This is a genomic window from Paraburkholderia sp. RL17-373-BIF-A (assembly GCF_046030175.1).
GTDB lineage: Bacteria > Pseudomonadota > Gammaproteobacteria > Burkholderiales > Burkholderiaceae > Paraburkholderia.
In genome coordinates this window covers 114,689-230,031 of sequence record NZ_JARESO010000009.1, presented here as the reverse complement: position 1 = coordinate 230,031, position 115,343 = coordinate 114,689, and the positions used below count along the sequence as shown (strand labels likewise).

The window sequence follows — 115,343 nt, the reverse complement described above, 5'->3', positions numbered from 1 at the left end:
GCCGAGGCCCGCCGCCAGCGTGAATGCGAGGCGCCCTGCTTGCGTCGTGCCGATGCCGACGAGCCGTGCGCCGAGCCGGTTCACCGACGTCGCGCGCAAGGCCTTGCCCGAGATCGAGCGGTCGAAGTACAGATACAGCGCGCCGATCAGCACAACCGCGGTGCCAACCACCCACAAGCTCTGCCCGGAAATCGTCAGCGTGCCGATGTTGAAGGTCGCATCGGAAAACGCAGTGGTGCGCGAACCTTCCGCACCGAACATCACGAGACCCAGGCCGACCATGGCGAAGTGCACCGCCACCGCCACGATCAACAGCAGCAACGTGGTCGCCTCCGCGATCGGCTCATACGCGAGCCGGTAGACGAACGGTCCCATCGGAATCACGATCAGCAGCGTCAACGCGATCTGCGCGATCATCGGCAGCTGATGCATGAAAACGCCTTGCGTGAGCGCGTAGACCGCGATTGGAAACAGCAGATATTTGCCGACCAGCATGACCAGCGTGCGAGCCGCATGCCGGCGCCGTTCGGGATGCCGCACCAGCCCCGCTATCTCGACGACGAAGCAGGCCGCGCCCATCGCCATCAGCAACCAGCAGGTGGCCGGAAATTTTTGTGTCTGTAGTGCGGCGAGCGTCAACGCGCCGTACGAAACAAACTCCCCCTGCGGGATGAAGATCACCCGCGTCACGGAGAACACCAGCACCAGCGCGAGCGCGAGCAGCGCGTAGATCGCGCCGGTGGTGATGCCGTCCTGCGCGAGGATCGCCGCAATTGATAGATCCATACTTCCTCGTCCTGAAGCGTCGAAATCGAAACTGGGAAACAGTCGTGGCGGCAGAACTCGCAGCCGTCCACCGACCCGCAATGCCTGAAAAGGCGACCGCCGCGCCGGAACACGGCGCGGCGGTCGATGCCATTGTCATCGAACAGAATGGCAATGCGGCGTCACATGCCGCACGTTGCGCGAGAGGCGCGTACCGCTCTTGTCGTTAGTCGTTCTGCAGCTTCCACTTGCCGTCGACGATCTGCACGATCACGCGTGCGCGCTTGTCGAGGCCGTTGTGATCGGTCGTCGTCGTGTTCATGATGCCGTGCGAGACCGGCAGTTCCTTGATGTTCTCAAGTGCGCCGCGCAGTGCCACGCGAAACGCTTCGGTGCCCGGCTGAGCACTCTTCAGCGCGACCGGAATCGCCGCTTGCAGCATCTGGCCGGCGTCCCATGCATGACCGCCGAAGGTCGCCACCGAGCCCGCGCCATACGCCTTCTCGTACGCCGACTTATAGGCCAGCGACGACTTCTTCACCGGGTTCGAGTCAGGCAACTGATCCGCCACGAGGATCGGACCAGCAGGCAGGAATTCGCCTTCGCAATCCTTGCCGCACACGCGCAGGAAGTCGTTGTTGGCGACGCCGTGCGTCTGGTAGACCTTGCCCTTGTAGCCGCGCTCCTTGAGCGTCTTGGCCGGCAGCGCCGACGGCGTACCCGCGCCCGCGATCAGCACCGCGTCGGGATTCGCGCCCATCGTCTTCAGCACCTGGCCCGTCACCGATGCGTCGGTGCGGTTGAAGCGCTCGTTGGAAACGATCTTCAGATTGTGTGCCGCGGCCGCTGCGGTGAAGACGTTGTTCCAGCCGTCGCCGTAGGCGTCCGCGAAGCCAATGAAGCCCACCGTCTTCACGCCGTGATGCTCCATATAGTCGGCGATCGCGTCGGCCATCAGGCTGTCGTTTTGCGGCGGTTTGAAGGCCCATGCGCGCTTCGCATCCATCGGCGAAATGATCGCCGCCGATGCCGCCAGCGAGATCACCGGCGTCTTGCCTTCAGCAGCCGCGGCGAGCATCGCGAGCGAATTCGGCGTGACGGTCGAACCGATGATCGCGTCGACGTGGTCTTCGTCGATCAGCTTGCGCGTGTTCTGCACGGCTTTGCCGGTATCGGATCCGTCGTCGAGAATGATGTATTGCACGGTCTTGCCGCCGATCTCTTTCGGCAGCAGCGCAATCGTGTTCTTTTCAGGAATCCCGAGCGATGCAGCCGGCCCCGTCGTGGAAAGCGTCACGCCGATTTTCACCTGGGCGAACGCCGCGCCCGCGCCGCACATCAACGCCATGGCGATGCCGGTGCGTACCCATTGCTTTGTCTTTGTCATTGCAAGTCTCCAAACGCTTTGAAGCGCGTATCTGTAATCCGACTCACGGGCCGGGTGTCTGAATCTAGTTATAGGGTTCAGGTGTGCCAAGCATGGTTTTCCCTGCTCAGCGCGAATACCTTTGCCGCTTTGGTGCCACTCCCTGCTGCGTACCACGACTGCAAACTGCTGCGAAATCCTGTGAACAAAACACTAACATGTTAGTAGTATTGCGTTCTGCATGAACGACGGTCAATAGACCGCAACCCAAATGCGGGTTTGTCCTGAAGCCGCGGAACCACACTTTTTCACGCGATGCGGACAATAAAAAAGACGCGTCAACTGCACGCGTCTTTTGTTTAATGGAGGTCCATATCGCTTAGCCTTCGCTCAGTCGCCGGACAACTTCCACTTGCCGCCGACAATCTCCACCATCACGCGCGCCCGCTGGTCGAGACCAGCGTGGTCGTTCGCGCTCATGTTGAAGATGCCGTGCGACGCGGGCATGTCTTTGGTGCTTTCCAGCGCTGCACGCAGTGCTTCGCGGAACGCAGGCGTGCCCGGCTGACCCTTCTTCAGCGCCAGCGGAATCGCGCGTTGCAGCAGCAGGCCCGCGTCCCACGCGTGGCCGCCGAAGGTCGACACCGAGCCCGCGCCGTAAGCGGTTTCGTACGCGCGCTTATAGGCGAGCGAACTCTTCTTCACCGGATTCGAATCGGGCAGTTGCTCAGCGACGAGCAACGGACCCGCCGGCAGATACGTGCCTTCGCAATCCTTGCCGCACACGCGCAGGAAGTCGTTATTGGCGACGCCGTGCGTCTGATAATACTTGCCCTTGTAGCCGCGCTCCTTGAGCGTTTTCTGCGGCAGCGCGGCCGGTGTGCCGGCGCCCGCGATCAAAACCGCATCCGGATTCTGCGACATGATCTTCAGCACTTGGCCAGTCACCGATGCGTCGTTGCGCGCGAAACGTTCGTTCGCGACGACCTTAATCTTCGCGAGATCCGCAGCCTTGCCGAACTCTTTGAACCAGCTCTCGCCATAAGCGTCGGAGAAGCCGATGAACGCGACCGTCTTCACGCCGTGATTCGACATGTGCTGCGCGATCGCGGTGGCCATGAGAATGTCGTTCTGCGGCGTCTTGAAGACCCACGCGCGCTTCGCATCCATCGGTTCGACGATGCTCGCCGCGGCGGCCATGGAGATCATGGGCGTGGAGGTTTCGGCGGCGACGTCGATCATGGCCAGCGAATTCGGCACGACGGTCGAGCCGATCAGCGCATCCACGTGATCTTCGCTCGTGAGCTTGCGCGTGTTCTTGACGGCCTGGGTGGAATCCGTGGCGTCGTCGAGCACGATGTAATCGATCTTCTGGCCTGCCACCTCTTTAGGCAGCAGCGCGATCGTGTTTTTTTCCGGAATGCCGAGCGACGCGGCCGGGCCCGTTGCCGACACGGTCACGCCGATTTTTACGTCCGCGAATGCATGGCCGCTCCATGCCGCGCTCACTCCGGTGGCGACCAATGCCGCACTGATCCAACGCAATGCCGACTTCATTCCGCTCCTCTATCTAACCCCGTCATTCATTCGAATTTAAATCCGTGGATTTAAATCCCGACCAGGCGGTCGGTGAATAGCGAGTTTAGCGGACGAAAGCCACGTGCCGCAAGCGTTTTGCGGGGTTGAGCCGTGTGAAATAGAGACATGTTCGGTGAATAAAAAAGGGTCACCGAATTAGCGGGGGATTTGAATGGCGAATAAGCAGAAACACAAATAAAAAGCGCTGTTGGATATCAATCCAACAGCGCTTTCGTCTGGGCACTGAGTGCCTCATTGTCTCCTCGTTCTCCACCTGCAAATTTCGTGGTGCATCAGAACTGCATGAAGATTAAACGAGCACCCTGCGTACTACAACTAGCAATTACCCTAGTGGTGCACTGCGGCACTGAATTGGGGCACGTTTGCGCGAACCTTGCCGGGTATGCATTTCGACTCGATTATCGATCCAAACTCGCCGCATCAAAACGGCCGGATTATATCGGATGCCGAAGCAATTGCGTGTTTCACCGTGCATCACGCTCGCAGCGGCCTTACCCGCGCGATGATTTCGCCGACGATGCCGCGACGGAACGCCAGCACGCACGCAATGAAAATCACGCCGGTCACAATGGTCACCGATTCGCCCAGCGAGCGGAACCACTCGACGCCCGTGGTCGTCGCCAACGCTCCGCCGATATCGCCGAGCCGGTCTTCGAGCGCCACAATCAGCGCCGCGCCAAGCAACGGCCCGAACAAGGTGCCCATGCCGCCGACGAGCGTCATCAGGATCACGAGACCGGACATGGTCCAGTACGCGTCGCTCAACGTCTCGAAGCCCTGCACCAATACTTTGAGCGAACCCGCGAGACCCGCGATCCCCGCCGACAGAATGAACGCGAGCAGCTTGAAGCGATCCGTATCGTAGCCGAGCGACACCGCACGCGGCTCGTTTTCCTTGATGGCCACCAGCACCTGCCCGAACGGCGAATGCACGATCCGCACGATCAGCAGGAACGCCAGCACCATCACGGCGAGCACGACAAAGTACAACGCCACGTCGGACGACAGATCCAGCAGGCCGAACAGCTTGCCGCGCGGCACGCCTTGCAGGCCATCCTCGCCATGCGTGAACGGCGCCTGCAGAAACACGAAGTAGACCATCTGCGCGAGCGCCAGCGTGACCATCGCGAAGTAGATGCCCTGGCGGCGAATCGCGAAGATGCCCACGATCAGGCCGAGCAAGGTCGCCGCCGCGGTGCCGACGAGCACACCGAGCTCCGGCGAGAAGCCGAGCGTCTGGATCGCATAACCCGTGACATAGCCGGCCGAAGCGAGAAACATCGCGTGGCCGAACGACAGCAAGCCGGTGTAGCCGATCAGCAGATTGAACGCCGCCGCAAACAGCGCAAAACACAGCACCTTCATCACGAAGAGCGGATAGATGCCGAGCACGGGCACCGCGAGAAGCACGATCAGCAGCAGACCGTAGAGCAATTTTCTCTGCATCATTTTTCCTTGCCGAAGAGACCCGCCGGGCGCACAAGCAACACCAGCGCCATGATCACGAAGACGACGGTCGCCGACGCTTCCGGGTAGTACACGCGCGTCAGCCCTTCGATCACGCCGAGCAGCAAGCCGGTAAGAATCGAGCCCATGATCGAACCCATGCCGCCGATCACGACCACCGCGAACACGGTGATGATCATCGGCTGCCCCATCAGCGGCGAGACCTGAATCACCGGTGCGGCGAGCACGCCGGCAAACGCCGCGAGCGCGACGCCGAAGCCGTAGGTGAGCGTGATCATCAGCGGCACGTTGATGCCGAACGCTTCGACCAGTTTCGGGTTTTCAGTGCCGGCCCGCAGATAGGCGCCAAGGCGCGTCTTCTCGATCACGAACCATGTCGCGAAGCACACCGCCAGCGAGGCCACCACGACCCACGCGCGATAGTTCGGCAGGAACATGAAGCCGAGATTGGTTGCGCCGGAAAGCGCCGACGGCACGTCGTACGGCTGCCCGGAGGAACCGTAGATGGAGCGGAACACGCCCTCCACCACCAGCGTGAGCCCGAAGGTCAGCAAGAGCCCATATAGATGGTCGAGCTTGTAGAGCCAGCGCAGCATCGAGCGCTCGATCGCGATGCCGAACAGTCCGACGATCAGCGGTGCCAGCACCAGCATGACCCAGTAAGGCAGGCCGAAATACGAAAAGCCCATCCACGCGAGCATCGCGCCCAGCATGAACAACGCGCCGTGCGCGAAATTGATCACGTTGAGCAAGCCGAAGATCACCGCCAGCCCGAGGCTCAGAATCGCGTAGAACGAGCCGTTCACGAGCCCCAGCAGCAGCTGGCTCAGCATCGCCGGTAGCGGAACGCCAAAGATTTCCATTGAAGCCTTAACCCATCGCCAAGGTGAGATCGGTCACGCACGATCCGGCCGGCGCGCAATCAGCGGCAAAGACGCCGATCGCGCGCGGCATGTGAAACGGTTCACCGTCAGCCTGTGTACCATCGTGACGTTACGCATCGCCCGACAGGAGCAGCAGGCAGACGGCCATCTGGTTACGAACCAGCGTTTATTTCCACAACGCGCAGCGCGTTTCCGCCTTGGTTGTGAAGGCCTGCTCGCCGGGGATCGTCGCTGTGATCTTGTAGTAGTCCCACGGCTCTTTGGATTCAGCCGGCGTCTTGACCTGCATCAGGTACATGTCGTGAATCATGCTGCCGTCCTGACGGATGTAGCCCTTCGCATAGAAATCGTCGATCTTGGTCTTCTTCAGTTGCGCCATCACCTTGTCGGAGTCGGTCGAACCCACCGCCTTCACTGCATTCAGATAGGTCATGGTCGCCGAGTAGTCAGCGGCCTGCAGGCTCGACGGCATCTTCTTCATCTTTTCGAAGTAGCGCTGCGCCCACTTGCGCGTGGTGGCGTCCTTGTTCCAGTACCAGCTGTCCGTCAGCACGAGGCCTTGCGTGGTTTCCAGACCCAGGCTGTGCACATCGTCGATGAACATCAGCAGCGCGGCGAGTTTCATCGTCTTGGTAATGCCGAATTCCTTGGCCGCCTTGATCGAGTTGATCGTGTCGCCGCCCGCGTTGGCGAGGCCGAGAATCTGCGCCTTCGACGCCTGCGCCTGCAACAGGAACGACGAGAAATCCGAAGCCGACAGCGGATGGCGCACCGCGCCCAGCACCTGGCCGCCGCTTGCTTTCACCACGTCCGACGTATTCTTTTCCAGCGCCTTGCCGAACGCGTAGTCGGCGGTCAGGAAGTACCAGGTCTTGCCGCCCTGCTTCGTCACCGCCGAGCCCGTGCCCTTGGCCAGCGCCGTGGTGTCGTACGCGTAGTGGATCGTGTACGGCGTGCATTGCTCATTGGTCAGCGTGTCCGCGCCCGCGCCGATGCTGATGTAGACCTTCTTCTTTTCTCCGGCTACGGTGTTCATCGACAGACCGGTCGCCGAGTTCGTGCCGCCGATCAGCAAATCGACGCCGTCGCGGTCGAACCATTCACGTGCGCGCGACGCTGCGATGTCCGCCTTGTTCTGGTGGTCCGCATACACCACCGTGATCGGCTTGCCGTTCACCTTGCCGCCGAAATCCGCCACCGCCATACGGATCGCTTCGAGTCCACCCTGCCCGTCGATATCCGCATACAGACCGGACATATCGGTAATGAAACCGATCTTGACCGCGTCGTCAGCCGCTTGCGCGCTGCCCATCGTCAAAGCGGCGCCGGCGGCGACCGCGAAACAAAGTGTGGCAAGCCGCGCGAGTGGGTTCTTTTTCATTCCTGTCTCCTGGTTTCTTCGCTTGTGGTTATCAGAGGCAATCGGGCGTTTTTATACGCCCAGTAGATCGTGCAGGACCGGCATCTTGCTTTCGAGTTCACTCGCCCCGAAGTGCTCGACAATCGCGCCGTGCTCCATCACGTAGAAGCGATCTGCAAGCGGCGCGGCAAAACGGAAGTTCTGTTCGACCATCACAACGGTATAGCCCCGCGCCTTGAGTGTCATGATCATGCGCGCCAGCGCCTGCACGATAACAGGCGCGAGCCCTTCCGAGATCTCGTCGAGCAGGAGCAAGCTCGCGCCGGTGCGCAGAATGCGCGCCACCGCCAGCATCTGCTGTTCGCCGCCCGACAGCCGCGTACCCTGGCTCATGCGGCGCTCCTGCAGATTCGGAAACATCGAATAGATTTCTTCGAGCGACATCATGCGTGCCTTGTCGCCGACCGGCGGCGGCAACAGCAGGTTTTCCTCGCACGAGAGGCTCGAAAAGATACCCCGTTCTTCCGGGCAATAACCCACGGCGCAATGCGCGATGCGATGCGTGGGCAGGTTGATGGTTTCGCGTCCGCCGATGCGGATCGAACCGGTGCGCCGTCCGGTCAGGCCCATGATGGCGCGCAGCGTGGTGGTCCGGCCCGCACCGTTGCGACCCAGCAGCGTGACGACTTCGCCGCGGTTCACCGTCAGATCGACGCCGTGCAGAATATGGGACTCCCCGTACCACGCCTGCAAACCCTTGATGTCCAGCGCGGGAGCAGCGTTCTCCGTCCCGCTTACGTCGAGGCTTTCACGCTCGGCAATCGTATTCATGCGTGGGCTCCGGCGAGCGCCGCGTCGGCGCTGCCCATATAGGCTTGCATCACGAGCGGATTCTTCGACACTTCGGCGTAGCTGCCTTCGGCGAGCACTTCGCCACGTTGCAGCACGGTAATCGTGTCGGAGATGCCGGCGATCACATTCATGTTGTGCTCGACCATGAGGATGGTGCGTCCGCTCGATACTTTTTTGATCAACGCCGTCACGCGGTCGACGTCTTCATGGCCCATGCCTTGCGTGGGTTCGTCGAGCAGCATGAGCTCGGGTTCCATGGAAAGCGTGGTGGCAATTTCCAGCGCGCGCTTGCGGCCGTAGGAAAGTTCGACCGTCAACACATCGGCGAAATCGGTCAGTCCGACCTGGGTGAGCAGATCCATTGCGCGGTCATCGAGTTGGCGCAGCGTACGCTCGCTCTTCCAGAAATGAAATGCCGTGCCGAGCTGGCGCTGCAAACCGATGCGCACATTCTGCAATGCTGTCAGATGCGGAAACACAGCAGAAATCTGGAACGAGCGGATAATGCCGCGCCGCGCGATTTGCGCCGGGCGTTCGCTCGTGATGTCAATGCCGTTAAAAACGATCTGACCCGCGGTGGGTTCCAGAAATTTGGTGAGCAGATTGAAGCAGGTGGTCTTGCCTGCCCCATTCGGGCCGATCAGCGCATGGATCGAGCCACGGCGCACGCGCAGGTTCACACCGTTCACGGCGATGAAGCCTTTGAACTCACGAGTGAGGCCGCGCGTTTCGAGAATCGTATCGCCGAGAATCATGTTCCCTTCCATACGGAGTAAGGCGAAGCATTACGATCTTACGCGCGAACCGCTGCGCGACTTTTTATGACGGCGGCACCCCGTGCCGCTCGTTGGCGTGCTGCACCAATCCGGACGGTGATCCATGGGGCGGCACGCAGCATGGCTGCCATTGTCGCGCCAATGATGCAGCGCATTCATTGGGATTTGCACTTAGTGGATGATGCCCGCCCGAGCGGGACCCTTACGTGCGAGATGCCCGCCGCGCATGACGGACGGGCATCTCATGCGGCTCGTGCGCTAGCTGTCACACGTCGGACATGGAAGGCGTCGAGCTCGTTTGTGCCGCGAAACTGCCGGCCACGCGCGCACGGCGATCTTCGCGGATTATCTCGCTGGCGCGTTCGGCGATCATCAGCGTGGGCGAATTGGTGTTGCCCGAGGTGATGTTCGGCATGACAGACGCATCAACCACGCGCAGTCCGTCAACACCGATAACCCGTAGCCGGTTGTCGACCACGGCGCCGGGGTCGTCGGTCGTGCCCATGCGGCAGGTGCCGACCGGATGGAAGATGGTCGTACCGACCGCGCCGGCGGCCTGCTGCAACTCTTCCTCGGTCTGGTACTGAACGCCCGGCAAAATTTCCTGCGGTCGATAGCGAGCCAGCGCGGGCGCTCCAGCAATGCGGCGCGTGAGACGCAGCGCATTGGCGGCAACGTGCCGGTCGTAATCGGTGGAGAGATAGTTCGGTGCGATCAACGGCGGCGCCGAAGGGTCGGCGGATTCGATGTGAATGCTGCCGCGCGAAGTGGGCCGCAACTGACACACCGACGCCGTGAACGCATTGAACCGATGCAGCGGTTCGCCAAAGCGGTCGAGAGAAAGCGGCTGGACGTGATATTCGAGGTCGGGCCGGGTAAGCGAGCGATCCTCCCGATCGGATTTGGCAAACGCGCCAAGTTGGGACGGCGACATCGACATGGGCCCGCTTTGAAAAAACGCGTACTGCATGCCGATCAGCAGCTTGCCCCACCAATGCGCGGACGCAGTGTTGAGCGTGCGTACGCCGTCGACTTTGTAGGCCATGCGCAATTGCAAATGGTCCTGCAGATTTTCACCCACACCACGCAGATCGTTGACGACCTCGATGCCGAGATTCTGCAGACGCGCGCCATTGCCGATGCCGGACAGTTCGAGCAATTGCGGTGAGTTGACCGCACCTGAACTGAGGATCACTTCGCAGCGGGCCTTGGCCAGATAGTCCGTGTCGTTGCCGCGATATTCGACGCCTGTGCAACGGCGTCCTTCGAAGACGACGCGCTGCGTGTGCGCACCGGTGATTACGGTGAGATTCGGCCGCTTGAGTGCGGGACGCAAAAACGCCTTCGATGCATTCCAGCGAATGCCGCGCTTCTGATTGACGTCGAAGTAGCCGACACCGGTGTTGTCACCGCGATTGAAGTCGTCGGTAGCGGGAATGCCGGTCTCTTGCGCGGCGCGTGAAAACTCTTCGAGAATTTTCCATTTCAACCGCTGTTTCTCGACGCGCCACGGTCCGCCCGCGCCATGCGATTCGGTCGCGCCGGCATAGTGGTCTTCGCTGCGTTTGAAGACAGGCAACACCGAGTTCCAGGACCAGGACGGGTCGTTGGTGACACGCGCCCATTCATCGTAGTCTTCGCGCTGACCACGCATGTAGATCATGCCGTTGATGGAGGAACTGCCGCCTAAAACGCGTCCGCGCGGATACGAGAGCGAGCGGCCATTGAGGCCCGCTTCCGCCTGCGTTTTATAAAGCCAGTCCGTGCGCGGATTGCCGATGCAATAGAGATAACCGACCGGCACGTGAATCCAGTGGTAATCGTCCTTACCGCCGGCTTCGAGCAGCAATACCTGCACGTCGGGATCCTGGGTCAGGCGATTGGCCAGGACACAACCCGCCGTCCCCGCGCCCACGATGATGTAGTCGAACTCGCCTTCGAGGCGCCGGGCCGCGGGCGTCGTATCGGTATGGCTCATTGTCCAGTCTCCTAAGCTTTTTTGTCGGCGAGTCGCATGATTGCCATGCGACTGCGGCGTCGGGCTCTATTTGTGTTTTACGCCTTTCTTCTGCCCGTTTAGCACTCGTTTCTGCCACGGCCTTCGGCAAGCCACCACAAGCCTTGCCGAAAGCAAATGCCTCACACTACTTCGCTACCGGCATCGTAAACTCAGCGCCCTTGGCAATACTGTCGGGCCAGCGCTGCATGATGCTCTTGTAGCGCGTGTAGAACCGCACGCCTTCTTCACCATACGCGTGATGATCGCCGAAGAGCGACTTCTTCCAGCCACCAAACGAGTGCCATGCCATCGGCACCGGAATCGGCACGTTGATCCCTACCATGCCGATTTGAATCTGGCGCGAAAAAGCGCGTGCGACGCCGCCATCGGACGTAAACAACGACACGCCGTTAGCAAACTCGTTGGCGTTGATCAGTTCCACCGCGGAAGCAAAATCCGGCACGCGCACCACACACAGTACGGGTCCGAAAATCTCTTCGCGATAAATCTTCATATCGGTCGAAACATTGTCGAACAGAGTGCCGCCGAGAAAGAAGCCCTTCTCATGACCGCTGACCTGATGGCCTCGTCCGTCGACAACCAGCTTCGCGCCCGACGCGACACCCGAGTCGATATAGCCGACCACTTTCTCGCGATGCACCGCCGTCACCAACGGACCCATCTCGGCATCCGATTCCATGCCGTTGAGAATCTTCAAACTCTTCACGCGCGGCGTGAGCCGCTCGATCAACTCATCGGCGATATGCCCTACGGCGACGGCCACCGAAATCGCCATGCAGCGCTCGCCCGCCGAACCGTACGCCGCGCCGATCAAGGCATCGACGGCCTGGTCGAGGTCCGCGTCCGGCATCACCACCAGATGATTCTTCGCTCCGCCCAAAGCCTGCACACGCTTGCCGTGCTTCGTGCCTTCCGTGTAGATGTATTCGGCAATCGGCGTCGAACCGACAAACGACAACGCGCTGACTTCCGGATGCACGAGTAGCGCATCGACAGCAACCTTGTCGCCGTGCACGACGTTGAACACGCCGTCCGGCAAGCCGGCTTCCTTCAACAATTCCGCGAGGCGGTTCGAACAGGACGGATCGCGCTCCGACGGCTTCAGCACGAACGTGTTGCCGCACGCAATCGCGACGGGGAACATCCAGCACGGCACCATCATCGGGAAATTGAACGGCGTAATGCCGGCAACCACGCCGAGCGGCTGACGCAGATTCCAGTTGTCGATCCCGCCGCCGATCTGATCGGTGAAGTCGCTCTTCAACAGATTCGGAATGCCGCACGCGAACTCGACGATCTCGATGCCACGCATCACCTCGCCCTTGGCATCCGAAAACACCTTGCCGTGTTCACGCGTGATCAGTTCCGCGAGTTCGTCGTGGTGACGGTCGAGCAGTTCCTTGAACTTGAACAGGACACGCGCCCGCTTGATCGGCGCGGTTTCACTCCACGCGGGAAAGGCGGCACGGGCGGCGGCGACGGCAGCATCGACTTCGGCGACGCTCGCGAGCGGCACGCGCGCGCTCACGCTGCCTTGCGCGGGATTGAAGACGTCGCCGAAACGGCCGCTCGTGCCATCGAGCGTCTTGCCGTTGATGAAATGGGTCAGCGCACGGGCGCTGGTCGCGGTGCGCTGGGTTTCGTCCTGATATGTCTCGCTCATGGTGTCCTCTTTCCTGTGAAGTCTTCCGCCCCGGTGCCCGCGGCGTGATAAAGGCATGTTGAAGATGAAGCGTACGGCGCTTCGGGTCGACAAATCCAATGAGTAATGCTCAACTGCGCTATAAGGCGAGCTAATATCAGGATATGGATCTGACTCTGCTTCGGGCGTTCGTCACGGTGGCACGCGAGGGCAATCTCACGCGTGCCGCGGTGCATCTTCACCTGACCCAACCCGCCGTCAGCCTGCAAATCAAGCATTTGCAAGAGACGCTCGGCGTGACGCTGTTCACGCGGACCTCGCACGGGCTCTCGCTCACGCGCGACGGCCAGGCGCTGCTGCCCCACGCGGAACGGGCGCTCGCCGCGGCGAACGACGTGCAGCGGGCGGCGCAATCGCTGCGTCACGAAGTGCGCGGACGGCTACGGATCGGCACGATCCTCGATCCGGCGTTCCTGCGCCTGGGCGGCTTTCTCAAGCAGCTCGTGGAGACCTGGCCGCACATCGAGACGGCCTTGCGCCACGGCATGTCAGGCTGGGTATTGGACCAGGTTCGCGCGGGTGAACTGGATGTCGGCTACTACATCGGCCTGCCGTCCGAAGACGAACCGCGCGACGGCCCGGCTTTTCATGCGGTCACGTTGACTCATTTCCAGTACCGTGTGCTCGCGCCGGCCGGCTGGAAAGACCGCGTGAAGGGCGCGCGCGACTGGCGTTGTCTCGCGGCGCTGCCGTGGATCTGGACGCCGCCGGCGTCGGCGCATAACCGGTTGTTGTCGCGCTGTTTCGACGAGGCTGGCGTGAAGCCGGTCAAGGTGGCGGAAGTGGACCAGGAGCCGTCGATGCTCGACCTGGTCAAATCGGGCGTCGGTCTCACGCTCGCGCGCGACGCCACCGCCATCGCCGAAGCGCATGCGCACGCGTTGACCATCGTCGAAGGTGTCACCGTGCCGACTCAGCTCACCTTTATCACGCTCGCGCGACGCAAGGAGGAACCGGCGATTGCCGCGGCGTTGAAGCTGATCGAGCAGCAATGGACGACTTGAGGCGCAGGTGAACCGAGTTTGCGTGTAGGACACAAGGACGCCAGGGGCGAGCGATATGAGCCCCTCTCATGACACGCTCATCAAATCGTGCGGCCCTCCTGACGATCTCCTTGCGCGTGCACCGTCGCCAGCGCCGATCGTGGAACACGATCGCCTGCCCGGCATCTGAAACCACACCGTCACGCAGTTTTTGTTAGATTGAGGGTTCGCGCTCACGCGCCGGCTCCGCATCCTTTTCCGTTCCACTTGACTTTGTCCTTCCCGGCAGCTTCGCCCCGGCAACACCGGAAGCCGCCGACCACTCCATCCTTCGACAGGAGCCTGACATGGCACGCAACATTGAAATCAAAGCCCGCGCCCAGCATTTCGAGCAACTCCGCGAACGCGCGGCGCAGCTCGCGCCGGACGCGCCGCTGATCTTCCGCCAGCAGGACTTTTTCTACGACGTGCCGCGCGGCCGCCTGAAGCTGCGCCAGTTCGACGACGGCACGCCGGCCGAGCTGATCTTCTATCAGCGCGACGACCGTGACGGTCCGAAGGCGTCGTATTACACGCGTAGCCCGGTGACCAACCCGGAAGCCATGCACGCGCTGCTCGCCACCGCGCTGACGACGCGCGGCATCGTTACCAAGGAACGGCATGTGTATCTGACCGGGCGGACGCGGATCCATCTGGACCGGGTCGACGGTCTGGGCGACTTCGTGGAACTCGAAGTGCTGCTCGCTCAGGACGACGACGAAGAAGGCGGCCACGCCGAAGCGCATGCGATGTTCGCCACGCTCGGCGTGCCGGAATCGGATCTGGTGGCGGTGGCTTATGTCGATCTGCTGAGCCCGGACAGCGAGCCGAAGCAAGCGGCATAAGACTGAGGCAATACGGGGCGCAGTGCGAAGTCAGCTCGCCAGGCGCCGCACCCATACTGCCGCCGCATCAAGCGGCGGCTGTCCCCGGCGACAGATGGCCCAGCGGCAACGGACCATTGCGTTTGAAGGTGGTGAGCACGATATTAGAGCGCACGCTATCGACGCCCGGCACGCGCATCAGCTTCTTCATCACGAACGTCGACAGATAGTTGAGATCAGGCGCGACGATGCGCAACAGATAGTCGGCGTCGCCCACCACGGCATGACACTCCAGCACTTCAGGCAGCACGTCGATTTGCTGCTGGAATTGCTCGATGATCGAATCGCCGTGGTGCTTCAACTTCAAACTGGTGAACGCGGTGACGCCGAGCCCGAGCTTCTCCGGCCGCAGCACGACGCGATAGCCGTCCACCACGCCCACCTGCTCCAGACGCTGCAAACGCCGTCCGATCTGCGACGGTGACAGCGGCACTTGCTCGGCCAGTTGCTGATGCGTCGCCCGGCCGAAGCGCTGAAGCACGTCCAGCAGCGCTAGATCGAAGTGATCCAAGTCGAACATGTCGAATACCCGCATTAAATGATCAGTTGATGCACGATTATTGCATATTTGCTCTGCAAACCGCCATCATTGCGCCCTTTCCGCACCCACACCGCTCTACACTTGCATAACCGATTTATACCAGCCGTCACCGTAGAGCGCAGCATCATGTCCACCGCCAATACCGCCAAACTGAAAGAGCAATTCGACGCCGGCCTCGAAACCCGCGCCGATTTCACCATCGATCAACCGACCGAACGCTACGGCGCGGTCGATCACGCGGTATGGCAACAGCTTTACGCGCGCCAGACGGCGCTGCTCAAAGGGCGTGTGTGCGACGAGTTTCTGGCGGGCGTCGAAACCATCGGCATGCCGGCCGACCGCGTGCCTTCGTTCGAGGAGATCAACGCGAAGCTCACGCCCGCCACCGGCTGGCAGATTGTCGCCGTGCCAGGCCTCGTGCCGGACCAGGTATTCTTCGAGCATCTAGCGAATCGCCGCTTTCCCGTGACGTGGTGGATGCGCCGCCCGGATCAGCTCGATTATCTGCAGGAACCGGACTGTTTTCACGATCTGTTCGGTCACGTGCCGCTGCTGATCAACCCGGTATTCGCGGACTACATGCATGCATATGGCCGCGCCGCGCTCGCCTCCCATGACGCCGGCGCCCTGCCGCTGCTCGCGCGCCTCTATTGGTACACAGTGGAGTTCGGACTGATCCGCGACGCGGCGAGTCCGAACGGCGTGAAGATCTATGGCGCGGGCATCGTGTCGAGCAAGGGCGAAACACTCTACAGCCGGCAAAGCGCGGCACCGAACCGCCTCGGCTTCGACCTCGAACGCGTGATGCGCACGCGCTACCGCATCGACACGTTCCAGAAGACCTACTTCGTGATCGACGACTTCGCGCAGCTCTTCAACGTCGCGCAAACCGATTTCGCGCCGCTGCTGGCCAGGCTCGCAGCCGAACCGGCGTTCGCGGCCGGCGACGTCCTCGAGCACGATCGCGTGATCACGCGCGGCTCGCAGGAAGGCTGGCTGGCCGACGGCGATATCTGAAAAGCAAGGCTGACGGGGCCGCCTGCGGGCGGACGGCATCCGTGAAAAAATAGCGGATGCGCACGTCCACCGGCGTGCCTGTTCAGATCAAATGAGGTGGCACCATGATTCACAAACTGACATCCGAAGAACGCGCCACGCAGATCGCCAGCTTGCATGGCTGGCAAGCCACAGCGGGCCGCGATGCGATTCAGCGCCAGTTTAAATTCGCCGACTTCAACGAAGCATTCGGCTTCATGACGCGCGTGGCGATCAAGGCGCAGGAAATGGATCACCACCCGGAATGGTTCAACGTGTACAACAAGGTAGAGATCACGCTGTCCACGCATGAAGCCGGCGGCTTGACAGAGCGCGACATCAAATTGGCTAAGTTTATCGATAGTATTACCGCGTAATACAAACGTACTAGTACGATCAGCGGGTTTAAACGCCGTAATTTGAGTATTTCTGCGGAAATGAAAGGGCTTTGCAGGTAATCCCTTGTCCAAACCTTCAGTTCTACAGGCTATTCTTAAGGTGCACGTAAGAATCCCACGCAAGCCTCGCAACCGTGTCCAAACGATCCGGTGATAGCGTGTGCTGACGCTGTACAATCATCAGCGCATACGGCTTGGAGAGCGCGCTTGCCTCCTTGCACAGAACGAGTTCGTCGCCGCTCGAAGGTGAGCGGGCGCGCCAGAAGTTGATTGCGGCTTCCAGTTCGTGAATGCTTATCTCGGACATGACTTCGTGATCGCTCTCAAGAAAACGCCGGGCCGTCCCAGGTTTTCTTGCCCCTGCGAGGGACTGGCGCGATGCGACAGGTCTGGGGGCGCCAGGTAGGCGCTTCAAGGCCGCTCGATGCCTGCTTCGTGGCCGCTTCGTGCCAGTTCGGTACGGCCACGCCGCACGCTGCCTGTGCAGCAGGCGCCCCGGCGAACCGCTTGCCCAAACGCCTAACCCATTGTACTTGAGCGAAATCCATGCGACTCCTTCTGATCGAAGATGACCGCCCCATCGCACGCGGCATCCAAAGCAGTCTCGAACAAGCCGGCTTCACCGTCGACATGGTCCACGACGGCATTTTCGCCGAACAGGCCCTCACGCAAAATCGCCATGAGCTGGTGATCCTCGATCTGGGTCTGCCCGGCATCGACGGCATGACGCTGCTCTCGCGCTTCCGTCAGAGCAATCGTCACACGCCGGTGATCATCCTCACCGCCCGCGACGAGCTCAACGACCGCGTGCAAGGCCTGAATTCCGGCGCCGACGACTACATGCTGAAGCCGTTCGAACCCACCGAACTCGAAGCGCGCATCCGCGCGGTCATGCGCCGCAGTGGTCCGCACGGCGATATGCCGCGTCCGGAAGTGTCGCTGGGCGGTGTGCGCCTGTCGGGCGTCGATCGCCGCATTTTCAACGACGACAAGCCGCTCGAACTCTCGCCGCGTGAATTCGCGGTGCTCGAAATGCTGCTGTTGCGTCATGGCCGCGTGGTCAGCAAGGCGCAGCTGCAAGACCATCTGACGCATTTCGGCGGCGATCTCGGCGACACCGCGATCGAGGTCTACGTGCACCGGGTGCGTAAAAAGCTCGAAAACTGCCGTGTCGAGATCGTCACGGTGCGCGGCTTCGGTTATCTGTTGCAGGAAATCCGTCAGGCCGCATAATCGTCGTGAAGGCCGCACGTTGCATTGCGGCCTGACGGCGCCGGGCCGGCGCCGCGCACTCGGTGCGCATTTCGCCGGCATCCGGCGAAATTTCACGGTGCTTGCGCCGTTGCTATTTTCCCGCGCGTTCGATCATGCCCCAGCCGGCCGCCAATAGTCTGCGCCGCACGCTGCTGCGGCGCCTCGCTGCTCCCCTTTCGCTGCTCGCGCTCATGAGCGGCCTGATCGCTTACTGGCTAGCTTGGCAGTACACGCAGCACGTGGTCGACCGTTCGCTCGCCGATCTCGCCACCGCGATCTCCAAACAGATCCAGATTGCCGGCCCGAATGCGCGCATCACGGTGCCGCCGCTCGCGCAAGCCATGTTCTCGGACCCGGTCGAGCACCTCGTCTACCGGATCAGCACCGGCGAAACGGAAATCGCCGGCGATCACAATCTCCCGCTGCAAGGCACGAGCGTGCGGCGCATGCATTACGCGTACGTATTCGAAACGCAGCATCAAGGCGTGACGGTGCGGGTCGCGCAGGTCCGGGTCGATCAGCCGACGGGCAATCCGATCGTCGTCGAAGTCGGTCAGCCGGTGCATCACCGGTTTCGCATCGCCGCCGAGTTTCTGGTCGCGATCATGATGCCGCTGTTGCTGCTGCTGCTGGCGGGCTGGGTGATCGTGTGGCGGGTGGTCAATCAGCAGCTCAATCCGCTCACCGATCTCGCGGACTCGCTAAACCGGCAAACGCACACGTCGCTGGAACCGGTCGACGAAACCTATGTGCCGGTCGAAATTCGCCCGCTGACCGGCGCGTTGAACGCGCTACTCGGTCGCCTGAAAACGGCACTCGACGGCCAGCGCAAATTCATCGCCGACGCCGCGCATCAATTGCGCACGCCGCTCACCGCCGTCAAGCTGCATGCCGAGCAGGCGGCCATCGCGCGCGACCCGCAGCAAACGCTAGCCGCTGTGCGTGAACTGCGCGCCGCAGCTGACCGCGCAGTGCGGCTGTCGAATCAACTGCTCTCGCTCGCGCGGGCCGAGCCGGGCGAACAGGCGGCTCGCTTCGTCAACGTGGACATGGCCGCGCTCGCGTTCGATACGGGCGCCGAATGGGTGCCGCGTGCGCTGACGTTCCATGTCGACCTCGGCTTCCAGCGTCTGGACGACCCCAGCAACGGCCATCCGTTGATGGCGCGCGGCAATCCCGTGCTGCTGCACGAAGTGATCGCCAATCTGCTGGATAACGCGCTCAAGTACGTGCCGCCGTCGCGTTTCGATGGCGGCCGCATCACGGTGACGGTGTCGCAAACGGTAATCGACGAACTGCGCATGGCGGAGATCATCGTCGAAGACAACGGGCCGGGCGTGCCGCGCAACCAGCAAGCCGATCTCTTCAAACGGTTCTTCCGCGGGGACGGTCAGAGCGACGCCGGCGTGGATGGCGGCGCCGGTCTCGGCCTCGCGATCGTCCACGACATCATGGTGCTGCATCACGGCAGCGTGCATTACGAGGACGCACCGGAAGGCGGCGCACGTTTCATCGTGCGCATTCCGCTCGTGCCGATCAGCGTGCAGAGCATCGTGGAACCCGAACCACGGCGGCCGGCAAAAAAATCGGCGCACTCGGCGCCGGTGGATAGCTAACGGTTCAGATGCTCGACGGGCTGCCTGGCGATCACACAGATGATCGACTCAGGCAGTCCGGATGTCATTTCTTCTTCGCTTTCTTCGCCGACGTTTTGGCCTTCTTGGCCGACTTCTCGGACTTGCCGTCGCCCTTCTCCTTCTCGGGCGGCGCCAGCATCGTGCCGCGGCACTTACGCGCGCCGCAACGGCATTCATATTCCTTCTTGAGCTTCTTGGTCTGACGCGCGTCGATCACGAGGCCGTAGTCGTAAAAGACTTCCTCGCCTTCAGCGATATCGCGCAACGCATGCACGTACACGTGACCGTCGATTTCTTCGGCTTCGCAGTTCGGCGCGCAGGAATGATTGATCCAGCGCGCGCTATTGCCGTTCACTTTACCGTCAATGACCTTGCCGCTATCGAGTGCGAAATAGAACGTGTGATTCGGTTCGGCCGGATTGTGCGGATGACGGCGCAACGCTTCTTTCCAAGAGATCCGCTCGCCCTTGTATTCGATTAGGCGCTCGCCGGCCGCAATCGGTTCGAGGGCAAACACGCCTTTGCCGTGCACACCCGAACGGCGCACGGCGATCCTGCGTGAACTCATTGAATGAATCCTTGTGAAGAACTGGGGGTGAAGTTCGGCAGCCGTCAGAAATGCCCGCGTCTGACGCGCTGCTTTTTTCTGACGCGGATAGCAAACGCGGCGCCTTGCGAGCGCCGCGTCGGACTTGCGACGCTCGCGCGCCACAACCGGCATCCTACACGCTGAAGACGGCTTCGTTCAACCGTCAAAAAGACGCGCACGTATGACGGGTCGCCAACTTCACCGTTGTCCGAACGAAATGTCGCCGAACAGTGCCTTTTGCTCGCGTGGTTGCGAACGCCAGTACTGCGGTGGCGCTTCGACCGTCGCGCCGAGTTGTGCCGCGGCGTGCCACGGCCAACGCGGGTTGTACAGTAACGCGCGCGCCAGGGCGATCAGATCGGCGTCGCCGTCTTCGATCAGTTGTTCGGCATGCAACGGGTCGGTGATCAAGCCTACGCCGATGGTCGTGAGGTCGGTGGCTTCCTTGACCGCCTTGGCAAAGGGAATCTGATAACCCGGTTCAAGCGGAATCCTCTGCAACGGCGAGACGCCGCCGGACGATACGTCGATCCAGTCGCAGCCGCGCTTTTTCAGTTCCTGCGCGAACGCGATCGTGTCCTCGAGCGTCCAGCCGCCTTCGACCCAGTCGGTTGCGGAGACGCGCACGCCGACCGGTTTGTCGGCGGGAAATGCAGCGCGCACGATATCGAAGATTTCAAGCGGAAAGCGCATGCGGTTTTCAAGCGAGCCGCCGTAGTCGTCGTCGCGCTGATTGGCGATCGGCGAGAGGAACTGGTGCAGCAGATAGCCGTGCGCCGCGTGGACTTCCAGTGCGTCGACGCCGAGCCGAGCCGCGCGGCGCGCCGAGGCGGCGAAGGCTTCGCGGATGCGGTTCAGCCCAGGCGTGTCGAGCGCCAGCGGCGGCTCTTCGCCGGCCTTGTGCGGCAACGCGGACGGCGCGTGCGGCAGCCATCCACCTTGCGATACCGGAATCAGCTGACCGCCTTCCCACGGCGCGTGGCTCGACGCCTTGCGCCCGGCGTGCGACAACTGCATCGTGACCTTGATGTGCGAATGCTTGCGGATCGCGGCCAGCACGGGCACGAGCGCGGCTTCGGTGACGTCGTCCCACAAACCGAGATCGCCGGGTGTGATGCGGCCGTCCGGCTCGACCGAGGTCGCCTCGATACAGAGCATGCCGGCACCGGATAACGCCATGCTGCCGAGATGGATCATGTGCCACGCCGTTGCCTCGCCACGGTCGGCGGAATACTGGCACATCGGGGACACGACGATACGATTGGGAAGCGTCACGCTACGCAGCGTGAGCGGAGAAAAAAGCGCGCTCATGGATTACGCCCAGTAGAAACCCGAGAGCGATCGAGCATAGCACCGCAAGTGATTTAGTGCTGGCCCGCGGACTTTCAGAATTTCAGGGTTTCGCCTCGACCTGGTCGAGCCACTCGCCAAACATGCGGCACGCGGCGGCTTCGAGCGCGGGACCGAACTTCGCGGTCTCGGCCCGCAACTGGCGCGCGTCGATGCCGTGACCAACCAGCTCACCGGCGTTACCGATCAGCCAGGGCTCGAAGCGGTCGGTACGAATCTCCGGATGACACTGCAGACCCAGCACATGATTGCCCCAGGCGAAAGCCTGGTTTTCGCAGGCCGGCGTCGACGCAAGACGCGTTGCATTGTCGGGAAGATCGAAGGTGTCGCCGTGCCAATGCAGCATGGAGGTCTGCGCGCCATCCAGATGACGCACCGGTGACGCGCGGCCGGCGTCGGTCAGCGTCAGCGGTGTCCAGCCGAGTTCGGTATGGCCTGCGGGATAGACGCGAGCGCCAAGGGCACGCGCGATCAATTGAGCGCCGAGGCAGATGCCGAGCGTCGGCAAACCGGCCGCGATGCGTTTCTCGATCATGGACAGCAGCGGCACGAGCGTCGGGTAAAGCGCGTCGTCGGTTGCGCTGATCGGGCCGCCGAGCACCACCATCAGCGATGCGGCGACCGGGTTCGGCGCCTCGATGCGGGCAAAGCCGACATCGAGATAACGGACCGGGCGCCCGCGCTCGCCGAGCACCAGCTCGAGACTGCCCAGATCCTCGAAGTGCACGTGGCGAATGGCCAGAACTTCGCGATTCATCGGCCTGCCCCACCTTCAGGTTGACTAAAGACTTGCCGCCACGCGGCACCAGTCGGCTGACAGGCGGCATAGGCCGCCTGCCGAAGCCGGCTTGGCAGTGTAGCGGATTGTCCCGGAAGAAGCCGCCTTATTGGGCGAAGATCTTCCAGGTCTTCTTCTGGGTGGCGACGTCGGCCGTCTCGTACACCGAGCAATCGAGGCGCAGATCCGTATCCGACATATTCAGATCGAGCAACGCGCAATGATGCGGCGTCTTCTTCGGGTTCTTGCTCGGCTCGAAGTGCGTGCAGCTCAGGCACATGCGGTGCGGCGGAATCGTGCCCTGCGCTTCCAGCTGATGCACGGTCTTGAGCAGCGTGCGATAGAACACCGCCTGCTCGTCGTCACGCAGCGTGCCGACCGCCTTGGCCAGGAAGTCCGGCCATTGCGCGGCGCGCTTCGCCGCCGTACGGCCACGCGCCGTCAGGCGGACCGCGAGGGCGCGGCCGTCGTCGAGGGCACGGCGCTTTTCGACCAGCCCTTTGGTTTCGAGCGTGCTGACTGCATCACTGGTCGTCGCGGCGGTGAGCGCCGTTTCACGGGCAATTTCGCCGAGACGCATCGGGCCTTTGCGCTGCATCAGCAAGACCAGAATTTCGCCTTGAGTTGGTGTCAGGCCAGCGCCCTCCGCCCATTCCCAAGCCTGGCTCCGCATTGCCGTGCTCAATCGCAATAGGCTGTGGGTCACCCGCCCGGTCGCCTGTTCTCCGTATACGCCTTCGCTCATAATCTTCGATTGGTTTATTTACAGCTTTCGTACGATGCCGGCGAACTGCTTGCCGACTGCGCCCGTAGCCTGTGTGGGGTAGCCTCGCCCAACTGCGACAAGACGGTTTTCTACTATCTCAAAAATTTACCGCCTTGCAAGGCAAAGCAGCGAAAACGACATTCTATGCGAGAGCGGCGAATCGTACAGCTAACTTATCCAACACAAGCTGTGGATAACCATGGGAAAACTTAGGGATAGCTTGTGCGCTGATTCTTGATAAGCACCCAGGCCCGCTCTACCCGTCCCAAAGTTGTCCTCGTATACCGGCGCCGTTGCGCCCTCGATCAGCTCAGTTATGGTTTACGCAGCGCATTGACTTTGCAGGGAATTATTCAGTTGTCCACAGGCAGATGCAATGCTTGTTAACTACTACTACGTTTGTATACGTTAACTCTATAAAAACCAAAGGCACGCCGAGCTGGAAAATTAATTTACTGAAAAAAACCCGCTCGAGGCGGGTTTCCTTACGATTTGACGTAAGCAATCCTGTCTTTGCCTACGCCCGCCACTGCAAACACTGTTGCCGGACAGCTTCATGCAGAGACTTTTCCCGTTCGACCACACCGCGTAACCAGGTTGCATCATTGACCTGACCGCGAGCGATCGCGCCGATTTCAGCAAGCGCATTACCCGAACCTAACGCTTCGGCGTGCGGAGCGATCAAATCCAGCGTTTCGAGGATGTCTTCGGAAATCGTCTTGCGCTCACCCGTCTGCGGATTGATGCAGGTGCCGGCAAGACCAAAGCGGCACGCTTCGAAACGATTGAACGTATAGACGAGGTAATCGTCTTCCTGCGGCGTGATCGGTTTGTCGAGCAGCAGATGCCGGGCAAGCGTCTGGATATAGCAGGCAATCGCCGCCGCGCGATCGACCGACAACGGCGTATCCATCACACGAACTTCGATCGTGCCGAAACCCGGCTTCGGCCGGATGTCCCAGTAGAAATCTTTCATGCTGTTGACGACGCCGGTGTGGACCATCTTCGAGAAATACTCCTCGAAGCTATCCCACGTCAGCACGAACGGCGCGCGGCCCGACAGCGGGAACGCGAACACGGAATTCAGTCGTGCCGAATGAAAACCGGTATCGACACCCTGCACGAACGGCGACGATGCGGACAACGCGATGAAATGCGGAATGAAGCGTGACAACGAATGCAGCAGATAGAGCGCGCTGTTCGGATCCGGGCAGCCGATGTGCACGTGCTGGCCGAACACGGTGAATTGCTTGGCAAGATAGCCGTACAACTCGGAGATGTACTGAAAACGTGGCGTATCGACGATCTGCCGCTCGCTCCATTGCTGGAACGCATGCGTGCCGCCGCCGCACAAGCCGACGTTCAGACGGTCGGCCGCGGACACCAGCGTGTCGCGAATCTTGCGCAAGTCGGTGACGGCCTGCTCATGCGTCGTGCAGATGCCCGTCGACAACTCGATCATGCTTTCGGTGATTTCCGGCGTGATGTTGCCGGGGATCTTTTCGTCCTTGATGAGGCGCATCAGATCCGAGCCAGCTTTGGTCAGATCATAGTCGTGCGTATTGACGATCTGCATCTCGAGTTCGACACCGAATGTAAACGGTTTCGAATCGATGAACGGTTCGAGTGACATGGCGTCCCCTGAGTCAGGTCGGCCAGGTGTGAGTCACATACCCGGCCGTTTTTGAATCGAATATAAGTTGGATAAAGCGTGTCAAACATCGCGCCTTGAGTAGCGCAGCGCGCTCATTGACTTGCGCTTACACTTCACGCCGTTCAGCCACCAGCGCCAGGCTGCGATAGACGAGCCACGGCCCGAGAATTTGCAGCACGAAAATGGAACACATCACGATAGCCCGCAGTTGCGGATCGAAGTTCGGATACAGGTTGTAGGTGTCGTCGACGAGCAGATACGCGAGCGCCGACATCGGCGATAACGACAGACCGAGCGCCATCCCCTGCTTCCAGTTCAAGCCGCTCGGCTTGGCGAACGCCAGCACGCCGACCAGCTTAGCCACCAGGCGCGCAACAATCAGACCCAGTGCCGCGACGCCGCCAAGCGCGATGTCTTTCCATTCAAACGAAGTCAGCGTCAGCACGAACAAAATCACCGTCAGCAACCAGCCGGCCGTGCCGAAATGCTCCGGCCACAACTGCGGACGCGCCTCATGATTCTTCACAATGATGCCGGCGGCCAGCAACGCAAGAATGGTCGACAGCTTGAACAGATGCGCGACCGCAATGGCCAGCAGCACAAGACCGAACAGCGCGACGAACGAGTGCTCGTCCTGCATGTTCAAACGTCGATAGAAGAACGTGCAGGTGCGCGCGAGCAGATACGCGAGCACGAGCGAGCCGACCAGCAGATAAAGCGGTTGCAGGATGGTCGCAAATACGTTGCCGTAAATTTCCTGATGCAGCCAGCTCGACACGAGCTTTTCGATCACCACAGCATACATGCTGTTCAGCGCGGTCAAGGTCAACAAACGCTGGGTGACCTGGCCTTCCGCACGCAATTCTGTTTTCAACTGAATCACCATGGCCGGCGATGTCGCCATGGCGATCGCGGCGAGCACCGTTGCCACCATCAGCGGCACGTTCAGGAACAGCAAAACCGGCAATACGAGCGCGAATGTCAGCGTGGCCTCGGCGACGCTCGACAGAATCAGCCAGGGATTGCGACGGATCCAGCGCAAGTCGAGCCGGCTCCCGAGTTCGAACAACAGCAAACCGAGCGCGACATCGAGCAGCGGCCGCGCGGCGCTCGCGGAATCCGCATCGATCACGCCCGAACCGGCCGCGCCAGCAATCAGACCAATGACCGCATACCCGGAAATGCGCGGTAAACGCCACGCGCGATAGCAAAGCTCACCGCACAGACCGGCGGCGAGCAATGCGAGACCAGCCCAAAAAATGGCGTCGGGTGAAAGCGGCCAGGCTGGAAAAAATGAAAACGCCGAATTCATCGTGATGGGTTCTCCTTTGCAGCAACGGCAGACGACACGAACCGGCGCAAACACCGGCGAGCGAGTGGGCACATGACGCGCTCACTGTCGCGATCGCTTCGCGTGGCCAGCGTTGCGAGTTTTCAACGATCGGATGATCTGAATGCGCGGCAACAGCAAGGAAGCTGGCGCATTCGGGGTGCGGCCGTAGCAACCGGCACGGTGAAAGAACGCCGTCGACTTTGAATCAGATTCTGATTGAGCGGCACCGTTCCGTTTGCTGCGTGTGCCGCTGTAGAGACAAGGCACGACGCGGAAAAGAACGGCGATTGTGCCATAGCTTTTTCAGCCTCGACCGAAAAGGCGCGAACATGCTGGCAAAACGGTAAAAACGTACGGTATCTCGCCGACATGAGGAAAAACCGACCGTTTTGGCTGCGAATCCGGCCGTGCTACCGGCTAGTTTGAACGCGGCAGATGTGCTTTTCGGGACATCGTCGTGGAAGTTTTGCACGAGTTTAGGAGCGCTCGAGATCCGCCGACGGGCTCTCGTCCAGCCACGGTCTTTCTGTTTACAGGTTTACCGTATGTATACGTAGTAATAGTTAACAAGGTGCCTCGGTTTCTGTGGATAACTCCTGTTTACCGAAATGAATCATCAGTTTGCCGACGGCATAACAGGATGCACAGCATGTGCGGGAGCGGCGCGTATACAAGGGTAACTTTTTGCGCTTTTCGGCGGCGGCAAAGTTACCCCGTTTACGTCCACAACGGTTCCACACCAGTTGCACCGGTAAACGGCGTGGTTATCCACAACTCTCAGTGGATAACTTATCCGGCGAGCATGCTGGTTGGAGTCCGGAGTTAACCCACCGTCCCCTGACGCAGTGCGCGCAACAGGAAGCGCGCCGGGTCGATGTCTTCAGCCAGATCCCGTTCGAGCGGCCACGGTTCGCCTTCCAGTTGCGAGGCGATCAGTTCCGCGCCGAGCGCCGCCCATACGAGCCCGCGCGAACCGTACGCGAAAGCGCCGTACAGGCCGTCCGTGCGCGGCAGGTCGAGCGGCCATGCGCCACGCAGGCGCTGGGCATCGTGCGTTGCCTGCGCTTCGTCGGCGAGTTGGCCGATCATCGGCATGCGATCGCTGGTGACGCAGCGGAACGCGACACGCCCCGTCAGCGCCGCCGACTGAGCCCAAGCGACGACGCCAGCAAATGCCGGCAGCATCTGCGCGACGCGCTCCAGGTTCTCCAGATGGCCGGCCGCGCGCAGCAATGTGTCGGGGTCGTCGAGCTCGTAGGTGGCGCCGGTTAACGTGACGCCGTCTGCGAGCGGCACTGCGTAGCCTTCGCCGATCACCGGCATCTGAAGCGCTGGCTGCACCGTGCCGGCCGGCAGCAAAGTAAGTTGGCCGCGAATGCTGCGAGTCGGCGCATGCCGCAAACCGGCGATGCGCGCGGCATCGTGCGCGCTGGCGACGATCACCACCGGAGCTTGAGCGATGGCCTCGCCCGAGTTGTCGAACACGGTCCATTGACCGTCGGACCGTTCGATCCGTGCGACGTCCACACCGAAACGGCGCTCGAGTAGATGACCCGCCGCGGCGCACTGCGCAGCGCACAGCGACGCCGGGTCGATCCAGCCGCCGTGCGGAAAGAACCATCCGCCGCGCGCGAGCGGCATGCCGACGAGCCGCTGAGCTTCGTCCGGCGAGACAGGCGTCACGTAGTCGGACGGATAGCCGAATGTGGAGATCGCTTCGCTGATCGAGCGGGCTTCATCGTCGTCCGCGGCGATCTGCAGCAAGCCTTGGCCGCCGCGCAACGGCGTGTGACCGAGCCGCTCGAGCGCGGCCCAACGCCTGAGCGTATACAGAAAGCCGGCACGCGTGACGCGCGACGCGACGCTGTCGTCGCGCGAAATCATGGGATGGAACACGCCCGCCGGATTGCCCGATGCGTCCTGCGCCACCGAAGCGTGCCGCTCCAGCGACGTGACGCGCCAGCCGCGCGCGGCGAGCCGTTCGATCACCGCGCAGCCCGCAAGCCCCGCTCCGATCACTACCGCATGTCGTTCATCGACCGCGAGCGGCGCGGGCGGTTCATGACGCCGCACGCGCCAGCGCGGCGCGAAGTGGCCGACCAGCATCGCCCGCTTCCAGCCGAAGCCGTCCACCTTGCGGTATTCGAAGCCGCATTGCGTCAGCGCGCGTTTGATGTCGCCGGCGCTGCTGTAGGTGGCGAACGTGGCACCCTCGCCTGCCAGCCGCGCGAGCGCCTTGAAGATCGCCGGCGTCCACAGTTCGGGATTCTTGGCCGGCGCGAAGCCGTCGAGGTAAAACGCATCGGCGCGCAGCCTCAAGGCCGGCAAGCTCTCCTGCGCGTCGCCGAACACCAGCGTGAGCACGACGCGACCTTCATCGAATTCAAGCCGATGCATGCCGGGAACGAGCATCGGCCAGGCGTTCGCGAGGGCTTCCGCGAGGCCGGCAATCTCCGGATCGGAAATCGTCGCCGCGACCACCTTGCGTAAATCGGCGACGGTAAAGGGATGCTTCTCAGTCGACACGAAATGCAGCCGCTCGCAACGCGACGAATCTGCGCGCCATGCGGCCCAGGTCATCAGAAAGTTGATGCCCATGCCGAAGCCTGTTTCCAGCACCGTGAACACGCGGCGGCCCTGCCACCGGTCGGGCAGCGAATTGCCGCGCAGGAAAACGTAATGAGCCTGTTCGAGACCGCCTACGGCGCTGTGATAGATGTCGTCGTAAAGCGGCGAAAAAGGCGTGCCGTTGTCGCGAAAAGCGAGGACGGCGGGGATCAGCGGATCGGTCATGCGCGACGGAAAATGACGCTCGGAAAATGCCCCCAGAACCCGTCGCTTCGCGCCGGAGCCCCCGAGGGGTGAGGAAACTTGGAGCAGCCCGGCGTCGTCTCACACGCGGGTCGAACGTTACCGCCCGCGCGCGCAGCTCGCCGGTGGGCGAAAAAGACGCGCCGAACGTTGGCAAAAACCAACGTCAGGCCCCGTCCATACTGGGTTTCAGCCCTCGGTTGGGGGTCGTGGAGCGCAAAATTTGCGGTTTCCTTGCGATATCGACCCCGGAACCGCGTAATTCTTCGAAACCCTTATCCTGATTGGGTTTGCGCTGCGCTATCATAGCAAGCGCCGCGAAGGGAGCGGCAGCACGGCCGCCGGACAGTCATCTGTGCGGCGCCATTGGTCCGGAGGGGATCCGGAGCCGGCGCTGCTCGACGGCGCGGCCCGCGCACGTATAATCGGCGCGTTCGCGCTGTTCGTGTCAACCTAAACTCAGAAAGGAACCTTAATGAACAAACAGGAACTGATCGACGCCGTCGCAGGACAGACGGGCGCCAGCAAGGCTCAAACCGGTGAAACGCTGGACACGTTGCTTGAAGTGATCAAGAAGTCTGTGTCGAAGGGTGATGCGGTCCAGTTGATCGGCTTCGGCAGCTTCGGTTCGGGCAAGCGCGCAGCGCGTACGGGTCGTAACCCCAAGACCGGCGAAACTATCAAGATTCCGGCCGCCAAGACCGTCAAGTTCACGGCTGGTAAGGCGTTCAAAGACGCAGTCAACAAGCGCTAAGCAGACTACTGCCAGGCAGTTGACACCCGCCAACGGCGGGTTTTTTTTCGCCTGGGCATTGTGCAGAGGATGGCCGCAACGGGCGTCGCGGCTCGATTTCGCCGAGCGGCGAAGGCCGCTCACTCGTGACGATGCACGATTTCACCGTGGCCATGACCATCGTGATCGTGGTCGTCTTCGTCGAAGTCCCAGGCCGGGAATGGATCGGCGAACTGCTCCCATGCTTGCGGTCCCTGCGCGTATTCCTCGTCGGTCAGCAGACACGCGTCGAACTTCGCTTTCCAGACAGTGGGATCGATGCCGACGCCGATCATCACCAGCTCCTGGCGACGGTCGCCGATGCTCAGATCGTCCGGATCGCCGTACCAGTCCGCGGCAATTTCGGCGGCCAGCTCGTCGTCACCGTCGGGCCACTCGCTGCGATCCTGAGCCGCCCACCACATGCCCGCCGGACCGTGCCGGCAAGCACCGCCCGCTTGCGAGAGCGAACCGGCGATATCGTTACGCGTGGCAAGCCAGAAGAAACCTTTGCTGCGCAGCACGCCCTTCCACTCCTGATGCAGAAGCGCCCACAGGCGTTCCGGGTGAAACGGCCGGCGCGCCCGGTAAATGAAGTTGCCGATGCCGAACTCATCCGCTTCGCCCTGATGAGCATGGTCGTGCTCGTGGTCATGCTCATGATTGAGCGATGCCAGCCAGCCTGGCGCGCTTGCCGCCTCGTCGAAATCGAAGCGGCCGGTGTTCAGCACTTGCGCGAGCGGCACCTCGCCGAAACGGGCGACCACCTGCAGCGCGCGCGGATTGATCCGGGCGAGAATGCGTTGCAGGCGCGTGAGTTCGTCCGCGCTCACCAGATCGGCCTTGTTCACCACCAGCACATCGCAGAATTCGATCTGCTCGATCAGCAGTTCGACGAGCGTGCGATCGTCTTCCTCGGTCGCGGCGATGCCACGCTCGGCAAGCGCGTCGGCCGAACCGTAGTCGCGCAGGAAGTTGAACGCATCGACCACGGTCACCATCGTGTCGAGCCGGGCGACGTCGGAGAGCGACGCGCCTTCATCGTCGACGAAGCTGAAGGTCTCGGCGATCGGCATCGGCTCGGCCACGCCGGTCGATTCGATCAGGATCGCGTCGAAACGCTGCTCTCCGGCCAGACGCTTGATCTCGACCCGCAGATCGTCGCGCAGCGTGCAGCAGATGCAACCGTTCGACAACTCGACGAGTTGTTCCTCGACGTGAGAAAGCGCGGCGGCATCGCGCACGAGGGTCGCGTCGATATTGACGGCGGCCAGATCGTTGACGATCACGGCCACGCGCAAACCGGCGCGATTCGCGAGGATGTGATTCAGGAGCGTGGTCTTGCCGGCGCCCAGAAAACCGGAGAGCACGGTGACGGGCAATAGCGGCTGGTTCATTGCAGTACGGGAAAACTAGAGGTTTGGAAGGCGTGCCGGGCTGAGGGCGTATAATGCACACCGCAACCGGGCCGAGCCTCGAAGGCTGCACGAAGCCGCATTGTGCATCAAAACGGACGGAGGCCGCGTGACAGGCGGGATCAGCGCGCAGCCGGCATCAGATTCCACTTGCGCAGGATCGCGGCGATCTGCTGCGAGTACTTGTCCCGCAACGCCGGCGTCTCGGAGTGATAGGCGCCGATTGCCTGCCAGGTGTTGCCGTACTTGTTCATCTGGCGGCGCAGATGCCATGCCGCTATGTAGACGTTCTTGCACGGTTCCATCAACGTGCCCTGCGAGATGCCGTACTGTGCGAGCGTGGGCAGATGGATCGAATTGATCTGCATCACCCCGTAGTCGGTCGAGCCGTTCGCATTTTTATGCGTTGCGTCGGGGCGATTATGCGACTCCTGCCACGCGATGGCGCGCAGAATCAAGGGGTTGACCTTCTGGTACTTCGCTGCTTCATCAAAGCAATCGGCGCGTGCGGACCCTGCTGCTACCAGCATGGCAAGTCCTACGGCGACGGTGACGAAGCTTCGTTTCATCAGTCAAGACCACTAAGCAAAGGGCAAGAGTAAGGTTCGGTAAGGCATCGCATCGGCCATACTTCAGCCACTGACAGCCGCCGAGCCGCGCTGGCCGGGCGTTGGTCTGACATCGGGGTAAACCCGCGTCGGCAACTCGCAACCAGGGACTCGAACGGCTCGTATGATACCGGCAGGCGGACCCCCGTCAAGTTGGCTAACCGACATAAGAGAGCAGAAAACGAAGCGTTTTCGAGCTCATTCGTACGACTTTCCATTAGCTTTCAATTGTTTGACAACAGGTGGCGGTCTCTAGAGAAATCGCACGAGGCGGTTCGTTTTGTGACAAATCCGACATGAAAAACTGTTACTGTTCATTTTTTTCGGACATCGGACGGCGGGCAACGAGGACGATGATCGTCCGCGAGGCCGGCCGGCAGATCGACAGGGCGGCGGCCTGCTCCCATGTCCGCACTGCATGACCGTCGGCGGCTACGGCTGTCGGCATCGATACCCTATTCCATGAGAAGAAATCGTATGGCTTTGCGTCGCGTTGCAACGGCGCTGCTGGTGGCTGGCTTGATCACCGCGCAGACAGCACAGGCACAGGTGACACTCAACTTCGTCAACGCGGACATCGATCAGGTGGCCAAGGCGATTGGCGCGGCAACCGGCAAAACAATCATCGTCGATCCGCGCGTGAAAGGTCAGTTGAATCTCGTGTCGGAAAACGCGGTGCCTGAAGATCAGGCGCTGAAAACCTTGCAGTCCGCGTTGCGGATGCAGGGCTTCGCGCTCGTGCAGGATCACGGCGTACTGAAAGTCGTGCCCGAGGCCGACGCGAAGCTGCAAGGCGTGCCGACCTATGTCGGCAATACGCCTACGGCGCGCGGCGATCAGGTGGTCACGCAAGTGTTCGTGCTGAAGAACGAATCGGCCAACAATCTGTTGCCCGTGCTGCGTCCGCTCATCTCGCCGAACAATACCGTGGCGGCCTACCCAGCCAACAACACGATTGTAGTCACCGATTACGCCGACAACGTGCGGCGTATTGCCCAGATCATCCAGGGCGTGGATTCGGCGGCGGGCCAATCGGTATCGGTGGTGCAGCTGAAGAACGCCAACGCGATCGACATCGCCACGCAACTGAACAAGATGCTCGACCCCGGCTCGATCGGCAGCACCGACGCGACGCTGAAGGTGTCGGTCACCGCCGACCCGCGCACCAACTCGCTGCTGATCCGCGCGTCGAACGGCGCGCGTCTCGCGGCGGCGAAGCAGCTGGCGAAGGAACTCGATACGCCGACCACCATGCCCGGCAACATTCACGTCGTGCCGCTGCGTAATGCGGACGCGACGAAGCTCGCCAAGACCTTGCGCGGCATGTTCGGCAAAGGCGGCGGCGACAACTCGTCGGGCAACGCGAACGACGCGAATTCGTTCAACCAGAATAGCGGCGGCGGCCTGGGCGGCAACAATTCGACGGGCTCGTCGGGTACGCCACCGCTGCCGTCGGGCGGACTCGGCAACAGCTCGCTGTCTTCGCCGATGGGCGGCGGCAGCGGAGGCGGGTACGGCGCGGGCGGCAGCAACAATGCCGGCGGCCTGCTCGGCAACGACAAGGACAAGAGCGACGACAATCAGCAAGGCGGGATGATTCAGGCGGACTCCGCGACGAACTCGCTGATCATCACGGCGGCCGAGCCGGTGTACCGCAATCTGCGCGCGGTGATCGACCAGCTCGACGCACGGCGCGCGCAGGTTTATCTCGAGGCGTTAATTGTCGAATTGAACTCGAACACGGCCGGCAATCTCGGCATTCAGTGGCAGGTTGCGAACAACTCGATATTCGCCGGCACCAATCTGGCGACCGGCAGCGGCAACAGCATCATCAATCTGACGGCGGGGGCCGCAGCGGCCGGGGCCACCGGCGGTCTTGCTACCGCGCTCGCCACCCAACAGTTGCAGCAAGGGCTGAACATCGGCTGGATTCACAACATCTTCGGTGTGCAGGGACTCGGCGCGCTGCTGCAAGCGCTGTCGCAGACTGCCGACGCGAACGTGCTGTCCACGCCTAATCTCATCACGCTCGACAACGAGGAAGCGAAGATCGTCGTCGGTACCAACGTGCCGATCCAGACGGGTTCGTATTCGAACCTCACGAGCGCCACCGCGACGTCGGCGTTCAATACTTTCGACCGCGTCGACGTCGGCCTGACGCTGCACGTCAAGCCGCAGATCACCGATGGCGGCATTCTAAAGCTGCAGCTCTACACCGAAGACTCGGCGATCGTGACGGGCACGACCAACGCGACGACCAACCCGGCCGGCCCGGAATTCACCAAGCGGTCGATCCAGTCGACGGTGCTCGCCGATAACGGCGAGATCATCGTGCTGGGCGGCCTGATGCAGGACAACTACCAGGTGAGCAACAGCAAGGTGCCGCTGCTCGGCGATATTCCATGGATCGGGCAGTTGTTCCGCTCGGAACAGAAGACTCGCAACAAGACCAACCTGATGGTGTTCCTGCGCCCCGTGATCATCAACGATCGCGGTACCGCTCAGGCCGTGACGTCGAACCGCTACGACTACATTCAGGGCGTGCAGGGCGCGTACAAGCAGGACAACAACCTGATGAAGGACAACGACGATCCGGTGGTTCCGCCGATGCCGATTGGTCCGAGCCAAGGCGGTTCGCCCGCGATGAATCTGTTCGATCTCGACAAGATGCGCCGTCAGCAGCTGGCGCCGCCGCCGGCCAACGCTGGGCCGGCCACCGTCGGCCCGGCGCCGGCCACGAATGGCACTGTGCAGACCAATCCGGTCACTGTGGCGCCTTCCACGCAGAGCAGTCCGGCCACTGTGGCGCCTTCCACCGCGTCGCCTGGAGTGCGGCCGTGAGCACGCCGTCCACGCCGCCGTCAGCGTCTGCGTCGCCCGCAGCGGTGCGAGCCGGTGCCGCGACACAAGCCGCGGCGATGTCGCCCGCGAGTGTAACGGAGCATGCCGTGCGCGAGGCGCCTTCGGCCATCGCCGCGCGGCTCGTGCCCTACGGTTTTGCCCGTGCCGGCCAGATTCTGGTCGCGCATCAGCACGCGGACAGCCTCGAAGTCTGGATCAGCGAACGTACGAGCGATGCCGCGCTTTCCGAAGTGGCGCGCAACTTCGGCGCAGTGTCGATCGTACGTCTGCCCGCCGACGAGCTCACGCAGGCGATCAACCAGGCGTATGCGCGCCAGGACGGCAGCGCTGCGCAGGTGGTCGGCGAAGTGGAAGGCGAAGTCGATCTCTCGCGCCTCATGCAGGACATTCCCGAGGTCGAGGATCTGCTGGAGTCGGAAGACGACGCGCCGATCATCCGCATGATCAACGCGTTGCTCACGCAAGCGGCGCGCGAGCAGGCATCGGATATTCACATCGAGCCGTTCGAGACTTCTTCTGTGGTGCGCTTTCGCGTCGATGGCACGTTGCGCGACGTGGTGCGGCCGAAGAAAGCGCTGCACGGCGCGCTGATCTCGCGGATCAAGATCATGGCGCAGCTCGACATCGCCGAGAAGCGTTTGCCGCAGGACGGCCGTATCACGCTGCGCGTGGGCGGCCGCCCGGTCGACGTGCGCGTCTCGACGCTGCCGACCGGTCACGGCGAACGCGCGGTGCTGCGTCTGCTGGAAAAAGATGCGTCGCGCCTGAACCTCGAAGCGCTCGGCATGGGACCGGATACGCTCGGCAAGTTCGACAAGCTGATCGGCCGGCCGCACGGGATCGTGCTGGTGACCGGGCCGACCGGCTCCGGTAAAACGACCACGCTGTATGCGGCGATGTCGCGGCTCGAAACCGCGACCACCAACATCATGACGGTCGAAGATCCGATCGAATACGACCTGTCCGGCATCGGCCAGACGCAGGTCAACGAACGGATCGGCATGACCTTCGCGCGGGCGCTGCGCTCGATTCTGCGGCAGGACCCGGACGTCATCATGATCGGTGAAATCCGTGACCTGGAGACCGCGCAGATCGCGGTGCAGGCATCGCTGACGGGCCACCTCGTGCTGGCTACGCTGCACACCAACGACGCGGCATCCGCCGTGACCCGTTTGACCGACATGGGCGTGGAGCCGTATCTACTGGCGTCGTCGCTGCTCGGCGTGCTGGCGCAGCGGCTCGTGCGGCGACTGTGCCCGGTGTGCCGCGAAGAGCGTGTCGAAGAAGACGGCAGCGTGCGCTGGCATCCGGTCGGTTGCGACCGGTGCGGCCACTCCGGTTATGCGGGACGGCGCGGCGTCTACGAACTGCTGCTGATCGACGACAACATCCGTACGCTGGTTCACCGCAACGCAGCCGATGCGGAAATTCTCGCGGCCGGTCGTGCGCAAGGCATGCGCACGCTGCGTGAGGATGCGGACCGCTGGCTCGCTTCCGGGCTGACATCGCTCGAAGAAGTGATCCGCGTGACGGGCGGAGCATAAGCGCATGCCGGCATTTCGTTTCGAAGCGATCGACGCAGCGGGTAAGGCGCAAAAAGGCGTACTCGACGCGGACAGCGCGCGCGGCGCGCGGACCAATCTGCGTTCGCAAGGACTGACGCCGCTCGTCGTCGAACCGGCGGCCACGCGCACGCGCGGCGAGCGCAATCAACGGCTGTCGCTGGGGCGGCGTTTGTCGCAACGCGAGCAGGCGATCCTGACGCGCCAGCTCGCCAGCCTGCTGATTGCCGGCCTGCCGCTCGACGAAGCGCTCGCCGTGCTGACCGAGCAATCCGAGCGCGACTACATTCGCGAACTGATGGCGTCGATTCGCGCGGAAGTGCTCGGCGGCCATTCGCTGGCCAATGCGCTGACGCAGCATCCGAAAGACTTCCCCGAGATTTACCGCGCGCTGGTCGCGGCCGGTGAACATACCGGCAAGCTCGGTCTGGTGCTGTCGCGGCTTGCCGACTATATCGAGCAACGCAACGCGCTGAAGCAGAAGATCGTGCTCGCGTTCACCTACCCCGCCATCGTCACGCTGATCGCTTTCGGTATCGTCACGTTTCTGCTGAGCTACGTGGTGCCGCAAGTGGTGAACGTGTTCGCCAGCACCAAGCAGCAACTGCCCTTCCTCACCATCATGATGATGGCGCTCTCGGGCTTCGTGCGGCACTGGTGGTGGGCAATGTTGATCGGCGTGGTCGTGCTGGTGTATCTGGTGCGCTCGATTCTCAAGCAGCCCGGCCCGCGCCTCGCCTTCGACCGTTGGCTGCTTACTGCCCCGCTGCTCGGCAAACTCGTGCGCGGCTATAACACCGTGCGCTTTGCCAGCACGCTCGGCATTCTCACCGCGGCGGGCGTGCCGATTCTGCGCGCGCTGCAAGCCGCCGCCGAAACGCTCAGCAACAACGCGATGCGCGAGAACATCGACGATGCAATCGTGCGTGTGCGCGAAGGCACATCGCTGTCACGCGCGCTCGGCAACACGAAAACGTTCCCGCCCGTGCTGGTTCACCTGATCCGTTCGGGCGAAGCGACCGGCGACGTGACCACGATGCTCGACCGCGCGGCCGACGGCGAAGCGCGCGAGCTGGAACGTCGCACGATGTTCCTGACGAGTCTGCTCGAGCCGTTGCTGATTCTGGCGATGGGGGGCGTGGTGCTGGTGATCGTGCTGGCGGTGATGCTGCCGATCATCGAGTTGAACAACCTGGTGCAGTAAGGCTGGGAAAGAGACGGAATTGCGCGATGACCGGTGCGGTCACCGCGCAATCAGTTGAAATGAAGCGGTTGTGCGCCTGGCTTTAGCGCACGTAGATCGTCGGACCTGCTGGGTTGGCCGGCAGGAACACTTCGGAATGCGCGCCGTTGCGGTCGATGATGATCGAGCGGGCGCGGACTTCGGAGAGTTTGGTGCCTTGCATCAGCGCGCTGCCGAGCGACACGGCATGCGGCGGTTCGCCGCCCACGCTGACGATGGCCGCGGCGCCTTCCCGCAACGCGAGGATGCCGAACAGTCGCACGTCCTGGTTGGCGTTGCGCGTGAGCTGGCCGCCGAACAGCGTGGCAGCCTGCTCGGTCGAGATCTGCGCGTGCGCGGCGGCTGCGGGCAACGGGGCACCGGACATCGTGCTGAGCGTGATGACCCAGTAGGTCAACGTCGCGCAGAACACGGCGAACAGCGCGAGCGACAGAAGGCGGATTTGGATGGCGTTCATGCGCATCATTGTACGGACTATTGTGAAAATTGCGTGGGGTTGAAAAGCGCCCCGAACCTGGCGCATCGCGCCGGGCCCCCCGAGGGGTGAGCAAACTTGAGGCGGCCCGGCGTTTTCTCAGGGCCGTTCAACTGCATGACATTAAAATGACCGGCCGGGCGTGTTCAATGGCACCCTGATTGCCAAAACGCGAATCCCGCCCAGTCAAAATTTCACCTGAAAAGAGGTAGCAAGCTATGCAACTGTCGACCACTCGCCGTCATGACATCGCGGGTCCGCGCAGCCGTCGTCAACGTGGTTTCACGCTGATCGAAATCATGGTCGTGATCGCGATTCTGGGCATTCTGGCCGCGTTGATCGTGCCGAAGATCATGAGCCGTCCCGACGAGGCGCGCCGTGTCGCCGCCAAGCAGGACATCGGCACGGTGATGCAGGCGCTGAAGCTCTACCGTCTCGACAATGGCCGTTATCCGACGCAGGAGCAAGGCCTGCGCTCGCTGATCGAAAAGCCGAGCACGGACCCCGTGCCGACCAACTGGAAGGACGGTGGCTACCTCGAGCGTCTGCCGAACGATCCGTGGGGTAACGGTTACCAGTATCTGAATCCGGGTGTGCACGGCGAGATCGACGTGTTCAGCTACGGCGCGGACGGCAAGGCGGGCGGCGAAGGCAATGATGCCGACGTCGGCTCGTGGCAGTAGGCGCAAGGAGTCGGTGATTTTCATGCGCGCGGCGGGATTGAACCTCGCGCGTTCCTGTCGATGCATCGTCGTTTGATTTTGAGTTGATCGTTCGTGGCCGGCACTATGCGATTGTCCCCTTGCAAGTCCCGTGTGGACACGCCCTGTACGGCTTCATTGCCGCGCGTGGCGTGTGCCGGCGCGCGCCGTCGTGGCGTGCGCCGCTCGGGTGACGCGGGCACGCGCGGCGGCAAACGCGCGGCGGGTTTTACGCTGCTGGAAATGCTGGTGGTGCTGGTGATTGCGGGCTTGCTGGTGTCCTTGACCGCGTTGACGATGACACGCAATCCGCGCACCGATCTGAACGAGGAAGCGCAGCGTCTTGCGCTGCTGTTCGAATCGGCCGGCGACGAAGCGCAGGTGCGCGCGCGGCCGATCGCATGGCAACCGCTCGATGGCGGCTTTCGTTTCGACCTGCGCACCGAAGACGGCTGGCGTCCGCTGCGTGACGATCTGCTTGGGCCGCGTCGCTGGGAAGGCGGCGTGACCGGCGTGGCCATTAGCTATCCCGGTTCGGATGCGCAGCCCAGCCGTATCGTATTCGGCACCGAGGCGATCGACGTGCCCGTGCAGATCACGCTGTTTTCGGCAGCCGGGAGCGCGACGATCGTCGGCACCGGCAATGGCCGCTACGAGGTGCACTGAGATGCGTCGTTGCAGGAGCATGACCGCTCGCCAGATGAGCCACGGCGCGCAGCGCGGTTTCACGATGATCGAAGTACTGGTGGCGCTGGCGATCATCGCGGTGGCGTTGGCCGCTTCGTTGCGTGCGGTGGGCAGTCTCGCGAGCGGCGAGGCCGATCTGCACCGCCGTTTGCTGGCGTCCTGGAGCGCGGACAATACGTTGGCGCAATTGCATCTGGCGCATGCCTGGCCGAACGTGGGTTCCACGAGTTTCGATTGTTCGCAAGGCAACTTGCAGTTGATCTGTACGGAGCATGTGACGGCCACGCCGAATCCGGTGTTTCGTCGAGTGGAAGTGATGGTGACGATGCCGGGCGGGTCCGCCAATCTGGCTCAGATGGTGACGGTGGTCGCGAATGAAAACAACCGTTCGCTCTGAGCGCCGCCGCCCATTGGGCGCGAGGGGCGCGCGTGGTTTCACGCTGATCGAATTGCTGGTGGCGATTGCGATTCTGGCGGTGATTGCCGTGCTGTCGTGGCGCGGGCTCGACCAGATCATTCGCGGCCGGCAGACCATCACGAACGCGATGGAGGACGAGCGCGTCTTTGCGCAGTTGTTCGATCAGATGAGGATCGATGCTCGGCAGGCGGCGTCGGATGATGAGGCTGGGCAGGCGGCTGTGTCAGTGTCGGGCAGCGTGTTGCAGATCGTGCGGCAGATGAATTTGCCGGGAGCGGCGCCGCGGTTGCAGGTGGTGCGGTATCGGGTGTCCGATGGGCGTGTGATTCGATATGCGTCGCCGCCGTTGGGGAATATGGGCGAGTTGCGACGGGCGCTGCGCGGCAGCGAAGGCGAGGGATGGAGTGGCGTGCCGTTGATGGGCGGTGTGGGTTCTATTTCTGCTCAGGTCTACGTGCCGAAGGTGGGGTGGACGACGCAGATGGGTGATGTGCAGAGCGCCATTACGGAGGCGGACAATAATCTTAAGGTGCCCCAGCTTGGGAGTGCGCCGCTGCCGCGGTCTGTGACGGGGCTTCAGGTGAGTGTCGGGGCTAAGTCTTTGGCGCGGCCTGTTACTCGCGTTTTTCTCGTCGGAGAGTGAAATGAAGTTCTCTTTTTTGTCTTTCCGACGAGTTGGGGTGTGTTCCTTTGGCGTTGGCCTTTGCTTGAATTCATGGTGGTCTATTGGCGTTGCCCCTGTGCGGGGCGGCACTTACTTTGTTTGCCGCCGCAAAGAAAGTAAGCAAAGAAAGCGGCTTCAAACCGCTAACGTACAAGCGGTCTCCTCGCACAGCCACGGTAGTGGCACGATCAACGAACGATCCCCCGCACAACACACGCCAGTGACCAGGCAGTCATCCGTTCCGGCGGCGCTGCGCGCGCCGAGCGGCAAGCAACAAAACCCCCCGTCCTTGCCGACGTCCGACTGCAGCTCACCATATCTTCGGTCCGCATCCGTTTCCGTTTCCGCATCGGCGCCTCGCCGAGGCGAAGCCGATGGCTCCCACCACGCCCAAACGAAGCCACCGGTCTTAAGCCATACCCTTCCGGCGAGCACGGAGTGCGAGGCGGGGGGTATGACGGCTTTGTCACTGGGGTTGAATGTGCGAGGTGACGGATTCCAGATGGTCCACTACCGTGGCTGTGCGGGGGACCCGCTTAGCATTAGCGGTGTGAAGCGGCTTTCTTTGCCTACTTTCCTTGCCGCGGCAAAGAAAGTAGGTGCCGCCCCGCACAGGGGCAACGCCAATAGACCACGACGAATTCAAGGAAAGGCCAACAAAAAGAGCCAAAACACCCAAAACGGCGTAGCAATCATCAGCGCCCTGCTGGTAGTAGCGCTATCAGCGATTCTGGTCTCGGGCATGCTCTGGCGCCAGCAAGTCCAAATCCGAAGGATAGAAAACCAGCGCCTGCTCTCCCAGGCCCAATGGGTATCACGCGGCGCCTTGGACTGGACGCGCCTGATTCTCCGCTCAGAAGGCGACACCTCCGCGGGCATCACCTACTTAGGTGGTTTATGGGGCGTCCCCATCGCCAAAACCCGCCTCTCGGATTTCCTAGGCCAGATCGGCGAAGTAAGAGCGCAACAAGGCGCAGAAACGTATCTATCGGGTTCAATCGAAGACGCCCAGGCAAAATTCAACCTGAGAAATCTGGTCGAGAGCCCGGCCCCAGGCGTCATGCAACTAGACATGGACCAAATCGGCGCCTACCAGCGCCTACTGGTATCGCTCGGCGCTAACAGCCAACTGGCAAAAACCACAGCACTCCAGGTCCGCGCGAGCCTCGCGCAATCGGCAACCCGTTTTCAGACGGTCACGTCCACGAACGGCACAACCGCGACCCCGCCGCCGATCCAGGGCGGCGCAACCGGCGGCAGCTTCACCGACAAACCCGGCATCGAAGACAGCGACGACAGCTCCGCGAACGCGCCGATCCAGATGACCAGCGTCGACTCGCTGCTCGATATCCCCGGCTACACGCCGGAGATGGTCGCGCGCTTGCGCCCCTTCGTCACCGTGCTGCCGACGGTATCGGCAGTCAACGTGAACACGGCTTCGGCCGAAGTGATCGCGGCGGTCATCCCGGGCATGAGCGTGTCGACGGCGCAAGCGTTCGTCGCGCGCCGGCAGACGGTATTTTTCCGTAACGTTGGCGACATCCAGCTAGCGTTGCAAGGCGCCGGCGTGCAGTCGACCTCGATCGATCCGAGCGAACTCGACGTCAACTCGAATTACTTCCTGATCCACGGCCGCGTGCAGCACGAACGCGCCGAGGTGGACCGCACGACCCTCGTCTATCGCGACGCATTGACTCACACTACGCGTATCGTGCGAGTAGAAGACCAACTATGAATAACGTCTTTCCCAGAGAGAGTGGCCTTTGAGCACGCTGATCGTTCTACTGCCGCCGCGTGATCCGGCGGTGCCATCGCAGGAATGGCAACTGCCGGAGCTGCCGTTTGTGCTGCTCGACAAATCGGGCCGCGCCCAGCGCGCCGGCCGGTCGGCGCTCGCGCTGCTGCCGCGCGCCTCCACCACGGTGCTGATGGTCGCCGCGCGCGACCTGCTGATGATGCCCGCCACACTGCCGCCGTTGCGCGGCCCGAGGCTGCGTCAGGCATTGCCCAATATCGTCGAGGATCAACTGATCCAGGACCCGCAGACCTGTCACATCGCCGTCGATCCGAAACCGCTCGCGGGCGGGCGGCAGCTGCTGGCGATCATCGACCGCGGCTGGTTCCGGTTTATCTGCGAATCGTTCTCCAATGCCGGCCACCGCAGCTTGCGCGCGGTGCCGGTCACGCGCTGCCTGCCACAGGCGGCCGCGCTCGATGCCGATGTGCTTGCCGAAGTCGCGGAAACGGTGAACGCCGGTGAGCCGGCCCTGGCGGGCGCCGCCGGTGTGGCGACGCCGCTGGTGGATGTCGCGCCGGCGGTGGCGCCCGGCGCTGCGGTCGCCGTGCCGATGGTGGCCGCCGTGCTCGGCGCGGTGGTGCAGACCGCGCCCGCCATGCTGCTCGAAGGCGTCGTGGACAGCGCGGGCGACAGAAGCGTGCCGCGCGTCGAACTGGCCATCGCACGCGGCGTGCAAGGTGAAGGCTTGGCAGTGCCGGCCAACGCCGTGAACACGACGCTCAGCGCGCTCGCCGGGGCGGCGAAGGTCTCGCTGCATATGCTCACCGAAGTGCCCGGCAACGAGCCGAGTCTCGCCCCGAATAGTCCGGCGCGGTTGGCTGCGCACATCCACGGCGCCAGTCCGCTGCCGTTCGAGCAACTCGCGCGGCGTGCGCTCGAGTGCCGCTTCGACCTGTGCCAGTTCGAGTTCGCTTCGCAGCCGTGGCGGCTCGACCGCGCGACGCTGCGGCGTCTGCGTCTGCCGGTTTTGCTCGCGGTCGGCGCGCTGCTGATTGCGATCATCGGCGCGAACGTGCAGTGGCTGATGCTCGCGCGCCAACGCGATGCGATCAACATGCAGATGACCGAACTGCTGCTCAATACGTTCCCCAAAACGACGGTCGTGCTCGATGCGCCCGATCAGATGGCGCGCCAGTTGCAGCAGTTGCGTGTCGCCGCGGGCGAACTGTCGCCGGACGATTTCCTGCCGCTCGCCGACGGCCTCGCGCGCTCGCTGGCGCCGGTGCCGGTCAACGGCATCGCCGCGCTCGACTATCACGACCGGCGGCTCGACGTGAACTTCAAGCCGGAGGTCAAGCTCGATCCCGATTTCGCGAAGCGCCTCGCCCGCAACGGCCTGAGCGGCGCGATCGATAGCAATACCGGCAAATGGACCATCAGGAACGGACAATGAAAGCTGAAATCGCTCAAACATGGGCCGGATTCTGGGAGCAGCGCACCGAGCGCGAAAAAGCCATCCTGACGTGGGGCGGCGGGATTCTCGCCGTGGTGATCGCGTGGTCGGTGCTGTGGGCGCCGGCGCAGGAAGGCCGCTCGCATCTGCGTGAAACGCTGCCCGCCATGCAGCGGCAGTTGGCGCAGATGACCGCGCAAGCGAACGAAGCGCGCCAATTGTCGGCGGCGGCTCAAGGCGTCGCGCCGACTGGCGCCGCGCTGAAGGACGCCCTCACCGCTTCACTCAGCGATCACGGCCTCGCGGCGACGCAGGTTCAGGTGATCGGCAACGCGGTCCAGATCCAGTTGAAGAACGCGTCGTTCCCGGCGTGGACGAACTGGGTCGACGACGTGCGCAAGCAGTTCAAGGTGCAAGTCTCGGAGGCGCACGCCACGGCGCTCAAGGAAGACGGCCAGGTGGACCTGACGGCGTCGTTGCAGCCGTCCACCGCGAAATGAAAATAACCGCGACCGTGCCGTCACAGGATCCCGCATGAATTACTGGATGCGGCGCTCGCGCGTCGCCCTGCCCTGGCTGGTGATCGCGGTGCTGTCCGCCGCGATCGTGATGCTGGCGATGCTGCCGGCCGCCTGGATCACGCCGCAGTTCGCCAAACAGACGAGTGGCCACGTCAATCTGGTCAATCCGGCCGGCTCGCTGTGGCACGGTTCGGCCACGCTGATGCTGGCCGCCGGCTCGGACATGAGCGCGGCAACGCTGCTGCCTGGCCGGATCGAATGGCACACGGCGTTCTGGCCGCTGTTTACCGGCCGCGTGCGCATGATCATGCGGCACAGCGAAGCGATGCCGGAGCCGATCACCGTCGATGCCACGCCGCGCACGGCGACCGTCACGCCGGGCGCGATTGCCGTGCCGGCTTCGCTGCTGAGCGGCCTTGGCGCGCCTTTTAACACGCTCGATCTGCAAGGCAACGTGCAACTGTCCTGGTCGGACTGGCGCAGCTTCAATCGCGAAGCGTTCGGGCAATTGACCGTCACGCTGACCGACGTCAGTTCGCGGGTGTCGATGGTCAAGCCGCTCGGCTCATATCGCGTGCTGTTTCAGGCGCAGGGCGAGTCGTCCACGCTCGATCTGACCACCACCAAGGGCCCGTTGATGCTGACCGGCAATGGTACGGTGTCGGCTGGGTCAACGTCGTTTCAGGGGACGGCCAGCGCCGCGCCTGAGGCGCGCGATAACCTCGCGGGATTGCTGAACCTGTTGGGGCGGCCGAGCGGGCCGGACACGGTGACGTTGACATTCGTGCACTGAGGCGCGCAATAACCTCGCGAGGCTGCTGAACCTGTTGGGTGGCCGAGCGTCGACGCCATAAAAAAAGAGGCATGGCCGTGGAATGCGGCATGCCTCTTTTGCTTTGCCTCGACGGCCAGCGCTTCTACTCGGTGTGCATCCGCGACGGCGATGTCGTTCCGTTTTGCGCGACAGGGGCCGCCGATGACGCCGGCAGCGGCGCCGCCACATCGCCTGTTTCGCGATTCATCTGCGACACGTCCCAGCCGCCGCCCAGCGCCTTCACCAGACCCACCGACGACACCATCCGCTGTCCGGCGATGATCTCCAGCTTCTGCTGGGCCGTGAAAGCGGTGGTCTGAGCCGTCAGCACGTTGACGTAGCCGACCGTGCCCGCCTTGTACTCGTTCGTGACGATGGCGAGCGCCTGAAGCGCCGAATCCACGGCTTGCTGCTGGACGACGATTTCCTGTGCAAGGATGCGCTGCGACGCGAGGTTGTCCTCGACGTCTTGGAACGCGGCCAGTACCGTTTGACGGTAGGTCGCGACATTGCCGTCGTAGGCAGCGCGCGCGGCGTCGGTCTGGGCCTGGCGCAGACCGGCGTCGAACAGCGTCGCGGCGAGTTGCGGGCCGAGCGTCCAGAAGCGCGACGGCGCGGTCAGCAATTGCGAGAACACCGAGTTTTCAAAGCCACCGGAAGCCGACAGCGTCAGCGACGGGAAGAATGCGGCGATGGCGACGCCGATCTGTTCGTTGGCCGCTGCTGCCTTGCGCTCCGCCGAAGCGATGTCCGGACGCCGTTCGAGCAATGCGGACGGCATCTGCGCCGGCACGGCGGGCGGCGTGGCGGTGAGCGGTATCGGCGGAATCGAGAAGGTCGAGGCCGGTTCGCCGACCAGAACGGCGATCGCGTGCTCGTCCTGAGCGCGCTGCACGCCGTTGTCGATCGCGGCAGCCTGCGCCGATTGCAATTGCGTTTGCGCCTGAATCACGTCGGAGCGTGCGGCAACGCCGGCTGCGTACTGGTTCTGCGTGAGTTGCAGCGAGCGCTGGTAGGCCGCGACGGTGTCGTCGAGCAGCTTCTGGGTCGAATCGAGCGAGCGCAGCGCGAAGTAGGTCTGGGCGAGTGTGGCCTGAGCCGACAGGCGTGCGTTGGCGAGGTCCGCCGCAGCGCTTTGCTGGCCGGCCTTCTGCGCGTTGACCGAGCGGCTGACCGAACCCCACAGATCCGGCTCCCAGCTTGCGTCGAGCTGCACGTTGAAACTGTTGCCGACGCCGGATCGGCTCGTCGCGGTGGTCGAGTTGCCGCCGGACGATGTCCCGTTGCCGGAGCGCGTTGCACCCGCCGACGCACCGATGGTCGGGAAATACGCCGCCCGCGCCTCGCCGACCAGCGCGCGCGCTTGCCGGTAGGCGGCGGCGAATTGAGCGACGGTCTGGTTCGCGGTGTTCAGCCGCTCTTCGAGCGCGTTGAGTTGCAGATCTTCGTAAATGGTCCACCAGTCGCCGCGATCCTGCTGATCGGCCGGTTGAGCGACTTTCCAGCCGGGCGCGGCTTCCTTGTACGACGCCGGAATTTCGGCGGCGGGCCGGTTGTAGTCGGGGCCGACTGCGCAGGCCGCCAGCAGACTGGCGAGGGCTGCGGCTACAGCAATAGTCAGGGCGCGAGGCGCAAGTGTCCGCGCGCGCGAGATTCGATCAGACTGCATGCAATGAATTCCTTCTGGACGCCGCGGCGCGGCCGATGGCGACACCGCCGGCCGGGCGAGATCTTGGTCTGCCGGAATGTTAGCGTATGAGCCCGCTGGGCGCGGGAAACTGAAAGGGTAATGCGAGGAAGGAGGCAGGTGTGTTACTGAGGGTGTCGCGAAGGTTACGCGCTGTTACCGGCCAGGCCGTTACACCCGTGATTCCGTCGACTTGGCCTGGCGGGCCAGCTTACCGGCGGCGGCCCGGCACGGCGCATCGCCACGCGCCTGGCAGGCGCCGGCGGGGCCTACGTGCTTTTCCGCGCCGGCAGGAACAACAGCCGCGTTCACCGTAGGCACCGACGCGGCGACCAATTCCACTTTCGCGGTCTTGACGCCCTTTTGTCCCCGCCGATGCTCGAACCATGCCAGCACCGCCACGCCGACCGATCCGCCAGGCAATACGAACAGCACGGCGAACAGCGCGAGTTTCCACCAGCGGTGCGGCCCTTGAAAGGTGCTGAGTGCAGAATCGGTCAGGGAGCGGCTCAGGCCGCCAAGCGTGTTTTTGAGGTACAGCATCGGGGAAATCCTTTTCGCACGGCGCGCTCGCGGCGTGCAGACAATCGGTCAGAACATGGTCTCGGGTGGCGCGGGTCGCGCGTAACTCGTTGCCTATAATAATATTGACTATGCAATTAAATTTCAAGATACTTCCTCCCGCGCGCTTCGGACGTGTTGTTTTTCTGCCGTTCGCACTACGCGAAATCATGTTTGACTTGTCAGCTTAGGCAGCTAAAATCCGTTCTGCCTGAGACGTTTCCGGATACACGATGACTGACGGCCCCTACAAGGCGGACGAGATTCACCTTGAATCGAGTCTTGGCTACTACCTGACGAAAGCTCGAAATGTGCTGGTCGAGCGGACGGACCGTGCGGTCAAACCATTGGGACTGACCACGCAGCAGATCGGCGTGATCCTGATGTTGTCGTCGCGGCGCGCGAGCACGCCGTTCGAGTTGTCGCGCGCCATGTCGTATGACAGCGGATCGATGACACGACTGCTCGATCGCCTTGAAAAGAAAGGCTTTATCGTGCGCTCGCGCAGCGAGACGGATCGCCGGATGGTGAAACTCGAGTTGACGCCGCAAGGTCACGACGCCGCGCGGCAACTACCTGGTCTGGGCGCGACGGTGCTGAACGAGCAGTTGCGCGGGTTTTCGGCCGCCGACCATGCCACGTTGATCGACCTGCTCGGCCGTTTCATCGCGAACGGCATCGACGCGGGAGCAAGCGCGGGATGCGGATTGGGGCCGCAACAGGAATCGCTGGATGAATCACCCGAAGCGTCGCCGCGGGAACACGGCGAGGACTAACCAAGACGCTCTTTTCAAGAGCGGCACTGTTTGAAGATATCTGTCTGGGCAGAGAGTGATCCGGCATGTAAACACGCCATTTGGACCGGGCGATAAAGCTGTCGCGACAAGCTTTCCAGGTTGAGGAGAAGAAATATGGACGCCACGGCTTCCGCCGCTGCCCTACCCGCCGCCGAACCCGCACCGCTCAAAGGCGGAGCCTTGGCCCTGCTCACGGTCGGGCTCGCACTCGGCACGTTCATGGAGGTGCTCGACACGTCGATTGCGAACGTCGCGGTGCCGACCATTTCCGGCAGCCTCGGTGTGGCGACCAGCCAGGGCACGTGGGTGATCTCGTCGTATTCAGTCGCCTCCGCGATCGCGGTGCCGCTGACAGGCTGGCTCGCGCGGCGGGTCGGCGAAGTGAAGCTGTTTACGCTGTCCGTGCTGCTCTTCACGATCGCCTCGGCGCTGTGCGGCTTCGCCCACAACTTCGAGTCGTTGATCGCGTTCCGGCTGGTGCAGGGGCTCGTTTCCGGGCCGATGGTCCCGCTCTCGCAGACTATTCTGATGCGCTCGTATCCGCCGGAAAAGCGCGGACTCGCGCTGGGCCTCTGGGCGATGACGGTGATTTGCGCGCCGATCTTCGGGCCCGTGATGGGCGGCTACATTACCGACAACTACACGTGGCCGTGGATCTTCTACATCAACGTGCCGATCGGACTGTTCTCGGCGGTGTGCGCGTTCCTGCTGCTGCGCGGCCGTGAGACGAAGACCACGAAACAGCGCATCGACGCGGTCGGCCTCACGCTGCTCGTGATCGGCGTGTCGTGCCTGCAGATGGTGCTCGACCTCGGCAAGGATCGCGACTGGTTCAATTCGACGTTTATCGTCACGCTGGCGGTGATCGCGGTGGTGTCGCTCGCCTTCATGCTGGTGTGGGAGATGACCGAGAAAGAGCCGGTGGTCGATCTCTCGCTGTTCAAGGATCGCAACTTCGCGCTTGGCGTGGTGATCGTCTCGTTCGGCTTCATGGCTTTCTTCGGCTCGGTGGTGATCTTCCCGCTGTGGCTGCAAACCGTGATGGGTTACACCGCAGGGCTGGCTGGTCTGGCGACCGCGCCGGTCGGTCTGCTAGCGCTGTTCTTGTCGCCGTTGATCGGCAAAAACATGCACCGGCTGAACCTGCGCGTGGTGGCGAGTTTTGCGTTCATCGTGTTCGCGTTCGTCTCGTTCTGGAACTCCACCTTCACGCTCGACGTGCCGTTCAATCACGTGATCTGGCCACGGCTCGTGCAAGGTATCGGCGTCGCCTGCTTCTTCGTGCCGATGACCACCATTACGCTCTCCAGCGTGCCGGATGAGCGGCTGGCGAGTGCATCCGGCCTGTCCAATTTTTTCCGGACCTTGTCAGGCGCGATCGGCACAGCGGTCAGTACGACGTACTGGGAGAACGACACGATCTACCATCACGCGATGCTGACCGACTCGGTCAACGTTTACGCCGCGAACACGAATGCTTATACCAATGCGCTGGCCGGTATCGGCCTCTCCGGCGACGGCATCACCGCGCAGTTGAATCAGGTAGTGACCACGCAGGCTTACATGATGGCCACCAACGATTTCTTCCGCATTTCCTGCGCGGCGTTTCTCGTGCTCGCGGTGCTGGTCTGGATCACCAAGCCACGCAAGGGCGTTGGCCCTTCAATGGGGCATTGAAGTTCGACGATGCCTTTCAGCGGACGCGCGCAGACACGGTATTTTCCTTCGACTCTTCGCGCGCGTCTTCAGCCGTTATTGCGTGACGGCTTCGCCATTCGTCGCCGGGATCGATTGACCCTGCATGGCATCTGGATGCGGGGTCGTGGGCGCGGCTTGCGGGGGTTTCGCGCCGCTTTGCGGCGTGCCGGGCGCAGTGCCTCGCACGTATTGTTTGAAGTCGGCGCCGGCTTCCCATGGGTTCGGCTTGCAGCCCATCGAGCCGTCGCAATGCGCGGCAAAACCGATCGTTGCCGTGCCGTCCGGATTCGCGGCGCGCGTGATCTGATACGCCAACGCGCGCTTGCCGCCATCCGGGCCGACTGTCTGGATCAACGTGTCGGTCGAGGCATCGATCTTATACGTCGAATGGCCCGCCACCCACGCTTGCGCCCGTTGCCACCAGACATCGCATTGCGACTTGTTCGAACACGTCAACGGCGTGGTCGCGATCTGCATGACGTCCGGATCGACCTGCCCTTGCGTCGAACATCCAGCCGCCGCTACGCACAGCATGGCCAACAGATTTTTTTTCATCACGTTGAATCCTCCCTCTGTGGTGCGCGTCATGTAAGTTTGGACCGTGGCGTCGGTACGGTGTTTCATCTGGATCAGAGAATCGTCAGAACGCGCGCAGAATTTGCCGATAGCGATCGCGAGTCGGTCGCACATTGCGTAGACGTTACCGGCGCGAAATAAAAAAAGCGGCCATGCTGGCCGCTCTTTCATCACCTTGCCCGCAAGCGTTATTCAGACGCTAAACCGGTTCAACGTGTACGCCCGATACGCCGCGACGAACGCGTCGAACGAACCGACTTCTTCCTGTTCGAGTTTGGCCTGCTCGGCGAGCGATTGCGTGGCGAGATCGGTGAATGCCTTGGTCTGCTCCGCATCCAGCGGACGCGTGCGGAAGTACGCGGCGTGCGCTTCGCTTTGCTCGAGGCCGAAGGCGAGGAAACTCTGCTGTTTTTCGCGCATGGTCTGCAGCACGCGCGCCGACGGCGTCAGCGATGCATCCGCCAGCTTCGTGCGTTGAACCGCGACGGCGCGTGCATGCGCGTCGCCGCCATGCAATGCGTCGAGCGTAGCCGCAGCCGCGTCGATCTTGACGAGCAGTTCGTTCGCCCATTCCGTCATCGCAACCGGACGGCCGTCGCGTGTCAGTTCGAGGCCCGGCTTGCGTCCTTCCATCGTGACGCGGCCGAAATTCTGGTTGGCTTCGGCGTAAGCGTCAGGCGGCAACGGCGCGCTGTCGTCGAGCGCGCAGACCAGCAGGTAGGCGTCGAGAAAGCGCGACGTCTCGAGCGAAATACCAGTCGGCTCGAACGGATCGATGTCCATGCAACGCACTTCCACGTATTGCACGCCGCGCGCGGCCAGCGCGTGCAGCGGACGCTCGCCCGGATACGTGACGCGCTTCGGACGGATCGTCGAATAGAACTCGTTTTCGATCTGCAGCACGTTCGTGTTGATCTGCACCCACTCGCCGTCGCGCTGCGTGCCGATTGCCTCGTACGCGGGATACGGCTGGCTCACGGCCTTCGCAAGCGCGTCGAGGTAGCCCGGCAGCGTGTCGTAGTCGGCGTGCAGCGCGGCTTGCGCGGTGGTGTTCGAATAGCCGAGGTCGCTCATGCGCAGACTGGTCGCGTACGGACGATAGAGCGTGTCGGCGTCGAACGTGTCGAGCGTGTGTTTGCGATCGCGGAGGAAACGACGATCCAGCGCCGGCGATGCGCCGAACAGATACATCAGCAGCCAGTTCGTGCGGCGGAAATTGCGGATCAGCGCGAGATAGCGATCGGACTGGAAGTCGACGGCATTCGCGGTGGATTGCTGGTCCGCATGAAGCAACCGCCACACTTCTTCGTTCAGCGAATAGTTGTAGTGGATGCCCGCGATGCACTGCATCGTACGGCCGTACCGAAGCGCGAGGCCGATGCGGTACACGTACTTCAGCTTGCCGATGTTCGAGCTGCCGTAGTTCGCGATCGGAATGCCGTCGTCCGTGTCGGGCAGCAGGCCCGGCATGGAGTTGTTCCACAGGATCTCGTCGCCGAGTTCCGCGTAGACAAAACGGTGGAGCGTGTCGAGCTTCTCGAGCGTGAGCGCGACGTCTTGCTCAGCTGGCGTGATCAGTTCGAGTAGTGCTTCGGAATAATCCGTGGTGAGCGATGGATGCGTAAGCGCCGAACCGAGTGCGCGCGGATGCGGCGTCAAGGCGAGCTTGCCCTCGTGCGTCACGCGCAGGCTTTCCTTTTCGATGCCGCGCAGGCCGCGTATCAGCGCGTCGCGCTGCGGGCCTGAGGTCAGCACGGACAGGCGGTGCGAGAACGCGTCGGTCGTGCGGGAAGGTGTCGTGTTTGGCATTGATGCGAGTCGGGCGTTGTCGGCCGCCATGTGCCGCAGCACTGCGGTTGACAACGTTCGGCGGAATTTTCAGTAGCGGGCACTTTAACATCTCGCCAGAACGGCTGCTTGAGGCCGCCTCGGCGGCTCATCGGAGCACTCCGGGCCGCCTCTTTCCTGGGCCAATCCGCCTGCCTTTTGCGCCAATTCGTCGGCCGCGCGCCACATCATTCTGCCCGTCACGCGGCTCGCGCGCGAAACGCTTTTCTTCCCAGGAGGCGCCTGCCTTCAGCCTCCACGCGCGGCGCCGACGCGGTCCGCTACTTCATTCCACAGGTGCATCGCGGCGTACGCGCGCCACGGCCGCCATGTGTCGGTGCGGGTGCGTTGCTGCGCGGGCCGCACGAGCGACGGATCGCGCGCGCAGATCGACTGCATCAGCACGAGATCCCATGCGGGCCACGCGTCGGCGTCGCGCCACGCGCGCATGGCGACATACTCGACGGTCCACGGACCGATGCCGGGCAGCGCGAGCAGCGCGGCGCGCAGGCTGTCGGCGTCGGCCGTGTTGCTGTCGAGCGGCACGTCGCCGCTAGCGACCGCGCGCGCGAAGCCCTGCAACGCCGCTACACGTTTACCCGGCATGCCGATTTGCGCGAGATCCACGGCGGCCAACGCGGCGGGCGTCGGAAAGCGCCAAGCGGTGTTCTCATGCGGATGCCCCTCGATGCGCTCCCCGGCGCGCTGCACGAGTCTGCCGATGATAGTGGTCGCCGCCTTCACGCTGACCTGCTGCCCGACGATCGCGCGGACCACCAACTCGAAGCCCGACCACGCGCCCGGCACACGCAAGCCGGGCACGGCTTCGACCAGCGGCGCGAGCCACGGGTCCGTGGCGAGTTCGGCGCCGATCTTCTTTGGATCGGCGTGCAGATCGAACATCTTGGCAATCGGCGCGGCGAGCGCGTCGGCGTGAATGCTCACGGGCCCTTCGATGCTGGCGACGAGGCAGCGCTTGCGCGGATGCAGACGCACGCTCAGCGTGCCGCTGTCGCCGGCCCAATCGATCGCGCGACGGTACGCGCCGTCTTCCACCGCTTCGACGCCGGGCGTCGCGCGTCCGCCGAAGAAACGCAGCAGGCGCGGCCAGTCGAAGGGTGGTTTGAACGGCAATTCAAGGGTAGCAACTTCGTCAAGCGTACTCACGCGGCGTGGTCCAGTTTGGTGGTGGTTTCGGTGTCGTTGCCGACGTCTGCATGGGCGCGCTGGTTGCGTTCGCCTTTGACGCGCGAAAAGTCGCCGGCGTGTTGCGCCTCGTTGTCCAGCAGCGCGGCTTTGCGCGGCAAACCCCAACGATAGCCTGCCAGCGCTCCGCCCTTGGCCACCACTCGATGACAGGGAATCGCCAGCGCGACCGGGTTGGTCGCGCACGCGCTGGCCACTGCGCGTACGGCGCGCGGTGAGCCGACTGTTTCGGCGATCTCCGAATAGCTGCGCGTCTCGCCGTACGGGATGCGCCGTAACGCTTCCCACACACGCTGCCGGAATGCCGTCGCGGCGATATCCAGCGGTAGATCGAAGTCCTGACGGGTGCCGCGCAGATAGGCGTCGATCTGCGCGATAAACGGCGCCAGGTGTTCGGTATCTTCCAACAGGTCGGCGTTGGCGAATTCGCCGCGCAGGTCGTCGGCGAGCATGGCTTTGTCGTCGCCGAAACCGATCTTGCAGATGCCCTTCTCCGTCGCCGCGACCAGCACGTAGCCGAGCGGCGTCGGCGCGCTGGCATAGCGCACGGTGAGTCCGGCGCCCTTGCGGCGATACGCGGACGGCGCCATGCCGAGTTCGGCCGAGGCGCTGTCGTACATGCGCGACGGCGAGCCGAAGCCGGCGTCGAGCGTAGCACGGGTGACGTCCGAGCCGCTCTGGAGCGCGTCGCGCAACGCGGCGCCCCGTTGCGCGGCCTGATATTGGCGCGGCGACACACCCACCACCCGCTTGAACAGCCGTTGCAGATGGAACGGGCTGACGTGCACGGCGTCACTCAATTGCGCGAGCGTGAGGCGCTCTTGCGGGTCGGCGTCCAGCGCGGCACACGCACGATTGACGATTTCCAGCTCGCGCGGCAGGCCGCCGGGCTGGCAGCGCTTGCAATCGCGAAAGCCCGCGGCGCGCGCGGCGGCGGCATCGGTGAAAAAAGCGACGTTCTCGCGGCGCGGCAGGCGCGAGGCGCACGACGGGCGGCAGAACACGCCGGTCGTCTTGACGCCGTAGAAGAACGCGCCGTCGGCTTGCGATTCGCGATGCGTGACGGCTTCCCAGCGCGCATCGTCGGAAGTCCAGTTGGTGGCGCCGGAGGCGGTATCGGTAGGTTTGCGGTTCATGATGGTCCCGAAGAGACGGTGTCGATGCTCACCAATGTAGGCCGCATGCCGACACACTACGCCCCGGTTCTTGCTCTGTCATTGCGCTTCTTCGTAGGCTCGAAGCCCCGCCAGGCATCCGTTTTGAGGAAAACTGCGACAATTTGGCACGATATCGGGTTTTCCCTTAAAAAGTTATTGCGTCGCACCAGGTGCATGTGTATATTAGTACTTGTCTCCTCCATGTCTCCTCCTGATATGGATTCAGCCCGCTCCACATAGAGCGGGCTTTTTTTCGTCCATACATGTCTGATCCGTCCCTCAAGACCGGTTTCACGACGCCGCACTCGCAGCGCCGCCCTTTCTTCTACACTGGCATTTCACCCGTTCTGCAAGCGAGCCAAGGGGCATTCCACATGAAAATCCATATTCGCGAGATCGATCACGTTGTCATTCGGGCGACCAACGTCGAGGCCATGGCGCGTTTCTACTGCGACGTGCTCGGCTGCAGCATCGAGAAAGAGCAGCGCGATCTGGGCCTGACACAGTTGCGCGCGGGGCGCTCGTTGATCGACCTGTTGCAGGTCGGCGGCCGGCTCGACCATGCCGAAAACGGCGCGCCGGGCACGGGGCGGAATATGGATCACGTGTGTTTGCGCATCGATCCGTTCGACGCTGAAGCGCTCAGGGCGCATCTGGCCGAACACGGCGCGCGGCTGGGTGAACTCGGTCTGCGCTACGGCGCGGACGGCTACGGACAGTCGCTGTATCTGTTCGACCCAGAAGGCAACATGGTCGAACTCAAGGGGCCACCGGAAGCGGCTCGCGTGACGTCGCTCTAAGCGTTTGAAGCGGCAGGCGTCAGGCGTTGGCGGGCGCCTTCAACACCGTCCATTCGATTTTCACCGCATCGGCTTCGGCGCTACCGAGCCATGCTTCGCCGTCCTGTACGGTGCATTGCAGCCGCATGGTCCGTTCGGCCAGCGAGCCGAGGGCGGTGGCGACGTCTTCGCCGAGCGTCCACACCGTCACGTTGCGCATGCGTTCCACCTTGTTGCGCACGCCCTGCCACCAGATATCCGACGTGCGGCCGCCGTAGGCGATCACGATCACCTCGTTCGAGCGACCGCTCGCCTTGGCGATGCGCCGTTCATCCGGCTGGCCGACTTCGATCCACGTTTCGATCGCGCCGGTCAGATCCTTTTGCCAGAGGTCCGGTTCGTCCACGTCCGACAAACCTTTGCAGAATTCAAGGCGTTCCTGCGCGAACAGCGCGAACGCGGCGACGCGGACCATCATCCGTTCGTCGGTTTCCGAGGGATGGCGGGCGATCGTCAGCGAATGGTCGGCGTAGTAGTGCCGGTCCATGTTGGCGATCTGCAGTTCCGCCTTGTAAATCGTCGATTTGAGAGCCATGCCGTTGCTAAACCAAGCGCTCGCTCCACCGGAGCGAACTGAAAAAGAATCGTCGACGGCGCGTTGCCGTTTTCCGTGTTTGTTGTACATCTTCTGTTCCTCCCGCGCCGCCAGCCGGCTGTCATGACCACGGGAGAAGCATTTATCGCGCCACTGGCGGTTCGGAAGCGGTGCCGTAGACCTCGCCAGCGGCTTCCCGCAAGGCTTCGAGCACGACCGAGGCCGCCGGCGAAAGCAGGTGCGACTGGCGCGTGATGATACCGAATGTATCCATCCTGCACGGCAAATCGATCGGTAATCGCTTCAGAACGCCATACTGTTGGTATTGACGCGCCACTTCGTCGGGTAAAACCGCCAACATGTCGCTTTGGAGCAGCAAGCTCGAAATCGCCAGAAAATTGTTGGTATTGACCACGTTTTGCGGCGGATTCAGCCCGATTTGCGAAAACATCAGATCGAAGCGATGGCGCAAAACGCTGCCCGGCGGATGCAAAACCCAGCTGGCGTTGACGATTGCACGCAATGTCAAACCCGTCTCATTTTCGAGATGATGGCCGGGACGCGCCACCACGCACAGCGGTTCGTCGGCGAGCGGTTCGTAGCGGACTTCGGTCTTGAACTGGTTTTGCCGCTCCAACACGCGGCCGATCATGATGTCCAACTCGCCTTCCGCCAGCCGCGGCAGCATCACGTCGGAGGTTTCGACCTCTGCCCAGATTTGCAGTTGCGGATAGCGTTCTTTCACGCTGGCGATCGCGCGCGGCACCATGGTCGCCGCGGCCGCCGCGATCACGCCGATCCGCACCTGCCCCGCCAGGCCGGCGCGCAACGCCGAAATCTCGTCGTGTGCATGACTCAGATTCGACAGCACCATGCGCGCATGACGGATCATGACCTCGCCATACAACGTGGCGTGCATGCCGTGCGGCGTGCGGTCGAACAGGCTCACTTCCAGCATTTCCTCGAGCTCTTTGAGCAGACGCGACGCGGCGGGCTGGGTCATGCCGAGCACGTCAGCGGCCCGCCGGACGTTGCCCTCCTCTTCCATCGCTGCGAGCAGCAGCAACTGCCGCGTCTTGAGCCGCGCCCGCACGAACCAGTTCGAGTAGCTACGCGTCATGGCTTGTCTCCCACCTGTTTTCTGTCGAACAGAGTGGGCGCTTTAGCGCCTTACTCTGGTCCCACGCAAAGATGCTTGCTGATAAGACGGCTCGAAGCCACGAACCGCGCACTCTGCCAAGGCAAGGCCTCATCATGCCATATCGAAATTGATATCGGGATAGCCTAAAAAGGGATTGGAAAGTTATTGGGGCGGCTCATACCATTCGTGGACTTTCTGAGCTTCCCCACGTGGCGCCTTTCCGTCGATGAACCGCGATCCGCTCGTCCCACTCGTTGCAAGTCCGTTCCGCCACTACATCAATGGCGGATGGGAGACGGGCGCGACCACGGGCGTCTCGCTCAATCCGTCGGACCTGGACGACCCGGTCGGCGAATATGTGCGAGCCGACGTGCGGCAGACGGACATGGCCATCGAAGCGGCGCACGCGGCCTTCCGCGAATGGTCGCTGGGTTCGGCGCAGCGTCGCGCGGATGCACTCGACGCCATCGGCAGCGAGATACTCGCGCGCCGTGACGAACTCGGCCGGCTGCTGGCGCGTGAAGTCGGCAACACGTTGCCCGAGGCCTTAACTGAAGCGACGCGTGCTGGGCAGATATTCAAGCTTTGCGCGGCCGAAGCCTTGCAGGCCTTCGCCGAACCCGTCGCGTCGGCGCGCGCCGGCGTCGAGATCGACGTGACGCGCGAACCGCTCGGCGTGGTCGGCATCATCGCGCCGTGGAGCGCGCCGCTGGCGATTGCCGCGGCGAAGATCGGCGCCGCGCTCGCTCACGGCAACTGCGTCGTGTTCAAGCCGGCCGAATCGGTGCCGGCTTGCGCGGCGGCGCTGGCCTCGATCATCAGCCGCGCCGGTTTGCCCGCGGGCGTGTTCAATCTCGTGATGGGCAGCGGCCGGCAAGTCGGCGCGCGGATCGTCGCGCATCCGCTGACGGCGGCGATCAGCTTCACCGGCTCGGCGGAAACCGGCACACGCGTGCTGCAAGCCGCTGCCGCCCGCCAGGCGCGAGTGCAGCTAGAGATGGGCGGCAAGAATCCGTTCGTGGTTTTGGCCGACGCCGATCTCGACGGCGCCGTCGAGGCCGCCTTGATCGGCGCCTATGGCTCGACGGGCCAACGCAGCACCGCGGCTGCGCGGCTGATCGTCGAACGCGCGGTGTTCGAACCGTTCGTGGACGCATTGCAGGCGAAGCTCGTCAAACTTTCTATCGATCACGCCTTGAAGCACGGCACGGACCTGGGTCCCGTGGCCAACGCCGCGCAGTTGGAGCGCAATCTCGACTACGTGCGCATCGGTCAACAGGAAGGCGCGCAATTGCTGCACGGCGGCCGGCAACTGGAGCGCGCGACGCACGGCTACTTTTTCGAACCGGCGCTCTTCATCGGCGAATCCGAACATCGTGTCGCGCGGGAGGAAATCTTCGGCCCGCTCGCCGTCGTGCTGCGCGCAGACGACTACGACCACGCGCTGCATCTCGCGAACGACACCGCATACGGTCTGTGCGCCGGCATCTGCACGCGCTCGCTCAATCGCGCGCGGCATTTTCGCCGTCATGTGCACAGCGGTCTCGTCACGATCAATCTGCCGACCACTGCCGTCGAGCATCACGCGCCCGGCGGCGGCCGTAAGGCGTCGGCCTACGGCGCCACGGATGCCGCCTTCTGGACCGCCGTGAAAACGGCGTACGTGGCGGGCTGATGGTGATGAGATCGCTTCACTTCACCGCGCACCTTAACGCTCATCCGCGTCCCGGCTGACGCCGCCGTGCATCACCCGCTGCAATTAAACGAAATCAATGCAGCCTTTCAACTTCAGGAGACAGATATGACCAGCAAGCTTCGCCGTTTGACGCTATCCGCGATGGCGGCCGCCGCCCTCGCCGCGCCCTTTGCCGCGCAACTCTCCGCGCACGCGGACGCGCCGCTCAAAGTCGGCTTCCTCGTGAAGATGCCGGAACAGGCATGGTTCATCAACGAACAGAAAGCCGCGAGCGCGCTCGGCCAGAAGGACGGCTTTGCGGTGGTGAACATCGGTACGCCGGACGGTGAAAAAGTGCTGGCCGCGATCGACAACCTCGGCGCACAAGGTGCCAAAGGCTTCGTGATCTGCGCGCCGGACGTGCGTCTCGGACCGGCGATCCAGGCGCGGGCGAAGCGCTACAACATGAAGTTCGTCACCGTTGACGATCAACTGGTCGACTCCACCGGCAAGCCGCTGCCGAACGTGCCGCATCTGGGCATGTCCGCGTTCAAGATTGGCAATCAGGTCGGCGCCGCGATCGCTGAAGAGATGAAACGCCGCGGCTGGAAGCCGGAAGAAGTCGGCGCGCTGCGCATTACGAACTACGAATTGCCGACCGCGAAACTGCGCACCGATGGCGCGACGCAATCGCTCATTGCCGGCGGCTTCAAGAAGGAAAACATCTTCGACGCCCCGCAAAAGACGACGGATGACGAAGGAGGCTTCAACGCGTCGTCGCCGGTACTCGCGCAGCATCCGAACGTCAAGAAATGGGTGATCTTCGCGCTCAACGAGGAAAGCGTGCTGGGCGGCGTGCGCGCGACCGAGCAATTGCATATTCCGGCCGCGGACGTGATCGGTGTCGGCATCAACGGCGCGGGCGAAGCGTTCGCCGAATTCCAGAAGAAAGAACCGACGGGCTTCTACGGCACGATCGCCGTGAGCTCGACGATGCACGGCAAGGAAAGCACGGAGAACCTCGTCGAGTGGATCAAGGACGGCAAGCAGCCGCCCGCCGATACGCAGACCACCGGCAAGCTGATGGTGCGCGGCAACTGGCAGGACGTGCGTAAAGAACTCGGTATTTAAGCGATTCGAGTTTGCACGTTGCGGGCCGTCTCTCGCTCACGCGGGAGCGGTCCGCACAGGTTGTTCACCAGCTTGAGGTTTTTCGATGACGTCTTCACACACCGAGCCCCACACCGCCGAAGCGGCGCCCTCGCCTGCGCTCGCGTCCACCGAGCCGTATCTGCGGCTCGACGGCATCACCGTGCGCTTTCCCGGCGTGCTCGCGCTCAATCAGGTCTCGCTCGAAGTGCGGCGCGGTGAAGTGCACGGCTTGATGGGCGAAAACGGCGCCGGCAAATCGACGCTGCTCAAGGTGTTGTCCGGCGTGAATCAACCCGCGGCGGGCACCTTGTCGCTCGATGGCGTCGAACAGCAGTTCACCACGACGAAGGCAGCGATCGCCGCCGGCGTGGCGATCATCTATCAGGAATTGCATCTGGTGCCGGAACTGACGGTCGCGGAAAACCTGATGCTCGGCGCCCTGCCGAATCGTTTCGGCATACTGGACGAAAAAGCGCTGGTAGCGCGCGCCGTGCGCGAGCTGGAACGGCTCGGCGAAAAGATCGATCCGTCGCAGCAAGTGAAGAATCTTTCGATCGGCCAGCGGCAAATGATCGAAATCGGCAAGGCGCTGATGCGCGATGCGCGCGTGATCGCGTTTGACGAACCGACCAGCTCACTGTCGTCGCGTGAGACGACGCAACTGTTCCGGATCATTCGCGCGTTGAAGGCCGAGGGTCGCGCGATCATCTACGTCACGCATCGAATGGATGAAGTCTACGAGCTGTGCGATCGCGTGACCGTGTTTCGCGACGGCCGCCGCATCGATACGTTCGAAGCAGGTGAAGGACTCGATCGCGATCGCTTGATCAGTTGCATGGTGGGCCGTTCGATCGCCGACGTGTACGGCTATCGCTCGCGCGATCTCGGCGACGTGCAACTCGACGTCAAGGAATTGATGGGGCGCGGTCTGCGCGAACCGGCTTCATTCGCGGCGCGCAAAGGCGAAATCGTCGGCTTCTTTGGACTCGTCGGCGCGGGTCGCTCCGAGTTGATGAAGCTCATCTACGGCGCGGTAAAACCGGTTGCCGGCGAGATCACCCTCAAAGGCAAGCGCGTGCACTTTGCCACACCGCGCGACGCCGTGCGCGCGGGCGTGGCGCTGTGTCCCGAAGATCGCAAGCAGGAAGGCATCGTCTCGATCGCCTCCGTATCGGACAACCTCAACATCAGTTGCCGCCGCCATTTCAGCCGCTTCAACGTGCTCAACGGCCGCAAGGAAGCGCAGACCGCCAAAGAGTTCATCGGCAAGCTCGCGATCAAGACGCGCAACGGCGAAACGCCGATCGGCACACTCTCCGGCGGCAATCAGCAGAAGGTGATTCTGTCGCGCTGGCTTGCCGAAGACATCGACGTGTTCCTGATGGACGAACCCACGCGCGGCATCGACGTCGGCGCGCGCAGCGAGATTTATGGGCTGCTGTATGGGCTCGCCGAAGCGGGCCGCACGGTGATCGTCGTGTCGAGCGATCTGGCCGAAGTGATCGGCGTGGCGGATCGCGTGATCGTGATGAAGGAAGGCCGCATCGTCGGCGATCTGCCCAAGGCGCAGGCCACGCCGGATGCGCTGATCAAGCTCGCCCTGCCCCGCTGACGCCGCCGCACATCCTCGACACCACGAAGGCAATTGAATCGAATCGCGCCATTGAAACGGAATACAAACCATGCATACACCCTCAACCGATTCCTCGACCCCAGCCGTCGCCTCAGCGGGCCTGAGCGCGCGTGCCGCGCGTACCTGGGACCTGATCAACAAGTCCGGCATCGTGATGGTGTTCGTGATTCTGTTCGCGGTTTTGTCGTTCACCGTGCCGGATTTTTTAAGCTCGCGAAACATCCAGGGCTTGCTGCTCTCCGTCACGCTGATCGGTTCGATCTCGGTGACGATGATGTTCGTTCTCGCGCTCGGCGAAGTGGATTTGTCGGTGGCGTCGATCGTCGCGTTCGCGGGTGTGGTGGCGTCCACGCTGATCACTGCGACGCATAGCGTGATGCTCGGCGTCGCGGCTGGCGTGCTCGCGGGTGGCGCGGTCGGACTCGTCAACGGCGTGCTGGTCGCGCGCTACAAGATCAACTCGCTGATCGTCACGCTTGCCATGATGGAAGTCGTGCGCGGCCTCGCCTACATCACCTCGAACGGCGATGCCGTGATGATCTCCGAAGAGCGTTTCTTCGACCTCGGCGGCGGCGCGTTCCTCGGCATTTCGTATCCGATCTGGAGCAACATCGTCGGCTTCGTGCTGTTCGGATTTTTGCTGAAGAGAACGGTGTTCGGCAAGAACGTGCTGGCCGTCGGCGGCAATAGCGAGGCGGCGTTGCTGGCCGGCTTGCCGGTGACGCGCATCAAGATCACAGTGTTCGTATTGCAGGGCCTCGTCACTGGGTTTGCCGGCGTGATGCTTGCGTCGCGTATGAGCCTGGGTGATCCGAAGACCTCTGTCGGCCTCGAACTCGGTGTGATTTCAGCGTGCGTGCTCGGCGGCGTCTCGCTCACGGGCGGCGTCGCGACGATTTCGGGCGTGCTGGTCGGCGTGCTGATCATGGGCTCGGTGCAGGACGCCATGAGCCTGCTGAACGTGCCGACCTTCTACCAATACCTCATTCGCGGCGGGATCCTGCTGCTGGCGGTGCTGTTCGATCAGTTCCGCCGCAGCAAACGCGTGCACTGACGCGCGCCCCCCGCCCCATGTTTGCCAACAGGAGATTTCATGGCTGATTCGAATCAGACTAAAAAGCCGCTGCGCAGCCAGGCGTGGTTCGGCCTCAAGGACCGCGACGGTTTTCTGCATCGCTCGTGGATGAAAAACCAGGGTATTCCGCACGATGAGTTCGACGGACGTCCGGTGATCGGCATCTGCAATACGTGGTCAGAATTGACGCCGTGCAACGCGCACTTTCGCGAACTCGCGGAGTACGTGAAAAAAGGCGTGCATGAAGCGGGCGGCTTGCCGCTCGAGTTTCCGGTGATGTCGTTGGGCGAGACCAATCTGCGGCCTACGGCGATGCTGTTTCGCAACCTTGCCTCCATGGACGTCGAAGAGTCGATTCGCGGCAATCCGATGGACGGCGTGATTCTGCTTGTGGGTTGCGACAAGACCACGCCCGCGCTGCTGATGGGCGCGGCGTCGTGCAATCTGCCGGCGCTGGCCGTTTCCGGTGGACCGATGCTCAATGGCCGGTTTCGCGGCAAGAACATCGGCTCCGGCACGGGTGTCTGGCAGATGTCCGAGGAAGTGCGCGCCGGCACGATGACGCAGGAAGAATTCACCGAAGCCGAGTCGTGCATGAACCGCTCGCGCGGTCACTGCATGACGATGGGCACGGCGTCGACGATGGCGTCGATGGTCGAATCGCTCGGCATGGGCTTGCCGCATAACGCGGCGATTCCCGCGGTCGATGCGCGCCGCCAGGTGCTCGCGCATCTCGCGGGCCGGCGCATCGTCGACATGGTTCGCGAGGATCTGACGATGGACAAGATCCTGACGCGCCAGGCATTCGAAAACGCGATCCGCACGAATGCGGCGATCGGTGGGTCGACCAATGCGGTCGTTCATCTGATCGCGCTGGCCAAGCGGATTGGCGTGGAGTTGTCGCTAGAAGATTGGGAACTGGGTTCGAATGTGCCGTGTCTGGTGAACCTGCAACCGTCGGGCGAATATCTGATGGAGGACTTTTACTACGCGGGTGGTTTGCCGGCGGTGTTGAAGCAACTCGGCGAGCAAGGCCTGCTGCATCGTGAAGCGCTGACCGTGAACGGCAAGACGATCTGGGACAACGTGCGCAGCGCACCGAATCACGACGAGAAAGTCATCACGACGTTCGCCGAACCGTTCAAGCCGAAGGCCGGCATCGCGGTGCTCAAGGGCAACCTGGCGCCGAATGGCGCAGTGATCAAGCCGTCGGCGGCCACCGCGGCGTTGCTCAAGCATCGCGGTCGAGCGGTAGTGTTCGAGAACATCGAGGAACTGCACGCGAAGATCGACGACGAGTCGCTCGACATCGACGAGCATTGCATCATGGTGCTCAAAGGCGCGGGGCCGAAGGGTTATCCCGGTTTTGCGGAAGTCGGCAATATGCCGCTGCCGAAAAAAGTGCTGCAAAAGGGCATTACGGACATGGTGCGCATTTCCGACGGCCGCATGAGCGGCACGGCGTACGGCGCGGTCGTGTTGCACGTGTCGCCGGAAGCGGCAGCGGGCGGGCCGCTCGCGTTCGTGCAGACCGGCGACATGATCGAACTCGATGTCGAAGCACGCCGCCTGCATCTCGACGTCACCGACGAAGAACTCGCGCGCCGGCGCGCCGCATGGCAGGCGCCCGAAGCGCCCAAACGCGGCTACTACAAGCTCTACGTCGAACATGTGCTGCAGGCGGATCAGGGCGCTGATCTCGACTTCCTCGTCGGATCGAGCGGCGCTCCGGTACCGCGCGATTCGCATTGATCGGCTCGTAGTGAGCTAACTGTTGTTCCCTGCGCTTTGCGAGAAGGCGTACTGCCGATGCGGATTCAGACAATCCGCATCGGCTTTTTTCTGTCTGTTTCAAAGCGACGCTAACGTGCGCAAATAAAAACGGCCAAGCATTTTCATGCCCAGCCGATTTTTTAACTCACAGGTTCACCGCCTCCGACTTATTAAGTCGGAGGACGGACGCACAGGCGCGCAAAATCACATTCCGGCGTTTTCGCCGGAATGTCAGGTTTCAGCTTATTGCTTGATGAATCGATCGTTTGCCCAGAGGCCTTGCGTATCGCTATTACCCGAATTCACGAATTCGACGTCGTGACCGACCACGCGGACGACGCGGAAACTCGAGTTTTCCGGTGTCGAAACGCATTGATATCCGGAGAAGAATTCCTGCATCTTTTGCTGTTCACCGGCTTGCGCATGCTGGTCGGCGGCGTCGAGTTTATCCTTCGACAGGCAACCATAGGCATTAGCCTTGAACTGGATGGTTTGCTGCGGCTTGATCATGACGTCTTGCGCCTGAACAGTGGCGGCAGCCAATCCCGCAATGGCGAAAACAAGGGCGACTCGCATTTTCATATTTTCCTCCGGTGCGGGTGGATACTCAGGTTAGCTATGTATTTAACTTTAAGATTGAACCCGCATCTTGCACTTTAGGAGAATGCGAGAGAACGACAAGCACATCTTGTGTGCGGTCGCAACAGCGGCGAATTGTCGCACCGTCCATCGCACCTGCTTAATCCTTGAGCCATGGGTTAATTAGTCATGATTGAAACGGATAACTAAAAGACGGGCAGGGCACGCCGCTTTAACTAGTAAAGGTTTGCGGCGCGTGTTCGCGTAAACGAGAGGCGACAATTAAGTGATTTGCTACATTTAATCGACGTACTTGGTGCATTGCACACAAAGTCATTCAACCGACTAAACCGAAATCACGAAATAACGGTGTGTTTGCAGAAGATAAATGGTGCCAGGTGTGAGGAGCGCTGCACACAGGGTCTGCCAAACGGCAGTCCTATGCGCATTCGCGGGGGTCAATCGACGCGTCGATTGGCCTCGAAGAACTCGGACTGGAACATGCACATACGCAAGGCGTTGTGATAGCTGCCATTGCCGAAAAATTCCTCAATCAGCTCGGCCTCATGCCTGAAGCCGCACTTTTCGTAGACGTGGATCGCCGCGGTATTCGACTTGTCGACGATCAGATAGACCTTGCGAAGGTTCAGCACTGAAAACGCATAGTCCGTCGCGAGCTGCGTGGCGAGGGTTGCGTAGCCGCGGCCTTGCGCATGCGGCGCGATGATGATCTGAAACTCGCCCCGTCGATGGATATAGTCCAGCTCGATCAGTTCGACCACGCCGACGGTCTGCCCCTCGTTGTCGATGGCCACGAAGCGCCGCTCGCGCAGGTCGTGCACGTGCTGGTCGTAAAGCTGGGTCAGTTCCGAGAAGGTTTCGTACGGCTCCTCGAACCAGTAACGCATGATTTTCGCGTTGTTGTTCACTTCATGGACGAAGCGCAGATCGGTGCGCTCGAGCGGGCGCAGGGTGAGTTCGCTGCTGCGTTCGGTCGTCATTGGATTCCCCTTGAGAATTATTGGTTTGGATGCGCGCGTTCGATGCAGGCTCACGCGCTTTCCAGTTAGTCAGGGCGCGGTGCTGGGAGTTCTTGCAAGCTCTCGCGCCCGCACGGCGCCTTCTTGCGATAAACCAGGCGGCAGGCGGGTCCGGCGAGTAAAGGGCGTCGCGTTGTCGCAGGCCTGTGTTCGGCTCGATCGTGGCGATTGTGAGGCGCGCGGCACGGTACGGGTACGCGCGGTGCTCTACAATGAAATCATGCTCCTGCAATCGGAGGCCACCGTGATCGAGAACTTGATATTGGGCGTCTTTCTGGTCATTCCGCTGCTGATCGTCGCATTTCTTTTCTCCGACGAATTGTGGCAGGAACACCGGCACCTGCACGACATGCGTCCGATGCCCGTGAAACCGCGTCGCATCGACTGGCGGCATCCGCTGCGCCGCTCGCGGCATCGTCTGTGACACGTTGCGTTCGCCAGCGGATTGCCTCTCCTGCGTGCTGCACTGCACGAATCGACCAACATGGCGGCCGATTGAGCAGGGGATTCGTGTGCAAGGGGGTTTGGTGGTCGTCTGCTAAAAGCGTTGCCGCCGTGTGCCAACGCCGCATCACCATCGTCGTCGTCCGCCGCCGCATCACGGCCGACACCGTACCATCGCTAGGAAATGAAACCCGCCGCGTGCGGGTTTTTTAACGCGCGCCGTAAGCGCAGCGGTCAGGCAACGCGAAAGCGCGCCAATAAAAAAGCCTGCCGTTTCGGGCAGGCCAAAAGAGATCCACACTCAATGCCTTGTGGGTACAAGGCAAGTACCAGTCTAGCCGCGCGGCACGCACCGCTGGTTTCAGCGGCTTTTACACATATTACGGCGCATGACGGCGCGCAGAACCGCGCCGCGCGCCGCCTCAGTCGGCGCGCCAATGCGAGCGAATGCGTTTGGCGAGCGCTTCGAGCGTGTCCGCGTCGGCAACATCGCGCGCATGCATGCGCAGCGGCTGGCCTTCCCAGCGCGGGATCACGTGAAAGTGCACATGCGGCACCGTTTGTCCCGCAGCGGCGCCATTGAATTGTCCAATGAACACGCCATCCGGCCGCAATGCGGCGCGCACCGCAATCGCGAGCTTCTGTGTCATGCGCATGCACGCCACCGTCGAAGCATCCGACAATTCAAAAATCTCCGCGGCGGCTTCCTTCGGCACCACCAGCAGATGGCCGTCGGCTTGCGGCATGAGGTCCATGAAGGCGAGGGCGGCATCGGTTTCGGCCACCTTGATGCAGGGTAGTTCGCCACGCAGAATCCTTGCGAAGGGATTGCTGTCGTCGTAGTTCATCGCGTTCCTCTCATGGTGGATGGTCATATCGGGTAAAGCGCTGTTGCCGATATTGTCCACCACATGTGTTACATCACGCGCGCCGCGCGTTTGATCGCTTGCGGCGGCTGACCATACGCGCGCAGAAAGGCGCGCCGCATCCGTTCGGTATCGACGAAACCGGTTTCCGCGGCTACCGCCTCCATGGAATGGCGGCCCGCTTCCAGCATGGCGCGCGCGGCTTCGACGCGCAATGCCTCGATGGCTTTGGCCGGCGATTGACGGGTTTCGTCGCGAAACGCGCGGCTGAACTGGCGCGGGCTGAGATGCGCGACGTCGGCGAGCTGTTCGACCGTCAACGGCTCGCGCAGATGGCTTTTGGCGTAAGAGAGCGCGTTCTGGATGCGGTCGGATTTCGGCTCCAGGTCCAGCATGGCCGAGAACTGGGACTGGCCGCCAGTGCGGCGGTGATACACCACGAGCTTCTTGGCGATCGCGCGCGACACCTCCATGCCGAGATCGTTTTCAACGAGCGCCAGACACAGATCGATGCACGCTGTCATGCCGGCCGACGTCCACACCGACCCGTCGATGATAAAGATGCGGTCCTCGTCCACGCGCGTTTGCGGAAAGCGCCGCTGCAGATCGCGAGCGTGAATCCAATGGGTCGTGGCGTGGCGGCCGTCGAGAATCCCGGCCTCGGCCAGCACGAACGCGCCGGTGCAGATGCTGGCGGTGCGTCGCGACGCGGCGAGCGCCTCGTTCAGAAACGCCAGCAATCCCGGCGACGACGGCGCGATCTGCATCGCGCCAGTGACCACCACGGTGTCATACGCCGGATCGTCGAACGGGCGGGTGGCGATCTCCACGCCCGCCGAGCTGCGCACCATGCCGCCATGCTCGGAAATGACCTCCACGTCGTACTCAGGTTGGCCGGCCTCCAGGTTGGCCAGCTCGAAGATCGAGACCGCGACCATATCGAGGATCTGGAAGCCGGGAAAAACCACCACGCCGACGTGTCTCATTGCGATGTCCTAAAACGAGGTAAATACGACATTTGAGACAACAGGCTACGCGCCTAGACTTGCTTCGTCAACACCGCAATACCGCAAACAACGGCGCGGTGGCGGAGGTTTCCCGGTTTTCCCATTCATTCATCGGACAGGGCACAGGCGCGAGGCGCCACGCCCGCAAGGAGAGATTCAAATGGCAACGCAAGCAGGCAAAGGAACGGCATTGGTGACGGGCGCATCGTCGGGGATCGGCGCGGTGTATGCGGACCGCCTTGCGCGGCGCGGCTACGACCTGATTCTGGTGGCGCGCGACGTCGAGCGGCTGAACAGTCTGGCCGATCGTCTGAAGACGGAAACCGGCCGCCATGTCGAGACGATCGGCGCGGACCTCACCGTCAAAGCCGACGTGCGCCGCATCGAAGAACGGCTGCGCGCGGACCGTGGCATCACGATGCTGGTCAACAACGCGGGCGTCGGCGCGACCGCCTCGCTGATCGACTCGAACGTGGACGAGCTCGAAAAAATGATCGACCTGAACGTGACCGCGCTCACGCGTCTGACGGCAGCGGTCGTGCCGGGCCTGGTGGAGCGGGGTAACGGCATCGTGATCAATATTTCGTCGATCGTGGCGCTGTCGCCGGAAACGTTGAACGGCACTTACAGCGGCACCAAGGCCTACGTGCTCAACCTGACGCAGTCGCTGCATCACGAAGTGGGCGGCAAGGGTGTGCAGTTGCAGGCGGTTTTGCCGGGCGCGACCAGCACCGCATTCTGGGACCGCGCGGGCCTCGCGGTCGAACATCTGCCGCAACAGATCGTGATGACCGCCGAAGACATGGTGGACGCCGCGCTCGCCGGCCTCGACCAAGGCGAACTGGTGACGATTCCGTCGTTGCCGGACGCGGCGGACTGGGAGCGCTTCAACAGCGCACGTCAGCAGCTGCAGCCGAACCTGTCGCACAAGCTGCCGGCCGCACGCTACACGAGCGGCGCCGCTACGGCATAAAGCTGAGCGGGCGGAAAGCCTTAGCGCCAGTCAGTCGACACGTCGTCGGGATCGACCAGCGTCAATCCCGACGACGGCAGCGGCAGCGCCGTCTTGTAACGCACCTGCTTGAGCGCAAAGCTCGAGCGAATATTGGAGATGCCCGGAATCTTCGTCAGATGATCGACGATGAAGCGCTCCAGCGTCTGCATATCCGGCATCACCACGCGCAGCAGATAGTCGGCGTCGCCCGTCATCAGGTAGCACTCCATCACCTCGGGACGCTCCGAGATCGCCTGTTCGAAGCGCAGCAGCGCGTCTTCCACCTGCTTTTCCAGACTCACCTGAATGAACACGTTGATGCGCAGCCCGAGCGGCTCCGGGTTCTGCAACGTGACCTGCTGCTTGAACAGACCGAGCTTTTCGAGCGCCCGCACGCGGTTGAAGCATGGCGTGGGCGAGAGGTTCACCGAGCGCGCCAGATCCGCATTGGTAATGCGCGCGTTCTGCTGCAACTGGCTCAGGATGCCGATGTCGATGCGGTCGAGCCGCCTGGGTGGCGTGGTCATAGATGAAATATTCCATCGTAATGGCGAAATTCGGAATAAATAGCCTATCGCAGCGCGGGATCACAAGCAAATGAGACGCTCATTTTGTGGGCACATGGTTACCATTGACTCACTCGATCTTGAACCGAACGCGTCGATGCGGGAGTGGTGCCATGACGGATTTGTCCAGCGGTAGCGAGCAGTTGAAGTCGTTGAATGCGCAGCGTGTTGAAAGCGCGGAGCAGGCGGACACCGATCCGCAGGAAACCGCCGAGTGGCTGGAAGCGCTCGACGCGGTCGTCGCGCATGTCGGCCGCGACCGCGCGCAGTTTCTGTTCGACAAACTTGCGAGCCATGCGCTTTCGCTGGGTGTTGAATCGGCGCGCACCAACGTCACGCCGTACCAGAACACGATCCCGTTCGAGCAACAGCCGCGCTATCCGGGCAATCTCGAACTCGAAGAACGGCTCGCCGCCGCGCTGCGCTGGAATGCGCTCGCAATGGTGGTGCGCGCGAACCAGGCCTACGGCGAACTCGGCGGGCATATTGCGAGTTACGCGTCGGCGGCAGAGCTGTTCGAGGTCGGCTTCAACCATTTTTTTCGCGCGGCCGCACCTGGCGGGGAAGACGGCACGGGCGACCTCGTTTACTTCCAGCCGCATTCGTCGCCGGGTGTTTATGCGCGGGCTTACCTCGAAGGCTTTCTCTCGGAGGAAAACCTCCAGCACTACCGTCGCGAGATCGGCGGACCGGGCTTGTGCTCGTATCCTCATCCGTGGCTGATGCCGGACTTCTGGCAGTTCCCGACCGGCTCGATGGGCATCGGCCCGATCAACGCGATTTATCAAGCGCGTTTCATGCGCTACCTGGCCAATCGCGGCCTCGTGCAAACAGAAGGCCGCAAGGTGTGGGGCTTTTTCGGCGACGGCGAAATGGATGAGCCGGAATCGACCGGCGCGCTTTCGCTGGCCGCCCGCGAGGGGCTCGACAACCTCGTGTTCGTGATCAACTGCAATCTGCAGCGGCTCGACGGTCCGGTGCGCAGCAACGGCCGCATCATCGATGAACTGGAAGCGCACTTCATCGGCGCCGGCTGGAACGTGATCAAAGTGGTGTGGGGCTCGGACTGGGACGCGCTGTTCTCGCGCGACCGCACCGGCGCCTTGCTGCGCGCGTTCGCGCATACCGTGGACGGCCAGTTCCAGACCTTCTCTGCCAACGACGGTGCGTACAACCGCGAACGCTTCTTCGGCCAGAATCCGGAGCTTGCCGCGCTCGCCGCCCAATTGAGCGATGACGACATCGACCGCCTGCGCCGTGGCGGCCACGACGTGCGCAAACTGCACGCGGCCTACGCGAAGGCGCTCGACCATCGCGGCCAGCCGACGGTGATTCTCGCGAAAACGATGAAGGGCTTCGGCATGGGCACGTCGGGCCAAGGCCGCATGACCACGCATCAGCAAAAGAAACTTGGCTTCGACGACCTAAAGGCGTTTCGCGATCGCTTCCGCCTGCCGCTCACGGACGAGGACGTCGAACAGGTGAAGTTCTACAAACCCGCGGAAGACAGCCCGGAAATGCAATACCTGCATGCACGGCGGGCGGCTCTCGGAGGCTATCTGCCCAGAAGGCGGAGAGTTGCATCGAAGGGGCTGACCGTCCCGCCGGTGTCCTCCTGGGGGCAATTCGCGCTGGACGCGAACGGCCGCGACATGTCCACGACAATGGCGCTGGTCCGCATGCTGACCGCGCTGCTCAAGGACGGGGAAGTGGGCCCGCGCGTGGTGCCGATCGTCGCCGACGAGGCGCGCACCTTCGGCATGGCGAACATGTTCCGCCAGGTCGGTATCTATTCGCCGCTCGGGCAGTTGTACGAGCCGGAAGATCTCGGCTCGATGCTTTACTACCGTGAGGATACGAAAGGCCAGATTCTGGAAGAGGGCATTTCGGAAGCCGGCGCGGTGTCGTCATGGATCGCAGCGGCGACGTCGTACAGCGTGCACGATCTGCCGATGCTGCCGTTCTACATCTACTATTCGATGTTCGGCTTCCAGCGCATCGGTGATCTGATCTGGGCTGCGGCGGATCAACGTGCGCGCGGTTTCCTGATCGGCGCGACGTCGGGCAAGACGACGCTCGGCGGCGAGGGGTTGCAGCATCAGGACGGCTCGAGCCATCTGGCGGCATCGACGATTCCGAACTGCCGCGCTTACGACCCGGCGTTCGCGTACGAGGTTGCCGCGATCGTCGACGAGGGTATGCGGGAGATGGTCGAGCAGCAGCGCGACGTGTTCTATTACGTCACGGTGATGAACGAGAACTACGCGCAGCCTTCGGTGCCGGGCGGCGACTTGCCGGCGTTGCGCGAAGGGATTCTCAAGGGCATTTATCCGCTGGCGGCGCAAGCTCAGGGGCAGGGGGCCACGCAAGCTCGGGTGCAATTGCTCGGCGCGGGTGCGATTCTCGGTGAAGTGATTGCGGCTCAGCAGATGTTGAAGGACGACTGGCGGATCGACGCTGCGGTGTGGAGCGTGACGAGCTTCACCGAGTTGCAACGCGACGGCATGACGGCAGAACGGCTCGCGCGTCTTGGCGAAGCGGCTTCGGCGCCGTACGTCACGCAAGCGCTCGAAGCGTCGCAAGGCCCGGTCATCGCCGCCACGGATTATGTTCGTGCCGTGCCCGAACTGATTCGCGCATACGTGCCACGCCGTTATGTGACGCTCGGCACCGATGGTTTCGGCCGCAGCGACACGCGTCAGGCGTTGCGCGAATTCTTCGAAGTGGACCGCAAGGCGATCGTGATCGCCGCGCTGAAGGCGCTGGCCGACGAGGGCGCCATCGACGCAAGCGTGCTTGTTGAAGCACGCAGCAAGTACCTCGGCGACGCAGCGGTCGGCGCGGCGTCCTGGCAATGCTAGAAAAGCGCATGCGTCAGAAACCGACTAACGCACTGCTGCTATCGCTGCAAATGAAAACGCGCCCTGCAAACGGGCGCGCTTTCATTGCACGGTAGTAGAACCGCATCCGCAACGATCAATCGCTGACCGCCACCTGATTCTTCCCATCCCGCTTCGCTCGATACAGACCGACGTCAGCCGCTTCGATCAGCTTCGTCACCGGCTCGGCGGCCGAAGGCACGAGCGTTGCCGCGCCGATGCTGATCGTCACGCCGCCGGTCGCGGAGCCCGCATGCGGAATCGCCAGCCCCTCGATTGCAATGCGGATCTTTTCCGCGAGCAGACGCAAGCCGCCCGCCGACGTGCCCGGCACCACCACCGCGAACTCTTCGCCACCGAAGCGCGCCGCGAGATCGGCCGAGCGTCCGAGGCACGATTCGACGGTTTGCGCGACCCGCTTGAGCACTTCGTCGCCGGCGACGTGCCCGTAGGTATCGTTGTACGCCTTGAAGTTATCCACATCGATCATCAGAAAGCCGAGGCCGGTCTTGTCGCGCGTGCTGCGACGCCATTCGGCAGCCAGATATTGATCGAGGTAGCGGCGATTCGACAGGCCCGTCAGGCCGTCCGAATGCGTGAGCCGCTGCAACTCCAGATTCGTCGCGAGCAATTGTTGCTGCGATTGACGCAGCGCCTTGTAGGCCTCGTCGCGTTGAATCAGGTTCAGATACGAGCGCGAGTGATAGCGGATGCGCGCGATCAACTCAATGCGGTCCGGCAGCTTCACCAGATAATCGTTGGCACCGGCGGCGAAGGCCGCGCTTTTCACGAGCGGCTCTTCCTTGGTTGACAGCACGATGATCGGAATGTCGCGCGTCGCCGGATTCTGCCGGTATTGGCGCACGAGGGTGAGACCGTCCGTGCCCGGCATCACGAGGTCTTGAAGGATCACCGTCGCACGCGTTTCCGCAGCGCAGCGCAGTGCGTCTTCAGGCGACGCGCAGTAGTGAAAGTCGACGCTCGCTTCGTCGGCCAGCGCCTGGCGAATCGCCTCGGCGATGATCGCCTGGTCGTCGACCAGCAACACCATGATTGGGCACTCCGCCGCGGGCGGATTGCCGAGGATGCGCGCCAGAGCGTCATCGATCGCGAGATTGGGAGCGTCCGCCGCGTCCGACGCGAAGTCCTGCGCGGCGGTGTTCTGATGCGGTTTAGGAGTGTCCATGTTGTTCAGCCAGAATGAATGTGAGTGAATCGAAGCGGCTCATAGGCGGCGAGTGAGCGGCTAGCGCGAGTTGACCGCCGTCGCAAGTGCGGCGGCGATGCGCGGCAACGGCAGGATCGCGGCGGCGGCGTCGAGCGCCGCGGCCGCTTTCGGCATGCCATACACGGCGCTGGTCGCCTCGTCCTGCGCGATCGTGTGATAGCCCTTGGTGCGCATCGCCTTGAGGCCGATCGCGCCGTCGCGGCCCATGCCGGTGAGCAGCACGCCGACCGCGCGCGCCGGCCAGCGCGCCACCACGCTGTGAAAAAACACGTCGACGGAAGGCCGGTAAGGCGTCTCTTCCGGCACGGGCGTGTAGCCGAGCACGTTGGGCAATTTCAGATGCAGATGATCGTCGGTGGCGGCGAGCAACGCGACGCCCGCTTGCGGCCGGTCGCCTTCGCGGGCGATTCGCACGGGCAACGCCGATTGCTGGTTCAGCCAGTCCGCCATGCCGGCGGCGAACGCCGCATCGACGTGCTGCACGATGACGATGGCCGCCGCAAAATCTTTCGGCAGGCCGGCGAGCAACGTGGCAAGCGCCGCCGGGCCGCCCGCCGATGCGCCGATCGCCACTAGCGGCGTGTCGCGGCTCGTCAAGCAGGCGGGCGTTGCCGCGGCCGCCGCGCCGGGCGCGTTGCGTTCCTTGACGAGCGCCGCGATGCGGTCGATCTTCGCGATCAGCGTGGCGATGCTCTTGTGCGCATCGGGACCGTTCAGCGAGGGCGTATCGACGGCGTCGAGCGCGCCCGCCCCCATCGCTTCATAAACGCGCCACGCGTTCGCGCCCACATCGACGGTAACGATCAGGATCGCGCAGGGCGCGCGCGCCATGATGCGGCGCGTGGCCTCGATCCCGTCGACGTTCGGCATCACCAGATCCATCAGCACGATGTCGGGCCGCTGCGCGGTGCAGAAATCGACCGCCTGCTGGCCGTCCTGCGCGATCCACAGCACCTCGAAGTCGTGGCGCGCCGCGAGCGCTCGACGCAGCGCCTCGACGGCGAGCGGCATGTCGTTGACGATTCCGATTTTCATCCGTTTTACCCGTAGGTTTAACCGTAAGCTTCGCCGATCAGATCACGCACCGCATCGAGCAGTGCTTCGTCATGAAAACTGCCTTTCGCCAGATAGTAGTCCGCGCCCGCGTTCAGGCCGGCGCGGCGGTCCTCTTCACGGTCCTTGTACGACACGATCATCACCGGCAGCGACTGCAACTGCGGATCGCGTTTGATGAGCGTGACCAGCTCGATACCGTCCATGCGCGGCATGTCGATATCGGTGATGACGAGGTCGAAGCGCTCGCCGCGCACGGCGTTCCAGCCGTCCATGCCGTCGACGGCGATCGTCACGTCATAACCGCGCGTGGCCAGCAGCTTGCGTTCGAGTTCGCGCACGGTGAGCGAATCGTCGACCACCAGCACGCGGCGCGTGGCGCGCTGCGCCGCGTGCGCGACGCCGTGTTGCGTGTGCTTGAGATCGCCGCCCGCGACGAGCCGTTCGACGGAGCGCAGCCAGTCGTCGACGTCGGCGATCAGCACCGGATCGCCGTTCTCCATCAGCGCGCCGGCGGTGATGTTGCGGATTTTGCCGAGACGAGGATCGAGCGGTTGCACCACCAGCATCCGCTCGCCGAGAAAACGGTCGACCACCACGCCGTAGGTTTGCGGGCCGTCGCCGATCACGATCATGCTGACGGTGCCGCTTTCATCCGCGGGCGGCGCGGTGTCGAGAATCTGATGCGCAGTGACCACGCCGATGCGCCGGCCGGAAAACGCGATGTGCTGATGACCTTCGAGCAACTCGATCTCCGCGCGGCTCACGTGCAGCGTGCGGTTCACATGCGCGAGCGGCACCGCGTATGGTTCGCCCGCGACTTCGACCAGCAGGCTGCGGATCACCGAGAGCGTCAGCGGCAACTGCAATTGGACGCGCGTGCCGAGGCCGGGTTCGTGCGTGATTCGCACCGTGCCGCGCACGCGTTTGACGACGTCGTGCACCGCGTCGAGTCCGACGCCGCGGCCCGAGACCTCGGTCACCTGATCGCGTAGCGAGAAGCCCGGCAGGAACAGGAATTCGAGCAACTCGGCTTCGGACAGACGCGCGGCCGTTTCGTCGCTCGCGAGTTTCTTGCGGACGATCGACGCGCGCAAGGCGTCGAGGTCGATGCCCGCGCCGTCGTCGGAAACGGTGATGAGCAGCGCGCCGGCTGTGTGACGCGCGTCGAGCGTGAGCGTGCCTTCTTCCGGCTTGCCGCACGCGAGGCGCACGGCGGGTGTTTCGATGCCGTGGTCGAGCGCGTTGCGCAGCATATGGCCGAGCGGCGCTTCGAGCAGATCGAGAATGTCGCGGTCCACCTGAGTCGATTCGCCGACCAACTGCCAACGCACCTTCTTGCCGAGCGAACGCGCGACGTCGCGCACCATTCGCGCGAGTCCGCCGGTGCCGTCGCCGAATGGGCGCATGCGGCATTGCAGGGCGGCGTCGTAGAGTTGCTGCGACAGATGGGTCGAGCGACGGTCGAAGCTTTCCAGATCGGCGAGACGTTCGGCCAGCAGATGCTGCGATTCGGCGGTGAGGCGGCGAACTTCTTCAAGCGCGGCTTGCGCGCGCGGATCGAGCTTGAGGTCGGCGAGCGTTTCGTGCAGTTGATCCAGCGCGCGAGTGCTGTCGCGTTGGACTCGCTTGACGCGCAGCATCGATTGCGCGAAAGGTTTTAGCCAGCGCGATTCGACCAACGATTCGCCGGATAGCGACAGCAGGCGGTCGAGGTTGTCGGCGCGTACGCGCAGCATGCGACCGGGTTCGGTGGTTGTGGTGCTTGTGCCTCGCGCGCTGTTCGACGCGGGTGTCGTGGCAGGCGTACTGTCCGGTGCGGGCGGTGGCGCGGTGGAGGCCGGTGTCTCTTCGGCGCGCAGCGCATCGGCTAGCAGATCGAATGCGACGTCCGGGTCTGCGTCTGCGTCCGAACTTGAGCCCGAAGGTAGCGAGGCGACTGAGACCGTTGGCGGTTCGGCTGCAGTGCTGCGCACGGGTTCAAACGGCGCGGCTGCCGGCGGCGCCACATTCCGCCGCACCGCCACGCCATGCGGCACCACGCCCGCCATACGCGCCTGCAACGACGCGACACATGTGCCGACCGCGTCACGCGCCGACTCGTCTTCATCATTGCCGATGCGCGCGACGATATCCACCCCGCGCAGCAACTCGTCGATCCATGCGGCGTCGAGCAACGCACGCTCTTCCTGCGCGGCGACGAAGCAATCTTCCATGGCATGCGCGAGTTCGACACCGACCTGCACGCCGACGATACGCGCCGCGCCCTTCAACGAATGCGCGGCCCGCATGCAGGCCTCGAGCGCACCGGCATCGCGCGGTGCACGATCGAGCGCGAGCAGGCCATCGTTGAGCACGCGTGCCTGCGTGCGCGCCTCCTCGCGGAACAGATCGATCAGCGACGGGCGGCGTGGATCGTCCGTCATCCGAGACTCCGGTTCAAGGTATCGAAGAGTGCGTCGGCGTCGAGCAGGCCGACGCTCATGCCGCGCCACGGCGCGACTGCGCGCGTATGCGCGGCCGCCGCTTGCGAAAGCGTGGCGGGCGGCGGGCAAAAACTGGCCGTCGCAATCCGGTGCACGCCGTCGACCTGATCCACCGGGAACACCGCGTGTTCTTCAGCGCGCGAGACCACCAGCAAACGCGGCAGATCGTGACGCGCGCGATCGTCGCGTGTGGCGGCGTCGGCTTCGAAACCGAGCAGGTGCTCGAGCGACAGACACACCAGCAACTCGCCTTGCACATTCACCACGCCCAGCACCGCGCGATGCTGCCGATGCGGCAACGTATGAATCGGCCGCGTCTGCACGATGCGTTTGAAGATCGGCGTGGGCAGCGCCAGCCATTCGTCGCCGATGCGAAAAACGAGGAACGATTCGCTCGCGCCTTGCACATTCTGCTGCGATTGCACCGGCGCGCGCAGGTCGTGCTGCGAGAGATCCACCGACGGAATCGGCCGTTCGAGCAGTTTGGCCGCGGCCGTTTCGAACACCGGGCAATTCAGGCAGCGCACGTACTCGACAAGGCGCTCGCACGACGAATCGCCGCGCACGCCGATACGATTCCAGCAATCGTCGAAGGTCACCGTCTGCGTGTCAGCCACGTTGCGCTCCCTGTGCGCGCGACACGCGTTGCATTAGCAGGCGTGCGCCGTCGCGATCGCCTTCGAGTTCGAGCAAGGTCGCGAGATGCGCGAGCGCTTCCGCATGCTGAGGGTCGAGATACAGCGCCTTGCGATACTGGCTGCGTGCGAGGTTCGCATCACCGTTGGCATCTGCCAGGACGCCGAGCAGATAAAACGCATCGGCGTGCGGGGCGTGGTGTTCCAGATGGGCGTTGATCGCCGTGGCGGCTTCCGCGAGGCGGCCGGCGTCGGCTAGTGCGTGCGCGGCTTTCAATGTGTCGCGTGCCGCGCTGGCCGGCGGCGACAGCGGGTTGTGTGCCGGCGGTGGAGCGGGCGTCGACGTCTCGCGCATGTACGGCGCGACGCTGTCACGCGGCGTGAACGGCGTCACACCCTTGAACGGCGTGCGCGCAACCGGATCGGGCCACGCAAAAGGCTGCGCGGAAAACACGAGTGGCGGAGCAAGCGCCGGCACCTGTGAACGCGTCATCGCGAGCGCGGCAGCAGTGGCGAGCGGCGCAGTGTGCCAGCTATTCAACTGCGCTTCCTCGGGCGCGCCGCGATGAAACGCGAACGCCAGTGGGATCTTCGCGGACTGCATGCCGTAACGCATCAGCAGCCCGGTTTCCGCGGGGCCGACGAACAGCGTGCCGTTTTCGGCGAGCACGCTATTGAGCGCCTGCAAGGCTTTTTGCTGCGCGTCGCGGTCGAAGTAAATCAGCACGTTGCGGCAGAACACGAAGTCGTAGACGCCAAGCGACGATGCATCGAACTGCATCAGATTGGCGCGCGAAAAACGCACTGCGTCGACCACGCGCGGCGCGAGACGCCAGCCGTCTTCGGTGCGCGTGAAGTGCGCGTCGCGAAACGGAAACGCATTGCCGCGAAACGAATTGCGTCCGTAGACAGCGCGTTGCGCGACGGCGAGCGAACGGTCGCTGATATCCATTGCGTCGATGCGCAACTGCGCGGCGTCGATGCCTGAGTCGAGCAGCGTCATCGCGATCGTGTACGGTTCTTCGCCGGTCGAGCAGGGCAGACTCAGGACGCGTAGCGGCAATGCGTTACCGCGCTCGGCGAGACGCTCATGCGCGAGCCGCGCGAGTGCCTTGAACGCGTCGGCGTCGCGGTAGAACCAGGTTTCCGGCACGACGACCGTTTCGATCAGCGCCTGCACCATCGAAGGCGAACATTGCGCGGCTTCCCAATAGTCGGCGAGCGTGGCTTCGGCGTGACCGTCCGCACACCACGCTGCCGCGCGCTGGTCGACCGCGCGCTCAATCGCACTATGGCCGAGCGATGCCGCATCGAGCCCGATGGTCCGATGCAACAGCTCCGCAAAGCGTCGATAGAGCGGTGCGTTGTCGTGCTGCGCGTTCATGCGTGCGCCTCGGGAAAGAGGAGCGCTTTGACGTCGTCGGGCAGCAGATGCTCGACGCGGATCCACTGCACGAGGCCACCCGCTTCACTCGCGACCGGGCCGAGATAACGCGCGTGCGGCATGTCGAGACCGGCATCCTGAAACGCCGCCACATCCAGACGAATGGTGCGCGTCGCGCCTTCGAGCAGCAGCGCGAGCAAGCGCGTCGTGCCGGGAAGCGGATAGCGCACCAGCACGATACGCGTCGACATCAGTTGCGCGGCGGGACGGCCGAGCGCGAGTGCCGGCAGATCGATCAACGGCAGCGGCGCGCCTTCGTGATCGAGCACGCCCGCCACCCACGACGGCGCGCCGGGGATTGTCTTCGGCGGCGACTGCGGCGTGAGCGGCATCAGACGCTCCACCTGTGTCGCGTCGATCACATACCGTTCGCTATCGAGCGTGAAGAGGATGAAGAGCATCGACGTGTGCGTGGGCGGTGGAAGGGCGTGCGAGTGTCGGCTTCGATCAGCGCGCCGTGGCGCGTCAGGCCGTCACCTTGAAGCGCGACACGCCCGTGCGCAGACTGTTGGCGACGTGCGTCAGATCGTCGATCGCCTGGGTCGACTGACGCAGCGATTCCGCCGTCTGCTGGGCGGCCTCCGAGAGCTGCGTCAGCGCCTGGGTGATCTGCTCGGCGCCGGTGGCTTGCGTCTGCATGCCTTCGTTGACCATCGAGAAGCGCGGCGCGAGTTGCTGCACCTGCTGGATGATCTGCGTGAGATGGCCGCCGACGTTCTGCACATCGAGCATGCCGCGCCGCACTTCTTCGGAGAACTTGTCCATGCCCATCACGCCGGCGGCCACTGCGGACTGGATCTCCTTGACCATCTGTTCGATGTCGTAAGTCGCCACGGCGGTCTGATCGGCGAGGCGGCGGATCTCCGTTGCCACGACCGCGAAGCCGCGGCCGTATTCGCCGGCTTTCTCCGCTTCGATCGCCGCGTTCAGCGAGAGCAGGTTGGTCTGGTCCGCGACCTTGGTGATGGTGGCGACGACCTGGTTGATGTTGCTGGCCTTCTCGTTGAGGATTGCGAGCTTCGCGTTGACCGAGCCGGCCGCTTCCATCACGAGACGCATGGTTTCTTCCATGCGCGCGAGACCGGCGTGGCCGGTGCCCGCGAGCGCCGCCGACTGGCCGGCCACTTCCGAGACTTCGTTCATGGTGCGCAGCAGGTCGCGCGAGGTCGCGAAGATTTCACGCGAGGTCGCGCCGATCTCGGTGGTGGTGGCGGCGGTTTCGTTCGCGGTGGCTTGCTGCTCGCGTGAGGTCGCGGCAATTTCCGTCACCGATGTCGTCACCTGTACCGCCGATTTTTGCGCCTGGCCGACCAGCGCGGTGAGTTCGTCGGTCATGCGGTTGAAGCCCGCTTCGAGCGCGCCGATTTCGTCGGCGCGATTCAGTTGCAGGCGCTGGGTCAGGTCGCCCGTGCGCATCACGTCGACGACTTGCAGCACTTTGGCCATCGGCGTGGTGACGGCGCGCAACAGCCAGTAACCGGCTAGCACGGCGACGACGACGGCGATCAGCAGCATCACCAGCATCACGATGCCGGTCGTCTCGACCGAGTTGCGGATGCTTTCAGCGGCCTGGTCGGCATAGCTCTTGTTGTCGTCGACCAGCTTGCGCACGGAGAGGCGGCCGGTTTCCCAGAGCGGCGTAAGTTGCGCGTTGAAGATGCGCTCGGCGTTGTCTTTCGATGCCGGCAGGTTGTCCAGCACCGAAGCCTGGATCGGCAGGTACTGCGCCTGTTGCTGGCGGAAATCGTTGAAGACCTCACGATCGACGTCGCGGACGATGGTCACGCCGTAGTCGTTGATAAGCTTCTGAAGCGTTTGCTGGGTTTCCTGCAAACGTGCGGTGTCGCGCTTGACGGAATCGGCGTCCGCGTCGACGTAGATGAGGCGTTGCGTGACGCTGTAGTTCTCGAACCAGGCCGCACGCATCGCGGTCGCGTAGTAGAGGCCGGGCATCGAGTCCTGCTGCTGGCTCTTCGCGTCGCGATCGATGCCGCCAAGCTGCTGGAAGGTGACGATTGCCATTGCCAGCATCACGATCAGCACGATCCCGAAGCTGCACAGAATCCGTTGCCGGATGGTCCATTGTTTCACGCGCACGCCCCTTACTTTTTTCGCTTGTCTCGACCCGTGTTGTCGACGTGGTCCGATCCTGCGATCGACGGGCCGGAGAGCTTGGCGAGTTGCCGGATTTATCCGACAGGTTATGCGGCGGATTTTACATTGATCGGTGGAATGGGGTAGCGGGTATCAGGCTGGATTGCGTGGAGGTGCCAGTGGTAGCGCTTGCGCGCGCATTGCCCCCGCAACGCCGCGTGCCGCGTTACATGGGTAATGTCCGGTTACCACTTGCAGCATCTATTTCTGCGCGCGCCAGCCACAATCTGTTCCATGCCTGAACGGCGGGGAGTCAAACATGAAAAAGATCGCAGTGGCGTTGGTGATGGTGGGAAGTCTGAGCGTGGCGGGTCAAGCGTCGGCGCACGGTAATGGCGGCGATGTCGTCGGTGCGCTGATCGGCGGCGCCGTGCTCGGGGCGGTGGTGACCTCGGCGCTGAATCCAGCGCCGGTGGTGGCTTACCAGCAGCCTGTGTATGCGCAGCCGGCGTATCAGCCCGCGCCGGTCTATGCGCAAGCGCCGCCGGGATACTGCTATGACCAATACCAACGTGCCTATGTGGCGTGCGGTGCGCCCCCGCAGCAGCAATACGGGTATCCGCAACCGCAGCCGGGTTGGTAATCAATCGTGGAGCGCGCGCATCTTTGCGCGCGCCACAGGCAAAAAGGCCGTCGTGTTAAGCGACGGCCTTTTCATTTCAAATGCGCGACTCAGTGCCTGTGATGCAGCCACTCCGCATAGTGAGTGTCGAGCCAGCGCTCGAGTCTTTGCGGCTTTGTCTTCTGGTGGTAGTGGGACGCGGCCCAGATAGCGACGCCGACCAGCAGCATGACAGCAGGCCCCAGCAGATAAGCGATCAACGATTCAGACATGGGAGCCTCCGTATCGAGTTGCGTCCACCCTACAGTTTAGGCGATGAAACGCGGGAGAAAAGGTCCATGTGATGCGATTTTGGCGGATGCTCATCCGTCCGTTATTCCTCACCTTTGAAACCTAGTGAGAAATTGAATTTACTATTTTGAACAATTAGTTGAGTTTGGAGTGATGGGTTTTGTGTACCATCATAATCTCTTGTTTCAAGGGCTAGGCACCCGACGCGGCCCGTTCAGGGCGTGCTGGTCGCCGCTCTACGTGCGCCTTCGATCTGCGCGTCCACAAAATCCGCCCATTGCTGCATGCCCCGACGCTGCTTCGCGTCATTTTCCGCGCTCGCGTCTTGCTTGATACGCTCGGGCATCTCAGCCGCACCCCGGTCTATTTCGCTCGAAGGCTGCGCGATCTCGCGTAGGTGCGCCGTTGCCGTGCGCCGGAAGTCATGCAGGACGAAATGCTCCACGTCGAGGCCGAGCGCCTTGACTGCCTGATTCAGCGTACTTTTGGCGATCGGCCGATCGTCGCCCCTGACGCTCGGGAATACGAACTTTCGGCTGGCCCGCGCTTGGTAAAGCTCGCGCAGCATGGAGACCGCCTGCTGCGAAAGCGGCACTTGCCGATCACGATCCTTTTTCAGACGCCCAGCGGGTATCGTCCATAGCGCTTTGTCCAGATCGAATTCGGCCCACGTCGATTCGACCAGGTCCGATTTGCGAACCATCGTCAGCACGAGCAAGTGCAGCGCCAATTTCAGAGGCCGACGAATGCTCGATGCGTCGATCGAGCGAAACATGGTGCCGATCTCGTCGCCCGAGAGCACTCGGGTGCGGCTGTCGAACGTGGCGATGGAGCGCGCCGGCACGACCTCGGCCGGGTTGCTGGCCGCGAGTTGACGGGCGATCAGATACTCGTAGAGACGCTTGACGACATTGCGCGTATGCAGCGCCATTTTCGGCGAACCGCGGCTTTTGATTCTGTCGCATATCGCAACGATGTCGTCGGCGGTGACGGCTTTGATCGGCATGTGGCCAATGGCGGGTAAAACATCCTTGTCGAGCGCGCGGCGCGTGGTGCGCCGGTATTCCTCCGACTTGCCCGCCATTTCCGTTGCGAGATAAAGCTCGGCGGCTTCGCGCAGGACATCGGCTTTGCTTTCCGCGCCGCGATCGCGCCGCGCCGTGGCGACCGGCGAGATGCCTTGCGCGACCATCTCCGCATATTTCTGTGCTTTGGCCCGCGCGACGCGCAGCGAGATCATCCGGTAGTCGCCGATCGTGGCGAGCGGTTGGCGTTTGCCGTTCAACGTGTAGCGGAAGCGCCAGATCTTGGTGCCGGTCGTCATGACCTCGATGACGAGGCCGCTGCCGTCAGCGACGCAATAACGGGTGGCGCGCGGTTCGAGCGCGCGGATCTGAGCTTCGGTGAGGGGGACGGCTAAGCGGGGCATGCTCGGATCGCTGATAGGCGGACAGCTGCGATTTTAAACCTTATGGAGTCTGTGTACCAAAGATTTGGCGAATTTTGGGTCAACGCAGCGGGATTCTTTGCTCGCAAATCTGTGGTTTGATTTACTCAGAAAGCCTTTATGGATATAACCTCAGAGCCCAATTCCCCAATCCCCGCTCACTTCCCAATACAGAACCTGCTAAAAATCACTCCGAGCAGGTCATCCGAACTAAATTCACCAGTAATCGAATTCAACTGATCCTGCGCGAGCCGCAGTTCCTCAGCGAACAAATCAAGCGCCTGCGAGTTCTGATCGGCGTGCGCTGCCGCAGTCGCCAGATGCTCCTCGGCGGCGCGCAGTGCAATCAGATGCCGCTCGCGCGCCAGATACACGCTTTCCGCGCCCGCTTGCCAGCCGGCGATCCGCAGCAACTCGTCGCGCAACAGCGCAACACCATCGCCCTGTTTCGCCGACAGCCGCACTTCGCTCAGATCGAGGTCTGCGTCGAGCGCCTGCGTCGTCGGCGCGAGGCCGGTCAGGTCCGTCTTGTTCAACACGCGCACCACCGGCACACCGCCCGGAAAACGCCCGGCGATCGCCTCGTCTTCAGCGGTCATGCCGGTGCGCGCATCGAGCAGATGCAGCACCACATCAGCGCGCTCGATTTCGCTCCACGTGCGCGCAATGCCGATCTTTTCGACTTCGTCCTCGGTATCGCGCAGGCCGGCTGTGTCGATCACGTGCAGCGGAATGCCTTCTATCTGAATCGTCTGCGCGACCTTGTCGCGCGTCGTGCCGGCGATCGGCGTGACGATGGCCAACTCCGCGCCGGCAAGCGCGTTCAGCAGCGACGACTTTCCAACGTTCGGCTGCCCGGCCAGCACCACCGAGAGTCCTTCGCGCAACAACGCGCCTTGCCGTGCCTCGCTCAGCACGTGCGCGAGACGCTCGCGTATGCGCGTGAGCTTGCCGCGAGCGTCGGCGGCTTCGAGGAAGTCGATTTCTTCTTCGGGGAAGTCGAGCGTCGCTTCGACCAGCATGCGCAGCGTGATCACGTCTTCGACCAGCGCGTGAATGTCGCGCGAGAACGCGCCGTCGAGCGAGCGGCCCGCCGAACGCGCGGCAGCCTCGGTGCTGGCCTCGATCAGATCGGCAACCGCTTCGGCTTGCGCCAGATCCAGCTTGTCGTTGAGGAACGCGCGGCGCGTGAATTCGCCCGGTTCGGCCAGACGCAAACCGAACGCGCGGCCGGCATCGATGCAACGCTGTAGCACGAGTTGCAGCACCACCGGACCGCCGTGGCCTTGCAGTTCGAGCACGTGTTCGCCGGTGTAAGAGTGCGGCGCCGGAAAGTACAGCGCGATGCCGCGATCGAGCGCATTGCCGCTGGCGTCGAGAAACGGGACGTAGCTCGCATGGCGCGGCGCGAGTATCTGGCCGGTGAGCGTCTGCATCAGCGGCTGGGCGGCCGCCTCGCCCGCGCGGCCGAACGAAATCCGCACGACACCGATCCCTCCACGGCCGGGCGCGGTGGCAATGGCGACGATCGGATCGGAATCGGTGGTGAGCATAAAAAGCGTGGCAAAAACGGAGAGGAGGGCAGGGCGGCGCCGGGCAGCGTGGCGCGAGGCATTGTAACGCGGGCGCATCCGGCGACCGTGTCGCGAGGTTCTGATTGATGGCGGAAGCTGCATTATCCAAGCAGTTGGGATTTATCTCAAACAAGCTAGGATTACTACTGCGCTTCCTCAGACTAAATAGGACGCTGTAGGACGGTGAGATCGCGAACAGGCGCACCGGATAAGGAAAAAACACCAAAAAATACAAATTCCGCCGACGCTTTACCCAAAGCGCACTACAAGCTAAAAGTATCTCAAATACGCTAAAACTAAACTTGCCCGGTTGTCAACTGGTTGGACGTTGAATTGCACAATCCGGCTCATGCCGACCAACAAAGAAAAAGCCGCCTTCGCCAAACGGTTGAAGGACCTGCTGGAGCCGCTCAAGATTCGCGGCGGGACCAAGCTCGCCGAGCAATTCAATCTGCGCTACCGAGGCGAGCGCGAAGTGACGCCGCAAACCGCTCACAAGTGGTTATCCGGTACGACGATTCCCAAGCCCGATAAGTTGCGTACGTTAGCCGAATGGCTGAACGTCAAGGAGCATTGGCTGCACTACGGACCGTCGCCGGGCGTGAACGCCAGGCCGCTGGCGCGTGGCGAGAAATATCCGCCGTCGGCTGAAACGATCGAGCTCGCTTCCAAGATCGAGTCGCTCACGCCGAAAGACCGCTTTCTGGTCGAAGAGATGATCGTGCGTTTTTACGGCGAAGACGCGGAAGAAGAGTAACGGCGGCATCGCGTGAAGCGTTTACCCGCGAGCATCAAAAAAGCCGCCCGGTGCAAACCGGGCGGCTTTTCTTTTGCCGCTGTACCAGCCAGCTTTGGCTGGAATCAGAGCCTGAAGAGAGCGGGCGTTGCCGCCCACCTCTGGAAAAACATCATCAGGCCGCTTTGGCCTTCGCCTGACCCATCATCCGCGTGATGTAGTACTGCTGGGCGATCGACAGCACGTTGTTCACGACGTAGTACAGCACCAGACCGGCCGGGAAGAAGAAGAACATGACCGAGAACGCGATCGGCATGAACATCATCATCTTGGCTTGAACCGGGTCCGGCGGCGTCGGGTTCAGCTTGGTCTGCAGGAACATCGAGACGGCCATCAGCACCGGCAGGATGAAGAACGGATCCTGTTGCGACAGATCGTGAATCCACAGAATCCACGGCGCGCCGCGCATTTCCACCGACGACAGCAGCACCCAGTACAGCGAGATGAACACCGGAATCTGGATCACGACCGGCAGACAGCCGCCGAACGGATTGACCTTCTCGGTCTTATACAGCTCCATCAGCGCCGAGTTCATCTTCTGCGGATCGCCCTTGAAGCGTTCGCGCAGCGCCTGCATGCGCGGCGTGATCGCCTTCATGCGTGCCATCGACTTGTAGCTTGCAGCCGACAGCGGGAAGAATACCGCCTTGATCAGCAGCGTGAGGAGCACGATCGACCAGCCCCAGTTGCCGACGTAGCTGTGGATCTTCTCGAGCAGCCAGAACAGCGGCTTCGCGATGATCGTCACCCAGCCGTAGTCCTTCACCAGCTCCAGACCCGGCGCGATGCCTTCGAGCATGCGCTCTTCTTCCGGACCGGCGAACAGGCGAGCGGACACGTCGACGGTTTGGCCCGGAGCGATGGTCGCCACCGGCTCCTTCACGCCGACGCGATACAGCGTCGGATCGATCTTCTCGACGTAGATGTCGCGCTTCGCCCCTTGCTGCGGAATCCAGGCCGACGCGAAGTAATGCTGGACCATCGCGATCCAGCCGTTATCGGCCGAAGTCGCGTAGTCCTGCTTGTTCTTGTCGATGTCGCCGAACGTCATCTTCTGGAAGTGATGCTGGTCGGTATAGACAGCCGGCCCGATGAACGTGTGCGAGAAGCGCGGCGTTTCCACCGGCTGGTCGTCACGCACCAGTTCCATATAGACCGACGGGCTCACCGGCGTGGTGCCGACGTTCTGGATCTTCGTGTCGACGCCGATCACATAGCTGCCACGCGTGAACGTGTAGGTCTTGATGACCTTCACGCCACCCTTCACCGGCGACTCGAAGCTGAGCTGGAACGATTGTTCGTTGCCCGTCAGGTCGTGTTGCTGGTTCGGCAACGGCGTGTAGATGTCGTTGTGATTCGGAAAATCGCCGCCGAGCAGGCCCGTGCGCGCCAGATACGTGTGGTTCGCGGTGCGGTCGAACAGTGTGATGACGAGATCCGGCTGCTTGCCGTCGCCTTGCTTCACGAGCGACAGCTTCGACAGCGTGCCGCCGCGGGTGTCGATCTCGCCGCTATAGACGTCGGTGCTGAACTTGATCAGTTGCGCTTGCGTCGCCGCCGGCGCGTTGCCCGGTGCGGCTGCGTTCGTTGCCGGCAAATCGGCGGGCTGGGTTCCCGGCGTCGTGGTTCCCGGTGCGGCGCTACCGACGGTCTTGGTCGGCGTGGCGCTCGGGAAGAACATCGACGGGCGTCCGTGGTCGCGTTGCCAGTTGTCGAACAGCATGACCGCTGACATGAAAAAGATGACCCATAGGACGGTGCGTTTGATATCCATGCGTTGTCTCAGTGTCGATGGAACGGCGCGTCAGCGCTTTTCAGAAGTGGGAGGCGGGACGAGATCGATGCCGCCCGCGGAAAACGGGTGGCAGCGGCAAATACGCCTGGCGGCGAGATAAGTCCCGCGCGCGGCGCCATGATACTGGATTGCTTCGCGCGCGTAATCAGAGCAGGAAGGGTAAAAACGGCACCGGTTGCCGAGCATTGGGCTCACGGCAACTTTGTAAAAACGCAGTAAAGCGAAGAGTACCGTTTGCATGGCTGGTGCGGCCGGACGGCGCCGCGCAACGTGGAATACCGGGCGACGCCCGCGCAGCACGGCTGCCAAAGCTGCTTGGGCGGCCTGAACTGCAAAGCGGGCGGTCACTTGAGCGTCATTCCGTCTTGGGCGCTTCCGCGGGCGGCGCCTCACGACGGGTAATTTCGCGCGCTGCCTTGTCGAGCAGCGCCTCAATTTCGCTGCGGCACAGCGCCTTTAACGGCGGCGACGAGGCGCTCGGCAAAGCCTTTTTGTCGAAGCGCGTGTGCAAACGCAGCAGCACATCCCAACCGCCGAATTCCGCGCGACGCAGCCGGAAGGCCTCACGCGCGATTCGACGTACCAGATTACGCGTGGCCGCGCGCGGCGCATACTTCTTGCCGATCACGAGACCTAAGCGAGCTTCGTTGCCGGTGGGCCGTCCGTACACCACGAAGTGCGCAGTGCGGCGCCACGGGCGCAAACGAAAAACGGATGAAAATTCATCCGTTTTCAGTAGCCTTGCGGCTTTGGGGAAGGCGGCTTGCGCTCGCAACGGAACCGAACCCTGTTGCAGCGCCCCTGCCGTTCCCGCTTCACCGCGGGCGTCGCTACCTGGCACAAACGGAGCGCGCAATCCGCTCGCCTGCCTTAGATGGCGAGGCGCTTGCGGCCCTTCGCGCGACGTGCGTTGATGACCTTGCGGCCACCTGCGGTCTTCATGCGAACGCGGAAGCCGTGGGTGCGCTTGCGACGGGTAACGGAAGGTTGGTAAGTACGTTTCATGTTGCTCTCACTTGATCGACTGATCGAAAATTAACCGCACGATCATCGCTGAAGCGGCAATGGCCGGGCGTTTACAGAATTGGTTTTCGCGGAACCCGCTATTTAAACCGGTTTTTCGTTGACCGTCAATAGTTTAGCCTGGTTGGACCGCGGCCCGCGAGGAGTTCGCCCGATGATCCGTCCCTGTGGATAACTCCCTTGCGGGTCCGTTTTGGCGTTAGAATCTCGCCTTACTTCCCAAAAATCCTGCACGCGGCTCCGGCTCGCTTGTCCCGCAAACCCTTGTGGCACAAGCGCCTGGAGCCATTGCGCCTGGTTAGCCTGGCTGCTCAGGGCCTTGTTGCGTGCGCGCGACAGGGGCAGCGGCGACCGCCGTGCACACCATAACGACAGCAACTCGATGAACGATTTCTGGCAACACTGTTCCGCATTGCTGGAGCGCGAGCTTACGCCCCAGCAGTACGTGACGTGGATCAAACCGTTGGCCCCGGTCGCCTTCGACGCCGCTGCGAACACGCTTAGCATCGCTGCGCCGAACCGTTTCAAGCTCGACTGGGTCAAGAGCCAGTTCTCCGGCCGCATCGCGGATATGGCCCGCGATTTCTGGCAAGCCCCCGTCGACGTCCAATTCGTGCTGGACCCGAAAGCCGGTATGCGCGCCCCCGCGGCAGCCGCGCCGGCACCGGCGCGCCCGGCTTCCGCACCTGGTTCGATGGGCGGTAGCGCTGGCAACGGCGCTGCGGTGGACGCGGCCGTCGGCGCTGTGCAAGCGGCGCACGCCGCGCGCGCGGGTGGCGCAAACAGCGCGATGGCCAACCTCAACGCGAACGCACGCGCGGCAGCCGAACACAACGCAAACGCACGCGCGGCGGCTGAAGATGCCGCCGACCTCGATCTGCCCAGCCTCGACGCGAACGAAGCCGCGGCCGCCCGCCGCACTTGGCGTCCGGGCCAAAGCGCGGGTTCGAACGCGAACAGTGGCGAAAACGACTCGATGTACGAGCGTTCCAAGTTGAACCCGGTTCTGACGTTCGACAATTTCGTGACAGGTAAGGCCAACCAGTTGGCGCGCGCCGCGGCGATTCAGGTCGCGGACAACCCCGGCATCTCTTACAACCCGCTGTTCCTGTATGGCGGCGTGGGTCTGGGCAAGACCCACCTGATCCACGCAATCGGCAACCAGCTCCTGATGGACAAGGCCGGCGCGCGGATTCGCTACATCCACGCTGAACAGTACGTGTCCGACGTGGTGAAGGCGTACCAGCGCAAGGCGTTCGACGATTTCAAGCGCTACTACCACTCGCTCGACCTGCTGCTGATCGACGATATTCAATTTTTCTCAGGCAAGTCGCGCACACAAGAGGAATTCTTCTACGCGTTCGAGGCGCTGGTCGCGAACAAGGCGCAGGTGATCATCACCAGCGACACGTATCCGAAGGAAATTTCGGGTATCGACGACCGCCTGATCTCGCGCTTCGACTCTGGCCTGACCGTGGCGATCGAGCCGCCCGAGCTGGAGATGCGCGTCGCGATTCTGATGCGCAAGGCGCAATCCGAGTTCGTGAGCCTGAACGAGGACGTCGCGTTCTTCGTCGCCAAGCACTTGCGTTCGAACGTGCGTGAACTCGAAGGCGCGTTGCGCAAGATCCTCGCGTACTCGAAGTTCCACGGCCGCGAAATCACGATCGAAGTGACGAAAGAAGCGCTGAAAGACCTGCTGACGGTGCAGAACCGGCAGATTTCGGTGGAAAACATCCAGAAGACCACGGCTGACTTCTACAGCATCAAGGTCGCGGACATGTATTCGAAAAAGCGTCCCGCGAACATCGCGCGGCCGCGGCAGATCGCCATGTATCTGGCGAAGGAGCTGACCCAGAAGAGCTTGCCGGAGATCGGCGAGCTGTTCGGCGGGCGCGACCACACCACCGTGCTGCACGCAGTGCGCAAAATTGCCGATGAGCGCAGCAAGGACGCGCAACTGAACCACGAACTGCACGTACTGGAGCAGACGCTGAAGGGCTGAGCGGTCTGTCTGGAAAAAACGACCTGTTTATTTCCAAACTCGCCCCCATTTTAGTGAGGCGGTTCCGTTTTCAGGCACAATACAGGTTTAACCGCCCGGCGGCCGTGGGCGGATTTCACGCCTTGACAGGCGCTGCGTGGCGCCGGCGGGGAGTCGTGGCTGCGCGCGGAAAAGCTTCCTGGCAAGGCGCGCAGGCCGTTATATCAACGAAGGAACTCTATGCAACTGGTCAAGACCGAACGCGATAACCTCCTCAGGCCGCTGCAAACCGTGAGCGGCATCGTCGAACGCCGCCATACGTTGCCGATCCTCGCCAATTTGCTGATTACCAAGAACGGCCCTGATGTGTCGTTCCTGTCGACCGACCTCGAGTTGCAGATCACCACGCGTGCCGATTTCGGCGTGGGCGGCGATTCGGTGGCGACCACGGTGGCAGCAAGAAAGCTCCTCGACATTCTGCGCGCCATGCCCGACGGGCAGGTCACGCTCACGTTGAACGACAAGCGTCTGACCGTGCAATCCGGCAAGAGCCGCTTTGCGCTGCAAACGCTCGCCGCGGACGAATTCCCGACGGTCGCGCAAGCTAAAGACTACGGCGCGAACCTCGTGGTTCCCCAGAAGACGTTCCGCCAGTTGCTCGGCATGGTCCATTTTTCGATGGCCCAGCAGGACATCCGCTATTACCTGAACGGCATGCTGCTGGTGGTAGACGGCGACCAGCTGATGGCGGTCGCAACGGACGGCCACCGTCTGGCGTTCTCGTCCATGAAGATCGAAGGCTCGTTCCAGCGTCAGGAAGTGATCATTCCGCGCAAGACGATTCTGGAACTCCAGCGTTTGCTGGAAGACATCGACGACACGCTGAAGATCGACATCGCGCAGACGCAGGTCAAGTTCACGTTCGGCCAGGTCGAACTGGTGTCGAAGCTGGTGGAAGGCAAATTCCCCGACTTCCAGCGCGTGATTCCGAAGTCGCACAAGAATCAGTTCGTGATCGGCCGTGAAGAACTGCAGCGCTCGCTGCAACGCGCCGCGATTCTGACCTCGGACAAATTCAAGGGCGTGCGCTGCATTATCGAGCCGGGCCAGTTGAAGATCATGTCGACCAACGCCGATCAGGAAGAGGCGCAGGAAGAACTGGAAATCGCATACGACGGCGACAGCGTCGATATCGGGTTCAACGTCACGTATCTGCTCGACGTGCTCGCGAACCTGAAGGTCGACACGTTGCAAGTGAGCCTGGGTGACGCCAGCTCCAGCGCGTTGATCACGATTCCCGAGAACGACGAATTCAAATACGTCGTGATGCCGATGCGCATCTAACGCGTCCAGAAACCAAGAACACACCAAGGGGCGCAGCGCCCCTTTGGCGTTTTTATGGTGTTTTGAAAAGTCCCGAGCAGCAACCTTGCAGCAACGCAGAACCGGAAAAAATCCATGACTGAAACGAACAATTCGCAACCCGACAACAGCTACGGCGCATCCTCGATTCAGATCCTCGAAGGTCTGGAGGCGGTGCGCAAGCGGCCCGGGATGTACATCGGGGATACATCGGACGGGACCGGTCTGCATCACCTCGTATTCGAAGTGCTGGACAACTCCATCGACGAAGCGTTGGCGGGGCACTGCAACGACATCCAGGTGATCATTCACGCGGACAACTCCATTTCCATCACCGACAACGGCCGCGGCGTGCCGACCGGTCTGAAGATGGACGACAAGCACGATCCAAAGCGCAGCGCCGCTGAAATTGTGATGACCGAGCTGCACGCCGGCGGCAAGTTCGACCAGAACAGCTACAAGGTGTCCGGCGGCCTGCACGGCGTGGGCGTGTCGTGCGTGAATGCGCTGTCGGCATGGCTGCGTTTGACCATTCGCCGCGACGGCAAGAAGCACTTCATGGAATTCCACCGTGGCGTGCCGCAGAACCGCATTATCGAAGAGATCGACGGCGTGGCTGTTTCGCCGATTCAAGTCACCGGCGACACCGAAAACCGCGGCACTGAAGTGCACTTCCTCGCGGACGAGACGATTTTCGGCAACATCGAATATCACTACGACATTCTGGCCAAGCGGATTCGCGAGCTGTCGTTCCTGAATAACGGCGTGCGGATCAAGCTGACCGACCAGCGCACCGGCAAGGAAGAAGATTTCGCGTTCGTGGGCGGCGTGAAGGGCTTTGTCGAGTACATCAACAAGAACAAGTCCGTGCTGCACCCGAACATTTTCCACATCAGCGGCGAGAAAGATGGCGTGGGCGTGGAAGTGGCGATGCAGTGGAACGACAGCTACAACGAAAACGTGCTGTGCTTTACGAACAACATTCCGCAGCGTGATGGTGGGACGCACTTGACCGGGTTGCGTGCGGCGATGACGCGCGTGTTGAACAAGTACATCAACGATCACGAAGTCGCTAAGAAGGCGAAGGTTGAGACTTCGGGTGACGATATGCGTGAAGGGCTGTCGTGCGTGTTGTCGGTGAAGGTGCCGGAACCGAAGTTCAGCGCGCAGACGAAGGACAAGCTGGTGTCGTCGGAAGTGCGCGCGCCAGTGGAAGATGTGGTCGCGAAGGCGCTCGAAGAGTTTCTGCTTGAGACGCCGAATGACGCGAAGATTATTTGCGGCAAGATTGTGGATGCGGCGCGCGCGCGGGATGCGGCGCGGAAGGCGCGGGAGATGACGCGTCGCAAGGGTGTGCTCGACGGTGTTGGGTTGCCTGGGAAACTGGCGGATTGTCAGGAGAAGGATCCGGCCAAGTCTGAGATTTATATCGTCGAGGGTGACTCGGCAGGCGGGTCGGCGAAGCAGGGTCGGGATCGGAAGTTTCAGGCGATTCTGCCGCTGCGCGGCAAGGTGCTTAATGTGGAGAAGGCACGCTATGACAAGCTGCTTTCTTCGGAGCAGATTGTTACTTTGATCACCGCGCTCGGTTGCGGGATTGGTAAGGAAGACTACAACCTCGATAAGCTGCGTTATCACCGCATCATTATCATGACCGATGCTGACGTGGACGGTGCGCACATTCGGACGCTGTTGTTGACGTTCTTCTATCGGCAGATGCCGGAGATGATCGAGCGTGGGTATATCTATATCGCGCAGCCGCCGCTGTTCAAGATCAAGGCCGGGAAGGACGAGCGGTATTTGAAGGATGAGGCTGAGGTTAATGCTCACATTCTGAAGCTGGCTTTGCAGGGGTCGGAGTTGCTGGCTTCTGAAGGGGCTACGCCGATTACTGGGGATGCGTTGGGTGAGTTGGCTCGGGCTTATTTGCTGGCTCAGGCTGTGGTGAATCGTCTGAGCCGGTTGTATGACGCTGGCGCGCTCGAGGCTGTGATGGATGGGATCGCGATCGATCTGTCCAGCGAGGAAGCGGCTGATGCATCGGCTAAGGCTCTGGAAGCGAAGCTGCGGGATGATCCGTTGAAGCCCGAAGTTAAGGTTACGACGATGTATGACCCGGTGCGTGAACTGCGCTCGTTGCGCGTCGCGCGGACGCATCACGGGAATCAGAAGATTTCTGTGTTGGATCAGGATTTTCAACTCACCGCTGATTACCAGCAGCTGATCAATACTGCTAATACGTTTAAGGGGTTGATTGGGGTCGGTGCTGTCATTAAGCGTGGTGAGCGGAGTATGGCTGTTACTGACTTCAAGAGTGCGATGAAGTGGTTGCTGGCTGATGCTGAGCGCAATATCTCGAAGCAGCGCTATAAGGGCCTCGGTGAGATGAACCCTGGGCAGCTTTGGGAGACTACGATGGATCCGACTGTGCGTCGCTTGCTTCGTGTGCAGATTGAGGATGCTATTGCGGCTGATGGCATTTTCACTACGCTCATGGGGGACGATGTGGAGCCGCGTCGGGCGTTTATTGAGTCGAATGCGTTGCGGGCGGGGAATATTGATGTTTAAGAAGGACCTCCTCTGCTGAGATAAATGCATGACGTAAGAACACAGGACCCGTAAGTTGAGAAACTTACGGGTCTTTTTTATGGTTCAGACTGTCCGCGTCCCGCGGCATCCCAGGATGCATGCACAGATATCTCTGTTGAAGATTTTTTACCGATTCATTTTCCTCCGCACCGGGGATTACGCACTAGAGCAGCCACCGAGTTTCATTCCGCCGATATCATATTTAAAGTATTCTCCCGTTTGCCGTCGCGACTGTGGCAACTGTCGCCCGTCTGCGTCGGCGCGTCTAATAATCTGAGAGCATGATATGAGCAGGTACTGCGGCGACGACGATTCGAAATCGATCCTAGAGGCGGCCGCGCATTGGCGCGAAGCAGCGCTACTAGGCAGCGGTTCCGTCCTCACAAGCAAGCATCTTTGGACGTCATCGGCACTGGAACTGCTCGACAAGTACTTCGTCAGAAGGCCGGACCTCGGCGACGGTAAGTACCTAGAGAAGCTGAAACAGCAGCTCGCGCCCGTTGAAGACGCGGCTAAGCAACTGGTAGCGGAGATGATGTGGCTGCTATAGTCTGTTGGGGTCGCGGGACTCTGAAATCGCCGTTCTGGTTGCGGATAGCGCAACGGAGAAACACGACATCGACGGGAGTGGCCACGTCAAGGTGACGAGGGCGTTTGCACGGCATCTGCGGCAGGAGGTTTGGAAAAAATTGTTTGGCATCGCGGGCAACGTCCGGCTGGCGACGCAGTTGATGGGAGCGATCAATCAGCCTGCTAATCCGGCGAACTGGAAAGCGATACAGACGGTGGCGGACGCGAATCAGAAGTTATATGAAGCGGCGTTTTCCTTTATTCCTCGCAATCGAGCTTTGTCAGATTCGCCGGATGAGCAAGGCGATTTCGCGTCTATATGGCCAACATGGGATCCGGAAAAAAAGTCGACTGGTGGGAAGATGCCTTTCGACGAGGCCTTCTGGGCGAAGCCGCAGCACGAGAAGGCCGCGGCCAGTTTGTCCCAACTCGCGGGATTCATTGTTTCGCTTCCTATTGAGTGGACGAAAGGCGAGAACAACAACTTGGGTTTTGCCACGTCGCTTGTTGCGGAGAACTATCAGGTGCCGAAACCAACTGACGCATATGAACAGGATGCGTCGGCTGCCGATGCGAGTAAGGGGGAAGAACTTAGCTGATGAGACAGTTTAGAAGTCGCTGGAAATTGGTCGCACTTGCGTCGTTGGTGTGTGCGATGCAATCTGTGTCGTCTCGTGCCATGGCGGAAGCACATCAGGAATGCGTCGGCCGCTATGAATTGACGATTCCTGGCGATGTCGATGTTGCTTTGATTCCCACCGCGTTTTCCAAGCCGCAAGAAAATCCAATTCGGTTTTCCGACGATCAGCCGGCAATGCACTCCGTTTTTATTTATAACGGTACTTTCCGGATAACCGGATCGATGTCGCATGCTGACTTCGGTTCGATCCTGGATGGGATTAAAACGCGGGTGATTTCGAGCTCAGCGTCGACCGATGAGAACGGCCGGTTTGAGGTGATACCGGCGGGACGGCCGGACGCATTTGCCTGGGCCGGGCATCGTGCGGCTGGGTTCTACATTTATGAGAATGGGCGGGCAATCAGCTTTCGCGAGTCATCGTCGGATCCTTCTGTGGCGAAGCAACGTACTGAAGCGGTTCTAAAGGGTCTTTCCGCGCGCAATGCCTACGAAATTCCCAAAGGCGATGGTGTATGTCTGCCGGACATGTTCGTTGCCGATAACGGGAAAGACTCGGCGCGCCAGGTGGGCGTATCGTTTCGTTTGAAGAACCATCCCGACGTCACAATTTTTTTTCTCGATGAGAAAGCGTTGGCAGTTGACCCCAAGCTGACGTCTAAACAAAAGAGCGAGTTCGTGTGGGGTTATGAATACGGAATCGGCAAGCGGATCAAGCTTGTTGGTGCGGCGCCTTACCGGACGGTCAAGCTCGATGGCCGGGAGGGCGTTGAAACATCGGCGATCATCACACGCGATGACGGCTCGACGGATTATGGGTATCTGGCTACGGTGCAAGGGGATTCTAATGCACCGGTTGATACGCCTAATCTGCTTCTCCTGGTTGAGAGAAACGCGAAGGATGCAAAGGGGAATGCGCCTGTGTCGGCGGAGGAGCTTGATCTGATGGCGAAGGGGATTGCGGCGTCGATAAGGCGGCGGGCGGCTCAATAGTGGGGGACGTTGGTGGGCCGGTGCATACAGCGATGATGATCGTGGGGTGCATCGGACTGACGTTGGTGATACATCGGGCGCCGCAATTAACTTATCGACGCTTCACTAATTTCAATACCGCGTTTTTACAGAGTATGAAACATTCAGCTTCGGCCGTGTACACCACTTAGATGGTGGACGATTCGCTTCACCTCTTCACCTGAGTCAAGAATGGAGCAGGATCGCGCCGAGCTACGAGATTTGAAGTCAGCCGACCAGTTTCTGGCGCGTCTCGCCGCTGCGGAGGCTGTAACGCTGACCGATGACTACTGGACAAAGACTCTGCCCGTGGAGCGCGCTACATCGGCAGGCTGCAGATGCGTTCGGTATTTGTTTTGACATTAGCCACCCTGAATGCCGAATACGGGCCGACAAGTTATTTTTACCGGCAAAAACAAAGTCGAGACCCACCCAGAAACAATTTCCGATTTAACATTTGCCTTTAATAATACGATTGCGACATCCTCGTAATCTTTTGTATTATCGCGCGGTAGCGCGGGGGCGCGAATTGCATAAAAAGAGGCGGTATGGGCGCGCAGGAGATTATTGCGGCGATAAAAGGCGGATTGTTGCAAAGCGAGCGCCTGCTGAAACTCGACACGCCGCTGGGTACTGACGTCCTATTGCCGCAAAGGGTGGTAGGGCATTCCCGTCTTGGCCGCGATTACGAATTCACGTTGGACACAGTTTCCACCACCAACAATATCGAACTCAAGAAGCTGATCGCCCAGCCGGTCACACTGTGGCTTCAGCAAACCGACCACTCGTACGCCCCGCACCATGGTTATGTCCATACCGCCCGTCGTTTAGGCTCCGACAGCGAGATTACCAGCTATCAGATCGGCTTTGTCTCATGGATGCATTTTCTGCGCTTCAGAAAAGATGCACGCATCTGGCAGGATAAAACCGTCGATGAAATTCTCACCGATGTATTCAATATGCATCCGCAGGCGCAGGGTGCTTTCCGCTTCAGCTTGAGAAACCCATTGCCGCAGCGTTCATTCTGCGTGCAATCCGAGGATGACTGGAATTTCTGTCAAAGGCTGATGGAAACGGAAGGCCTGTTCGGCTATTTCGAACAGGCTGCGGATGGTAAATCGCACATCCTGGTCGTTACCGACGATATCAGTACCCTGCAACCGCTTTCGCCACAAACGGTGGATTTCTACCGCTCGGGCACCAACAGTGAAACGGATGCCTTCGTGCAATGGAGCGGCACCCGCACGTTGCAGAGCACGTCGCTCATCACCCGCACCTTCGACTACAAGGTGCCGTCCCCAGCCGCGAATCCGAAAGGCACGGCGACGCCGACCTTGAGCACCCAAGGTGATCTGCCGCAGCAGGCCGAAGTGTACGAGTACACCGGCGCGTATTCTTACGCCAAACAGAACCGCGGCGACCAGCTCTCGAAGGTGCGGATGGAAGAATGGGAGTCGCGCGCCAAGCGCTTCAGCGGTGTGGGCGCGGTACGCCGTGTCGATGCCGGCCGCTGGTTCGAACTCACCAATCATCCGGACCACGGCGCGGGCAGCGCACAGGAGCGGCAGTTCGCGGTCATCGCGGTCGAGTGGGTGATCGAGAACAACCTGCCCGTCTCGAGCGGCACGACGGACTTTCCGCATAGCCTGAAGCAAAAAATCGCCGCGGCCCGCGCGCAGCACGCGAACAATCCGACGCTGGTGGTCAAAGCCACGGACGGCAGCGAAGGCTTCTTCATGGCAACGGTTGAAGCCCAACGCAAGGCCATCCCCTTCCGCAGCCCGTTCGAGCATGAAAAACCCGAGATGCACATGCAAACCGCGACCGTGGTCGGTCCGGCGAACGAAGAGGTGTACACCGATCAACTGAACCGCATCAAAGTTCAGATGCATTGGGATCGCCTGAATCCGGGCGACGAGAATGCGTCGTGCTGGATCCGCGTCGCGCAGTCGGACGCTGGCGGTAGTTATGGCGGTGTTCACGTCCCGCGCATCGGGGAGGAAGTGATCGTTTCTTTCCTCGACGGCGATTGCGACCGGCCCATTGTCACCGGTCGCGTCTACAACGGCGCGAAAACGCCGGACTGGCATTCGAACGGTATTCTCTCCGGCCACAAGTCGAAGGAATATCAGGGCAGCGGCTACAACCAGATGGTGATGGACGATGCCACCGGTCAGAACCGCGTGCAGCTCTACAGCTCGAGCACCAACGCGCAACTGCACCTCGGTTATCTGATCGCCCAGAACGGCAACTCGCGTGGTGCGTATCTCGGCAGCGGTTTCGATCTCAAGTCTGACGCCTATGGCGCAGTTCGCGCGGCGCAAGGTCTTTACGTCACGACGCATCCGGCCAACGGCACGTCGAGCCAGCCGCTCGATGTGCGCGACGCCAACAGCCAACTGACCAATTCCGAAAGCGTGATCGAAGCGCTCTCACGGGCGAGCGAGACACACCAGGCCGAAAGTCTGAACGAAGGCCACGACGCACTGAAGTCTTTCACGGATGCCACGCAGAACAGCGTGTCGGGCGCTACAAGCAGCGGAGGCAACACAGCCGGCGGCGGCACAGGCAGCGCCAACGCCTTCAAGGAGCCGATCATGCTGTTCGCCACGCCGGCGGGCATCGCAATCTCGACGCAGAAGTCGGCGCACAGCACCGCGACAGAGCATGTCAATCTGGTCAGCGGGCAGAGCACACACATCGCCACGGGAAAATCGCTTCTCGCCAGCGTCGGTGAAAAGATCAGCCTGTTCGTGCAGAACGCGGGCATGAAGTTGTTCGCGGCGAAGGGCAAAGTCGAAATCCAGTCACAGTCGGACAACGTCGAACTCACCGCGCAGAAAACCTTCAGGTTGCTCTCGGCAACCGAAAAAATCGAAGCAGCCGCCGATCAGGAGATCCTGTTGACGAGCGGCGGCGCGTACATCCGTATCGCGGGCGGCAACATCGATATTCACGCGCCGGGCATGGTCGATGTCAAAGGTGCGCAGCATAGCTTCAACGGCCCGACGAGTCAGGGCTATCCACTGCCGTCGGCCCGTCCCGATCAACCGGGACAGCTCGAGTTGCTCCATCAATACGCGAATGGCGAGCCGGTCAAAGGCGGGCAGTTTTCGGTACTGGACGCCAACGGCGGAGTTCTGCGTCAAGGCGCGCTGGATGCAAACGGTCGCATGACGGTCAGCGGTTTGCCGCCAGGCGTGGCGCAAGTGCAATTCGGCGCCGATCCTCGCGATCCCTCGCAGCCGGCCAATTACTTCAAGAGCATGAACTGGCCAGCCGAGCCGTTGCACGCGTCCGGCGACGCCGCAGCCGCATCGCAGATGGCTTCGTTCCTGCCTGCCGCGGTTAGCAGCACGTCGGGCGCAGCCGCCGCGGCCGGAAGCTCCGGCGTTGCAGCGAGTGCAGCGAGCGCGTTGGCCAGTACGGCGAAGGGCGCGGTGGGCTCGGCCGTCGGCGGGGCGTCGCAACTCGCGAGCCTCGCCGACATCGCCTCACAAGGCAGCGGCGGCCTAACGTCGATGGCGAAAAGCCAGGCCACCGGATACGCCCAAAACGCGCTCACCAAGGCGTTACCTTCAGGCGCCAGCGCCGCGGTCTCACAAGCCAGTCAGGCCGCAAGCACGGCCAAGGAAATCAGCAGCATCGCGCAATCGGCACGGAGCGCATTGCCGGCAATCAACGGCATTGTCTGACGCGATGCCGATCATTCGACACCAAGCAACGGTCAGTCCAATCATGAAGAAAACGGCCTTTCTCGCATTCGCGTTTGCAGTCACCTCGCTGGCTTTCGGGGCAACCGAACTGAGGATTTCCGCCGTCGCGATGGCGTCGCAATACGACAGCGACGTCGACGCCGCGACGAAATTCACCGATAAGCCGCTCGCTCTGACCGGCAAGCTGCTGTCCCTCGATTCCGGCCTGACCGATGACGTCATCGGCACGCTTGGCGACGACTCGGACTCCGCGGTACGCGTGACCTTTTCGGACAAAAAAAGCATCGACAAGATCCGCTCGCGCGTCGGCCAAAAGATCACGCTTCATTGTGTGGGCGCATTCTCGACCACGTTCCCGGCCGCGACCGATTGCAAGGTCAAGTAAGTCGAAGATGAAATTCCCTCACACGATAATGGCGATGGTGTGCGGCGTGGCGATTGCCGCAAGCGCGCACGCCCAGTCGACAGCCGACCTCCGGACGATCGCCCGCTTCGTCGAGTGCAAGCTCGACGCGCGTCAGATCGACCGCTTCATCGGCAGAGTCGACAACGCCACCGTGCCGGGTTTCGCAAGTCAGCCCTCGCACGAGAAGGCCGTCGATCTCGCCTGGAAAACGCAGAAACCGATCGAGGCCTGGGGTACATCGTCGAATCTGGTGTCGCTCGTATCGCCGCGGCAAATGCTGCTCGCGATTCCCGCAGCCCAAGGCGACGAAATCAACGTTGCCAGGCAATGGGCCGAACGCATCGGCGGCATGAGCGAAGGAGCCGGCACGATTTCACTGCGCGAAAACGCGCATTGGCGAGGCGTCGACTATCGCAAGCCGGTCGGCGAGAAGGAAATCAGATTGCTTGTCGATCAGCAGGAAAGCCCGGGCTGGATTCTGCTCGGATGCGCCTACGACAAACTCTTTTCCCATGGCAACTAAACCGACCTGATCCAGCATGAGCGCAGCCGCTGCCCAGACTACCGCCGTTGTCCGAACCGAAGTCGCCATCGCGCCGCTCGTCACCATCGCCAAGGAGGATGTCGGCTCCGCGCTCGAGCAATTCGATGCGTGGCTCAAGAGCGTCAGTGACGGCTACATCACGCTGGAGCGCGTCGAGCAACTGGCCAATTACATTCCGGTCGTTTCGAACATTCTGTCGGCGATCGATGTCGTGATGGATATCAAACGGCTGATCGAAGCGGAGTCGAAAGACTTCTTCGATTATCTGAATCTGGGTATCGACCTCGTCGGCGTGATCCCGCTGCCGCCCGTGATGGGCGAGTTCCGTATGGGCGCGCGACCCCTGATGAAGCTCGCTCGCGAGGAACTCGCGAAGAGCGCCAAGGCCGTGGCGGAGGGCGGCGCGCAGATGATCGCCGATACGATCATCTCGGTGCTGGTGGCGCACATCAGCGCGAAGTTCGCTGGCGATATCGAGAAATTCATTCAGGAAGTGCAGGCGAAGCTCGCCCAGATGCTCGACGATTGCGCGGATCATGCAAAGAAGCTGCTCGAAGGTCTTGCGCAGGTCTTCGAAGGCGCGGCATCGGGCAAGCTCTTCGACACGTCGGGCAACTATCGCGCGGCCGACAAACATCTCGCACAAGTCGGCGACGGCTTTGCCGCCCATGACGCGAGCAAGGTCGCCGAGAACCTGTGGTCGTATCTGAAAGACGGCACCAAGGTGCTGGTGAAGGACGCGGCGAATCTTGCGTCACGTGCAGCGAATGAAATCTCGCCGTCCACGAACCAACGGCTCAGGCAGATGGCCGCGGAAGCGCGCCATGCGATTCCGATGGTGATGGAGAAGATCAAGGGCTTGAATAGCGCGGATGTCGGCGGCCTGATCTGGATGCTCGACGCGCTGATGCAGGCCGTGGCGAAGTGGAAGGAAAAGCAGAAACACAAACAGACCGTCGGCATCAAGGCAGCCGGCAAGGTTGAAGCCGAGTTGAAGAAAACCGAAGGTGAACTGGAGACGATCGCGACGCAGGCGAAGGCCAAGCATCCGGGAGCGAGCGACTGCAAGAGCTGTGGCTTGGGACGCAGCGGCGGCTCGATCGGCTATGCACTCGGCGACGAACGCTTCGATCACCAGGACTTCGTTTTGCCCGGCGCAATGCCGGTGGTCTGGCGACGCACGTACCGTTCATTTCTCTCCGCCTACGACGAAAGCAATCTGGGCGCGCGCTGGATCACGCCTTACACCACGCGCTTCGATATCCACGCGGCGAAGCTTGTCTATCACGATCCGAGCGGACGCAGTCTCGACTACCCGCTGCTCAAGGCGGGTGAGACGCACGATGATCTCGCCGAAGATCTCACGCTCGCGCAGCTCGACAATCAATGGCTCACGCTCACGCGCGGCCATGAACTGCTCGAAGCGTACGAGAAACGCGGTGGTGCTTTCCGGCTCGCTTTCCTGAAGGACCGCAACGGCAGTCAGATCACGCTGGATTACGACGACGCGCATCGGCTCACGCGGCTGATCACCTCGCAAAGCATCGTCGTGTTTTCGCACGACGCGAGCGGCCGTCTGAGCGAAGCGGTGGAGATCGACCAGGAAGGCGAACGAGTCGGCACGCTGGTGCGTTACGCCTACGACCAGCATGGCGACCTGATTGCGGCAACCGACCGCCACGGCAATCGTCGCGAGTACGCCTATACACATCACCTCGTGACGCGATACACGGATCGTACTGGTCGTGGCATGAATCTCGAATGGGATGGCACGGGACCCAAGGCGAAGTGCGTGCGCGAATACGCGGACGACGGTAGCTTCGACACGCGTCTCGCGTGGCATCCGGATATCCGTCTCGTCGACGTGACTGACGGGCTCGGCAACCTCACCCGCTACTACTTCGATATCGACGGCTACACGTATCGGATCATTTACGCGGACGGCCTCGATGAGTGGTTCTACCGCGACTCCCAGCACAACCTGACGCAGCATATTTACCCGGACGGCAGCGTCGAGCGCTTCGCCTACGACGAGCGCGGCAACCTGATCGAACAGGCGCGCCCGGATGGCAGCGTGGTACGCATGGAGTACGACGCCAAGGATCAGATGACGGTCATCATCGATCCGCACGCGTATCGCTGGGCCCGCGAGTATGACGATGCAGGCAATGTCACCACGCAGATCGATCCGCTGGGTCACAAGACGCAATACAGCTATAACGCTCAGGGACAGCCGACCGAGATCGTCGACGCAAAGGGCGGCGCGAAGGCACTCGCTTATGATGCCGCGGGCCGCCTTGTCAGCTATACCGATTGTTCGGGCAAGACGACGCAGTGGACCTACGATGGAGAAGGCCGCCTGCTCGGGAGCAAAGACGCGGGCGGGCGGAGTGTCGCCTATCGCTATGGCGGCAACGGCCAACTGGCTCAAGTCCAATCTGCCGCGGGAATCGAGAAGCTGGAGTACGACGCCGAAGGCCGGCTCCTCGTGCATACGGATCCGCTGAACCAGGTCACCCGCTATGGATACGATGCCGCCGGGCGAATCGCGCATCGTCGTGATGCAACGGGCGAACTTCTGAGCTATCGCTACGACCGCGCCGGACGGCTGAGCGCACTCACCGATTCGAACCACGCGACTTACCAGTTTCACTACGATCCGGTTGGGCGCCTCCTCGAGGAAATCGGCTTCGACGGGATGACGACCCGGTACGGCTACGACGCGGCGACTGGCCAGTTACAAACCGTCGATGAAGCGGGACAAAAGACTCAGCTCGAATACGACAGCGGTGGACGCCTCGCGCGGCGCGTCGCCGGCGCCGGCGACGAGCGTTTCATGTACGACGGAACTGGCCGTCTGATCGATGCACAAAACGCCGTCAGCCGGGTGCAGCACTTCTTCGATCCAGTCGGCAATCTGGTACGCGAACATCACGCGCAAGCGTTATTCGGCGAGCGCCGCAGCTATGTGTGGCGGCATGAGTACGATGAGATCGGCACGCGCATCAAAACCGTGCGGCCCGATGGTCATGCCGTCGACTGGCTGGTGTATGGCACGGGCCACGTGCACGGCATGCAGCTCGACGGACAGGAATTGATTCAGTTCGAGCGCGACGACCTGCATCGTGAAACACAACGCACGCTGTCGAACCGGATTGCGCAGAACACGCGCTATGACCCGGTCGGACGGATGGAGTCCCAGGCGCTCAAACGCACCGGCGCACCCGCTGCGATCGTGGCACGGCGGTATCGGTACGATGCCGTGGGGCAACTGAAAGAGATCGACGACAGCCGGGACGGCGTGACGCGTTATCAGTACGATCCCGTCGGACGGCTGGTCGAAGCAATGAGCCCTTTTGCGACCGAACGTTTCGCATTCGATCCGGCGAGCAATATTGTCGATCCGGGCAATCCGGCCCAGGCACGCACTAGCGGCGGTCTGCAATCGAGTACCTTGCCGGCGCAGACGCCGAGAGTGCTGGGCAATCTTTTGAAGGACTACGCCGGCACACACTTTACCTACGATGCCCGCGGCAACCTGATTTCCAAACGCTCGGCAGGCGCCGAGCAGCGCTACGAGTGGGACGAATTCAACCGGATGACGGCGGCCAGTGTTGCTGAGCCGGCGCGCCATCACGAGGCGCGTTATTTCTACGACGCGTTCGGGCGCCGTATCGGTAAAGAGGTCGACGGCAAACGCACGACGTTCGGCTGGGACGGCGATACGCTGGCGTACGAAAGCGCCGATGAAGGCAGCACGCATTATGTATATGAAGCGGGGTCATTCGTGCCGCTGGCGCAGTTCGTCTCCGGCGCGATCGCGGGTATCGCTACGCCCGATTGGAAGCAGACCGATCGCTATGCGCCGGAAGACGATCCGCTGCTGAAGCCTGTCGTTCTTCCGCCCCCCGCGCACATCTTTTACTACCACTGCGATCAGCTCGGCACGCCGCAACTGCTTACCGATGAATTCGGTGAAGTCGTCTGGGAAGCCAAATACAAGGCCTGGGGTGAGGCGCTCAATGTAATCGCGCGCGTGTCGAAAGCGACGGCCAGCGCTGTGCGGAATCCAATTCGCTTCCAGGGTCAACACTACGACGACGAAACCGGCCTCGCGTACAACCGTCACCGATACTACGATCCGGGCACCGGACGTTTTACGTCCAAAGATCCGATCGGACTGCTGGCCGGCGGGAATGTGTACCAGTACGCGCCGAATCCCACGGGCTGGATCGACCCGTTGGGGCTCAAGAAGAAAGCGCAAACACCGAACAAGGATTGCTGCCAGAAGGATCCCTGTGCCGGCAAAGACCCGGCTGCGCAGGCGCGAAGCTGGCAAGGCAAAGACCCTTATCCCGGAGTCGACTCCTACACGAACACGGTCTTGAAGCGCGGTACAGTGTTGTACACGTTGTACCCGTATGCGCCGCCCGACAAGATCGCGACCGCTTTGCCTGGTAACTATTTCTCCGACGCTCGCACGATTCTCAACACAGGCGGGTCAGCGCGCGAGTACAACGATATGACGCAGATTTCGCACGCAGGCAATACAGTCGACGCCCGCCCGATGAGAAGCCAATTGAGGGCATTCGTTGTCACCAAGGACATTTGCGTGGCGAAGGGACAGTCGCTCGCCAATCCCAACCTGGGCAAAGGCGGAGGCACTCAGTATTTCGTATCGAGCGCCGACAAGGGCAGCCTCGTCGGCGGCAATATTTTGAAGTTTGGGAGTTAATGAAAGATGGCTACGTTCGATTTTTCCACTGGCACGCTGGCTATCGATGCGTCAACGAACCTGTTTCGGGGTAGGCCGTCGCCTGACGAATCGCCTTTGACAGGAGCAACGGAACTGGCGAAGTACGGCGAGTGGGAAAACTACGGCATCAAGAGCGTGAAAGTTTGGGGCAAGACGTTCGGCGTGACGGCTCGCTTTTGCGACAAAAAGCTCGCAATGCTCGACTTCGTTTGGACCGATGGCGTGGCCAAAAAGCTCGACTGGTCGGCGACCGAGGAAGATCTCGTCAAGGAGAAGAAGACGCTGTCGAAAATAATCGCCACAGAAGCACAATCGCCTTGTGTATCGTCCACGACAGGCGCGGATACCTTTGTCTTTAGCTGGGGGACGCTTACGGTGCACGCCGACCTACGCTCGATGGGTGTGACGACAAGCGTCGCATACACAGGCAGAGCGTAAGCGGATTACATGACAGGCCGAAAACTCGGCTGAGCGCGCACAAACTCCAGCTCCCAGAGATAACATGAAACGATATCTGGTTTTGAACGGCGACAAGACGACCGCCAATGGCGTTGTTCAAGCCGTTCCCACCTCCATTCAATTGAGCGACAAAGACGTCGCCCACGAAGGAGATCCGGTTGCATGTCCCGCTTGCAATACAAGGGGGAAGATACAGTGCGATGGACCGCGCCAGATCATGACCGCACCGGACGGAAGGCATGCAGCCTTGAGCGACGATCTCTGTATATGCGGTTGCCATCCGCCGCCGCGACTGGTGTCGTCGCAGCAGATGATGTCCGTCGATGCCTAGCGAATCACCGGTGTATCCGTGGTCAACCTAATCCGCAACGAGGCTCAGTAAAAAGGAGCGAAAGAATATCGCTGCCGGGCCATTTACAGGCATGCACGCTATTTTTACCGAATTCGTGCGCGTGTCGAATTGGCGCGGAACAAATTCCGATTTAACATTTGTTTCCATTGAATCGATTGCGGTAAACGTCTGATCTTTTGTATTATCGCGCGATAGCGCGGGGGCGCGAATTGCATAAAAAGAGGCGGTATGGGCGCGCAGGACATTATCGCGGCAATTAAAGGCGGGTTGTTGCAGAGTGACCGTCTGCTTAAACTCGATACACCACTGGGCGCGAACGTCCTTTTGCCACAGAGGCTGGTGGGCTATTCCCGTATCGGCCGTAATTACGAATTCACGCTGGATACGGTTTCAACCACCGACAATATCGAACTCAAGAGGCTGATCGCCCAGCCTGTCACGCTGTGGATCCAGCAAACCGACCAGTCGTATGCCCCGCACCACGGTTATGTCCATACCGCCCGTCGTTTAGGCTCCGACAGCGCGATTACCAGCTATCAGATCGGCTTTGTCTCATGGATGCATTTTCTGCGCTTCAGAAAAGATGCACGCATCTGGCAGGATAAAACCGTCGATGAAATTCTCACGGATGTATTCAATATGCATCCGCAGGCGCAGGGTGCTTTCCGCTTCAGCTTGAGAAACCCATTGCCGCAGCGTTCATTCTGCGTGCAATTCGAGGATGACTGGAATTTCTGTCAAAGGCTGATGGAAACGGAAGGCCTGTTCGGCTATTTCGAACAGGCTACCGACGGCAAATCGCACACGCTGGCCGTTACCGACGATATCGCTACCCTGCAACCGCTTTCGCCGCAAACGGTGGATTTCTACCACTCGGGCACCAACAGCGAAACCGATGCCTTCGTGCAATGGAGCGGCACGCGCACGCTGCAAAGTACTTCGCTCACTACGCGCACGTTCGACTACAAGTCGCCGTCCACCGGGTCGAATCCGAAAGGCACCACGATCCCGACGCTGGGTACCCAGGGTGACCTGCCGCAGCAGGCCGAAGTGTACGAATACACAGGCGCCTACACGTACGGCAAGCAGGACCGCGGTGATCAGCTCTCGAAAGTGAGAATGGAAGAGTGGGAATCGCGCGCGAAGCGTTTCCACGGCGTGGGTGCAGTGCGTCGTGTCGACGCCGGCCGCTGGTTCGAACTGCAGGACCATCCGGAGCACAGTACGGGTAGCCAGCAGGATCGGCAGTTTGCGGTGATCGCCGTCGACTGGATCGTGGAGAACAACCTGCCGGTCTCGAGCGGCACGACGGATTTCCCACATAGCCTGAAGCAAACGATCTCTACGGTCCGTGCGCAGCATGCCAGCGATCCAGCGCTGATCGTCAAAGCCACGGACGGCGGCGAAGGCTTCTTCATGGCAACGATTGAAGCCCAACGCAAGGCCATCCCGTTCCGCAGTCCGCTCGAACATCACAAGCCGAAAATGCACATGCAGACGGCGACCGTGGTGGGACCGCAAAACGAAGAGGTTTTCACCGACTCCCTGAACCGCGTCAAAGTCCAGATGCACTGGGACCGGCTGAATCCCGGCGACGAGAACGCCTCCTGCTGGGTACGTGTTTCCCAATCGAATGCCGGCGGAGGGCACGGTGGAGTGCACGTCCCGCGCATCGGCGAGGAAGTGATCATTTCGTTCCTCGACGGCGACTGCGATCGACCGATTGTCACCGGTCGCGTCTACAACGGCGCGAAAACGCCGGACTGGCATTCGAACGGTATTCTCTCCGGCTACAAGTCCAAGGAATACCAGGGCAGCGGCTACAACCAGATGGTGATGGACGATGCCACCGGCCAGAACCGCGTGCAGATGTACAGCAGCAGCGCTAACTCGCAACTGCATCTCGGCTATCTGATCGCGCAAACCGGCAACGCGCGCGGCGCCTATCTGGGCAGCGGTTTCGACTTGAAGTCGGACGCATACGGTGCAGTGCGAGCTGCACAAGGCATGTACGTCTCGACGCATCAGACAACCGGCGCAGCGAGCCAGCCGCTCGATACACGCGAAGCGGGCAGCCAGCTGGTCAATTCGGAAAGCGTGATCGAGTCGCTCAGCCAGGCGAGCGAAACGCATCAGGCCGAGAGCCTGAAAGATGGCTACGACTCGCTGAAGTCCTTCACCGACGCCACGCAGAACAGCGTCTCGGGGGCGACAGGCAGCGGAGGCAATACAGCCGGTGGCGGCACCGGCAGCGCGAACGCATTCAAGGAACCGATCATGCTGTTCGCAACGCCTGCAGGCATCGCGATGTCAACGCAGAAGTCGGTTCATATCGCGGCAAACGAGCACGTCAATCTGGTCAGTGGTCAGAGCACACATATCGCAACCGGCAAATCACTGCTGGCAAGCGTCAGCGAAAAAATCAGTCTGTTCGTTCAGAACGCGGGCATGAAGCTGTTCGCGGCGAAGGGCAAAGTCGAAATCCAGGCCCAGTCCGACAACATCGAAATCACCGCGCAAAAGAGCCTGAAGCTGCTATCGGCGACGGAAAAAATCGAGGTCGTTGCCAAGCAGGACATCCTGTTGACGAGTGGCGGCGCGTACATCCGCCTGAAAGACGGAAACATCGAAATCCACGCGCCGGGAAAAATCGATATCAAAGGCAGCAGCCATTCCTTCGCCGGGCCCACGAGCCTGTCGAGCAAGCCGCCCGCGCTCCCCTCCGGCGAAGGCCCGTACAACGAGCAGTTCAAGATTCACGACAAGCACACCGGCGAGGCCGCCCCCTACGTGCGCTACCGCGTCGAGACTGCGGAAGGCAAGGTGTTCGAGGGCATGACCGATGAACAGGGTCTCACCTCGCGCATCATGACGAGCACGCCGAGTGCCCTGAAAGTTTTCCTCGATACCTGATTCCGGCCAACGAGTACGCGCGCATCCTTTGGGTGCGCTGATTCTTTCGCCCATTCAAGCAGACCGACATCCATGAACGCTCCGAGCACAAGTCACGCGCCAGACGGCAACGGCACCACTAACACGACACCCGACAGTCTCGTGCACGTGCCGCACGATCCGGCGCCCATGCTCTACTTCCGGCCCGAGACGGGAGAATTCATTCTCGTGCCGGCGGAGGACGTCAGCGGTCTGCAAAGCGAATGCAATCTGCTGCATGACCGCGTCGACAAATTTCACAAGGCGAATGAGAAGCTCGACGTGGTGCTGAAGGCCTATGCCGAGGACGTACAGAAGCATATGTCCGATCCGCGCGCCGGTGAGGCGCACAAGGCCGCCGTCGACGATGCCCTCAAGGAACGCGAGACTGCGCACAAGGCGTTAAAAAAGGAACTGGAGCCGCTCAGCAAGCTGGATAGCAAAGACCTCACCATGGTCGAGTTGATCCCGATTCATATCGACGGCGATGGAAAAAAATCCGTCAAGTTCGCCAAGTACAAACTCCACTACGTACGCTCGAACAAGATCAAGGCGGGCTGGCATAAATTCGGGCCCGCTGCTTTCGAAGACATGAAGGGCCGCAAGGAAGAAAAAGAAACCGGTGCGAAAAGCTTCATCAAGAAAAATGCGAACGGCAAGTACAAGATCGACGTCGATAAGCTGAAAGAAGGCGTGCTCATTAATCGCGAGAGCAAGATCAAGTCGCAGCTGTACGAAAAGACCAAAGTGTCCTCGGAGATCGTCGAGAAGCATGTGACGGGGACGCTTTTCGCTTGGGCGGAAGAGTGGAACAAGGATCTCAGTTACAGCGCTGGCGCGGAGGAACCGGCGGAACGTGGTGAGGGCGAGAAGAAAGAGACGGAGAAACCCAAGCAGACCGCATTCGGCAACAACGTCAGCATCGAGGCCAAAGCGCAGTTGATGCGGTATCTGGCTGGCGCGGGATTGGACACGGAGTGGCAACCGCAAAAGGGCCGCGTGGCCATCAAGGCGTCGGCGCAGGCCGAATTCGCTATCGCCGAAGGCAAGGTTTCCGGCGCGTTCTACTATCCGGACATCGCCGGCTGGATGTGGAGTCTGGACGGCGATGACGGCAAGACTTATCCGCTCGGTGCGGTTCGATTCAAGTGTGAACTCGGCTTGTCGGGGATGGTGGGCGCAAGTATGGTCGCGCAGTTGGGCGTCGTCGTCGACTATCGCGACGAAAAGCGCAAAGACCTGGGTCTGTACGGCGCAGCGGTCGACAACCCCACTACGAAGCAACGCGAAATCAAGGTAGGTGGCAAGCCAGTCGATCCAAGCGCGAATGCCGACCTCGACGTATTCGCCGGTGCGCGCGCGGATCTGTCGCTCGAAGGCGCGCTCGAGTGGATGGAGCCAGCGAAGCAAGGGCCGAGTGGGAAGTACAAACCATTCGCCAAGGTCGGCGATACCATCACCGCAATGGCGGGCGCCGGACTTACCTGCATGCTCGACGTGAGCTACGCGGCGGGCCGTTTCAGAATCAAGGCGAAGGCCGGACTATGCCTGGGCGTGGGAGCGAAAGGCGACATCGAGGTGTCGGTCGACGCGCTGCGCATTGCTGAATTCGTCAAATGGTTCTTCTACCAGCTTTATCACGCGAACTTCCAAAAGTTGAAGTTCGTCGAAACGACCGCCTTTAACGCCTTCTCACATATTCAGGTGATGGTCATTCAAGGCATTCAGGATCTGGCCTCCACCGTCGGTCAGGAAGTCGATGAAATAAACAGGCTTTTCACGGACCTCATCGAGGAATACGAGAAAGAGGCCGCACGCGTGCAATTGATGAACCGCGTTCTCAGCAATCCATGGATGCTCCAGTACGCGACGCCCGAAGCGAAGGGCATCATGATCTATCAGTTGACTCGCCATTGGTACGCGACGGATGGCATCGACATGGCTAATCACAAGTACGGTCGGTGGTACGGGAATCGCAAGGATGCTGTTAAGCAGATCCTCAAGTGGTCGCACACCAAGCACGATCTGAACAACGTCGTCCAGCACATCCATCCGCAGGGGCGCTCCGGCGACATTACTGTGCGGCGACAACAGCTAAAGGAATTTCTCGAGATGTCGCTGACGAGCGCTCCTGCGGGAGACGGGAAAGAAATTGACGATTACTACGACAGCCTGCAAGCGATGCTGAAAGTCGACCCCACGCCTGGCTATGCCGTCGCGCAGGTCGACTCGACCGATTACCAGTTCCAGGCTGCCGTGGGCAGACACCCGTTTTACGACAACATGCCGGACGTGCGGGTGGTCTGACGGCGCGCCGCGAAATTCACAGAGGGCTGGTCTTTTGCACCGCGCAGCGGAAGGTCAGCGTGACAGCCGTGGGTCCTAACGTGCGCCCGTCCTTGGTTTTGATGACGTAACCGGCAGGCGGCGCCTTGTAGCGATAAACCGTCATGGCGGTTTCGGAGTTGTCGCCTTCCGCGCCACGAATCACTTTCATGGTCCCGCTCGCCGGTCCCGTGGGATTCTTGGCCGGTGAGTGTTCATAGTAGTCCGGGGCGAACCAGTCGTTGACCCAGTCTCGACCGTCGACACCGATGTCGTAAAGACCCAAGGCGTTCGGCGGATATTTGCCGACGGGATAAACATATTGTGAAACGGCGGTATCAGGCGTGTACTTCTGCTCGACCGTATCGGCGGATGGCAGGTTGTGATCCGCTTCGTACTTGCCGTTGTTCGTTCCGAAAATGACCGGCTTGCCACCCGAACGGGCGGCATATTCCCATTGCGCTTCAGTAGGCAGATCGACCGGCGCGCCGCTTTGCTTGCCAAGCCACTCGCAATAATCTTTGGCCATCTGCCACGGAACGCCGGCCGGGTGGTCGGCGGCCCTGTATTGCCGATCCGCTTTGTCTTGCGGCCACGATGATTTGCCCGTCGCAGCGGTATAGATATCGAGGTCTGCGTACGTGACCTTGTACTTGCTGATCGAAAAACTATCCAGCGTCACCGAATGAGCAGGTTTGTTTTCCTGCTGCGACGTAAATGGAAGTTTTTCCGGTGTCACTTGCGGACCGAAATCTCCCATCGTGAAGGTCCCGCCCTTCACGAAAATCATATCCGCGAGCGATTTTTTGACGAGTGCTGTGACTTCAGGAGATTGGCCAGTCTGGCTGCATGCCGGGAAAGAAAATGCGAATACCGTCAGCGGGACAACTGTAAGCTTAACGAACTTTGGCAATGGCAAATGCATGCGTTCAATCTCCGGGCGGATGGCTAATGGATTATAAGTTCGATCCGGAGCTTTCGACATTTTCAATTGCAACAAGTCGGGTCGAGTTTCGATACAAGATGCATCGATCAACCAAGGACTCGGATGCGCCCGTTCGAAGCAAGTCCGCAGATAGTAGTGCAATGAAAACAGTGTGACTTGCCGAGTGGATTTCAACTGAGAGGCGTGCTTGACCAGCCGCCCCGCGTGGCGACAATAAGCGAGCCGCCCGGAGCTTGTCAATGCATTGGCAGTACGAAGCGACTTTTCGCCATAGACGGATGGCGACAATCTGACGGTCGCGTCGTCGAACGGACGGGCGCAGCGCAGTTCACGCCGGACCAACGCGATGCGGTTGCGCGACGCCACGCGCCCAAAGTTATCCACAGCCCCCTCTGGACAACTTTTGTACAAGCCGTCTAACACGTTGTGGGTGGAACCTTGATAAAAACGCGACGTCGCCAGGTCGCACAAAAGTTTTCCCTGGCTCCGTGTTCCTGTGCGCGCACGCTCCGCAGGGTTATCGATTCCGCAGTGCGTTGATCCGTAAACGAAGTTTCAAGTTATCCACAGAAAGATGCGAGGCTTGTTAACTATTACTACGTATACATATACAAAGACTATAAAAACCAGAGAAGCATCCGCGCAGCACGCTGCACAAGCGAGCACCGGGCAGGCAAACCGTCAAACCAGCGGTAAACAGATCTCCGTGATGAGATCGGCTGGCGCCGTATCCTTCGGGCTATTCAGATACTCCTCGAATACCGGCGCGTCGGCCGCTTCTCGCCCGGACTGCACGAGCCACGTCCCGTACAACCACTCATACGCGGCACGCATATCGCTATACGGTCCTTGATGTCGCAACACCGCATACTCACCGCCCTTCACATGCGCCACGGAAACCGGCGGACTCACCGTCACGGACGCCTGAACCGGATGCGGCAACAACACCCCAGCCTTCGACCGCAACTCACTCTCCGCAACAACGCCAGGGTCGTCGTAGTAAACGCCGATCATGCGCATCTCAGCCGCGAGCAAATTGTGTTTTGCGAGCCAGCCGAACAGCGCGTCGAACGCCTTGCCGATCTGCATATACGGTCCAACGTGATCCACCGACAAAACCGCCATCGTCTCCACGTGACGAATCACCACTTCACGCATCGTCATTTGATCGTCTCCTGATAGCGCCGGCCGAAACCGGCTATGGGTGCCTTGCTTGCGATACTGCGCCGGCGGCATGCCAAACGCCGCGCGAAAAGTGCGGGAAAAAGATTGCAGACTGCTGTAGCCGGAGCGCTCGGCAATTTCCGCAATCGGCATGGAACCGTTCGCCAGATAGCCGGCCGCGCGATGCAGCCGTAAACGCCGCACCGTGGTGGCCACCGTCTCGCCATACATCGCCTGATAAATCCGGTGCCAGTGGTACGGCGACAGACAGGCAATTTCCGCCAGACGACCGATGTCGAGCGGCTCTTCGAGATGATCGTAAATATGGTCGAGCACGCGGCCGAGCCGGGTTTCATAGGGAGCTCGATTACCTGATTCGGTCATGGCTGGTGAACACCAAATGAGCACAAAAATTGTCGAACGGATGCGAACGAAAGTACCACGTCCCCATTTACCAAATCCTGCGAACTTCACCCTTAACGCGACGCGCAATTAAGCACCCACTGACACTACGCCGCCAGAACTTTGCCGAATTTCGATAACACTTCGAATAATGGCTCACTACTATCGGCTGAAGCCTGTCCGCCCAATGCACCGCAAAGCCTTGCGGCGTCGAGCCG

General features: G+C 61.8%; 97 protein-coding genes (1 of these 97 cut by a window edge). 45 read left to right on the top strand and 52 right to left on the bottom strand.

Annotated elements, in window-relative coordinates; translation table 11 throughout:
* From P0D80_RS14205 to P0D80_RS14160, 10 genes are all read right to left on the bottom strand, one after another.
* A protein-coding gene (locus tag P0D80_RS14205; RefSeq protein WP_408176354.1) for a branched-chain amino acid ABC transporter permease crosses the window boundary here: on the bottom strand, positions 1–786 show its 5' portion. The gene continues 270 nt to the left of window position 1, outside the view; only the first 786 of its 1,056 coding nucleotides appear in the window; its start codon is at positions 784–786; the stop codon falls past the left edge of the window.
* Between the two features lie 205 nt (positions 787–991).
* Entirely contained in the window at positions 992–2,152 is a 1,161-nt protein-coding gene (locus tag P0D80_RS14200; protein ID WP_408284641.1) for an ABC transporter substrate-binding protein, read from the bottom strand.
* 369 nt (positions 2,153–2,521) lie between these two features.
* Positions 2,522–3,688 (bottom strand): ABC transporter substrate-binding protein, encoded by a 1,167-nt coding sequence (locus P0D80_RS14195; protein WP_408176353.1) that lies wholly within the window; start codon positions 3,686–3,688, stop codon positions 2,522–2,524.
* 516 nt (positions 3,689–4,204) lie between these two features.
* Positions 4,205–5,176, bottom strand: coding sequence for a branched-chain amino acid ABC transporter permease (locus tag P0D80_RS14190; RefSeq protein WP_408176352.1), 972 nt, complete (start codon positions 5,174–5,176; stop codon positions 4,205–4,207).
* Entirely contained in the window at positions 5,176–6,060 is an 885-nt protein-coding gene (locus tag P0D80_RS14185; protein ID WP_132376522.1) for a branched-chain amino acid ABC transporter permease, read from the bottom strand. The genes P0D80_RS14190 and P0D80_RS14185 overlap by 1 nt, the downstream gene beginning before the upstream one ends.
* A 187-nt stretch (positions 6,061–6,247) precedes the next feature.
* Positions 6,248–7,462, bottom strand: a complete 1,215-nt coding sequence (locus P0D80_RS14180; RefSeq protein WP_132376521.1) for an ABC transporter substrate-binding protein — start codon at positions 7,460–7,462, stop codon at positions 6,248–6,250.
* 51 nt (positions 7,463–7,513) lie between these two features.
* On the bottom strand, positions 7,514–8,272 hold the full coding sequence (locus tag P0D80_RS14175; RefSeq protein ID WP_408284638.1) for an ABC transporter ATP-binding protein: 759 nt from the start codon (positions 8,270–8,272) through the stop codon (positions 7,514–7,516).
* Positions 8,269–9,048, bottom strand: coding sequence for an ABC transporter ATP-binding protein (locus tag P0D80_RS14170; RefSeq protein ID WP_132376519.1), 780 nt, complete (start codon positions 9,046–9,048; stop codon positions 8,269–8,271). Before P0D80_RS14170 ends, P0D80_RS14175 begins: the two co-directional genes overlap by 4 nt.
* A gap of 286 nt (positions 9,049–9,334) precedes the next feature.
* Positions 9,335–11,047, bottom strand: coding sequence for a GMC family oxidoreductase (locus tag P0D80_RS14165; RefSeq protein ID WP_408284636.1), 1,713 nt, complete (start codon positions 11,045–11,047; stop codon positions 9,335–9,337).
* Positions 11,048–11,213: 166 nt separating this feature from the next.
* A complete protein-coding gene (locus P0D80_RS14160) occupies positions 11,214–12,752 on the bottom strand; it encodes a CoA-acylating methylmalonate-semialdehyde dehydrogenase (RefSeq protein ID WP_408176349.1) in 1,539 nt (512 codons plus the stop codon).
* Between the two features lie 143 nt (positions 12,753–12,895).
* On the opposite strand from P0D80_RS14160, the gene P0D80_RS14155 reads away from it, so the two are divergent.
* Both P0D80_RS14155 and P0D80_RS14150 read left to right on the top strand, forming a co-directional pair.
* A complete protein-coding gene (locus P0D80_RS14155) occupies positions 12,896–13,795 on the top strand; it encodes a LysR family transcriptional regulator (protein WP_408176348.1) in 900 nt (299 codons plus the stop codon).
* Positions 13,796–14,121: 326 nt separating this feature from the next.
* Positions 14,122–14,658 carry a class IV adenylate cyclase gene (locus P0D80_RS14150; protein WP_095417868.1) on the top strand — a complete coding sequence of 179 codons (537 nt, stop codon included), beginning with the start codon at positions 14,122–14,124 and terminating at the stop codon, positions 14,656–14,658.
* Positions 14,659–14,725: 67 nt separating this feature from the next.
* On the opposite strand, the gene P0D80_RS14145 is transcribed toward P0D80_RS14150, so the two are convergent.
* Positions 14,726–15,217: an Lrp/AsnC family transcriptional regulator gene (locus tag P0D80_RS14145; protein ID WP_132376515.1), complete on the bottom strand. Its 492-nt coding sequence runs from the start codon at positions 15,215–15,217 to the stop codon at positions 14,726–14,728.
* 147 nt (positions 15,218–15,364) lie between these two features.
* Here P0D80_RS14145 and phhA point away from each other — a divergent pair, with 147 nt between their 5' ends.
* On the top strand, positions 15,365–16,255 hold the full coding sequence (gene phhA, locus P0D80_RS14140) for a phenylalanine 4-monooxygenase (protein ID WP_408176347.1): 891 nt from the start codon (positions 15,365–15,367) through the stop codon (positions 16,253–16,255).
* A gap of 104 nt (positions 16,256–16,359) precedes the next feature.
* Positions 16,360–16,650, top strand: a complete 291-nt coding sequence (locus tag P0D80_RS14135) for a 4a-hydroxytetrahydrobiopterin dehydratase (protein ID WP_408176345.1) — start codon at positions 16,360–16,362, stop codon at positions 16,648–16,650.
* A gap of 103 nt (positions 16,651–16,753) precedes the next feature.
* Here P0D80_RS14135 and P0D80_RS14130 read toward each other — a convergent pair whose 3' ends face one another.
* Positions 16,754–16,978, bottom strand: coding sequence for a DUF3717 domain-containing protein (locus P0D80_RS14130; RefSeq protein WP_132376512.1), 225 nt, complete (start codon positions 16,976–16,978; stop codon positions 16,754–16,756).
* A 239-nt stretch (positions 16,979–17,217) separates the two neighbouring features.
* On the opposite strand from P0D80_RS14130, the gene P0D80_RS14125 reads away from it, so the two are divergent.
* A complete protein-coding gene (locus tag P0D80_RS14125) occupies positions 17,218–17,904 on the top strand; it encodes a response regulator (RefSeq protein WP_013590077.1) in 687 nt (228 codons plus the stop codon).
* Between the two features lie 134 nt (positions 17,905–18,038).
* Positions 18,039–19,541 carry an ATP-binding protein gene (locus P0D80_RS14120; RefSeq protein WP_408176344.1) on the top strand — a complete coding sequence of 501 codons (1,503 nt, stop codon included), beginning with the start codon at positions 18,039–18,041 and terminating at the stop codon, positions 19,539–19,541.
* A 64-nt stretch (positions 19,542–19,605) separates the two neighbouring features.
* On the opposite strand, the gene P0D80_RS14115 is transcribed toward P0D80_RS14120, so the two are convergent.
* The 7 genes from P0D80_RS14115 to mnmC all read right to left on the bottom strand — a co-directional run bounded on the left by P0D80_RS14115 (position 19,606) and on the right by mnmC (position 28,825).
* A complete protein-coding gene (locus tag P0D80_RS14115) occupies positions 19,606–20,130 on the bottom strand; it encodes an SET domain-containing protein (RefSeq protein WP_408176343.1) in 525 nt (174 codons plus the stop codon).
* Between the two features lie 219 nt (positions 20,131–20,349).
* Positions 20,350–21,462 carry an NADH:flavin oxidoreductase/NADH oxidase gene (locus tag P0D80_RS14110; RefSeq protein ID WP_408176342.1) on the bottom strand — a complete coding sequence of 371 codons (1,113 nt, stop codon included), beginning with the start codon at positions 21,460–21,462 and terminating at the stop codon, positions 20,350–20,352.
* Positions 21,463–21,544: 82 nt separating this feature from the next.
* Positions 21,545–22,258, bottom strand: coding sequence for a glutamine amidotransferase (locus tag P0D80_RS14105; RefSeq protein ID WP_132376508.1), 714 nt, complete (start codon positions 22,256–22,258; stop codon positions 21,545–21,547).
* A gap of 127 nt (positions 22,259–22,385) precedes the next feature.
* Positions 22,386–23,024 carry a MarR family winged helix-turn-helix transcriptional regulator gene (locus tag P0D80_RS14100; protein WP_132376507.1) on the bottom strand — a complete coding sequence of 213 codons (639 nt, stop codon included), beginning with the start codon at positions 23,022–23,024 and terminating at the stop codon, positions 22,386–22,388.
* A gap of 538 nt (positions 23,025–23,562) precedes the next feature.
* Positions 23,563–24,678, bottom strand: coding sequence for a YbdK family carboxylate-amine ligase (locus P0D80_RS14095; RefSeq protein WP_132376506.1), 1,116 nt, complete (start codon positions 24,676–24,678; stop codon positions 23,563–23,565).
* Between the two features lie 127 nt (positions 24,679–24,805).
* Positions 24,806–26,011, bottom strand: coding sequence for a cation:proton antiporter (locus tag P0D80_RS14090; RefSeq protein WP_132376505.1), 1,206 nt, complete (start codon positions 26,009–26,011; stop codon positions 24,806–24,808).
* Positions 26,012–26,854: 843 nt separating this feature from the next.
* Complete coding sequence (gene mnmC / locus P0D80_RS14085) at positions 26,855–28,825, bottom strand: bifunctional tRNA (5-methylaminomethyl-2-thiouridine)(34)-methyltransferase MnmC2/FAD-dependent 5-carboxymethylaminomethyl-2-thiouridine(34) oxidoreductase MnmC1 (RefSeq protein ID WP_408284627.1); 1,971 nt, start codon at positions 28,823–28,825, stop codon at positions 26,855–26,857.
* A gap of 493 nt (positions 28,826–29,318) precedes the next feature.
* Here mnmC and P0D80_RS14080 point away from each other — a divergent pair, with 493 nt between their 5' ends.
* Positions 29,319–29,597, top strand: coding sequence for an HU family DNA-binding protein (locus P0D80_RS14080; protein ID WP_006050811.1), 279 nt, complete (start codon positions 29,319–29,321; stop codon positions 29,595–29,597).
* Between the two features lie 119 nt (positions 29,598–29,716).
* Here the strand turns inward: P0D80_RS14080 and P0D80_RS14075 are convergent, their stop codons facing one another.
* Together P0D80_RS14075 and P0D80_RS14070 are read right to left on the bottom strand one after the other, a co-directional pair.
* Complete coding sequence (locus tag P0D80_RS14075; protein ID WP_408284625.1) at positions 29,717–31,012, bottom strand: GTP-binding protein; 1,296 nt, start codon at positions 31,010–31,012, stop codon at positions 29,717–29,719.
* Between the two features lie 140 nt (positions 31,013–31,152).
* Complete coding sequence (locus P0D80_RS14070; protein WP_408284623.1) at positions 31,153–31,599, bottom strand: lytic transglycosylase domain-containing protein; 447 nt, start codon at positions 31,597–31,599, stop codon at positions 31,153–31,155.
* A gap of 516 nt (positions 31,600–32,115) precedes the next feature.
* On the opposite strand from P0D80_RS14070, the gene gspD reads away from it, so the two are divergent.
* Genes gspD through gspF form a run of 3 tightly spaced genes read left to right on the top strand, consistent with a single transcriptional unit; the run spans position 32,116 to position 37,266 of the window.
* A complete protein-coding gene (gene gspD, locus P0D80_RS14065; RefSeq protein WP_408284621.1) occupies positions 32,116–34,479 on the top strand; it encodes a type II secretion system secretin GspD in 2,364 nt (787 codons plus the stop codon).
* The gene (gene gspE, locus P0D80_RS14060) at positions 34,476–36,044 is read left to right on the top strand and encodes a type II secretion system ATPase GspE (protein ID WP_408284620.1); all 1,569 of its coding nucleotides are present in this window, start codon (positions 34,476–34,478) and stop codon (positions 36,042–36,044) included. Before gspD ends, gspE begins: the two co-directional genes overlap by 4 nt.
* A 4-nt stretch (positions 36,045–36,048) precedes the next feature.
* Positions 36,049–37,266, top strand: a complete 1,218-nt coding sequence (gspF, locus tag P0D80_RS14055) for a type II secretion system inner membrane protein GspF (RefSeq protein WP_408284618.1) — start codon at positions 36,049–36,051, stop codon at positions 37,264–37,266.
* Between the two features lie 82 nt (positions 37,267–37,348).
* Here gspF and P0D80_RS14050 read toward each other — a convergent pair whose 3' ends face one another.
* On the bottom strand, positions 37,349–37,762 hold the full coding sequence (locus P0D80_RS14050) for a general secretion pathway protein GspC (RefSeq protein WP_132376498.1): 414 nt from the start codon (positions 37,760–37,762) through the stop codon (positions 37,349–37,351).
* 236 nt (positions 37,763–37,998) lie between these two features.
* Between P0D80_RS14050 and gspG the strand changes: the two genes are divergently transcribed.
* The 8 genes from gspG (at position 37,999) to P0D80_RS14010 (ending at position 44,755) form a co-directional block, all read left to right on the top strand.
* Positions 37,999–38,463, top strand: a complete 465-nt coding sequence (gene gspG, locus P0D80_RS14045; RefSeq protein WP_132376497.1) for a type II secretion system major pseudopilin GspG — start codon at positions 37,999–38,001, stop codon at positions 38,461–38,463.
* Between the two features lie 105 nt (positions 38,464–38,568).
* A complete protein-coding gene (locus P0D80_RS14040) occupies positions 38,569–39,147 on the top strand; it encodes a GspH/FimT family pseudopilin (protein ID WP_408284615.1) in 579 nt (192 codons plus the stop codon).
* Position 39,148: 1 nt separating this feature from the next.
* The gene (gene gspI / locus P0D80_RS14035; RefSeq protein WP_408284613.1) at positions 39,149–39,565 is read left to right on the top strand and encodes a type II secretion system minor pseudopilin GspI; all 417 of its coding nucleotides are present in this window, start codon (positions 39,149–39,151) and stop codon (positions 39,563–39,565) included.
* Positions 39,543–40,229, top strand: a complete 687-nt coding sequence (locus P0D80_RS14030; protein WP_408176334.1) for a PulJ/GspJ family protein — start codon at positions 39,543–39,545, stop codon at positions 40,227–40,229. The genes gspI and P0D80_RS14030 overlap by 23 nt, the downstream gene beginning before the upstream one ends.
* Positions 40,230–40,704: 475 nt before the next feature.
* Positions 40,705–41,985 carry a type II secretion system minor pseudopilin GspK gene (gspK, locus tag P0D80_RS14025; protein ID WP_408176333.1) on the top strand — a complete coding sequence of 427 codons (1,281 nt, stop codon included), beginning with the start codon at positions 40,705–40,707 and terminating at the stop codon, positions 41,983–41,985.
* A 28-nt stretch (positions 41,986–42,013) separates the two neighbouring features.
* Positions 42,014–43,441 carry a type II secretion system protein GspL gene (gene gspL, locus P0D80_RS14020; RefSeq protein ID WP_408284611.1) on the top strand — a complete coding sequence of 476 codons (1,428 nt, stop codon included), beginning with the start codon at positions 42,014–42,016 and terminating at the stop codon, positions 43,439–43,441.
* Positions 43,438–43,941: a type II secretion system protein M gene (locus tag P0D80_RS14015; RefSeq protein WP_132376492.1), complete on the top strand. Its 504-nt coding sequence runs from the start codon at positions 43,438–43,440 to the stop codon at positions 43,939–43,941. The genes gspL and P0D80_RS14015 overlap by 4 nt, the downstream gene beginning before the upstream one ends.
* Before the next feature lie 34 nt (positions 43,942–43,975).
* Positions 43,976–44,755 (top strand): type II secretion system protein N, encoded by a 780-nt coding sequence (locus tag P0D80_RS14010; protein WP_132376491.1) that lies wholly within the window; start codon positions 43,976–43,978, stop codon positions 44,753–44,755.
* Between the two features lie 124 nt (positions 44,756–44,879).
* Here the strand turns inward: P0D80_RS14010 and P0D80_RS14005 are convergent, their stop codons facing one another.
* The gene (locus tag P0D80_RS14005) at positions 44,880–46,445 is read right to left on the bottom strand and encodes an efflux transporter outer membrane subunit (RefSeq protein WP_408284608.1); all 1,566 of its coding nucleotides are present in this window, start codon (positions 46,443–46,445) and stop codon (positions 44,880–44,882) included.
* A 189-nt stretch (positions 46,446–46,634) separates the two neighbouring features.
* Positions 46,635–47,006 carry a hypothetical protein gene (locus tag P0D80_RS14000; protein WP_408284606.1) on the bottom strand — a complete coding sequence of 124 codons (372 nt, stop codon included), beginning with the start codon at positions 47,004–47,006 and terminating at the stop codon, positions 46,635–46,637.
* A gap of 251 nt (positions 47,007–47,257) precedes the next feature.
* Between P0D80_RS14000 and P0D80_RS13995 the strand changes: the two genes are divergently transcribed.
* Positions 47,258–47,800, top strand: coding sequence for a MarR family winged helix-turn-helix transcriptional regulator (locus tag P0D80_RS13995; RefSeq protein ID WP_408176327.1), 543 nt, complete (start codon positions 47,258–47,260; stop codon positions 47,798–47,800).
* A gap of 135 nt (positions 47,801–47,935) precedes the next feature.
* Entirely contained in the window at positions 47,936–49,498 is a 1,563-nt protein-coding gene (locus P0D80_RS13990; protein WP_132376487.1) for a DHA2 family efflux MFS transporter permease subunit, read from the top strand.
* 75 nt (positions 49,499–49,573) lie between these two features.
* Here the strand turns inward: P0D80_RS13990 and P0D80_RS13985 are convergent, their stop codons facing one another.
* From P0D80_RS13985 to ada, 4 genes are all read right to left on the bottom strand, one after another.
* Complete coding sequence (locus tag P0D80_RS13985; RefSeq protein WP_408284603.1) at positions 49,574–50,074, bottom strand: hypothetical protein; 501 nt, start codon at positions 50,072–50,074, stop codon at positions 49,574–49,576.
* 213 nt (positions 50,075–50,287) lie between these two features.
* Positions 50,288–51,904 carry a glutamate--cysteine ligase gene (gene gshA, locus P0D80_RS13980; RefSeq protein ID WP_408284601.1) on the bottom strand — a complete coding sequence of 539 codons (1,617 nt, stop codon included), beginning with the start codon at positions 51,902–51,904 and terminating at the stop codon, positions 50,288–50,290.
* Between the two features lie 267 nt (positions 51,905–52,171).
* The gene (locus P0D80_RS13975) at positions 52,172–53,089 is read right to left on the bottom strand and encodes a DNA-3-methyladenine glycosylase family protein (protein ID WP_408284599.1); all 918 of its coding nucleotides are present in this window, start codon (positions 53,087–53,089) and stop codon (positions 52,172–52,174) included.
* Positions 53,086–54,264, bottom strand: coding sequence for a bifunctional DNA-binding transcriptional regulator/O6-methylguanine-DNA methyltransferase Ada (gene ada / locus P0D80_RS13970; protein WP_408284597.1), 1,179 nt, complete (start codon positions 54,262–54,264; stop codon positions 53,086–53,088). The genes P0D80_RS13975 and ada overlap by 4 nt, the downstream gene beginning before the upstream one ends.
* 395 nt (positions 54,265–54,659) lie before the next feature.
* Here ada and P0D80_RS13965 point away from each other — a divergent pair, with 395 nt between their 5' ends.
* Positions 54,660–55,085, top strand: a complete 426-nt coding sequence (locus tag P0D80_RS13965; protein ID WP_408284595.1) for a VOC family protein — start codon at positions 54,660–54,662, stop codon at positions 55,083–55,085.
* A gap of 19 nt (positions 55,086–55,104) precedes the next feature.
* On the opposite strand, the gene P0D80_RS13960 is transcribed toward P0D80_RS13965, so the two are convergent.
* Both P0D80_RS13960 and P0D80_RS13955 read right to left on the bottom strand, forming a co-directional pair.
* A complete protein-coding gene (locus P0D80_RS13960) occupies positions 55,105–55,659 on the bottom strand; it encodes a YaeQ family protein (RefSeq protein ID WP_132376481.1) in 555 nt (184 codons plus the stop codon).
* A gap of 142 nt (positions 55,660–55,801) precedes the next feature.
* Positions 55,802–56,779 carry a LysR family transcriptional regulator gene (locus tag P0D80_RS13955; protein ID WP_408284593.1) on the bottom strand — a complete coding sequence of 326 codons (978 nt, stop codon included), beginning with the start codon at positions 56,777–56,779 and terminating at the stop codon, positions 55,802–55,804.
* Between the two features lie 247 nt (positions 56,780–57,026).
* Between P0D80_RS13955 and P0D80_RS13950 the strand changes: the two genes are divergently transcribed.
* The 5 genes from P0D80_RS13950 (at position 57,027) to P0D80_RS13930 (ending at position 64,087) form a co-directional block, all read left to right on the top strand.
* On the top strand, positions 57,027–58,475 hold the full coding sequence (locus tag P0D80_RS13950; RefSeq protein WP_408284590.1) for an aldehyde dehydrogenase family protein: 1,449 nt from the start codon (positions 57,027–57,029) through the stop codon (positions 58,473–58,475).
* A gap of 126 nt (positions 58,476–58,601) precedes the next feature.
* Complete coding sequence (locus tag P0D80_RS13945; protein ID WP_408284587.1) at positions 58,602–59,606, top strand: arabinose ABC transporter substrate-binding protein; 1,005 nt, start codon at positions 58,602–58,604, stop codon at positions 59,604–59,606.
* An 85-nt stretch (positions 59,607–59,691) separates the two neighbouring features.
* Positions 59,692–61,239, top strand: a complete 1,548-nt coding sequence (gene araG, locus P0D80_RS13940) for an L-arabinose ABC transporter ATP-binding protein AraG (RefSeq protein ID WP_408284584.1) — start codon at positions 59,692–59,694, stop codon at positions 61,237–61,239.
* Positions 61,240–61,309: 70 nt separating this feature from the next.
* Positions 61,310–62,314, top strand: coding sequence for an L-arabinose ABC transporter permease AraH (gene araH / locus P0D80_RS13935; RefSeq protein ID WP_408284581.1), 1,005 nt, complete (start codon positions 61,310–61,312; stop codon positions 62,312–62,314).
* A 39-nt stretch (positions 62,315–62,353) separates the two neighbouring features.
* A complete protein-coding gene (locus tag P0D80_RS13930) occupies positions 62,354–64,087 on the top strand; it encodes an IlvD/Edd family dehydratase (protein WP_408284579.1) in 1,734 nt (577 codons plus the stop codon).
* A 264-nt stretch (positions 64,088–64,351) separates the two neighbouring features.
* Here the strand turns inward: P0D80_RS13930 and sap1 are convergent, their stop codons facing one another.
* On the bottom strand, positions 64,352–64,690 hold the full coding sequence (gene sap1, locus P0D80_RS13925; protein ID WP_132376475.1) for a surface attachment protein Sap1: 339 nt from the start codon (positions 64,688–64,690) through the stop codon (positions 64,352–64,354).
* Positions 64,691–65,145: 455 nt separating this feature from the next.
* Positions 65,146–65,688, bottom strand: a complete 543-nt coding sequence (speG, locus tag P0D80_RS13920; RefSeq protein ID WP_012434867.1) for a spermidine N1-acetyltransferase — start codon at positions 65,686–65,688, stop codon at positions 65,146–65,148.
* Positions 65,689–65,698: 10 nt separating this feature from the next.
* Here speG and P0D80_RS13915 point away from each other — a divergent pair, with 10 nt between their 5' ends.
* The gene (locus P0D80_RS13915; RefSeq protein WP_408284577.1) at positions 65,699–66,151 is read left to right on the top strand and encodes a hypothetical protein; all 453 of its coding nucleotides are present in this window, start codon (positions 65,699–65,701) and stop codon (positions 66,149–66,151) included.
* A gap of 442 nt (positions 66,152–66,593) precedes the next feature.
* Here the strand turns inward: P0D80_RS13915 and P0D80_RS13910 are convergent, their stop codons facing one another.
* The gene (locus tag P0D80_RS13910; RefSeq protein ID WP_106284957.1) at positions 66,594–67,019 is read right to left on the bottom strand and encodes an HIT family protein; all 426 of its coding nucleotides are present in this window, start codon (positions 67,017–67,019) and stop codon (positions 66,594–66,596) included.
* 68 nt (positions 67,020–67,087) lie between these two features.
* Positions 67,088–68,023 (bottom strand): GlxA family transcriptional regulator, encoded by a 936-nt coding sequence (locus P0D80_RS13905; RefSeq protein ID WP_408176307.1) that lies wholly within the window; start codon positions 68,021–68,023, stop codon positions 67,088–67,090.
* A gap of 181 nt (positions 68,024–68,204) precedes the next feature.
* Between P0D80_RS13905 and P0D80_RS13900 the strand changes: the two genes are divergently transcribed.
* Entirely contained in the window at positions 68,205–69,017 is an 813-nt protein-coding gene (locus P0D80_RS13900; protein ID WP_408176306.1) for an SDR family NAD(P)-dependent oxidoreductase, read from the top strand.
* Between the two features lie 20 nt (positions 69,018–69,037).
* Here P0D80_RS13900 and P0D80_RS13895 read toward each other — a convergent pair whose 3' ends face one another.
* Positions 69,038–69,565, bottom strand: coding sequence for an Lrp/AsnC family transcriptional regulator (locus tag P0D80_RS13895; RefSeq protein ID WP_408284572.1), 528 nt, complete (start codon positions 69,563–69,565; stop codon positions 69,038–69,040).
* A gap of 152 nt (positions 69,566–69,717) precedes the next feature.
* On the opposite strand from P0D80_RS13895, the gene mdeB reads away from it, so the two are divergent.
* A complete protein-coding gene (gene mdeB, locus P0D80_RS13890) occupies positions 69,718–72,465 on the top strand; it encodes an alpha-ketoglutarate dehydrogenase (protein WP_408284570.1) in 2,748 nt (915 codons plus the stop codon).
* A gap of 115 nt (positions 72,466–72,580) precedes the next feature.
* On the opposite strand, the gene P0D80_RS13885 is transcribed toward mdeB, so the two are convergent.
* The 7 genes from P0D80_RS13885 to P0D80_RS13855 all read right to left on the bottom strand — a co-directional run bounded on the left by P0D80_RS13885 (position 72,581) and on the right by P0D80_RS13855 (position 81,420).
* Positions 72,581–73,669, bottom strand: a complete 1,089-nt coding sequence (locus P0D80_RS13885) for a diguanylate cyclase (protein ID WP_408176303.1) — start codon at positions 73,667–73,669, stop codon at positions 72,581–72,583.
* A gap of 60 nt (positions 73,670–73,729) precedes the next feature.
* Positions 73,730–74,746 (bottom strand): chemotaxis response regulator protein-glutamate methylesterase, encoded by a 1,017-nt coding sequence (locus P0D80_RS13880; protein WP_408284564.1) that lies wholly within the window; start codon positions 74,744–74,746, stop codon positions 73,730–73,732.
* A 17-nt stretch (positions 74,747–74,763) separates the two neighbouring features.
* The gene (locus tag P0D80_RS13875; protein WP_408284561.1) at positions 74,764–77,190 is read right to left on the bottom strand and encodes a hybrid sensor histidine kinase/response regulator; all 2,427 of its coding nucleotides are present in this window, start codon (positions 77,188–77,190) and stop codon (positions 74,764–74,766) included.
* On the bottom strand, positions 77,187–77,867 hold the full coding sequence (locus tag P0D80_RS13870; RefSeq protein WP_408284558.1) for a chemotaxis protein CheW: 681 nt from the start codon (positions 77,865–77,867) through the stop codon (positions 77,187–77,189). Before P0D80_RS13870 ends, P0D80_RS13875 begins: the two co-directional genes overlap by 4 nt.
* Positions 77,860–79,269 (bottom strand): CheR family methyltransferase, encoded by a 1,410-nt coding sequence (locus tag P0D80_RS13865; RefSeq protein WP_408284555.1) that lies wholly within the window; start codon positions 79,267–79,269, stop codon positions 77,860–77,862. Before P0D80_RS13865 ends, P0D80_RS13870 begins: the two co-directional genes overlap by 8 nt.
* On the bottom strand, positions 79,266–79,730 hold the full coding sequence (locus tag P0D80_RS13860; RefSeq protein WP_408284553.1) for a chemotaxis protein CheW: 465 nt from the start codon (positions 79,728–79,730) through the stop codon (positions 79,266–79,268). Before P0D80_RS13860 ends, P0D80_RS13865 begins: the two co-directional genes overlap by 4 nt.
* A gap of 64 nt (positions 79,731–79,794) precedes the next feature.
* Positions 79,795–81,420, bottom strand: coding sequence for a methyl-accepting chemotaxis protein (locus P0D80_RS13855; RefSeq protein ID WP_408176295.1), 1,626 nt, complete (start codon positions 81,418–81,420; stop codon positions 79,795–79,797).
* A gap of 322 nt (positions 81,421–81,742) precedes the next feature.
* Here P0D80_RS13855 and P0D80_RS13850 point away from each other — a divergent pair, with 322 nt between their 5' ends.
* Positions 81,743–82,066 carry an ecotin precursor gene (locus P0D80_RS13850; protein ID WP_132376462.1) on the top strand — a complete coding sequence of 108 codons (324 nt, stop codon included), beginning with the start codon at positions 81,743–81,745 and terminating at the stop codon, positions 82,064–82,066.
* Between the two features lie 89 nt (positions 82,067–82,155).
* On the opposite strand, the gene P0D80_RS13845 is transcribed toward P0D80_RS13850, so the two are convergent.
* The 3 genes from P0D80_RS13845 to mnmE form a co-directional block, all read right to left on the bottom strand.
* A complete protein-coding gene (locus P0D80_RS13845; RefSeq protein ID WP_012434883.1) occupies positions 82,156–82,317 on the bottom strand; it encodes a hypothetical protein in 162 nt (53 codons plus the stop codon).
* A 233-nt stretch (positions 82,318–82,550) separates the two neighbouring features.
* Positions 82,551–83,765: a tyrosine-type recombinase/integrase gene (locus tag P0D80_RS13840; protein WP_408176294.1), complete on the bottom strand. Its 1,215-nt coding sequence runs from the start codon at positions 83,763–83,765 to the stop codon at positions 82,551–82,553.
* A gap of 176 nt (positions 83,766–83,941) precedes the next feature.
* Positions 83,942–85,336: a tRNA uridine-5-carboxymethylaminomethyl(34) synthesis GTPase MnmE gene (gene mnmE, locus P0D80_RS13835; protein ID WP_408284548.1), complete on the bottom strand. Its 1,395-nt coding sequence runs from the start codon at positions 85,334–85,336 to the stop codon at positions 83,942–83,944.
* A gap of 370 nt (positions 85,337–85,706) precedes the next feature.
* On the opposite strand from mnmE, the gene P0D80_RS13830 reads away from it, so the two are divergent.
* Positions 85,707–86,114, top strand: a complete 408-nt coding sequence (locus tag P0D80_RS13830; protein WP_012434886.1) for a transcriptional regulator — start codon at positions 85,707–85,709, stop codon at positions 86,112–86,114.
* Between the two features lie 154 nt (positions 86,115–86,268).
* On the opposite strand, the gene yidC is transcribed toward P0D80_RS13830, so the two are convergent.
* The 4 genes from yidC to rpmH all read right to left on the bottom strand — a co-directional run bounded on the left by yidC (position 86,269) and on the right by rpmH (position 88,953).
* Positions 86,269–87,927 (bottom strand): membrane protein insertase YidC, encoded by a 1,659-nt coding sequence (yidC, locus tag P0D80_RS13825; RefSeq protein ID WP_408176291.1) that lies wholly within the window; start codon positions 87,925–87,927, stop codon positions 86,269–86,271.
* Between the two features lie 30 nt (positions 87,928–87,957).
* The gene (yidD, locus tag P0D80_RS13820) at positions 87,958–88,188 is read right to left on the bottom strand and encodes a membrane protein insertion efficiency factor YidD (protein WP_081936011.1); all 231 of its coding nucleotides are present in this window, start codon (positions 88,186–88,188) and stop codon (positions 87,958–87,960) included.
* Between the two features lie 115 nt (positions 88,189–88,303).
* A complete protein-coding gene (locus P0D80_RS13815; RefSeq protein ID WP_408176290.1) occupies positions 88,304–88,804 on the bottom strand; it encodes a ribonuclease P protein component in 501 nt (166 codons plus the stop codon).
* A gap of 14 nt (positions 88,805–88,818) precedes the next feature.
* Positions 88,819–88,953, bottom strand: coding sequence for a 50S ribosomal protein L34 (gene rpmH, locus P0D80_RS13810; RefSeq protein WP_004198824.1), 135 nt, complete (start codon positions 88,951–88,953; stop codon positions 88,819–88,821).
* A gap of 400 nt (positions 88,954–89,353) precedes the next feature.
* Between rpmH and dnaA the strand changes: the two genes are divergently transcribed.
* The 6 genes from dnaA (at position 89,354) to P0D80_RS13780 (ending at position 97,106) form a co-directional block, all read left to right on the top strand.
* On the top strand, positions 89,354–90,976 hold the full coding sequence (gene dnaA, locus P0D80_RS13805) for a chromosomal replication initiator protein DnaA (RefSeq protein WP_408284545.1): 1,623 nt from the start codon (positions 89,354–89,356) through the stop codon (positions 90,974–90,976).
* 219 nt (positions 90,977–91,195) lie between these two features.
* On the top strand, positions 91,196–92,299 hold the full coding sequence (gene dnaN, locus P0D80_RS13800) for a DNA polymerase III subunit beta (RefSeq protein WP_007180118.1): 1,104 nt from the start codon (positions 91,196–91,198) through the stop codon (positions 92,297–92,299).
* A 114-nt stretch (positions 92,300–92,413) separates the two neighbouring features.
* Positions 92,414–94,885 (top strand): DNA topoisomerase (ATP-hydrolyzing) subunit B, encoded by a 2,472-nt coding sequence (gene gyrB / locus P0D80_RS13795; protein ID WP_132376457.1) that lies wholly within the window; start codon positions 92,414–92,416, stop codon positions 94,883–94,885.
* Between the two features lie 307 nt (positions 94,886–95,192).
* Entirely contained in the window at positions 95,193–95,456 is a 264-nt protein-coding gene (locus P0D80_RS13790) for a hypothetical protein (RefSeq protein ID WP_408176287.1), read from the top strand.
* 139 nt (positions 95,457–95,595) lie between these two features.
* The gene (locus tag P0D80_RS13785) at positions 95,596–96,075 is read left to right on the top strand and encodes a hypothetical protein (protein WP_408284543.1); all 480 of its coding nucleotides are present in this window, start codon (positions 95,596–95,598) and stop codon (positions 96,073–96,075) included.
* A gap of 56 nt (positions 96,076–96,131) precedes the next feature.
* Entirely contained in the window at positions 96,132–97,106 is a 975-nt protein-coding gene (locus P0D80_RS13780; RefSeq protein ID WP_408284540.1) for a T6SS immunity protein Tli4 family protein, read from the top strand.
* Between the two features lie 380 nt (positions 97,107–97,486).
* Here the strand turns inward: P0D80_RS13780 and P0D80_RS13775 are convergent, their stop codons facing one another.
* A complete protein-coding gene (locus tag P0D80_RS13775) occupies positions 97,487–97,720 on the bottom strand; it encodes a hypothetical protein (RefSeq protein ID WP_408284691.1) in 234 nt (77 codons plus the stop codon).
* On the opposite strand from P0D80_RS13775, the gene P0D80_RS13770 reads away from it, so the two are divergent.
* From P0D80_RS13770 to P0D80_RS13735, 8 genes are all read left to right on the top strand, one after another.
* Positions 97,673–100,819 carry a type VI secretion system Vgr family protein gene (locus tag P0D80_RS13770; protein WP_408284537.1) on the top strand — a complete coding sequence of 1,049 codons (3,147 nt, stop codon included), beginning with the start codon at positions 97,673–97,675 and terminating at the stop codon, positions 100,817–100,819. The two genes, P0D80_RS13775 and P0D80_RS13770, sit on opposite strands and share 48 nt — an antisense overlap.
* Before the next feature lie 43 nt (positions 100,820–100,862).
* Positions 100,863–101,225 (top strand): hypothetical protein, encoded by a 363-nt coding sequence (locus P0D80_RS13765; RefSeq protein ID WP_408284535.1) that lies wholly within the window; start codon positions 100,863–100,865, stop codon positions 101,223–101,225.
* A 7-nt stretch (positions 101,226–101,232) separates the two neighbouring features.
* A complete protein-coding gene (locus P0D80_RS13760; protein WP_408284532.1) occupies positions 101,233–101,769 on the top strand; it encodes a hypothetical protein in 537 nt (178 codons plus the stop codon).
* A gap of 16 nt (positions 101,770–101,785) precedes the next feature.
* Positions 101,786–106,525: an RHS repeat-associated core domain-containing protein gene (locus P0D80_RS13755; protein WP_408284529.1), complete on the top strand. Its 4,740-nt coding sequence runs from the start codon at positions 101,786–101,788 to the stop codon at positions 106,523–106,525.
* A gap of 6 nt (positions 106,526–106,531) precedes the next feature.
* A complete protein-coding gene (locus P0D80_RS13750; protein ID WP_408284527.1) occupies positions 106,532–106,984 on the top strand; it encodes a hypothetical protein in 453 nt (150 codons plus the stop codon).
* Between the two features lie 64 nt (positions 106,985–107,048).
* Positions 107,049–107,336: a PAAR domain-containing protein gene (locus tag P0D80_RS13745; protein ID WP_408284524.1), complete on the top strand. Its 288-nt coding sequence runs from the start codon at positions 107,049–107,051 to the stop codon at positions 107,334–107,336.
* Positions 107,337–107,585: 249 nt separating this feature from the next.
* Complete coding sequence (locus P0D80_RS13740) at positions 107,586–110,270, top strand: type VI secretion system Vgr family protein (protein WP_408284522.1); 2,685 nt, start codon at positions 107,586–107,588, stop codon at positions 110,268–110,270.
* 72 nt (positions 110,271–110,342) lie between these two features.
* A complete protein-coding gene (locus P0D80_RS13735) occupies positions 110,343–112,595 on the top strand; it encodes a hypothetical protein (RefSeq protein ID WP_408284519.1) in 2,253 nt (750 codons plus the stop codon).
* Positions 112,596–112,611: 16 nt separating this feature from the next.
* On the opposite strand, the gene P0D80_RS13730 is transcribed toward P0D80_RS13735, so the two are convergent.
* Positions 112,612–113,943 carry a formylglycine-generating enzyme family protein gene (locus tag P0D80_RS13730; protein WP_408284516.1) on the bottom strand — a complete coding sequence of 444 codons (1,332 nt, stop codon included), beginning with the start codon at positions 113,941–113,943 and terminating at the stop codon, positions 112,612–112,614.
* A 297-nt stretch (positions 113,944–114,240) separates the two neighbouring features.
* Positions 114,241–115,107, bottom strand: coding sequence for an AraC family transcriptional regulator (locus P0D80_RS13725; protein ID WP_408284513.1), 867 nt, complete (start codon positions 115,105–115,107; stop codon positions 114,241–114,243).
* Positions 115,108–115,343 lie beyond the last annotated feature (236 nt).

What these genes read in the sequence shown, in the direction of transcription:
- P0D80_RS13830 (WP_012434886.1), top strand. Translation starts at nt 85,707, where the DNA reads ATGCCGACCAACAAAGAAAAAGCCGCCTTCGCCAAACGGTTGAAGGAC.
- P0D80_RS13860 (WP_408284553.1), bottom strand. Translation starts at nt 79,730, where the DNA reads ATGCTCTTCATCCTCTTCACGCTCGATAGCGAACGGTATGTGATCGAC.
- P0D80_RS13945 (WP_408284587.1), top strand. Translation starts at nt 58,602, where the DNA reads ATGACCAGCAAGCTTCGCCGTTTGACGCTATCCGCGATGGCGGCCGCC.
- gspD (WP_408284621.1), top strand. Translation starts at nt 32,116, where the DNA reads ATGGCTTTGCGTCGCGTTGCAACGGCGCTGCTGGTGGCTGGCTTGATC.
- P0D80_RS14200 (WP_408284641.1), bottom strand. Translation starts at nt 2,152, where the DNA reads ATGACAAAGACAAAGCAATGGGTACGCACCGGCATCGCCATGGCGTTG.
- P0D80_RS13765 (WP_408284535.1), top strand. Translation starts at nt 100,863, where the DNA reads ATGAAGAAAACGGCCTTTCTCGCATTCGCGTTTGCAGTCACCTCGCTG.
- P0D80_RS13760 (WP_408284532.1), top strand. Translation starts at nt 101,233, where the DNA reads ATGAAATTCCCTCACACGATAATGGCGATGGTGTGCGGCGTGGCGATT.
- mdeB (WP_408284570.1), top strand. Translation starts at nt 69,718, where the DNA reads ATGACGGATTTGTCCAGCGGTAGCGAGCAGTTGAAGTCGTTGAATGCG.
- araG (WP_408284584.1), top strand. Translation starts at nt 59,692, where the DNA reads ATGACGTCTTCACACACCGAGCCCCACACCGCCGAAGCGGCGCCCTCG.
- P0D80_RS13960 (WP_132376481.1), bottom strand. Translation starts at nt 55,659, where the DNA reads ATGGCTCTCAAATCGACGATTTACAAGGCGGAACTGCAGATCGCCAAC.
- P0D80_RS14170 (WP_132376519.1), bottom strand. Translation starts at nt 9,048, where the DNA reads ATGATTCTCGGCGATACGATTCTCGAAACGCGCGGCCTCACTCGTGAG.
- P0D80_RS14110 (WP_408176342.1), bottom strand. Translation starts at nt 21,462, where the DNA reads ATGAGCGCGCTTTTTTCTCCGCTCACGCTGCGTAGCGTGACGCTTCCC.
- P0D80_RS14050 (WP_132376498.1), bottom strand. Translation starts at nt 37,762, where the DNA reads ATGAACGCCATCCAAATCCGCCTTCTGTCGCTCGCGCTGTTCGCCGTG.
- P0D80_RS14040 (WP_408284615.1), top strand. Translation starts at nt 38,569, where the DNA reads ATGCGATTGTCCCCTTGCAAGTCCCGTGTGGACACGCCCTGTACGGCT.
- P0D80_RS14175 (WP_408284638.1), bottom strand. Translation starts at nt 8,272, where the DNA reads ATGAATACGATTGCCGAGCGTGAAAGCCTCGACGTAAGCGGGACGGAG.
- P0D80_RS14095 (WP_132376506.1), bottom strand. Translation starts at nt 24,678, where the DNA reads ATGTCACTCGAACCGTTCATCGATTCGAAACCGTTTACATTCGGTGTC.
- P0D80_RS14100 (WP_132376507.1), bottom strand. Translation starts at nt 23,024, where the DNA reads ATGAGCGAAGGCGTATACGGAGAACAGGCGACCGGGCGGGTGACCCAC.
- P0D80_RS14010 (WP_132376491.1), top strand. Translation starts at nt 43,976, where the DNA reads ATGAATTACTGGATGCGGCGCTCGCGCGTCGCCCTGCCCTGGCTGGTG.
- P0D80_RS13930 (WP_408284579.1), top strand. Translation starts at nt 62,354, where the DNA reads ATGGCTGATTCGAATCAGACTAAAAAGCCGCTGCGCAGCCAGGCGTGG.
- gshA (WP_408284601.1), bottom strand. Translation starts at nt 51,904, where the DNA reads ATGCCAAACACGACACCTTCCCGCACGACCGACGCGTTCTCGCACCGC.
- rpmH (WP_004198824.1), bottom strand. Translation starts at nt 88,953, where the DNA reads ATGAAACGTACTTACCAACCTTCCGTTACCCGTCGCAAGCGCACCCAC.
- P0D80_RS13725 (WP_408284513.1), bottom strand. Translation starts at nt 115,107, where the DNA reads ATGACCGAATCAGGTAATCGAGCTCCCTATGAAACCCGGCTCGGCCGC.
- P0D80_RS14080 (WP_006050811.1), top strand. Translation starts at nt 29,319, where the DNA reads ATGAACAAACAGGAACTGATCGACGCCGTCGCAGGACAGACGGGCGCC.
- mnmC (WP_408284627.1), bottom strand. Translation starts at nt 28,825, where the DNA reads ATGACCGATCCGCTGATCCCCGCCGTCCTCGCTTTTCGCGACAACGGC.
- P0D80_RS14150 (WP_095417868.1), top strand. Translation starts at nt 14,122, where the DNA reads ATGGCACGCAACATTGAAATCAAAGCCCGCGCCCAGCATTTCGAGCAA.
- P0D80_RS14015 (WP_132376492.1), top strand. Translation starts at nt 43,438, where the DNA reads ATGAAAGCTGAAATCGCTCAAACATGGGCCGGATTCTGGGAGCAGCGC.
- P0D80_RS14160 (WP_408176349.1), bottom strand. Translation starts at nt 12,752, where the DNA reads ATGAGCGAGACATATCAGGACGAAACCCAGCGCACCGCGACCAGCGCC.
- P0D80_RS13840 (WP_408176294.1), bottom strand. Translation starts at nt 83,765, where the DNA reads ATGCCCCGCTTAGCCGTCCCCCTCACCGAAGCTCAGATCCGCGCGCTC.
- dnaN (WP_007180118.1), top strand. Translation starts at nt 91,196, where the DNA reads ATGCAACTGGTCAAGACCGAACGCGATAACCTCCTCAGGCCGCTGCAA.
- P0D80_RS13985 (WP_408284603.1), bottom strand. Translation starts at nt 50,074, where the DNA reads ATGAAAAAAAATCTGTTGGCCATGCTGTGCGTAGCGGCGGCTGGATGT.
- P0D80_RS14005 (WP_408284608.1), bottom strand. Translation starts at nt 46,445, where the DNA reads ATGCAGTCTGATCGAATCTCGCGCGCGCGGACACTTGCGCCTCGCGCC.
- dnaA (WP_408284545.1), top strand. Translation starts at nt 89,354, where the DNA reads ATGAACGATTTCTGGCAACACTGTTCCGCATTGCTGGAGCGCGAGCTT.
- P0D80_RS14180 (WP_132376521.1), bottom strand. Translation starts at nt 7,462, where the DNA reads ATGAAAAAGAACCCACTCGCGCGGCTTGCCACACTTTGTTTCGCGGTC.
- P0D80_RS13790 (WP_408176287.1), top strand. Translation starts at nt 95,193, where the DNA reads ATGAGCAGGTACTGCGGCGACGACGATTCGAAATCGATCCTAGAGGCG.
- P0D80_RS14030 (WP_408176334.1), top strand. Translation starts at nt 39,543, where the DNA reads ATGAAAACAACCGTTCGCTCTGAGCGCCGCCGCCCATTGGGCGCGAGG.
- P0D80_RS14165 (WP_408284636.1), bottom strand. Translation starts at nt 11,047, where the DNA reads ATGAGCCATACCGATACGACGCCCGCGGCCCGGCGCCTCGAAGGCGAG.
- gspK (WP_408176333.1), top strand. Translation starts at nt 40,705, where the DNA reads ATGACGGCTTTGTCACTGGGGTTGAATGTGCGAGGTGACGGATTCCAG.
- ada (WP_408284597.1), bottom strand. Translation starts at nt 54,264, where the DNA reads ATGAACCGCAAACCTACCGATACCGCCTCCGGCGCCACCAACTGGACT.
- P0D80_RS13735 (WP_408284519.1), top strand. Translation starts at nt 110,343, where the DNA reads ATGAACGCTCCGAGCACAAGTCACGCGCCAGACGGCAACGGCACCACT.
- gspG (WP_132376497.1), top strand. Translation starts at nt 37,999, where the DNA reads ATGCAACTGTCGACCACTCGCCGTCATGACATCGCGGGTCCGCGCAGC.
- gspF (WP_408284618.1), top strand. Translation starts at nt 36,049, where the DNA reads ATGCCGGCATTTCGTTTCGAAGCGATCGACGCAGCGGGTAAGGCGCAA.
- P0D80_RS14195 (WP_408176353.1), bottom strand. Translation starts at nt 3,688, where the DNA reads ATGAAGTCGGCATTGCGTTGGATCAGTGCGGCATTGGTCGCCACCGGA.
- P0D80_RS14130 (WP_132376512.1), bottom strand. Translation starts at nt 16,978, where the DNA reads ATGTCCGAGATAAGCATTCACGAACTGGAAGCCGCAATCAACTTCTGG.
- P0D80_RS13885 (WP_408176303.1), bottom strand. Translation starts at nt 73,669, where the DNA reads ATGGACACTCCTAAACCGCATCAGAACACCGCCGCGCAGGACTTCGCG.
- yidC (WP_408176291.1), bottom strand. Translation starts at nt 87,927, where the DNA reads ATGGATATCAAACGCACCGTCCTATGGGTCATCTTTTTCATGTCAGCG.
- P0D80_RS13865 (WP_408284555.1), bottom strand. Translation starts at nt 79,269, where the DNA reads ATGAACGCGCAGCACGACAACGCACCGCTCTATCGACGCTTTGCGGAG.
- P0D80_RS13780 (WP_408284540.1), top strand. Translation starts at nt 96,132, where the DNA reads ATGCAATCTGTGTCGTCTCGTGCCATGGCGGAAGCACATCAGGAATGC.
- mnmE (WP_408284548.1), bottom strand. Translation starts at nt 85,336, where the DNA reads ATGCTCACCACCGATTCCGATCCGATCGTCGCCATTGCCACCGCGCCC.
- P0D80_RS13850 (WP_132376462.1), top strand. Translation starts at nt 81,743, where the DNA reads ATGAAAAAGATCGCAGTGGCGTTGGTGATGGTGGGAAGTCTGAGCGTG.
- P0D80_RS13955 (WP_408284593.1), bottom strand. Translation starts at nt 56,779, where the DNA reads ATGACGCGTAGCTACTCGAACTGGTTCGTGCGGGCGCGGCTCAAGACG.
- P0D80_RS14070 (WP_408284623.1), bottom strand. Translation starts at nt 31,599, where the DNA reads ATGAAACGAAGCTTCGTCACCGTCGCCGTAGGACTTGCCATGCTGGTA.
- P0D80_RS13755 (WP_408284529.1), top strand. Translation starts at nt 101,786, where the DNA reads ATGAGCGCAGCCGCTGCCCAGACTACCGCCGTTGTCCGAACCGAAGTC.
- P0D80_RS14135 (WP_408176345.1), top strand. Translation starts at nt 16,360, where the DNA reads ATGATTCACAAACTGACATCCGAAGAACGCGCCACGCAGATCGCCAGC.
- P0D80_RS13845 (WP_012434883.1), bottom strand. Translation starts at nt 82,317, where the DNA reads ATGTCTGAATCGTTGATCGCTTATCTGCTGGGGCCTGCTGTCATGCTG.
- P0D80_RS13875 (WP_408284561.1), bottom strand. Translation starts at nt 77,190, where the DNA reads ATGACGGACGATCCACGCCGCCCGTCGCTGATCGATCTGTTCCGCGAG.
- P0D80_RS13965 (WP_408284595.1), top strand. Translation starts at nt 54,660, where the DNA reads ATGAAAATCCATATTCGCGAGATCGATCACGTTGTCATTCGGGCGACC.
- P0D80_RS14155 (WP_408176348.1), top strand. Translation starts at nt 12,896, where the DNA reads ATGGATCTGACTCTGCTTCGGGCGTTCGTCACGGTGGCACGCGAGGGC.
- P0D80_RS14185 (WP_132376522.1), bottom strand. Translation starts at nt 6,060, where the DNA reads ATGGAAATCTTTGGCGTTCCGCTACCGGCGATGCTGAGCCAGCTGCTG.
- P0D80_RS13905 (WP_408176307.1), bottom strand. Translation starts at nt 68,023, where the DNA reads ATGAGACACGTCGGCGTGGTGGTTTTTCCCGGCTTCCAGATCCTCGAT.
- P0D80_RS14115 (WP_408176343.1), bottom strand. Translation starts at nt 20,130, where the DNA reads ATGAGTTCACGCAGGATCGCCGTGCGCCGTTCGGGTGTGCACGGCAAA.
- P0D80_RS13990 (WP_132376487.1), top strand. Translation starts at nt 47,936, where the DNA reads ATGGACGCCACGGCTTCCGCCGCTGCCCTACCCGCCGCCGAACCCGCA.
- sap1 (WP_132376475.1), bottom strand. Translation starts at nt 64,690, where the DNA reads ATGAAAATGCGAGTCGCCCTTGTTTTCGCCATTGCGGGATTGGCTGCC.
- P0D80_RS13895 (WP_408284572.1), bottom strand. Translation starts at nt 69,565, where the DNA reads ATGACCACGCCACCCAGGCGGCTCGACCGCATCGACATCGGCATCCTG.
- P0D80_RS13950 (WP_408284590.1), top strand. Translation starts at nt 57,027, where the DNA reads ATGAACCGCGATCCGCTCGTCCCACTCGTTGCAAGTCCGTTCCGCCAC.
- P0D80_RS13740 (WP_408284522.1), top strand. Translation starts at nt 107,586, where the DNA reads ATGGGCGCGCAGGACATTATCGCGGCAATTAAAGGCGGGTTGTTGCAG.
- P0D80_RS14120 (WP_408176344.1), top strand. Translation starts at nt 18,039, where the DNA reads ATGCCCCAGCCGGCCGCCAATAGTCTGCGCCGCACGCTGCTGCGGCGC.
- gyrB (WP_132376457.1), top strand. Translation starts at nt 92,414, where the DNA reads ATGACTGAAACGAACAATTCGCAACCCGACAACAGCTACGGCGCATCC.
- P0D80_RS14000 (WP_408284606.1), bottom strand. Translation starts at nt 47,006, where the DNA reads ATGCTGTACCTCAAAAACACGCTTGGCGGCCTGAGCCGCTCCCTGACC.
- P0D80_RS14090 (WP_132376505.1), bottom strand. Translation starts at nt 26,011, where the DNA reads ATGAATTCGGCGTTTTCATTTTTTCCAGCCTGGCCGCTTTCACCCGAC.
- P0D80_RS13750 (WP_408284527.1), top strand. Translation starts at nt 106,532, where the DNA reads ATGGCTACGTTCGATTTTTCCACTGGCACGCTGGCTATCGATGCGTCA.
- P0D80_RS13910 (WP_106284957.1), bottom strand. Translation starts at nt 67,019, where the DNA reads ATGAACTACGACGACAGCAATCCCTTCGCAAGGATTCTGCGTGGCGAA.
- yidD (WP_081936011.1), bottom strand. Translation starts at nt 88,188, where the DNA reads ATGCAAACGGTACTCTTCGCTTTACTGCGTTTTTACAAAGTTGCCGTG.
- P0D80_RS14190 (WP_408176352.1), bottom strand. Translation starts at nt 5,176, where the DNA reads ATGCAGAGAAAATTGCTCTACGGTCTGCTGCTGATCGTGCTTCTCGCG.
- speG (WP_012434867.1), bottom strand. Translation starts at nt 65,688, where the DNA reads ATGACGACCGAACGCAGCAGCGAACTCACCCTGCGCCCGCTCGAGCGC.
- gspI (WP_408284613.1), top strand. Translation starts at nt 39,149, where the DNA reads ATGCGTCGTTGCAGGAGCATGACCGCTCGCCAGATGAGCCACGGCGCG.
- P0D80_RS13745 (WP_408284524.1), top strand. Translation starts at nt 107,049, where the DNA reads ATGAAACGATATCTGGTTTTGAACGGCGACAAGACGACCGCCAATGGC.
- P0D80_RS14125 (WP_013590077.1), top strand. Translation starts at nt 17,218, where the DNA reads ATGCGACTCCTTCTGATCGAAGATGACCGCCCCATCGCACGCGGCATC.
- P0D80_RS13880 (WP_408284564.1), bottom strand. Translation starts at nt 74,746, where the DNA reads ATGAAAATCGGAATCGTCAACGACATGCCGCTCGCCGTCGAGGCGCTG.
- P0D80_RS14145 (WP_132376515.1), bottom strand. Translation starts at nt 15,217, where the DNA reads ATGTTCGACTTGGATCACTTCGATCTAGCGCTGCTGGACGTGCTTCAG.
- P0D80_RS13770 (WP_408284537.1), top strand. Translation starts at nt 97,673, where the DNA reads ATGGGCGCGCAGGAGATTATTGCGGCGATAAAAGGCGGATTGTTGCAA.
- phhA (WP_408176347.1), top strand. Translation starts at nt 15,365, where the DNA reads ATGTCCACCGCCAATACCGCCAAACTGAAAGAGCAATTCGACGCCGGC.
- P0D80_RS14105 (WP_132376508.1), bottom strand. Translation starts at nt 22,258, where the DNA reads ATGAATCGCGAAGTTCTGGCCATTCGCCACGTGCACTTCGAGGATCTG.
- P0D80_RS14075 (WP_408284625.1), bottom strand. Translation starts at nt 31,012, where the DNA reads ATGAACCAGCCGCTATTGCCCGTCACCGTGCTCTCCGGTTTTCTGGGC.
- araH (WP_408284581.1), top strand. Translation starts at nt 61,310, where the DNA reads ATGCATACACCCTCAACCGATTCCTCGACCCCAGCCGTCGCCTCAGCG.
- P0D80_RS13995 (WP_408176327.1), top strand. Translation starts at nt 47,258, where the DNA reads ATGACTGACGGCCCCTACAAGGCGGACGAGATTCACCTTGAATCGAGT.
- P0D80_RS13900 (WP_408176306.1), top strand. Translation starts at nt 68,205, where the DNA reads ATGGCAACGCAAGCAGGCAAAGGAACGGCATTGGTGACGGGCGCATCG.